The 113,452-nt window shown below is 70.8% G+C and carries 100 protein-coding genes (2 of these 100 only partly in view); 52 read left to right on the top strand and 48 right to left on the bottom strand.

The annotated features are described in order from the left end of the window. Both yicI and ACFRKB_RS20465 read left to right on the top strand, forming a co-directional pair. Nucleotides 1-1,493, top strand: partial view of an alpha-xylosidase gene (gene yicI / locus ACFRKB_RS20470; RefSeq protein ID WP_383107533.1) — the 3' portion only. It extends 787 nt beyond the left edge of the window; the window shows 1,493 of its 2,280 coding nt (coding positions 788-2,280); its start codon lies beyond the left edge, outside the window; it ends in the stop codon at nt 1,491-1,493. A gap of 193 nt (nt 1,494-1,686) precedes the next feature. Further along, the gene (locus tag ACFRKB_RS20465; protein WP_383107531.1) at nt 1,687-2,112 is read left to right on the top strand and encodes a hypothetical protein; all 426 of its coding nucleotides are present in this window, start codon (nt 1,687-1,689) and stop codon (nt 2,110-2,112) included. Between the two features lie 46 nt (nt 2,113-2,158). Here ACFRKB_RS20465 and ACFRKB_RS20460 read toward each other — a convergent pair whose 3' ends face one another. From ACFRKB_RS20460 to ACFRKB_RS20440, 5 genes are all read right to left on the bottom strand, one after another. Continuing rightward, nucleotides 2,159-2,659 carry a DUF2750 domain-containing protein gene (locus ACFRKB_RS20460; RefSeq protein ID WP_383107530.1) on the bottom strand — a complete coding sequence of 167 codons (501 nt, stop codon included), beginning with the start codon at nt 2,657-2,659 and terminating at the stop codon, nt 2,159-2,161. A 515-nt stretch (nt 2,660-3,174) separates the two neighbouring features. Beyond that, on the bottom strand, nt 3,175-3,462 hold the full coding sequence (locus tag ACFRKB_RS20455; RefSeq protein ID WP_383107528.1) for a DUF7848 domain-containing protein: 288 nt from the start codon (nt 3,460-3,462) through the stop codon (nt 3,175-3,177). Beyond that, nucleotides 3,455-3,793, bottom strand: a complete 339-nt coding sequence (locus ACFRKB_RS20450) for a hypothetical protein (protein ID WP_383107526.1) — start codon at nt 3,791-3,793, stop codon at nt 3,455-3,457. Before ACFRKB_RS20450 ends, ACFRKB_RS20455 begins: the two co-directional genes overlap by 8 nt. Nucleotides 3,794-3,950: 157 nt before the next feature. Next, complete coding sequence (locus ACFRKB_RS20445) at nt 3,951-5,198, bottom strand: helix-turn-helix domain-containing protein (protein WP_383107525.1); 1,248 nt, start codon at nt 5,196-5,198, stop codon at nt 3,951-3,953. Between the two features lie 588 nt (nt 5,199-5,786). Beyond that, nucleotides 5,787-6,680, bottom strand: coding sequence for a GntR family transcriptional regulator (locus tag ACFRKB_RS20440; RefSeq protein WP_383107524.1), 894 nt, complete (start codon nt 6,678-6,680; stop codon nt 5,787-5,789). 164 nt (nt 6,681-6,844) lie between these two features. Here ACFRKB_RS20440 and ACFRKB_RS20435 point away from each other — a divergent pair, with 164 nt between their 5' ends. From ACFRKB_RS20435 to ACFRKB_RS20405, 7 genes are all read left to right on the top strand, one after another. Then, entirely contained in the window at nt 6,845-7,198 is a 354-nt protein-coding gene (locus ACFRKB_RS20435; RefSeq protein ID WP_383107522.1) for an SCO3933 family regulatory protein, read from the top strand. Then, nucleotides 7,195-7,383: a hypothetical protein gene (locus ACFRKB_RS20430; RefSeq protein ID WP_383107521.1), complete on the top strand. Its 189-nt coding sequence runs from the start codon at nt 7,195-7,197 to the stop codon at nt 7,381-7,383. The genes ACFRKB_RS20435 and ACFRKB_RS20430 overlap by 4 nt, the downstream gene beginning before the upstream one ends. A gap of 1 nt (nt 7,384) precedes the next feature. Then, nucleotides 7,385-8,797, top strand: a complete 1,413-nt coding sequence (locus ACFRKB_RS20425) for an ATP-binding protein (RefSeq protein WP_383107519.1) — start codon at nt 7,385-7,387, stop codon at nt 8,795-8,797. 35 nt (nt 8,798-8,832) lie between these two features. After that, entirely contained in the window at nt 8,833-9,531 is a 699-nt protein-coding gene (locus ACFRKB_RS20420) for a DUF2637 domain-containing protein (protein ID WP_383107517.1), read from the top strand. A 150-nt stretch (nt 9,532-9,681) separates the two neighbouring features. Further along, nucleotides 9,682-11,127, top strand: coding sequence for a replication initiator (locus ACFRKB_RS20415; RefSeq protein WP_383107516.1), 1,446 nt, complete (start codon nt 9,682-9,684; stop codon nt 11,125-11,127). Continuing rightward, nucleotides 11,127-11,351, top strand: coding sequence for a helix-turn-helix domain-containing protein (locus tag ACFRKB_RS20410; protein WP_383107515.1), 225 nt, complete (start codon nt 11,127-11,129; stop codon nt 11,349-11,351). The genes ACFRKB_RS20415 and ACFRKB_RS20410 overlap by 1 nt, the downstream gene beginning before the upstream one ends. Continuing rightward, on the top strand, nt 11,351-12,658 hold the full coding sequence (locus tag ACFRKB_RS20405) for a tyrosine-type recombinase/integrase (RefSeq protein ID WP_383107513.1): 1,308 nt from the start codon (nt 11,351-11,353) through the stop codon (nt 12,656-12,658). Before ACFRKB_RS20410 ends, ACFRKB_RS20405 begins: the two co-directional genes overlap by 1 nt. A gap of 116 nt (nt 12,659-12,774) precedes the next feature. On the opposite strand, the gene ACFRKB_RS20400 is transcribed toward ACFRKB_RS20405, so the two are convergent. The 4 genes from ACFRKB_RS20400 to ACFRKB_RS20385 all read right to left on the bottom strand — a co-directional run bounded on the left by ACFRKB_RS20400 (nt 12,775) and on the right by ACFRKB_RS20385 (nt 25,982). After that, a complete protein-coding gene (locus ACFRKB_RS20400; protein WP_383107511.1) occupies nt 12,775-13,281 on the bottom strand; it encodes a hypothetical protein in 507 nt (168 codons plus the stop codon). A 12-nt stretch (nt 13,282-13,293) separates the two neighbouring features. Next, nucleotides 13,294-20,127: a polymorphic toxin-type HINT domain-containing protein gene (locus tag ACFRKB_RS20395; protein ID WP_383107639.1), complete on the bottom strand. Its 6,834-nt coding sequence runs from the start codon at nt 20,125-20,127 to the stop codon at nt 13,294-13,296. A gap of 200 nt (nt 20,128-20,327) precedes the next feature. Continuing rightward, nucleotides 20,328-24,650 (bottom strand): LamG-like jellyroll fold domain-containing protein, encoded by a 4,323-nt coding sequence (locus ACFRKB_RS20390; protein ID WP_383107510.1) that lies wholly within the window; start codon nt 24,648-24,650, stop codon nt 20,328-20,330. 195 nt (nt 24,651-24,845) lie between these two features. Continuing rightward, nucleotides 24,846-25,982 (bottom strand): PQQ-dependent sugar dehydrogenase, encoded by a 1,137-nt coding sequence (locus ACFRKB_RS20385; RefSeq protein WP_383107508.1) that lies wholly within the window; start codon nt 25,980-25,982, stop codon nt 24,846-24,848. Nucleotides 25,983-26,317: 335 nt separating this feature from the next. On the opposite strand from ACFRKB_RS20385, the gene ACFRKB_RS20380 reads away from it, so the two are divergent. Further along, nucleotides 26,318-27,721, top strand: a complete 1,404-nt coding sequence (locus tag ACFRKB_RS20380) for an MFS transporter (protein WP_383107507.1) — start codon at nt 26,318-26,320, stop codon at nt 27,719-27,721. A gap of 41 nt (nt 27,722-27,762) precedes the next feature. On the opposite strand, the gene ACFRKB_RS20375 is transcribed toward ACFRKB_RS20380, so the two are convergent. The 4 genes from ACFRKB_RS20375 to lnt form a co-directional block, all read right to left on the bottom strand. Beyond that, nucleotides 27,763-29,685: a helix-turn-helix domain-containing protein gene (locus tag ACFRKB_RS20375; protein WP_383107505.1), complete on the bottom strand. Its 1,923-nt coding sequence runs from the start codon at nt 29,683-29,685 to the stop codon at nt 27,763-27,765. Nucleotides 29,686-29,919: 234 nt separating this feature from the next. Continuing rightward, nucleotides 29,920-30,795: a 3-hydroxybutyrate dehydrogenase gene (locus ACFRKB_RS20370; RefSeq protein ID WP_383107504.1), complete on the bottom strand. Its 876-nt coding sequence runs from the start codon at nt 30,793-30,795 to the stop codon at nt 29,920-29,922. Nucleotides 30,796-30,851: 56 nt separating this feature from the next. Continuing rightward, nucleotides 30,852-31,331, bottom strand: a complete 480-nt coding sequence (locus tag ACFRKB_RS20365) for an NUDIX hydrolase (protein ID WP_365974887.1) — start codon at nt 31,329-31,331, stop codon at nt 30,852-30,854. A 9-nt stretch (nt 31,332-31,340) separates the two neighbouring features. After that, a complete protein-coding gene (gene lnt, locus ACFRKB_RS20360; protein WP_383107502.1) occupies nt 31,341-32,948 on the bottom strand; it encodes an apolipoprotein N-acyltransferase in 1,608 nt (535 codons plus the stop codon). A gap of 380 nt (nt 32,949-33,328) precedes the next feature. Between lnt and ACFRKB_RS20355 the strand changes: the two genes are divergently transcribed. Continuing rightward, the gene (locus tag ACFRKB_RS20355; protein WP_383107501.1) at nt 33,329-34,390 is read left to right on the top strand and encodes an O-antigen ligase family protein; all 1,062 of its coding nucleotides are present in this window, start codon (nt 33,329-33,331) and stop codon (nt 34,388-34,390) included. A gap of 102 nt (nt 34,391-34,492) precedes the next feature. On the opposite strand, the gene ACFRKB_RS20350 is transcribed toward ACFRKB_RS20355, so the two are convergent. Both ACFRKB_RS20350 and ACFRKB_RS20345 read right to left on the bottom strand, forming a co-directional pair. Further along, a complete protein-coding gene (locus ACFRKB_RS20350) occupies nt 34,493-35,053 on the bottom strand; it encodes a hypothetical protein (protein ID WP_383107499.1) in 561 nt (186 codons plus the stop codon). 183 nt (nt 35,054-35,236) lie between these two features. Further along, the gene (locus ACFRKB_RS20345) at nt 35,237-36,019 is read right to left on the bottom strand and encodes a glutamate racemase (protein WP_383107497.1); all 783 of its coding nucleotides are present in this window, start codon (nt 36,017-36,019) and stop codon (nt 35,237-35,239) included. Between the two features lie 58 nt (nt 36,020-36,077). Here ACFRKB_RS20345 and ACFRKB_RS20340 point away from each other — a divergent pair, with 58 nt between their 5' ends. After that, nucleotides 36,078-37,331, top strand: coding sequence for a glycosyltransferase (locus tag ACFRKB_RS20340; RefSeq protein WP_383107495.1), 1,254 nt, complete (start codon nt 36,078-36,080; stop codon nt 37,329-37,331). Nucleotides 37,332-37,425: 94 nt separating this feature from the next. Here ACFRKB_RS20340 and ACFRKB_RS20335 read toward each other — a convergent pair whose 3' ends face one another. Beyond that, a complete protein-coding gene (locus ACFRKB_RS20335; RefSeq protein ID WP_383107494.1) occupies nt 37,426-38,706 on the bottom strand; it encodes a TerD family protein in 1,281 nt (426 codons plus the stop codon). A gap of 250 nt (nt 38,707-38,956) precedes the next feature. Here ACFRKB_RS20335 and ACFRKB_RS20330 point away from each other — a divergent pair, with 250 nt between their 5' ends. The 4 genes from ACFRKB_RS20330 to ACFRKB_RS20315 all read left to right on the top strand — a co-directional run bounded on the left by ACFRKB_RS20330 (nt 38,957) and on the right by ACFRKB_RS20315 (nt 43,845). Beyond that, nucleotides 38,957-39,442: a DUF6643 family protein gene (locus ACFRKB_RS20330; RefSeq protein WP_383107492.1), complete on the top strand. Its 486-nt coding sequence runs from the start codon at nt 38,957-38,959 to the stop codon at nt 39,440-39,442. 135 nt (nt 39,443-39,577) lie between these two features. Further along, nucleotides 39,578-40,450 (top strand): MOSC domain-containing protein, encoded by an 873-nt coding sequence (locus tag ACFRKB_RS20325; RefSeq protein ID WP_383107490.1) that lies wholly within the window; start codon nt 39,578-39,580, stop codon nt 40,448-40,450. A gap of 189 nt (nt 40,451-40,639) precedes the next feature. Further along, on the top strand, nt 40,640-41,251 hold the full coding sequence (locus ACFRKB_RS20320) for an Rv1733c family protein (RefSeq protein ID WP_383107489.1): 612 nt from the start codon (nt 40,640-40,642) through the stop codon (nt 41,249-41,251). A 176-nt stretch (nt 41,252-41,427) separates the two neighbouring features. Continuing rightward, entirely contained in the window at nt 41,428-43,845 is a 2,418-nt protein-coding gene (locus ACFRKB_RS20315) for a right-handed parallel beta-helix repeat-containing protein (protein ID WP_383107487.1), read from the top strand. Here ACFRKB_RS20315 and ACFRKB_RS20310 read toward each other — a convergent pair. Next, nucleotides 43,815-46,229 carry a hypothetical protein gene (locus ACFRKB_RS20310; protein ID WP_383107485.1) on the bottom strand — a complete coding sequence of 805 codons (2,415 nt, stop codon included), beginning with the start codon at nt 46,227-46,229 and terminating at the stop codon, nt 43,815-43,817. The two genes, ACFRKB_RS20315 and ACFRKB_RS20310, sit on opposite strands and share 31 nt — an antisense overlap. A 190-nt stretch (nt 46,230-46,419) precedes the next feature. Here ACFRKB_RS20310 and ACFRKB_RS20305 point away from each other — a divergent pair, with 190 nt between their 5' ends. From ACFRKB_RS20305 to ACFRKB_RS20295, 3 genes are all read left to right on the top strand, one after another. After that, the gene (locus ACFRKB_RS20305) at nt 46,420-47,304 is read left to right on the top strand and encodes a DeoR/GlpR family DNA-binding transcription regulator (RefSeq protein WP_383107484.1); all 885 of its coding nucleotides are present in this window, start codon (nt 46,420-46,422) and stop codon (nt 47,302-47,304) included. A 263-nt stretch (nt 47,305-47,567) separates the two neighbouring features. Beyond that, entirely contained in the window at nt 47,568-48,002 is a 435-nt protein-coding gene (locus ACFRKB_RS20300; RefSeq protein WP_383107482.1) for an SRPBCC family protein, read from the top strand. Nucleotides 48,003-48,157: 155 nt separating this feature from the next. Then, nucleotides 48,158-50,233: a hypothetical protein gene (locus ACFRKB_RS20295; RefSeq protein WP_383107481.1), complete on the top strand. Its 2,076-nt coding sequence runs from the start codon at nt 48,158-48,160 to the stop codon at nt 50,231-50,233. A 45-nt stretch (nt 50,234-50,278) separates the two neighbouring features. Here ACFRKB_RS20295 and cds1 read toward each other — a convergent pair whose 3' ends face one another. Continuing rightward, nucleotides 50,279-51,436: an L-cysteine desulfhydrase Cds1 gene (cds1, locus tag ACFRKB_RS20290; RefSeq protein WP_383107479.1), complete on the bottom strand. Its 1,158-nt coding sequence runs from the start codon at nt 51,434-51,436 to the stop codon at nt 50,279-50,281. A 263-nt stretch (nt 51,437-51,699) separates the two neighbouring features. On the opposite strand from cds1, the gene ACFRKB_RS20285 reads away from it, so the two are divergent. Together ACFRKB_RS20285 and ACFRKB_RS20280 are read left to right on the top strand one after the other, a co-directional pair. Then, nucleotides 51,700-52,017: a hypothetical protein gene (locus ACFRKB_RS20285; protein WP_383107478.1), complete on the top strand. Its 318-nt coding sequence runs from the start codon at nt 51,700-51,702 to the stop codon at nt 52,015-52,017. Nucleotides 52,018-52,272: 255 nt separating this feature from the next. Beyond that, nucleotides 52,273-52,797 (top strand): ATP-binding protein, encoded by a 525-nt coding sequence (locus tag ACFRKB_RS20280; protein ID WP_383107476.1) that lies wholly within the window; start codon nt 52,273-52,275, stop codon nt 52,795-52,797. A gap of 141 nt (nt 52,798-52,938) precedes the next feature. Here ACFRKB_RS20280 and ACFRKB_RS20275 read toward each other — a convergent pair whose 3' ends face one another. Then, nucleotides 52,939-53,250, bottom strand: a complete 312-nt coding sequence (locus ACFRKB_RS20275; protein WP_383107475.1) for an SHOCT domain-containing protein — start codon at nt 53,248-53,250, stop codon at nt 52,939-52,941. A gap of 165 nt (nt 53,251-53,415) precedes the next feature. Here ACFRKB_RS20275 and ACFRKB_RS20270 point away from each other — a divergent pair, with 165 nt between their 5' ends. Together ACFRKB_RS20270 and ACFRKB_RS20265 are read left to right on the top strand one after the other, a co-directional pair. After that, on the top strand, nt 53,416-54,045 hold the full coding sequence (locus ACFRKB_RS20270; protein ID WP_383107473.1) for a TetR/AcrR family transcriptional regulator: 630 nt from the start codon (nt 53,416-53,418) through the stop codon (nt 54,043-54,045). Nucleotides 54,046-54,092: 47 nt separating this feature from the next. Continuing rightward, nucleotides 54,093-54,674, top strand: a complete 582-nt coding sequence (locus tag ACFRKB_RS20265) for a DUF4865 family protein (RefSeq protein ID WP_383107471.1) — start codon at nt 54,093-54,095, stop codon at nt 54,672-54,674. Nucleotides 54,675-54,823: 149 nt separating this feature from the next. Here the strand turns inward: ACFRKB_RS20265 and ACFRKB_RS20260 are convergent, their stop codons facing one another. Next, nucleotides 54,824-56,041: an ROK family protein gene (locus ACFRKB_RS20260; protein WP_383107470.1), complete on the bottom strand. Its 1,218-nt coding sequence runs from the start codon at nt 56,039-56,041 to the stop codon at nt 54,824-54,826. 129 nt (nt 56,042-56,170) lie between these two features. Between ACFRKB_RS20260 and ACFRKB_RS20255 the strand changes: the two genes are divergently transcribed. The 3 genes from ACFRKB_RS20255 (at nt 56,171) to ACFRKB_RS20245 (ending at nt 58,370) form a co-directional block, all read left to right on the top strand. Further along, nucleotides 56,171-57,565, top strand: a complete 1,395-nt coding sequence (locus ACFRKB_RS20255) for an MFS transporter (RefSeq protein ID WP_383107468.1) — start codon at nt 56,171-56,173, stop codon at nt 57,563-57,565. Between the two features lie 67 nt (nt 57,566-57,632). Then, nucleotides 57,633-57,980: an SCO4225 family membrane protein gene (locus tag ACFRKB_RS20250; protein WP_383107467.1), complete on the top strand. Its 348-nt coding sequence runs from the start codon at nt 57,633-57,635 to the stop codon at nt 57,978-57,980. A gap of 60 nt (nt 57,981-58,040) precedes the next feature. After that, nucleotides 58,041-58,370, top strand: coding sequence for a DUF6332 family protein (locus ACFRKB_RS20245; RefSeq protein WP_383107465.1), 330 nt, complete (start codon nt 58,041-58,043; stop codon nt 58,368-58,370). Here the strand turns inward: ACFRKB_RS20245 and ACFRKB_RS20240 are convergent. From ACFRKB_RS20240 to ACFRKB_RS20230, 3 genes are all read right to left on the bottom strand, one after another. Next, nucleotides 58,331-58,996, bottom strand: coding sequence for a response regulator transcription factor (locus ACFRKB_RS20240; protein WP_030349627.1), 666 nt, complete (start codon nt 58,994-58,996; stop codon nt 58,331-58,333). The two genes, ACFRKB_RS20245 and ACFRKB_RS20240, sit on opposite strands and share 40 nt — an antisense overlap. Nucleotides 58,997-59,013: 17 nt before the next feature. Further along, nucleotides 59,014-60,381, bottom strand: coding sequence for a sensor histidine kinase (locus tag ACFRKB_RS20235; RefSeq protein ID WP_383107463.1), 1,368 nt, complete (start codon nt 60,379-60,381; stop codon nt 59,014-59,016). A gap of 148 nt (nt 60,382-60,529) precedes the next feature. Beyond that, on the bottom strand, nt 60,530-61,234 hold the full coding sequence (locus ACFRKB_RS20230; protein ID WP_383107461.1) for a TetR/AcrR family transcriptional regulator: 705 nt from the start codon (nt 61,232-61,234) through the stop codon (nt 60,530-60,532). 126 nt (nt 61,235-61,360) lie between these two features. Between ACFRKB_RS20230 and ACFRKB_RS20225 the strand changes: the two genes are divergently transcribed. Continuing rightward, nucleotides 61,361-61,840, top strand: a complete 480-nt coding sequence (locus ACFRKB_RS20225) for a nitroreductase/quinone reductase family protein (protein WP_383107460.1) — start codon at nt 61,361-61,363, stop codon at nt 61,838-61,840. Between the two features lie 33 nt (nt 61,841-61,873). Here the strand turns inward: ACFRKB_RS20225 and ACFRKB_RS20220 are convergent, their stop codons facing one another. Continuing rightward, nucleotides 61,874-63,178, bottom strand: coding sequence for a geranylgeranyl reductase family protein (locus ACFRKB_RS20220; protein WP_383107458.1), 1,305 nt, complete (start codon nt 63,176-63,178; stop codon nt 61,874-61,876). 149 nt (nt 63,179-63,327) lie between these two features. Here ACFRKB_RS20220 and ACFRKB_RS20215 point away from each other — a divergent pair, with 149 nt between their 5' ends. After that, entirely contained in the window at nt 63,328-64,692 is a 1,365-nt protein-coding gene (locus ACFRKB_RS20215; protein ID WP_383107456.1) for a dipeptidase, read from the top strand. Nucleotides 64,693-64,774: 82 nt separating this feature from the next. Here ACFRKB_RS20215 and ACFRKB_RS20210 read toward each other — a convergent pair whose 3' ends face one another. Further along, on the bottom strand, nt 64,775-65,821 hold the full coding sequence (locus ACFRKB_RS20210) for an NUDIX hydrolase (RefSeq protein WP_383107455.1): 1,047 nt from the start codon (nt 65,819-65,821) through the stop codon (nt 64,775-64,777). Nucleotides 65,822-66,051: 230 nt separating this feature from the next. On the opposite strand from ACFRKB_RS20210, the gene ACFRKB_RS20205 reads away from it, so the two are divergent. Both ACFRKB_RS20205 and ACFRKB_RS20200 read left to right on the top strand, forming a co-directional pair. Next, nucleotides 66,052-66,240, top strand: coding sequence for a hypothetical protein (locus ACFRKB_RS20205; protein WP_365974851.1), 189 nt, complete (start codon nt 66,052-66,054; stop codon nt 66,238-66,240). Between the two features lie 23 nt (nt 66,241-66,263). Beyond that, nucleotides 66,264-66,677 carry a hypothetical protein gene (locus tag ACFRKB_RS20200; protein ID WP_383107454.1) on the top strand — a complete coding sequence of 138 codons (414 nt, stop codon included), beginning with the start codon at nt 66,264-66,266 and terminating at the stop codon, nt 66,675-66,677. Between the two features lie 28 nt (nt 66,678-66,705). Here the strand turns inward: ACFRKB_RS20200 and ACFRKB_RS20195 are convergent, their stop codons facing one another. Continuing rightward, a complete protein-coding gene (locus ACFRKB_RS20195; protein ID WP_383107452.1) occupies nt 66,706-67,668 on the bottom strand; it encodes an ROK family protein in 963 nt (320 codons plus the stop codon). 203 nt (nt 67,669-67,871) lie between these two features. On the opposite strand from ACFRKB_RS20195, the gene ACFRKB_RS20190 reads away from it, so the two are divergent. Then, nucleotides 67,872-68,915 carry a LacI family DNA-binding transcriptional regulator gene (locus tag ACFRKB_RS20190; RefSeq protein WP_383107450.1) on the top strand — a complete coding sequence of 348 codons (1,044 nt, stop codon included), beginning with the start codon at nt 67,872-67,874 and terminating at the stop codon, nt 68,913-68,915. A gap of 38 nt (nt 68,916-68,953) precedes the next feature. Here the strand turns inward: ACFRKB_RS20190 and ACFRKB_RS20185 are convergent, their stop codons facing one another. The 4 genes from ACFRKB_RS20185 to ACFRKB_RS20170 form a co-directional block, all read right to left on the bottom strand. Next, nucleotides 68,954-70,267 carry a DUF6986 family protein gene (locus tag ACFRKB_RS20185; RefSeq protein ID WP_383107449.1) on the bottom strand — a complete coding sequence of 438 codons (1,314 nt, stop codon included), beginning with the start codon at nt 70,265-70,267 and terminating at the stop codon, nt 68,954-68,956. Between the two features lie 141 nt (nt 70,268-70,408). Further along, nucleotides 70,409-71,371: an electron transfer flavoprotein subunit alpha/FixB family protein gene (locus ACFRKB_RS20180; protein ID WP_383107447.1), complete on the bottom strand. Its 963-nt coding sequence runs from the start codon at nt 71,369-71,371 to the stop codon at nt 70,409-70,411. Between the two features lie 55 nt (nt 71,372-71,426). Next, the gene (locus tag ACFRKB_RS20175) at nt 71,427-72,212 is read right to left on the bottom strand and encodes an electron transfer flavoprotein subunit beta/FixA family protein (protein WP_383107446.1); all 786 of its coding nucleotides are present in this window, start codon (nt 72,210-72,212) and stop codon (nt 71,427-71,429) included. Between the two features lie 199 nt (nt 72,213-72,411). Continuing rightward, nucleotides 72,412-72,918 (bottom strand): flavin reductase family protein, encoded by a 507-nt coding sequence (locus ACFRKB_RS20170; protein ID WP_383107444.1) that lies wholly within the window; start codon nt 72,916-72,918, stop codon nt 72,412-72,414. A 418-nt stretch (nt 72,919-73,336) separates the two neighbouring features. Here ACFRKB_RS20170 and ACFRKB_RS20165 point away from each other — a divergent pair, with 418 nt between their 5' ends. Beyond that, a complete protein-coding gene (locus ACFRKB_RS20165; RefSeq protein ID WP_365974840.1) occupies nt 73,337-74,065 on the top strand; it encodes a lysophospholipid acyltransferase family protein in 729 nt (242 codons plus the stop codon). Nucleotides 74,066-74,175: 110 nt separating this feature from the next. Here ACFRKB_RS20165 and ACFRKB_RS20160 read toward each other — a convergent pair whose 3' ends face one another. From ACFRKB_RS20160 to ACFRKB_RS20150, 3 genes are read right to left on the bottom strand one after another with little or no spacing between them, the layout of a single operon-like run. After that, on the bottom strand, nt 74,176-75,264 hold the full coding sequence (locus ACFRKB_RS20160; protein ID WP_383107443.1) for a threonine aldolase family protein: 1,089 nt from the start codon (nt 75,262-75,264) through the stop codon (nt 74,176-74,178). Beyond that, a complete protein-coding gene (locus ACFRKB_RS20155) occupies nt 75,243-76,004 on the bottom strand; it encodes an SDR family NAD(P)-dependent oxidoreductase (protein ID WP_383107441.1) in 762 nt (253 codons plus the stop codon). Before ACFRKB_RS20155 ends, ACFRKB_RS20160 begins: the two co-directional genes overlap by 22 nt. A gap of 26 nt (nt 76,005-76,030) precedes the next feature. Further along, entirely contained in the window at nt 76,031-77,428 is a 1,398-nt protein-coding gene (locus tag ACFRKB_RS20150; protein WP_383107439.1) for a DUF6421 family protein, read from the bottom strand. A 301-nt stretch (nt 77,429-77,729) separates the two neighbouring features. Between ACFRKB_RS20150 and ACFRKB_RS20145 the strand changes: the two genes are divergently transcribed. Beyond that, a complete protein-coding gene (locus ACFRKB_RS20145; RefSeq protein ID WP_383107437.1) occupies nt 77,730-78,380 on the top strand; it encodes a glycerophosphodiester phosphodiesterase in 651 nt (216 codons plus the stop codon). Between the two features lie 49 nt (nt 78,381-78,429). On the opposite strand, the gene ACFRKB_RS20140 is transcribed toward ACFRKB_RS20145, so the two are convergent. After that, nucleotides 78,430-78,993, bottom strand: coding sequence for a GNAT family N-acetyltransferase (locus tag ACFRKB_RS20140; protein ID WP_383107435.1), 564 nt, complete (start codon nt 78,991-78,993; stop codon nt 78,430-78,432). Between the two features lie 274 nt (nt 78,994-79,267). Here ACFRKB_RS20140 and ACFRKB_RS20135 point away from each other — a divergent pair, with 274 nt between their 5' ends. The 3 genes from ACFRKB_RS20135 to ACFRKB_RS20125 all read left to right on the top strand — a co-directional run bounded on the left by ACFRKB_RS20135 (nt 79,268) and on the right by ACFRKB_RS20125 (nt 83,386). Further along, nucleotides 79,268-79,936, top strand: coding sequence for a ThuA domain-containing protein (locus ACFRKB_RS20135; RefSeq protein WP_383107434.1), 669 nt, complete (start codon nt 79,268-79,270; stop codon nt 79,934-79,936). Beyond that, complete coding sequence (locus ACFRKB_RS20130; RefSeq protein ID WP_383107432.1) at nt 79,921-81,000, top strand: Gfo/Idh/MocA family protein; 1,080 nt, start codon at nt 79,921-79,923, stop codon at nt 80,998-81,000. Before ACFRKB_RS20135 ends, ACFRKB_RS20130 begins: the two co-directional genes overlap by 16 nt. Before the next feature lie 73 nt (nt 81,001-81,073). Next, the gene (locus ACFRKB_RS20125) at nt 81,074-83,386 is read left to right on the top strand and encodes an ROK family protein (protein WP_383107431.1); all 2,313 of its coding nucleotides are present in this window, start codon (nt 81,074-81,076) and stop codon (nt 83,384-83,386) included. Between the two features lie 55 nt (nt 83,387-83,441). Here the strand turns inward: ACFRKB_RS20125 and ACFRKB_RS20120 are convergent, their stop codons facing one another. Beyond that, nucleotides 83,442-84,716 carry a glycoside hydrolase family 99 protein gene (locus tag ACFRKB_RS20120; RefSeq protein WP_383107430.1) on the bottom strand — a complete coding sequence of 425 codons (1,275 nt, stop codon included), beginning with the start codon at nt 84,714-84,716 and terminating at the stop codon, nt 83,442-83,444. A gap of 360 nt (nt 84,717-85,076) precedes the next feature. Here ACFRKB_RS20120 and ACFRKB_RS20115 point away from each other — a divergent pair, with 360 nt between their 5' ends. The 5 genes from ACFRKB_RS20115 to ACFRKB_RS20095 all read left to right on the top strand — a co-directional run bounded on the left by ACFRKB_RS20115 (nt 85,077) and on the right by ACFRKB_RS20095 (nt 89,022). Beyond that, a complete protein-coding gene (locus ACFRKB_RS20115; protein WP_383107429.1) occupies nt 85,077-85,655 on the top strand; it encodes a DUF5134 domain-containing protein in 579 nt (192 codons plus the stop codon). A gap of 111 nt (nt 85,656-85,766) precedes the next feature. Next, nucleotides 85,767-86,702, top strand: a complete 936-nt coding sequence (locus tag ACFRKB_RS20110; protein ID WP_383107428.1) for a M56 family metallopeptidase — start codon at nt 85,767-85,769, stop codon at nt 86,700-86,702. Nucleotides 86,703-86,734: 32 nt separating this feature from the next. Further along, the gene (locus ACFRKB_RS20105; RefSeq protein ID WP_383107426.1) at nt 86,735-87,436 is read left to right on the top strand and encodes a phosphatase PAP2 family protein; all 702 of its coding nucleotides are present in this window, start codon (nt 86,735-86,737) and stop codon (nt 87,434-87,436) included. Nucleotides 87,437-87,455: 19 nt separating this feature from the next. After that, nucleotides 87,456-88,166 carry an HAD family hydrolase gene (locus ACFRKB_RS20100; RefSeq protein WP_383107424.1) on the top strand — a complete coding sequence of 237 codons (711 nt, stop codon included), beginning with the start codon at nt 87,456-87,458 and terminating at the stop codon, nt 88,164-88,166. Between the two features lie 202 nt (nt 88,167-88,368). Next, nucleotides 88,369-89,022 (top strand): TetR/AcrR family transcriptional regulator, encoded by a 654-nt coding sequence (locus ACFRKB_RS20095; protein ID WP_383107423.1) that lies wholly within the window; start codon nt 88,369-88,371, stop codon nt 89,020-89,022. On the opposite strand, the gene ACFRKB_RS20090 is transcribed toward ACFRKB_RS20095, so the two are convergent. Then, a complete protein-coding gene (locus ACFRKB_RS20090; RefSeq protein ID WP_383107421.1) occupies nt 88,998-90,494 on the bottom strand; it encodes an LVIVD repeat-containing protein in 1,497 nt (498 codons plus the stop codon). The two genes, ACFRKB_RS20095 and ACFRKB_RS20090, sit on opposite strands and share 25 nt — an antisense overlap. 177 nt (nt 90,495-90,671) lie before the next feature. Here ACFRKB_RS20090 and ACFRKB_RS20085 point away from each other — a divergent pair, with 177 nt between their 5' ends. Beyond that, nucleotides 90,672-91,340 carry a DUF305 domain-containing protein gene (locus ACFRKB_RS20085; protein ID WP_383107419.1) on the top strand — a complete coding sequence of 223 codons (669 nt, stop codon included), beginning with the start codon at nt 90,672-90,674 and terminating at the stop codon, nt 91,338-91,340. Nucleotides 91,341-91,367: 27 nt separating this feature from the next. On the opposite strand, the gene ACFRKB_RS20080 is transcribed toward ACFRKB_RS20085, so the two are convergent. Both ACFRKB_RS20080 and ACFRKB_RS20075 read right to left on the bottom strand, forming a co-directional pair. Next, entirely contained in the window at nt 91,368-92,219 is an 852-nt protein-coding gene (locus ACFRKB_RS20080; RefSeq protein WP_383107417.1) for a DUF6214 family protein, read from the bottom strand. 168 nt (nt 92,220-92,387) lie between these two features. Next, complete coding sequence (locus tag ACFRKB_RS20075; RefSeq protein WP_383107638.1) at nt 92,388-92,756, bottom strand: ArsR/SmtB family transcription factor; 369 nt, start codon at nt 92,754-92,756, stop codon at nt 92,388-92,390. Between the two features lie 198 nt (nt 92,757-92,954). Between ACFRKB_RS20075 and ACFRKB_RS20070 the strand changes: the two genes are divergently transcribed. The 5 genes from ACFRKB_RS20070 to ACFRKB_RS20050 all read left to right on the top strand — a co-directional run bounded on the left by ACFRKB_RS20070 (nt 92,955) and on the right by ACFRKB_RS20050 (nt 98,058). Then, nucleotides 92,955-94,034, top strand: coding sequence for an NADH:flavin oxidoreductase/NADH oxidase (locus tag ACFRKB_RS20070; protein ID WP_383107415.1), 1,080 nt, complete (start codon nt 92,955-92,957; stop codon nt 94,032-94,034). Nucleotides 94,035-94,126: 92 nt separating this feature from the next. Then, nucleotides 94,127-95,215, top strand: a complete 1,089-nt coding sequence (locus ACFRKB_RS20065; protein ID WP_383107414.1) for a WD40/YVTN/BNR-like repeat-containing protein — start codon at nt 94,127-94,129, stop codon at nt 95,213-95,215. 81 nt (nt 95,216-95,296) lie between these two features. Then, nucleotides 95,297-95,974, top strand: coding sequence for a uracil-DNA glycosylase (locus ACFRKB_RS20060; RefSeq protein WP_383107412.1), 678 nt, complete (start codon nt 95,297-95,299; stop codon nt 95,972-95,974). A 63-nt stretch (nt 95,975-96,037) separates the two neighbouring features. Then, the gene (locus tag ACFRKB_RS20055) at nt 96,038-97,042 is read left to right on the top strand and encodes an N-acetylglucosamine kinase (protein WP_383107410.1); all 1,005 of its coding nucleotides are present in this window, start codon (nt 96,038-96,040) and stop codon (nt 97,040-97,042) included. 95 nt (nt 97,043-97,137) lie between these two features. Further along, a complete protein-coding gene (locus ACFRKB_RS20050; RefSeq protein WP_383107408.1) occupies nt 97,138-98,058 on the top strand; it encodes a sirohydrochlorin chelatase in 921 nt (306 codons plus the stop codon). A 193-nt stretch (nt 98,059-98,251) separates the two neighbouring features. On the opposite strand, the gene ACFRKB_RS20045 is transcribed toward ACFRKB_RS20050, so the two are convergent. From ACFRKB_RS20045 to ACFRKB_RS20035, 3 genes are all read right to left on the bottom strand, one after another. Continuing rightward, nucleotides 98,252-99,310, bottom strand: a complete 1,059-nt coding sequence (locus ACFRKB_RS20045) for a lactonase family protein (RefSeq protein WP_383107406.1) — start codon at nt 99,308-99,310, stop codon at nt 98,252-98,254. Between the two features lie 114 nt (nt 99,311-99,424). Next, on the bottom strand, nt 99,425-100,939 hold the full coding sequence (locus ACFRKB_RS20040) for an FUSC family protein (RefSeq protein ID WP_383107636.1): 1,515 nt from the start codon (nt 100,937-100,939) through the stop codon (nt 99,425-99,427). A 224-nt stretch (nt 100,940-101,163) separates the two neighbouring features. Continuing rightward, a complete protein-coding gene (locus ACFRKB_RS20035; protein ID WP_383107405.1) occupies nt 101,164-103,173 on the bottom strand; it encodes an AfsR/SARP family transcriptional regulator in 2,010 nt (669 codons plus the stop codon). A 213-nt stretch (nt 103,174-103,386) separates the two neighbouring features. Between ACFRKB_RS20035 and ACFRKB_RS20030 the strand changes: the two genes are divergently transcribed. From ACFRKB_RS20030 to ACFRKB_RS20010, 5 genes are all read left to right on the top strand, one after another. After that, nucleotides 103,387-104,286, top strand: coding sequence for an alpha/beta fold hydrolase (locus ACFRKB_RS20030; RefSeq protein WP_383107403.1), 900 nt, complete (start codon nt 103,387-103,389; stop codon nt 104,284-104,286). Nucleotides 104,287-104,351: 65 nt separating this feature from the next. After that, the gene (locus ACFRKB_RS20025) at nt 104,352-105,572 is read left to right on the top strand and encodes an MFS transporter (RefSeq protein WP_383107401.1); all 1,221 of its coding nucleotides are present in this window, start codon (nt 104,352-104,354) and stop codon (nt 105,570-105,572) included. Between the two features lie 190 nt (nt 105,573-105,762). Next, nucleotides 105,763-107,250 carry a hypothetical protein gene (locus ACFRKB_RS20020; RefSeq protein ID WP_383107399.1) on the top strand — a complete coding sequence of 496 codons (1,488 nt, stop codon included), beginning with the start codon at nt 105,763-105,765 and terminating at the stop codon, nt 107,248-107,250. Nucleotides 107,251-107,307: 57 nt separating this feature from the next. After that, entirely contained in the window at nt 107,308-107,790 is a 483-nt protein-coding gene (locus tag ACFRKB_RS20015) for an Lrp/AsnC family transcriptional regulator (RefSeq protein WP_383107397.1), read from the top strand. A gap of 25 nt (nt 107,791-107,815) precedes the next feature. Next, nucleotides 107,816-108,505 (top strand): HAD family hydrolase, encoded by a 690-nt coding sequence (locus tag ACFRKB_RS20010; RefSeq protein ID WP_383107396.1) that lies wholly within the window; start codon nt 107,816-107,818, stop codon nt 108,503-108,505. A 64-nt stretch (nt 108,506-108,569) separates the two neighbouring features. On the opposite strand, the gene ACFRKB_RS20005 is transcribed toward ACFRKB_RS20010, so the two are convergent. The 7 genes from ACFRKB_RS20005 to ACFRKB_RS19975 all read right to left on the bottom strand — a co-directional run. Further along, nucleotides 108,570-109,367, bottom strand: a complete 798-nt coding sequence (locus tag ACFRKB_RS20005; protein WP_383107395.1) for an ArsR/SmtB family transcription factor — start codon at nt 109,365-109,367, stop codon at nt 108,570-108,572. Nucleotides 109,368-110,119: 752 nt separating this feature from the next. Further along, nucleotides 110,120-110,911: an indole-3-glycerol phosphate synthase TrpC gene (trpC, locus tag ACFRKB_RS20000; RefSeq protein ID WP_383107393.1), complete on the bottom strand. Its 792-nt coding sequence runs from the start codon at nt 110,909-110,911 to the stop codon at nt 110,120-110,122. A gap of 71 nt (nt 110,912-110,982) precedes the next feature. Then, nucleotides 110,983-111,486, bottom strand: coding sequence for a YbaK/EbsC family protein (locus tag ACFRKB_RS19995; protein WP_383107391.1), 504 nt, complete (start codon nt 111,484-111,486; stop codon nt 110,983-110,985). Beyond that, nucleotides 111,483-112,661: a branched-chain amino acid aminotransferase gene (locus ACFRKB_RS19990; protein WP_383107390.1), complete on the bottom strand. Its 1,179-nt coding sequence runs from the start codon at nt 112,659-112,661 to the stop codon at nt 111,483-111,485. The genes ACFRKB_RS19995 and ACFRKB_RS19990 overlap by 4 nt, the downstream gene beginning before the upstream one ends. 71 nt (nt 112,662-112,732) lie before the next feature. After that, nucleotides 112,733-113,107: a nuclear transport factor 2 family protein gene (locus ACFRKB_RS19985; protein ID WP_383107389.1), complete on the bottom strand. Its 375-nt coding sequence runs from the start codon at nt 113,105-113,107 to the stop codon at nt 112,733-112,735. Between the two features lie 36 nt (nt 113,108-113,143). Further along, nucleotides 113,144-113,353, bottom strand: a complete 210-nt coding sequence (locus ACFRKB_RS19980) for an MbtH family protein (protein WP_365974803.1) — start codon at nt 113,351-113,353, stop codon at nt 113,144-113,146. Nucleotides 113,354-113,393: 40 nt separating this feature from the next. Next, nucleotides 113,394-113,452: the end of an amino acid adenylation domain-containing protein gene (locus tag ACFRKB_RS19975; RefSeq protein WP_383107387.1), read on the bottom strand. It continues 8,038 nt past the right edge of the window; the window shows 59 of its 8,097 coding nt (coding positions 8,039-8,097); its start codon lies beyond the right edge, outside the window; the stop codon is at nt 113,394-113,396.

Raw genomic sequence — 113,452 nt, 5'->3', positions numbered from 1 at the left:
CCCCGGCCTGGTCGCTGGGGCTGTGGCTGTCGACCTCCTTCACCACCTCCTACGACGAGGAGACGGTGAACCGGTTCGTCAGCGGCATGGCCGAACGCGACATCCCCCTCGGGGTGTTCCACTTCGACTGCTTCTGGATGCGCCAGTACCAGTGGTGCGACTTCACCTGGGACCCCGATGTCTTCCCCGACCCGGACGGCATGCTGCGCAGGCTGAAGGAGCAGGGTCTGCGGATCTCGGTGTGGATCAACCCGTACATCGCGCAGAAGTCACCGCTGTTCGAGGAGGCCCGTGAGCGGGGATTCCTGGTGCGCAAGGCCAACGGAGACGTCTGGCAGTGGGACCTGTGGCAGGCCGGCATGGGCCTGGTGGACTTCACCCACCCCGGCGCCAGGGCGTGGTACGCCCGGAAGCTGCGCACCCTCACCCGGCAGGGCGTGGACTGTTTCAAGACGGACTTCGGCGAGCGTGTGCCGACCGATGTGGTCTGGCACGACGGCGCGGACCCGGAGCGGATGCACAACTACTACACGCAGCTCTACAACGAGACCGTCTTCCAGGTGCTGACGGAGGAGCGAGGCGGGAACGACGCCGTCCTCTTCGCCCGGTCCGCCACCGCGGGCGGGCAGCAGTTCCCGGTGCACTGGGGCGGCGACTGCGAGTCCACGTTCAGCGCGATGGCCGAGTCGCTGCGCGGCGGACTCTCCCTCGGGCTGTCCGGCTTCGGTTTCTGGAGCCACGACATCGGGGGCTTCGAGGGCACGCCGACACCGGCCGTGTTCAAGCGCTGGACCCAATTCGGTCTGCTCTCCTCGCACAGCAGGCTGCACGGCAGCAAGTCCTACCGGGTTCCCTGGGAATACGACGAGGAGGCCGTCGCGGTCACCCGCGACTTCACCCGGCTCAAACACCGGCTCATGCCCTACCTCTACGAGGCGTCCCGGCAAGCGGCCCGCCACGGCACCCCGGTCATGCGCGCGATGGTGCTGGAATTCCCCGACGACCCCGCGTGCCACACCCTGGACCGGCAGTACATGCTCGGCGGCGATCTCCTCGTCGCGCCGGTGTTCACCGAGGACGGCACGGTGGAGTACTACCTGCCCGAAGGCACCTGGACCCATGTGCTCACGGGCGAACAGGTACGAGGCCCCGCCTGGCGCCGCGAGACGTACGGCTTCGACAGCCTGCCCCTGTTCGCCCGCCCCGGCTCCGTCGTCCCCTTCGGCGGGAGCACCGCCGGCGCCGTGTACGACTGGGCCGACGGGGTCACCCTGCGGATCCACGCACCGGCCGACGGAGTCCGCGTGACCACGGAGATCCCGGCACCCGACGGCTCCACCACCACGGTCTTCCACACCCGGCGCGACGGCGACGTACTGACCGTGGAAGCGGACAACGCCCCGGGCCCCTGGCACGTACTGCTCGCGGGCCCCCGGCCCCAGTCCCTGACCGCGGCCCGGGGCGCGACCTCACTGACGACACGGCTCAGCTGAGTTGACGGGGATCTCACCGAGGTTCGCGCCTCCCCGGATGCCGGTACCCATGGTCACCACGCGCACACCGGCCACCAGAACTATGGTGTCCCGCCAACCGCGCGGGAATGGTGACCACGCTGCCTCGGCATCCGCTCCCCAACGCCCAGCTCCCTCAAGCGCATCGAGGACGAACTCCTCGGCCTGCGCTGGGATGACCTCGACCTGGCCGAAGGAACCGCTAACATCCGCCGCCCCCTCCAGCGCACCAACTTCGGCGGGCCTGACCGCTCTCCCGACCAAGACCCAGAGTTCCGAAAGCCGCATCGCCCTGCTCACGCCGTGCCTGCGCCCCCTCGAACAGCACCGCAACCGACAACTCCAGGAACGCGAGGCAGCGGGAGCGGGCTGGAAGGACAGCGGCTACGTCTTCACCCGCCCCGACGGCGCCCCGATCGAAGGGTCCACCCTCACACGACACTTCAACACCCTGCTCCGCCAGGCCCTCAGCCTCCAAAGCCACGCCATCGACACCCTCGGCAACGCCCTCAACCCCACCGACACCCCCGACGATCCACCCACCGTTGCCGTCAAACACCACAGAAGCCCCACCAAAAACAAATCTTGGTGGGGCTTCTGACCGCTCTGAAGAGGACATGCGCCCGAGCGCTGTCACTCAACCGAATCTATCGGTCGTATGGTGGTTCGCCAAGCGCATGAATGAGACGATTGACCACTTCATTGACAGTGAAGTCCCACCCAGTCAGGTGCTGCCCACTCCAATTAATCCCTACTCGGAAGTCATCCTTGGCTAGATCCGGCAACGCCGCGCTTCGCCAATGATCCAGCGGCATTGAAACAGCACGAAATTGAGGACCCCATAGCTGAGCAGCGCGCTGCGCTCGAGCCTCCGATGACCAATAGGGAAATGCTGGTCGCCCAGAACTTGAGGCCGGCGTCGGACTGCCGTGCTCATCTCGAACCCACCAAATGGTACGAGTCTGAACGATCTCGCGGAAGAAGGCCGCCGCCTGCGCCCCACTTGTGCTCACTTGAATCCTCCTAGATCGTCCCGCCTTGAGCAGCACGATTGAGCGCGGCGGCCAGAGGGCACTGGCGCCACGTCCGTCCGCAGCGTTAGTAACCGGGCGGGAGTCTACGGTATCCTCCGGGATCCATAATTGCATGATCCTTTGGCCATCGCGGAGTCAGCAACATACCACCATCCCGCTCGGGAATAGGTTCATGGCTCAGCTCCATTGATTCCCACGACCCGTCCGAACGCTGCCTCTGTGGCGCCGATCCCCGCTTCATACGATCGATGTTCGCGGCACCGTATTGGTCTGCGGCGCCCGGCTCCGCCGCTTCGTTCTTCCAAAATCGCTTACGCATGGTGGACAAGGATGGGGCGACGCCACCCCTATTGGGCTTGGAATAGTCTTCGCCCAATTTCCAACGCCCACCGCAGTTGCTGTTATGCACGAGGACCGGCGTCTCGCCCGCCAGCACATAGTACGTGTGCTACGCGGTACCCCTCTACCTGCTTTTTTACCTGCTTTTTCGCAGGTCAGCGCGGGATTTGCGTTCCGCTGGTGTCCGTGGTTGTGCGTGGAAATCCGTGGGTGTTGCCGTCGCTACTGCCGTCAGGAGCGACGGCCACGCGGTCGCGCTGCCGCTGGCCTGGTGTCGGTGCAGCGGGATTCTACTGCCACGCGCCAGTCTCGGCACGGACGAGAGCGCGGACGGTCTGCTCGTAGAGCTGGTGGCCGCTCTGGGCGCAGTGTCCGGCGATCCAACGGGTCAGCTCGTCCGGGGTGTTCAGCGTGCCCGAGGTGGCGCCGCAGTTGTGCTTTTCGCCGTTGACGCAGACCGCCTCGAACGTTGGCAGCGCCAGGGGGTCGGGGACGGTGGTCACGTGGTACTCGCGGAAGCGGTAGCGGCCCCGAGAGGAGTTGCGTTCTGGTGCGCCGACGTTCGGAGAGTCAGGCATCCTCGGTCGCCTCTTCCTGATCCGGGATGCGGTGTCCGCGCGATTCCGCGACCCTGAGCGCGTCCGTCAGGGCTTCTGTCAACCGGCGGGCCAGCCAGCGGTATTCGGTCGCCGACAGGGTTTTCGTGCCGGGTGCCGTGGCGTCGCGGGCGTACTCCAGCAGTTCCTGGCCCATGCTGAGCTGTGCCGTCTCGATGCTGTCGGCGAGGGTGGAGAGGTAGCCCCGGCCGTCGGTGCTCAGGTAGCAGGGCTTCCCCTCCGGGCTGGTCCACGGCAGTAAGCGGGGGCCTCCCCCGCCCGACGCGGCGTCGTACAATTCTCTGCGACGCATGCGGTCGGCATCGCTCCTGGGCTGGCTCACTGGGCACCCCCGGCCTGGGTCACTGATAGTGGACACACCGACCGTAGGTACTGACTGACTGTCACCCCAGGTGCGAGTCATGGCAGTTCGCGACTCTTGGTTCACGAACTGCCACGCTGCGTGGCAGCTACCCGACGACGCCCAGGTAGTCGGCCATTTCGCGCATCTCCGTGGTGAGGGTGCGCTTCCGCTTGCCGAGGATCTCCTGCATGGTCTCGGCGGCCCCGTTCTGGTGCCGCAGCCACTGCGGGGCGGCTTCCCTGGCGCGGGTCAACTCGTCCATGGCGGCGGACAGGTCGCCGGTCCGGGTGTGGGCGCGCGCCACATCGAGGGTGAAGCGGTTCCCGTCGTTGGTGCTGGGCCTGCCCAGGCGCTTCCATGCCTTGGGCGACAACTCCTCCTGCTCGCCTGCCTTGCGCACCACCGCGCGGGCGTCGCCGATGACCAGGGAGTCTTCGAGTGCCTTGACGGCGACGGTGACCGGCCCGAAGACGGACCAGTGCCGGGTGATATTGCGATGCGCTGTCCCGACTGCGGTTGCCGCGACCCGGGCGGCCTGACGGTACGCCTTCGCCTCGTCGGGACGGTTGTTCCTCGCGGCTGCGGCGGCGGCCTCCATCGCCAGGCCGCCCCACACCGCGTAGTGGTCCGGCTCGGCCCCAGTGATCTTCGGTTCCACCGCGTCCATGCTCTGGGCGGCGACCTGTTCCGCCTCGTCCAAGCGGCCCTGGCGCACCAGCAGCCAGCACATGCCGCCGACACCTGAGCCTGCCGCAAGCATGTCTCCGGCCCGACGGGCGTCCATGATGGCGCCGTGCAGAGCGGCGTACGCGATGTCGTACTGCCGTACCTGGGTGAGGTAGGTGCCGGCCAGACGCAGCGCCTCGGCGCGGGCCAGCAGGGCCTGCCGGTGCTCGTCCCCGCTGCCGTAGTAGGCGACGGCTTGTGCGGCATCGCGCAGCAGGCCGGGCAGTTGGGCCGCGACGCTTTTGTAGCTGTCGGAGAAGTACAGCACCCGTGCGTCTTGCAGCGTCCGCCGGAAGGTGCGCAGGTTCGGTTCCTCGCCCACGGCTTCGGCATCCTGGTCCACCAGTCCGACGGCCGGGGTGAGGACGGCGCGGAGCTGGATCAGATTGACCCGGTTAGGCTCCTCGGTCCGCCCGACGGGCTCCGGGGCATCGGACGCCATCAATGCGGCGGTGGTCACCCTCAGCGCTCGGGCGAGAGTGTGCAGGGTCTCCATGCGGAGAGTGCCGCCCTGCTCGGCCTTGCGTACCGTGCCCGTCGATACGCCTGCGGCGTGGGCCAGTTCCTCCTGGCTCATCCCCGCGCGACGCCGGTACTTGCGGACGTTGTCGGCCAGCTCCGTAGTCATCAACTCACCACCTCCCACTCCACGGTACGCCCGACCGGCACATCAGCCGGGGACGATCCAGCAGACATCCACCCACAGGAGTGCCCCACCACGTGGCGAGCCGGAACACAGGCAGAATCGGGGCCTGAGCGGGAGGGGGTCCCTCGTCGGTCGGGCAGCTTCGCCGGACCAGGGTTCCCCGGGGGCCGCCAAGGCTCACACCGTGACGCGTGCGCTCGGCCTTGGCGGCCCCCGGGGGTTCCTGGTACGCCTCCGGTGACCGGTCGGCGAGGGACCCCCTCCCGCGACCCCGACCCCACACCACGACGAAGCCGCACCCGCAAGTCGGCCCCCTGCCCCTCAGAGAGAGGGCCGGGGTCTGGGGCAGGGCCCCAGGATGGTTCGCTGTGCTGGCTGTTGCGCGCCCGGACCGGTGGGGCCGTCGCCAGCGGGGCGGAGACAGGAGCGGGCGGCGGCCCCGCAGGGCCGGAGCGCGCGCGGGCCGCGCCAGCGGACCGCCTTGATCAAGTAAAGAAACTCTGAACAGCTCGCCCCGTGCTGCGCGTGCCCCGTGCTGCGTGTTCTGCCGCTCCGCCGGGTGCGGCCGGTTCAGCGGCGGCGTCTACTTTCGTTCAGCCGGTCGTGCAGGCGCTGGGCTTTGGCCGCGGCCTCTTCTGGCGTGTAGTTGCCGCTGAGGCGCTTGCGTTGTTCCATGACGGCGCGCATGGCGTCGCGGTGGGCGGTGGCGGCTTCGAACTCAGTGCTGGCCTTGGTGAATCGTTCCTCGGCGGCGGCGAGTTCGGCAGCCACTTCGTCGTCACTCTTTCCGCTGAGCCGCACCGCTTCCTCGTCCGCACGGCGCTGCGCCGCCATTTCCTCCAAACCCTCGTCGTAGCGCTTGAGGAACTGATCGCGCGGGCTGAGCTGGCGAACGAAGACGCCCCGGCCTTGCACGGAATAGATCAGCCCCTCCTCCTTGAGGACCCGTAGGGCGTTCTGTGCGGTGGAGTTGGCGATGCCGTACTGGGTTTGCAGGTCGCGGGCGGACGGGAGCTTGGCACCGGGCGCGAGCCGGCCGTCCTGGATCTGCTTGCGGAGTTCGTCCGCGGTCCGCACGTACGGGGGGCGCGGATCGTCGGCAGGACTGTCTGCGGTCTGCCAACCGCGTCGGAGGTCGCCGAGACCGATGTACTCAGGATCGGACTCGCCTGGATCGATCTCATCTTCTACTTCGGTACCCACCTCCGCTTCGGTGGGCACCGCCGGCTTTGGTGCTCGGACGTAGCTGCCCCGGCCCAGGACCGAGTAGATCAGCCCCTCCTCCTTGAGCAGCCGCAGGGCGTTTTGGACCGTGGAGCTGGCGATGCCGAAGCGCTTTTGCAGCTCGCGCGCGGCGGGGAGCCGCTCGCCTGGGCGCAGCTCGCCGTCGTGGATCGCGGCGCGCAGGACGTCGGCGGCCTGGACGTATGGCGGCCGGGGGTCCTCTCCCAGGGGCAGCTTCATGGCACGAGGGTAGCGGGGCCAGCACTCGCGGCACACCCGGGCGTCCTCGGCGTTCTAGCTGTATCGCTGTAGCGATACGCATCGAGTGTTGCGGGTGTAGCGAGTGTGCCGCTATGGTCATGGCGAGTCGATCAAGCGGCTCCATCGAACGAGGATGTGATGGCATGGCCATGACCCGTATCCGTGTTGCCCTGCTGCCGTCGGCGTTGTGCATCGCGGGCACCGACCCGGCGCTGAAGATCAAGGACCAGCAGACCGGAGAGGTCGCCACCGACCGGGAGACCGGTGCGTCGCTGTACACGGTGACGGTGATGCTCATGGAGGAAGGCCGGGCCGAGGTTCTGAAGATCACGGTGCCGGAGACGGGCCTGGCGGCCGGGCTGAAGCCGGGTGCGATGGTGCGGCCGGTGGAGCTGTTCGCAACTCCGTGGGCGCGGATCTTCAACGGACAGCTCTCCGACGGCGTCGCCTACAGGGCCGCCCGCCTGGAGCTGGTGACGGTGGAGGCGGCCCAGTGATCCGCTTCGAAAACTCCGTACCAGAGCGGGAGTTGTACCCGCTCAGCCCCCTGCCGGGGACCGAAGGCAAGGCCACGTTCGCAGCCTCGTCTGCGGTGCTCGATCTGCTCGGCCTGAACCCGGAGCAGGCGGCCCGCCTGGACCTGGGTCATGTGCTCCACCTGATACACGAAGAGGGGGCATGACATGGAAGCCATCGCGGGATACACGTCGTACGCGCTGCCGATCGCTACTGCGCTGGTCGGTGTGTGGCTGCTGGTGACGGTCGTGCGCTACGTGCATGCCGACCGAGGCACACGGGTGAGTATGCGGCAGGCCGTCCGGGTGCGCTGGGGCTGGGTACGGCTCGCGCGGATGGCCGGGCTGACGGTCACCGACAGGACCCCGGGCCTGCTCGCGCAGATCACCGCACAGAAGGACGGCCCCGCCCCCGCGCCTCGGGTGCTGACTCCCCGGATCAAGGTGAAGCCGGACCGGTTCGGCGTGGTCGTGCGAGCGAAGACTCTGCCGCAGGTCGGGCTGGAGGAGTACCAGAAGGCGGCGCGGTTCCTGGCGGACGCCTGGCGGTGCACGCGGGTCTCCGTCCTGCCGGACGGCCCCGGCCGAGTAGTGATCCGGGGCGTGCGCTCCGACCCCCTGACCACGCCGACCGGGCATCGGCCCACCGGCCGCCCGCCCACGGACCTGACGCGTTGGGAGCTGGGCGTGGACGAGTACGCCGCCAAGGTGTGCGTGTCCTTGGCCAACGTGCCCGGCGTGACCGTGGCCGGCGCCCCCGGCGCGGGCAAGACCTCGACCGTCAACAAGTTCGTCTGCGACTTCGCACCCTCCCCGGCCGTGCAGATCGCGACTGCGGACGGCAAGGTGTCACGGGCCTCGGAGGGCGACTACGCCGACCTCGTCAAGCGGATGTTCGCGTTCTGCGGGGACGACCTCGACGAAGCCAACGCACTGTTCAAGCGACTGGTGGAGCTGCGTCGACGCCGGTCCTCGACCATCCGTGACGTACTGGGCGTGAAGAACATGTGGCACGTCGGCCCCTCGCCGCAGTGGCCGCTCACGGTCCTGATCATCGACGAGGCGCACACCTTCTTCCGCGAGTGCAAGGGCAGCGACGCCGAGACGAAACGTTTGGGCGCGCTGACGGCGGAGAACGCCCGGCTGGTGGAGGACCTGGTCAAGAAGGGCCGCAGCGTCGGCATCCTGGTGATCCTCATCAGCCAGAAAACCACCGGCGACGCCCTCCCGACCTTCATCCGCGACGTGTGCCCCATCGGGCTGTCCTTCGCGCAGAAGACCGTGGAAGCCGCGGTGGCCGCGCTGGGCGACGACATCCGCAACTGGCCCGACGCCAGCCGGGTCACCTTGCAGGACCCCGCCTACGTCGGCGTCGCGGTGATGGCCATGCAGGGCCGCCCCGGCTACACCCGCATCCGCACCCCCTACGTCTCAGACGCCGACGCGGCCCGCGTCGCCGAGGGCACCTCTGATCTGACCGCCGACCCGGACCTGTGCCTGGACGCCCTCCTCGACTCGACCGGCCGGACGTTCCCCGACGACGAAGGACCGGGCGGCGCCCCTGCCCCGCTCGTCAAGTAAACCGAACGACCCACACCAGAAAGGAGGTTGAGGACATGGCGGAGGAACGGTTCACCCGGCGCACCGTGACCGTGGTCATGGCGGTCATCGCGGCCCTGGCCTTCGTCTTCTCCTTCGGCAACGTCTGGGCACTCGCCCTGCGGCTCGGTGTTCCCCACCCGATCGCGCCGCTGATCGCCCCCATGGTGGACCTGTCCGTCGTCGGGCTCCTGGTCGCGCTACGGTTCCTGGCCCTGCGCGGCGTGTCCAAGGCGGAGTTGAAGGCCGGTACCCGGCTGCTGCACCTGTGTGGCCTGCTCACCCTCGCCCTGAACACCGCCGAACCGCTACTGACCGGACGCTACGGCCGGGCCTGCCTGGACACCGTCGCCCCGCTCCTGCTGCTCGGCTGGGGCCACGTCGGCCCCGCCTTCCTCGCCCAGTTCCACACCCTCACCCACCCCACCCCGCACCTGGAGGCCGCCACCCCCATCTCTGCACCAGTGCCCGACGAAGCACCCCCACCCGAGCCCCCGACGCCCGCCCCGGCTCCTGCCGCCGCTCTGCCCGTCGCCGTCGCCAAGACGCCCCGGCCCGTCTCCGCCCCGGCCCTGCCGGTCGCCCTGATCGACTCAGCCCGGCGCATCGCGGACACCCACCACGCCGAGCACGGAACACCCATCACCGCCGCCCACCTGGGCACGCGCATGGGCGTCGCCCTGCCGGTGGCCACCGCCGCACTCGCTCAGCTCTGAGTCCCGGCCGCCCCCAGGCAATTCCCCCTCTCTGAACCCACGCCCGCCAACGGGTCTGGTTCGCCATGCCCCGAGCAGCACCAACACGCCTACAGATCCGGCTGGTTGCTGCTCGGGGCCACCCACCCGAGCAGAAGGGACACGCCCCAAATGGTCACCCTGGACCTGCGCCACGTGGCAAGCCCCGCCGTACGGGACCTGCTCCACCTCGTCAACCACCCCGACTTCGACCGCGCACAGCAGCAGATCGAACACCTCGGCGGCTGCACCGAACCCGTCCGCCTGACCGGCCACACCACCACCGTCGACACGGCGACGGGTGAGGTACTGCGCTCCTACACCACCGCCGCCGAACCCACGGGCAGCCTGCTCACCGCGTGCGGCAACCGCCGCGCCTCACGCTGCCCGGCCTGCTCCCGCCTCTACGCCGCCGACACCTACCACCTCATCCGCGCCGGCCTCTCCGGCGGCAAAACCGTGCCCGACACCGTCCGCACCCACCCCCGCGTCTTCACCACCCTCACCGCCCCCTCCTTCGGCCCCGTCCACAACCGCCCCACCACCCCCGGCGGCGACATCCGGCCCTGCCGCTGCCGCAAGCTCCACGAACCCACGGACGCCCTGATCGGGACGCCGCTGAACCCCGCGACGTACGACTACGCGGGCGCGGTCCTGTTCAACGCCCACGCCTCCGCCCTGTGGGCCCGCTTCACCATCTACCTGCGCCGGGAGATCGCCGCACGACTCGGCATGACCCAGAAAGCCGCCCGCGCCGTCCTGCGCGTGTCCTTCGCCAAGGTCGCCGAGTACCAGAAGCGTGGTCTGGTCCACTTCCACGCGGTCATCCGGCTCGACGGCCCCGACGGCAGCACCCAGCCCCCGCCCCCGTATGCCACCGTCGCCGTGCTCGCCGACGCCATCCGGGCCGCAGCCGCTCGCGTCCGGGTCACCGTCGTGTCGGACGCGATCGGGGAACGCGAACTCACCTGGGGCGAACAGCTCGACGTGCGCGAGATCGCCGCCTTCGGTACCGACGCCGAACTCACCGATCAGGCCGTCGCTGCCTACGTGGCCAAGTACGCCACCAAGTCCGCCGACGCCTCCGGCGCCCTCGACCGCGCCCTGTTCTGCCGTCCCTGCCAGGGACGCGGCGCCACCCTCCTGCCTCACGGAACCCCGCTCCCCTGTACCACCTGCGACGGCACTGGGCAGGCCCGGCCCCTGCCCCGCCTCGCCGTCGCCCAGCACATGCGCCAGATGATCCGCACCTGCTGGGAACTGGGCAAGCTCGCCGAGTTCGCCGATCTCAAGCTCTGGAAGTGGGCGCACATGCTCGGCTTCCGGGGCCACTTCTCCACCAAGTCCCGCCGCTACTCCACCACCCTCGGCGCGCTGCGCGACGCCCGCCGCGCCTGGCGTACTGAACAGGCCCGCGCCCGTGCCGGCCTGCCCGAGTCCGACCCGACGACCACGCTTGTCGTCGGGCGCTGGGACTACCTCGGCTCTGGTTACAGCCCCGGCGCGGCCCTCCTCGCCGTCGACGTCTGGCATCGCAGTGAACTGGAAAGGCAGTTCGCGGCCGAAGGGGGTTGCTGATGACCTCGCCCCCGCTCGCCGTCCTTCACGCGGAGGTGACCCCGGCGCTGGAGCTGCTCACGGTGCCCCAGGTGATGGCCCGCCTTCAGCTCGGCCGCTCCGCCGTCTACGACCTGCTCCGCTCCGGACAGCTCGCCTCGATCACCCTCGGCCGCGCCCGCCGAATCCCCACCCACGCCCTCACCGACTTCATCCGCACCCGCCTCGAACAGGAAGCCGCCTGATGACCACACCCCGCGACACCCCCGCCTCCCGCCGCGTCCGCGCCAACGGCGACGGCACCGTCTACCAGCGCAAGGACAGCCGCTGGGAAGCCGCCGGATACGTCCTCGCCCCCGGCAACACCCGCCGCCGCGTCCGCGTCTACGGCACCAGCCGCAAGGAAGCCCTCGCCAAGCTCACCGAGAAGATCGCCAACAGCAACCGCGGCCTCCCCATCCCGTCCGCTCAGGGCAGCCTGGCCGCGTACCTGACGTACTGGCTGGAGGCCGTTGCCGTCCACCACCTCCGCGAGAACACCCACACCCGCTACTCCGCCTGCGTGAACAACTACCTCATCCCCGGCCTGGGCAAGAAGAAGCTCACCAAGCTCACCGCCAAGGACGTCCGCACCTGGCTCAACCAACTCCGCACCACCTGCCAGTGCTGTGCCCGCAACATCGACGCCGGCCGCGATCAACCCCGTTGCTGCGCCACCGGAACATGCTGCTCCAAGCGGCTCTCCCCGCTGACGCTGACCTACATCCACTCCGTACTCAAGTCCGCCCTGGAACACGCCGTGCGCGAGGAGGAGACCCCGCGCAACGTCGCCCGCAACGTCCGCACCGGCACGCCTCGGCCCCGACGCTTCGAACCACTCACCGCTGAAGAAGCCCGCCAGTTCCTCGCCGCCGCGAACGAACACCGGCTGCACGCCCTGTTCGAACTCGCTCTCCACACCGGGCTCCGCAAGGGCGAACTCCTCGGTCTCCGCTGGGAAGACCTCAACCTCGACCGGGGCACCGCTGCCATCCGCCGAACATTGCAGCGCACCAACACAGACGGCCTCACCGCTTTGCCAACCAAGACTCGGGCCTCCGAGCGCCGCATCGCCCTCCCTGACCGCTGCATCCAGTCGCTGAAGCACCGCCACGAAGAGCAGCAGCGCGACCGTGACACGGCGGGCGCCGAGTGGCAGCACAACGGGTACGTGTTCACCACGCCGCAGGGAAGAGCGATCGACCCGACCAACCTCACCCGGACCTTCACCACACTCCTCCGTAAGGCCGGCCTCCGCCGCATCCGCTTCCACGACCTCCGACACTCCACCGCCACCCTGCTCCTGGAACAGGGCGTCGAACTCGTCGTGATCAAGGAACTCCTCGGCCACGCCCACATCGGCGTCACCGCCACCGTCTACGCCCATGTGCGACTCCGCCTCCAGCGCCAGGCCATAGACACCCTCGGCACCGCCCTTGACATCCCTGGCAACGACGAGTCGACCCGCGACAACGGCGATGACCCGCCGCTGTGCGGAGCCACCGTCCACTGACGTTGCCGTCAGCTACTGCCGTCACTCACCGCAGAAGCCCCGCCAGGACACACCTGGCGGGGCTTCAATTTTGCTACTGCCATCCAACACGTGGATTGCAGGATCGGGCCGTGAGGCTACACCTCACCCTCCAGCCAACGATCGAATGGTGCGGCCTCCGACAGGTCGGACTTAATCGCCTTCAACCCCCGCGCGAAGTCTTCGGCCAATTTCGAGAGCATCGCGACTAGCTCACTTTGCGCAATGCTCTCGAACTCTGGGTTTGGAACCCAATTGGTCCGCGACTCGCAGTGAATCATCACCAGGTCCTCGCTTGGACGGAAGGTCAAAGTCCTCTCGATACCCTGAGAGTAGAGATCCACCTCGACTTCGCGACGTTCACGCACACCCGCTATCAGCGACGGGAACTGCTCCATGAAGGCAGACAGATCATATCCGATATCGAGCGGCCACTCATCGTTCCCGAAACCGCCAATGTGGAATCTGCTGCCTCCAGCATCGGAGAGAGCGCTACACGCCTCCATGACGAGGGTTTCGTAATCGTCACCCGGCTCCAGACTTGCTAGAGCAGGAGCCGCAGCACCAGACTGCACGGCCGGATTGAACGACACAGAGAAGCTCATCTCTCCAGCCTCCTAGTTCGGGCCAATAATCGGGAATCCCGTCTTGTACAGTCCATTTGGACTCGGGACGATGGTAGCTGCCCGCGCTTGGACGATACTCCCATCCGGCATGATTACCTGCCCCAACCCATCCGGAATGCGCACCGACCTGGGACCGGCCCCTTCGACATGGAGTCCCTTCAAGAACCCTGCAGCGCCGTCATTATCCAGCCATTGACCCTGCTGATTCCCGGTACTACGAGCGCGATCGGTCAGAGCCTTCGTGTTCTTCGCTCCGGCACCATGAGTCTTGAATGTGTGCCCCCACGTCTTCACGCTATTGGCGGCCCAATTTGTGCAGTTGCTGTTGTGAACGAGTACCGGAGTCTGCCCCGCCAGCACATAGTACGTGTGGAGGTCGTCCACGGTGAGGTTATAGGTCCGAGCATGCCTGGTGGAGGCTCGGTTCGCCGTGACGATCACCGTGTCGCCGTCGTCGGTGAGCAGCGTCATGCCGGGCTTGAGTTCGGCTGCTCCGAGCCAGGCCTTCTCGGAGGGTGACCAGAAGGGGTGCTCGTAGGTCGCCGTAAGTTGCTCGATGCCGGCGTCGGTCGCGATGGACAGGGTGTTGAAGTGCTTGTCGTCCTCGGTGACGATGAGGCGCGTTACCTCACGAGGTCCCGACTCTCCCGTCTCGGGGTCGGTGGCCTGCACGGTGTCACCGAGTTCGATGTCTTCGATGTCTTTGGTCGTTCCGTCGGCCATGAGCACGTCGGTGCCGGCCAGGAAACATTGGTTGCACCCGGATCCCCGGTTACTGCTCCTCCCCTTCCCTCCGGCCGCCCTTACGCCCCCGCCCGGCCCTTGCGCGAATATTTCCGACATACCGGCGATAATTGCTGTTTTACGGAGTTCGGCTCCGTCGGGGCACTTTACGTCGCCGCACGCAAAGGCGGCCAGGTTGGCGAGTGTGTACGGATCCGGGTATTCCTCCAGGCACTCAAGATCACCCCCGCACCACTTCTCCACACGGTTGTAGAAGGTTTTGATGAATGCCTTAGTGACCTTCGGGGTCCAGTTGACGGGGATTTTCAGCCCCGCGTACACATTGATGTGCCCATCGCCGTCATTGTCTTTGTTGTTCGAGCTTTCGTTCCACCAGGCCCCTGCACCGTTAGTGGTGGTTTCACCGCCTCCACCACTGCCTTTGCCTTTGCCTTTGTCTTTGCCTGGGCCGTAGCCTTCCTCCCAGGCTTCGCCGCCCCCCGTGCACTCGAAGGTGATACCGCAGACGGTCCCACCAGGGTCCCTGAGGCCGCTCGGGTCGCTGTGGGTGAGAGGTGTGTTATGGGCGTAGCTGTAGCCGCTGAGGGATTCGGGGTCGCTCGTGTCGAGGAGCGGGTCGATGGAGATGAAGCGGCCTATGGCCGGGTCGTATTCGCGGGCGCCCAGATGGGTGAGGCCTGTGGCCTTCGTGTCGTCGGTGCCGCCGACGAAGCCCCTCGTACCGGGCCAGGCCTTGGGGGTGTCGCCGCGGGGTGCGCCGAAGGGGAGGGCGCGGCGCTGAGTGAGGGACAGGTCGGCGGCGTTAATGGCGAGTTGACCGGTGCCGTGGTGGTCGGCGATGGTGAAGGACCAGGTCCCGTCGTCGTTCTGGACTCCGGCGTGTCCGCCGCCGAGTTCGACGTAGCGGGTCGCCTTCGCCTTGTCCGCACCGTTGGGCAGGACGACCTCGGTGTGTCCCAGGTAGAGCGTGGTTTCCGTACTGGTGCGGCCGATGAGTCGGTTACCGTCGGCGTCGTAGAGGTAATCGGTGGTCTTGGTACCTTCGGTGACCTTGGAGAGATGCCCTTCGGCGTCCCAGGTGAGTTTCTGACCTGGGCGACCGGTGGTGTTCCCCGTCTGGTCGTACGAGTAGTTGTCCGTGCTCGTGCCGGTGGACGTGGTGTTGGTGACGGAGGTCAGTGAGTGGGCCAGCGGCTTGCCCGCTCCGGGGTAGGCGTACGTCCGTTTGATGTCCTTTGCCGTATCACCGGCCGGGTTGTGCTGAGTTTCGGTCGCGCGGTTGCTGGCCTTGTCGTAGGTGAAGCTCTGCCAGTACGGGGCGGGGCCGGTGATCTTGCCCGCCTCCGGGGTGGCGGTGCACTGGGTTGTGTTCTGTGTCCACGCTTCTGTCAGGCGGCCGAGGTAGTCGTAGGTGAAGCACTGGTTGTCGGTTCCGGTGCGCGAGACGTCGGCCATCGACAGGACGTTGCCCGCCTCGTCATAGCGGTAGTTGACGTTGCGGTCGACGCCGTTCTGCTCCTCGCGGTCCACGCGCGAGCTGGCGAGCCGCTGGGTACCCCACTCGTAGGTGTTGTTGACTTGGGTCTTCTTGCCGCCGTCGGCCAGGTTCATGGCGTACTGAAGCGGTTTGCCGGTGAGGCTATAGCTGATGCTGCTGCTGATCCCCTGGCCGAAGGTGCCGGTGAGACGCAGAGTCCGGTCGTCGTAGCCGTACGTGATCGCGGAGCCGGGCAGGGAGCCGGCCGCGGAGTAGCTGACTCCTGACAGCAGCCCGGACGGCTTGTAGAGACTGCCGGCCTGGTAAGTGCCCTCGAGCTTGCCCTCGGCGGCGGGGATGACGACGGCTGTCTTGATCGCTCGGTAGAGCTCGTCGTAGCTGGTGACTTTGGAGGTGTACTCCTGGCCGCCGCTGTAGCGGGTGGATTCGGCGAGTTGCCCCTTGGCTCCACTGATGGTGTCGTACACCCATGCGGCGCGCAGGGTGCCCGTGGCCGAACCTTCGCGCAGTGAGGTCTTGCGGCCAAGGTTGTCGTAACCGCTGACGAGGGTCGTGCCGCGCGCGTCCGTGGAGGAGATGAGCTGGCCGCGGTCATCAAAGACGCTCGTCGTGGTGCCCTTGTCCGGGTCGACGGTCTTGGTCTGGCGGCCGAGTTGGTCGTAGGTGAAGGTCCAGTCGGCGCCGGCCGGGCCGGTCATCTTCGCCAGTTCACCACGGTGTGTGTAGGCGTAGGACGTGGTGTCGTAGGGCGCGTCGGCACTGCGCTGGTGGTGTTGGAGGAGTTGGGTGGTCCGGCCTCTGGCGTCGACGACCGCGGTCGTGGCGACGCCGCCGACCGGAGGGATGATGGTGCTGCGGTCGCCGCTGTAGAGGGTCTTGATGGTGTTGAGGACAGTGCCGCCCTGGCCGTCTCCGGCGATCTGACGGGTCTCGGTCGCCCGCCCCAGTCCGTCGTAGGTCGTGCGGGTCTGGGTCTCTACCGACAGGGCATCCTTGGGCACGAACAGTTCGCGCGACGGTGCGCCAACGATGTAGTACGGCGCGAACGTCTCTGCGGTCTGTCCGCGCTCGTCGTAGAAGACGTCGGTAAGGATGCTGCCGCCGTCCGGTCCGGGCGTCTGGGTCTGACGCTCGCGGAGGAATCCGTCGTAGAGCGTGTAGGACGTCAACTGCCCGCCCTTGTTGTCGAGGACCTTGGTGGCAACGACGGTGGGCTTGCCCTCCTCGATGAGGTAGCTGAACCCGTAGCTGGGAGTCTGAGTGTTACGCCGGTCGGCGAGCCAGACCTGTGTCGTGCGGCCGAGCGCGTCGTACGTGGACTCGGTGACCTTGCCGTTGGTGTCGGTCAGCTTCACCGGTAGCCCTCGGGGTCCGAGGTCCTGCGTGGTGGTCTGGGCGGTGGAGGTGTCCCCCGCCTTGGCGGGCGGGGTGGTGCTGCTGACCTGGGTGGGCAGGCCGGTGGCCGGGGTGAAGGCCGTCGTAGCCGTACGGCCGTCGCCGCGGACGCTGCGTACCGGTACGTCGTCGCCGACTGCCGTGACGTTCGCGGTGAGGTCGGTGGTGGTGAGTACGCGTCCGTAGGTGTCGTAGGTGGAGCCGCTCTCCAGGTAAGTGGCCATAGTGCCGTTGTGGCTCTTGAGCGTCGCCGTGGCAGTGACGTCGCCCTTGGTCGGGGCGGCATCGTAGGCGCCGCCGTCGTAGGCGGTTCGGACGTCACTGAGGACGTCCTTCGTGCGGTCGGGTGTGGCGGCACAGGTCGCGGCGACGGTTTCGACGCGGGAGACCCTGTTGAGGAGGTTGTCGCCGCCGTCGGCCGCGTAGCTGGTGCGGGTGCACTGGTTGTCGGAGATGGTGGCGTGGTCTCCGAGGTCGTGGACCTCGATGACGCGTCCTGCGACGGTGTCCCGCTTCGTGGCGGTGGAGGTGACGCGCCAGGATGCCCCGGCCCCGTTGTCGAGCGACTGCCACTTCTTCGTGCTGGAAGTACCGGTGAAGTTGGCGGTCACCGTGCCCCAGTCACGTACTTTCTTCGCTGTTTCGTGATACCAGGGTCTGCTGACCGATTTGGCGAGAACCTTGCCGTCGGGCTTGTCGAATGTGACCGTCTTGTAGCTGAGGCCGGCCACGGAGGGGTGATCGGTGATCGGATCACCCTCGCCGTCGCCCAGAGAGACGGACACGGACTTGGTGCCACCGCTGATGTTCTCGCGGTCGCCGTCCATGCCCCGCAGGAAGTAGGTGTCCTGCTGGGATTTCATGGCCTCGGCACCGCTCTGGCCGCCTGTCTGGACCCGGACGTGGCCGTAGCCGCGCCACTGCGACCAGGTACGGTGCTTCTCCTTGGTCAGGCCGTCGTCTTCGTCGAAGTGCCAGGCCCCGCCGTCCAGATACTGGTAACGCGTCACGCTGTGGGGCGCGCCGCCGGTGCGGTCGATGGCAGTGACGGAGGTGACGACATACTTGTTGAACCACTGCATGGGTTCGTTCGAATCGCTGTCCCCGATGTACTGCGGGAAACAGCGGGTGGTGTTGGTCTCCGGTTTCGGCAGTGCGTTCCAGTCACAGGTGGGCGCTGAGTAGTTGACGCCGATCTGCCCTCCGGATTCATCGAACACCGTGGAGAGACGATCCTTGACGAACGGGGCGTAGCCGTCTCCGGTCTTGTCGAGACGGTTCTCCAGTTGGGTGTAGGTGAAGGTCGTTTTCGGCAGGGTGATGACGGGAGTGGCAGATTCGCCGGTGTGCTGAATGGAGTCGAGCAGCAGTTGATAGTCGATGTCGGCCATGCCCCAGCGGTGGCCGAGGCGCCAGGTATCGGTCTGCGCGTAGGTTCCGTCGGCGGCCAGGATCTGCGTGGTGACCTGGGTCAGGCGCTTGCGTGTCCAGAAGGACGGCGAGAGCCTGCCGTTGTCACACTTGGTGCCGGACGGGCAGTTGAGGTCCCACGGTGTGTCGTACCAGTAGAAGGCTTTGTCACCGATGGTGGACGGTTCGCAGGTGACGCCGGACTGCGGGAGGCAGCGCTCGGCGCTGGTGAAGGCGACCTGCGCAAGCGGCTTGTCCGCGAACATGCGGTTGGACTTCAGTCCGTAATCAATACGCTTGAGGTACCCGCCACGCGTGTAGGGCGTGTCATCTTCGGCCGTGAGGTTGCGGCCGTAGGAATTCTCCTCCTTCGTGTAGTGGTAGGCGATGGCGTTGCCGTGGGTGTCGACGACGTAGTCGAGGTTCCAGCGCCAGGCCTGCTGGCACCACGAATCCTTGAAGGTGGCGGCGTTGCAGTATTCGCCGGTGTTGTTCCCGTAAACGGGGGTGGTCCAGGTCGAGTCTGTGGTGGCCTTGCCGTCCGTCCAGCCGGGGAGCCGGTTGTAGCCGAAGTAGTAGCGGATGCCGTCCGGTGCGGTCAGGCGCCAGTACTCACCGTCATCGTCACCGTTGCCCCGGTTGACGGACCTCAAGCGGGTGATCTTGGTGCCGTCGTCCTGCTTCAGCTTGAACTCGTCCTTCCCCGCGGGGACGAGCTCGCCGCCTTTGCCGTTGAGGGAGAGGAAGGCGTTGTCGTAGGCCCAGCACAGATCGCCCGGCTTGCTGCCGTCGGCGTTCTTCTCGCCGTCATCGGAGCAGGGCTTGTAGCGGCGTTCGATAGAGCCCGGCCAGAGATCGAAGCCGTCACCGGCCCAGGAGCCCTGGTTGTTCGTGCTCCCTGTCCGTCCGTCGATGGTCCCCGACGCGTACGAGAGCCCGACCTTGGGCAGGAGGCTGCCGGGAACATCCGGGACAGGCATGTCGTAGGACCAGGCGAAGTCACCGGAGTTGAGGTTCGTGGACCACGAGGCGGACGCGGACAGCGCGGTGGCCTTGTAGTCGCCCTTATCGCCTTCGGCGGCCGCGACGGCCGCGAGGACTGTGGGACTGCCCGACGCCATGAGCTGGACAGCGGGAGCTGTCAGGGTTTGCGCGGCGGTGTCGTTGGTGGCGGTGACAGGGGTGGTGGTACGGCAGGCGTCCTTGGCGGGGGTGGTCAACGCGCAGGCCGGCAGCGTTACCAGCCGCATCCGGGCACCGTACGAACCACCGAAGGCTCCGGCGAATTCCGCGTAGTCGACACTGACCGCGACCGCGGTTTTCCTTACGCTCTTCGCGGCCGGCTGCGGGGCGCGCACCGTCGGCTCAATGCTGAAGAGCAGGCCCTTCACGCCCGCTCGTTCAGCCTGCGCACGCCCAAAAACGCGCGTGGCGACGGTCGACGGTACGGCTCGGTCCCCCGTCGCCCTCGTACGTGACGATGTGGCCGTCCCGGACGGGTCGGGGGCCGAGACGGAAAGGGGGGTGTTCTCGGCCTTGGCGAAATGGGCCTTTCCCCGGGTGTCGGCGCTCGGCACGCGCACGTCAACGGAGGTGGCGTCCGGCCAGGAGGCGTGTGGTGCCTGGCGCGGGCCAACTGGCTGCTCGGACCGGGCACGGGGAACGGCCTTGGCGCTGTAGGAGCCCGCGACCGGCTTCTCCGCGTCCGGAAGACCGGGCAAGTTGCTGCTCGCTGCCTGAGCCGGTATCGCGGCACTCTGCAAAATGGAGGCGACCATCACCGTGGAGACGGCCAGAGATATCCGCCTGAGCGGACGTTTGGGAAGGCGTGGGATACGGGAGCTCATGTGGGATTCCATCGCTGCCGGGCGCCGCGTGCCCGTCGGACAGGCGTGGCGCGAACGGTGAAATAGGGGAAAGGAGTCGAGCGTGCTGCTGGGCCCCCGGGCAACAGGGCTGGGTGCGGCCCGGTCAGATATCAGCTGCCGGAGGGCACCTCAGTGGGGATGTCGAACCACGAAGCGGCCAGCTTCTCAACCTGTATGTCGCTGAGGGCACCCTGGAACGCCCACACGTCGTCCACCGCCCCGGGGAAGTACTGGCCCCAGCTGCCCGCCGATTTCGCCCTGCCAACCTGGAGGGATTTGTCGGCCTTGAAGGTCAGTACATCGTCGGCCCAGGCAAGGAGGTCTTCGCACGCGGGGTCGTCCGTCTCACCGTTAGCGTCGTCGTCACCGCACAGGGCTGTCTGAAGGACACCGTTGACATACAAACGGGCCTCCTTGGCAAACCCGTCGTAGACCACGGCCAGGTGGTTCCAGTCACGCACGTCGTAGAATTCGCTGTTGCTCACTCGTCGAACCGACGCTTCGGTGCCATCCACATCGGGAAGGGCCACCTCCCAGTACCCCAGCCCCTCCGGGTCTTTGGCGTCCGGCACGAAGCGGAGGTTGAACGCGCTCTGGCTGACGCCTTCACCGCTCACTACCGACACTGTCTTCCCTGGCACTGCCGCGGCCTGGGCCCAAGCGGTAATGGTGAAGCTGGAGCTGGTCTCGATAGGCGCAGAACTCGTGGCCGCCGAGTCGTTGACGCCATCCAGTTCCAGTCCACTGGAGTCGATCATTCCGGCGCCGAGTCGTGCTCCGCCGGACAGACTCATGGGGTTCTTCTCGTCGGACAGATCAGGCGTGGTGACAGGTGTGCCGTTCGTGGTCTCCTCGAAGTTCCACCGGCCCTTGAGCACCGGGCTCTGCTTGAAGAGCTGCTGTACCTCCCCGGCGGAGACCGGGCGGTCGAAAAGCTTCACCTCGTCGATCTGGCCGGGAAAGAAAGAGCCGGGCTGGCCTTCGTAGGAGCCGGCGCCGATCTGCACCGGTCCTCCCGCGTACCAGGTCTCGGAAACACTGGCCTGGCCCGCCTCGACACCGTTGACGTACAGCGTCAGCTGGTTAACGACCGTGTCGTGCACACCTACCAGATGGGTCCACTCACCGCCGTAAGCCGTCTTGCCATCAGCCTGCATGGCCCGGATCGCGCCGGAATCGGACGTGTCCGAGACGAACTGGTTGAACACCCACCGGTCGTAGGCACTGGAGTAGTACAACTCGAAGCCGGATTTGTGATCCCCGGCCTGGGTGGCGATGATCCCGGCGTGGTCGGGCTTGGACTTCGGGAGCTTCGCCCACGCCGAAACAGTGAAACTGCGCCGGTTGTTGACATGCGGGGCCGGGGCAGTGGCGTAGTCGTCAACGCCATCCAGGGTGAGTGCCTTGCCCTCCATGCCGGACTTGCCGAGCACCGCGCCGCCCTTGAGCGTTGCCGGATGGACGTCGGCGCGGCCTGTGATCTGGGTGGCGTCGGCGGGCTCGTCCATGGGGAAGACCGCGCGGGCCGGGCGTCCCGTTCCGATGGGCTGCTTGGTGTACAGCCTGGTGACCTCGGTCGCGGTGAGCGGCTTGTCGTAGATGTGGACATCGTCGATGGTTCCGGGGAAGAAGGATCCGGGCTTGCCGCTGTAGGAGCCGGCACCGATCTGGAGGCCCCGCCGGGCGTCCCACGGGTTTGTGTACGGGGTTGTGCCGACCAGCTTTCCCTGGACGTACAGCTTCAGCTCACCGTCTGTCTGGCTGTACGTTCCGACCAGATGTGTCCACTCACCTGCGGTCACCCCGCCCGGCGTTGGGGCCATGGCCCGCACCGCGTTGGAGTCCGGAGTATCGGAGAGAAACTGGTTGAACACCCAGCGGTCGTAGGACTTCGAATAGTAAAGCTCGAAGCCCGGGCTGTGGTTGCCCGGTTGTGCCGCGATGATCGCCGCGGTGTCCGGTGTCTTCGACAGCTTGACCCATGCCGCGGCCGAGAATCCGCTCTCCGTGGCCACGGTGGGGATGTCCGTCCGCGCATAGTCGTCGACGCCGTCGAACGACACCGCCGTACCCAGCCGCCCCGGCACACCAGGGGTGGCACCACCGCGCAGGTCGGCGACGCGGTCGCCCGCCGTACCCTGCGCCTGACTCGCACCTGCCGGATCGTCCAGGTCCCAGGCCGCCCGCTCGGGCTGCCCCGCCCTGACCCGGAAGAAGTGGGTATACGGCTCGCTGCCGTTGCCGGCGGCGTCGAAAGTCCGAGCGATGACGAAGTTCAGCCCGGGCCGGGGAGGAAGAATGTGCATGCTCCGGGCCGCGCCCGCAGTCGTGGCGACCGTATTCTTCGAAGACGCGTCGATGTTGACTCCGAACCAGTACTTCACCACATCGCTGTCGGCCGCCTTCAGCTCGAACGTGCCGTACTTGCCCATGCCGTCCAGCCAGGGAGCATCAGGATCCTCGGGATCCGAGTAGGGATACTCGCCTGATGTGATCGACGGAGCCTTCGGCACCTTGGTGTCATACACGAAGTAACAGCCGGTCGGACTGCCCACGGTCGACCAGGGCGAGTACTGCGCTCCGTCGTACGACCGCGCGTACCAGGCCACTTGTTTGTCCTTCGGCACCGACGTCGGCAGGCTGATCGCGAAACTCGACCCGGATGCCATGGCGGTGGTCCGCGCCGGACTCCAGCGCGCGACCATGCCCTTGCCGTCACCCGTGTCCCAGGATGCCTGGAACTCCACGGATACGTTGTCGCCATCCGGATCGGTCACGTTGTTCGCATAGATCTTCCCCAGCGTCCGTATCCTGGCCGCGCTGTCCGGTTTCGCGCACATGCCGCCGTACTCCATCATCAGCTGCGACATCTTGATCTGGGGCGGCGGCCGGTTGTACTTCACCCGCAGGAACGCCTTGTCCGAGAAGCGCTTCCAGCCGTACTCGTCGACCTCGCTGGCCGCGCGAAGTCCGAACGTCATCGTGGACCACTTGCCGTTCGCGGCCTCCTGCACCGCGGACTTCACATCGAACTCCGCGTCCTTCGCCGAACAACCCTCATAGCCGTACGCGAACGACTCCGACCTCAGCTGCTTGATCCAGAATCCGGAGACGTCCTGCGAATTCCACGTCGTGGACGACGAGATGTCCTTCGTACGCCACAACTCGACGCTGCGCGACGAACACGACGCCGACCACGTGTTACGCACCACGAACTCAGCGCTCAGGATTGACTTACCGGCGAACTTCGAGGTCGGAATCCGGTAGAAGAGCCGCTTCGTGTCATTCGGCTGGCAGTAGTACCAATTGCAGTAGCCCAACCCCGAATCCGAGTCGCCGTTGAACTTCCACTGCGGCGACGACGCCCAGTACTTCGACGCCATCGTCCACGCCGAAGCCCTCGGCGAGTACCACTGCGGATCGATGAACACCGGGTACACCGTGTCCGCACCCGACAGAACATCCGCGTCCGGCTTCAGCACCAGCGCATCGCCGGTTGCGGGCACCTCCACACCGACAGCGGCCAGCTTGCCCGACTCTCCCGCGCCGGGCTCGCCCCCGCCGTCCCCGCCATCGGCGGCCTCAGCCTTCCGCAGCCGGGCGGGAGTCGCGCCGTCGCCGGACGGAGTGCTGGAATCCCACATCATGGGCTTCGGCGCCTCGAACACCGCACTCTGGGCACCCTGGTCGACCGCCTCAAGACCCCCCTCGGCCGTCTCACGGACATCCACGCCCTCAGCCGCGAGGTCCAGACTCAGCTCGGCGAGCTTCTCGCTCGCCGCCGCCTCGGCCGTCTTGACCACCAACAACTGCGTAAAGCCGTCTTCCTGCGCACCCATCCGCAGGTCGACACCGGGAAGAATGTCACGGTAGGTGGCGGTGGAACCGCCCAACTCCGGTACAGGCAACGATCCGGGCCAGGAGAGAGCCACCTCGCGTCCAGCCTTCTCCAACCGCACCAACGGCCCATCACCCCCGGCGGAGAACCGCAGCCCTACCGTGCTGACCTTCGGGGAAACCTCCCCGTCCGCGGTCCTGGTCAGCTCGGTATCGATCGGCTTCCACTCGCCCGCCACTCGAGCCCGCACCGGCCGCAGATACTCGCGGGCCTCCAAACTGCCATCGGGGGTCGCGAACACATCGCTGCGCTCACCCCGCAGCGAACCCACTTCGACGGGCTTGCCCGAACGTTTCGCCTCGGCGAGCGCGTCGTCCGTAGTGGCCTCATGGGGGCCCGCGCCATCGTCCACACCAGCGGCCCGAGTGACGCCGGGCAGATCCGCCGGCGACTGTGCGGCAGCGGGCAGAGCTGACAAGGGGAGAAGCCCAGCCGCCAGCACGACGCCAAGGCTGCGCACCAGCCCGCCCACAACCCGCCGGCCACGTCCGCGTCTCCCCGTCCGGACGCCCCGACTCCCCCACCCCGCACCCATGATTCCCCGCCCCAACTTTCACAGAAGTCATACAACTTCGCAGAGTTAAAGGCCTGTAGCACAGGGTTGTCAATAGCGATCAAGCTACCCACCGAACTCGCTCTCCCCGTCCGCGCCACAGGCACTCCCGAAGCGGGGCCGCCAAGCACAACAGGCCCGGTGCTGATGGCTCAGCACCGGGCCTGACCTGAGTGGTTACGCCGGGTCGATGCGGGAGACGGTGCCGCCGATGGCGAGCACGTACAGCTCGCCGTCGCCGCCCTCCACGAACGAGATGACCTCGCCGCCGTTGACTCCGAGGTCGCTCTCGCCGGTCACCTTGCCGTCCTTCATCCGCAGAGCGCGGACGGTGCCGTCGCAGTAGTCGCTGAACAGGTACTGCCCCTTGAGGCGGGGGATCGCGTCGCCGCGGTAGACGTATCCGCCGGTCACCGAGCAGCCCAGCCCGTTGCGGTCGTACTCGTAGACCGGCGGTACGTGGTTCGCGGGCTCCGTGCCGCCGCGGAAGGGGTGGTTGCCCTCCATCTGGGACCAGCCGTAGTTCTCGCCGCCCTCGCTGTCCGCCGGGGCCCAGTCGATCTCCTCCCAGGCGCTCTGGCCGACATCCGCGATCAGCAGGTCGCCCGTGCCCGCGTCGAAGGAGAACCGCCACGGGTTGCGGAGCCCGTACGCCCAGATCTCGTCCCTCGCGTTCGGGTCGTTCACGAACGGGTTGTCCGCCGGGATCGCGTACGGCTCGCCGCCGCTCGGGTCGATCCGCAGCAGCTTGCCGAGCAGCGTGTCGAGGTTCTGGCCGTTGCCGTGCGGGTCGCCGCCCGAGCCGCCGTCGCCGAACGCGATGTAGAGATAGCCGTCGGGGCCGAACCTGATGTCGCCGCCGTTGTGGTTGGCGTACGGCTGTGTCTGGGTGAGCACCGTACGCCGGGTGTCCGGCTGGATCTCGCCGTCCTCCATGGCGAACTCGTCCACGGTGCTGGTGCCTTCGAGGTCCGTGAACGAGATGTAGAAGTGCGCCAGCTCCTTGTCGAACGCGATGCCCAGCAGGCCGCGTTCGCCGTCGGTGGTGGTCTCGTCGGATATGTCGAGGACAGGCTCGCCGAGCCCCTGATCGTCCAGGACCCGTACGGTGCCCGCGCGTTCGGCTATCCAGACCGTGTCATCGGGCCCGGCGGCGCCGGCGATGGGATTCTGGGCTGTGGCCACCTTCTTGAGCGTGACCTCCACCGCCTTACGCGGGGCGACGGCCTCGTCGGCGGACGCCGTGGTCAAGGCTAGGGAAGCAATGAGACAGATGGTGCCAATGATCGCCGAGCTTCTGGTGCGAACTTTCACCGTGGCCCTCCTAGAGGCGGCGAATGGGGGGAACCCGGCTGCCTGGGCAGAGTTGTGTGGGCGTCGCCCGCGCCAGCACGCAACCTGGGTGGGGGGATTGTGTGCCGCTGGCCACACATGAGGATACAGGGACAGGAGCGGTTGGCGTAGACCAATGCTTCATCCATGCACCTCCGTTCCGCGCGCCGTCGCGCTCTTCGCCTTCGCACCCATGGAGGGAACGCGCACTTGGCGGGGCCGAACTATGGTGTCCCACCACATACGCGCGTGACCTGCGTGTTCCTACGGTGTGGCGACACACAAACGTCCCCGCACAACGCCTGGAAGTGGTGCACATGGCATCCCCCGCAGCAGCTCCACCGGCTGAATCGAATCTCAAGCGCATCGTCGCCGCCAGCCTCATCGGCACGACCATCGAGTGGTACGACTTCTTCCTCTACGGATCCGCCGCCGCGCTGGTGTTCAACAAGCTGTTCTTTCCCGACTCCGATCCGCTCGTCGGGACGCTGCTGTCCTTTCTCACCTACGCCGTCGGCTTCGCCGCGCGACCGCTCGGCGCGTTGGTGTTCGGGCATTACGGTGACCGGCTCGGGCGCAAGAAGCTGCTGGTGCTGAGTCTGCTGATGATGGGCGGGGCGACGTTCGCCATCGGGCTGATGCCCACGCACGCCACCATCGGTACGGCGGCCCCGGTGCTGTTGACCGTGCTGCGGCTGATTCAGGGGTTCGCGCTCGGTGGTGAGTGGGGCGGGGCCGTGCTGCTGGTGTCCGAGCACGGGGACGCCGAGCGGCGGGGGTTCTGGGCCTCGTGGCCGCAGACCGGGGCGCCGGCCGGGCAGTTGCTCGCCACCGGCGTGCTGTCGGCGCTCACCGCGCTGCTCTCGGACGCGGCCTTCACCTCATGGGGATGGCGCATTCCGTTCCTGCTGTCCGGGGTGCTGGTGATCGTCGGTCTGTGGATCCGGCTCTCCGTCGATGAATCACCGGTCTTCAAGGAGGCGCTGGCCAGGTCCGAGGAGCGGAAGGCCGCCGCCGGGGCCGCCGCGGAGAAGATGCCGCTCGTCGCCGTCCTGCGGCACCACTGGCGGGATGTGCTGGTGGCGATGGGCGCGCGGATGGCCGAGAACATCAGCTACTACGTGATCACCGCCTTCATCCTGGTGTACGCGACGACCTCGGCGGGGCTGAGCAAGCAGACGGCCCTCAACGCCGTGCTGATCGCCTCCGCCGTGCACTTCGCGGTGATCCCCGCCTGGGGCGCGCTGTCGGACCGGATCGGGCGCCGGCCCGTCTATCTGATCGGTGCCGTCGGCGTCGGTGCCTGGATGTTCCCGTTCTTCGCGCTGATCGACAGCGCGAGCTTCGGCAATCTGCTCCTGGCGGTCACCGTCGGTCTGGTGCTGCACGGTGCGATGTACGCGCCGCAGGCGGCCTTCTTCTCGGAGATGTTCGCGACCCGGATGCGCTACTCGGGCGCCTCGATCGGTGCGCAGTTCTCCTCGGTCGCGGCCGGTGCTCCGGCGCCGCTCATCGCCACGGCGCTGCTCGCCGACTACGACAGCTCGACGCCGATCGCCCTGTACGTGATCGCCGCCGCGCTGCTCACCATCGTCGCCATCGCGTGTGCCCGGGAGACCCGCCACCGCGATCTCACCGATGTCGACGCGGAGCCGGCCCGGAAGGGCGTGCCCGCGCCGCGGCGGGCCGATGACGCCGGTTCCCGTATCACCGGGGCCTGATGGGCTGTTGTCGGAGGCCGTCGTACGGTGGAACTCCCCGTTCACCGTACGACGGCCTCCGACATGGCGTGCAGCCGCAGCGCCAGCTGGATCTCCAGCGCCCGCGCCGGTGACTGCCAGTCGGGGCCGAGCAGCCGGGCGACACGTTCGAGGCGCTGGGCAACGGTGTTGACGTGGACGTGCAGTTCGTCCTTCGTACGGGCCGGGCTCATCCCGGACGCGAAGTAGGCGCCCAGGGTGCGGACAAGGTCCGTGCCCCGGCGCAGGTCGTATGCGACGACCTCACCGATGGTACGGTCCACGAAACCCTCGATGTCGCGGGTGTCGGCGAGCAGCAGACCGAGGAAGCCGAGGTCCTGGGCGGCCGCGCCGTCGCCCGAGCGGCCGAGCAGCCGCAGGGCGTCGAGGCAGCGCCGGGCCTCCGCGTACGCCTCGGCGATCGCGCCCGGACGCGCGGCGGGCGCCTCGATGACCGTGGACGCGCCTATGGTGACGGGCTCACGCAGGGCGCCGCCGAGCTGTCCTGCCGTACGTCTCGCCAGCTCGGCCGCGGTGTCGCCGGGGGCGAGCGGCAGCAACAGGACCGTGCCGCCGTCGCGGGTGGCGGCCAGGCCCTGTCCGGTCGCGGCGAGATGGGACGCGGCGGACCACAGGCGGCGCCGGTCGGCGGTCTCCCGTTCGGTCGCTCCAGGGGCGCCGGCCGTGCCGGGGACGGGTCCGTCGATCCGGGCGGCCAGCACCACATGGGGGGCGTCGAGGTCCGCGCGCAGCCGCACGGCCCGCTCACGCAGCAGACGGGGGTCGCGGTCGGGGGCGTCGAGGAAATCGTCCAGCAGCTCGCCCCGTACCCGCTGCTCGGCCTCCCCGGCCGATCTGCGGGCGAGCAGGAGCAGCGAGGTGACCATCGCGGCCCGCTCCAGGGTGCGTTGGTCGACGGGGTCGAGGCCGGGGTGCCCGCGCAGGACGAGCGCGCCGAGCAGTTCGCCGCCGGCCGACACGGCGGCGCCCCAGACCTCGCCGTGGCGCTTGGCGCGGCCTTCGGTGCCGGTCAGTTCCAGCGCGGTCACGGACGGGGCATCGGGGTGAGCGAACTCGACCGTGCCGTCGAGCACTTCGGAGAGCGCGCTCGCCACGTCGTGCACACCTCCGCCGCGCAGCACCAGTTCGGTCAGCCGGTCGTGCACGTCAGAGGCGCGTTCGATGGCCCCGCTGTGCTCCTTGATGATCTCGTTGGCCTTCTCCAGCTCCGCGAGCGCCGTCCGTGTCTCCCCCAGCAGGTTCGCGGTGTCGATGGCGACGGCGGCGTGCGCGGCGAACGAGCCGAGCAGGGCGATCTGTTCACGCTCGAAGACCCGCGCGTGGCGGTCGGCGGCGAAGAGCACACCGATGACCTGGCTGCCGAGCATCAGCGGGACGCCGAGGATGGCGACGAGCCCCTCGTCCCGTACGCCGGAGTCGATGGTTCTGGTGTGCTGGAAGCGCGGGTCGTCGAAGTAGCTGTCGGTGACATAGGGGCGCGCGGTCTGGGCGACGAGCCCGCCGAGCCCTTCCCCCATGCCGAGGCGGAGTTGCTGGAAGCGGGCCGATACGGAGCCCTCGGTGACCCGCATATAGGTGTCGCCCGCGGCCGGGTCGTTGAGGCAGAGATAGGCGACCTCCGTACCGAGCAGCGACCGCGCGCGCTGGACGATCGCGCGGAGCACGGCGTCCAGATCACGCAGCCCCGCCAGGTCGTGCGCGGTCTCGAAGAGCGCCGACAGCTCGGCCTCGCGGCGCCGTCGCTCAGCCAGCTCGGCGCGCACCCGCAGGGCGAGCCGCTTGGCGTGCTCCAGCGCGGCGAGCGCCTCCGGTCCTGCGCCCTCGGCACGGGCCAGCAGCGCGGGGCGGTCGTACGCCTCCGCCGCGGCGCCGCGTGCGAGGAGCTCCAGGTAGGAAGCCTGATCGTGGGACATGTCGTGGGACATGGACACAGGATTACCCGCCCTACGGCCGTCCGCGCCAGCCCTGTGGACAACGGATGCGATGTGGACAACTCGGCCCCCCGTCCGGGCCACCCGCCGGCTCCCGCGGGCAGGCCGCCGACGACCCGCCCGCGGGAGCCACCCGGGGCCCGCCCCGGCCCCGCCCGATGCCCGCCCCAGCCCCGTCCGGGTCCCCACCTGGGGTCGGTACACGGTCAGTACGCGGCCAGTGCGGGGTCAGTGCGCGGTCCAGCCACCGTCGAGCGCGAGCGAGGTGCCCGTGATGAAGGACGCGTGGGGGGTGCAGAGATAGGCGACCGCCTCGGCCACCTCGTCCGGCTCCAGGAGCCGCTTGAGCGCGGAGTCCTGGAGCAGGACATCGGTCACGACCCGCTCCCGGGGAATGCCATGGCTCTCCGCCTGGTCGGCGATCTGTTTCTCGACCAGTGGTGTGCGCACATACGCGGGATTGACGCAGTTGGAGGTGACCCCGTGGGCGGCACCTTCCAGAGCAGCGGTCTTGGAGAGCCCTTCAAGACCGTGTTTGGCCGCCACATAGGCCGACTTGTAAGCCGAGGCGCGCAGCCCATGTACGGAGGAGATATTGATGATCCGGCCCCAGCCCTGGCCATACATGTGCGGGAGCGCGCCCCTGATCAGCCGGAAGGGCGCCTCCAGCATGACCGTCAGGACGGTGTGGAACACATCCGGGGGAAAGTCCTCGATGGGGCGGACCAGTTGCAGTCCCGCGTTGTTGACGAGGATGTCCGTGCCCCGCGCCGCGCGCTCCGCCGCGTCGAGCTCGGTCACATCGAGGACCTGCGGTTCGACCGCCCCCGGCAGCCCGTCCGCCTCCGCCGTCAGGGAGTCGAGCCCTTCGCCGTCCCGGTCCACGGCTCTGACCCGGGCCCCCGCCCTCGCGAGGCGCAGCGCACAGGCCCGGCCGATGCCGCTCGCGGCGCCGGTGACCAGCGCGGTACGGCCCGTCAGATCGAGGGGAGGAGAGGCGGGGGCAACGGCGTCGGAGGCGGTCACGGGACGGTCGGCGGTGCGGGACCCCGGCGTACGGGGGCCCGGACCCGGTACGGATACCGGTGTGGTGGGCGCGGTCATGTTCCGCACCCTAAGGAGGGGCGTCGGCACCGACCGATATGGTCAGCGCCCACACTTCACTCCGAAGTGGTGGGTTCGAACCATGTGGGTGCATCGGTGAGCGCCTGCTTGATCCGGAAGAGCGCGAACTCCTGAAGCGCCGGCAGCGCGTCCACGGGGAACCACCCCACATCCAGGGACTCGTCGTCATTGACGCGTGCCTCACCGCCGACCGCGCGGCAGCGGAAGGTGATGTCCATGTACTGGCACTCGTCACCATTGGGGTAGGTGACCGGCTTCAGCGCCTGGACGAGCACGACCCGCTCCGCCACACACCGCACGGCGGTCTCCTCGTACACCTCGCGCACCGCCGTGACCGCGGGCTGCTCCCCCGGCTCCGGGATCCCGCCGATGATCGACCAGCCTCCGGTGTCGACGCGCCGCCCGAGCAGCACACGCCCCTCGTCGTCGAAGACGATCGCGCTCACGCCCGGCAGCAGAAGGAGCTGGTGTCCGGCGGTGGCCCGGATCTCGCGGATGAAGTCGGGGGTTGCCATGCTCCGACCCTAACCGCCCGTCGTGTCGCGGCGGTTGCGTACCGAACGGAACGCCACCCAGCCGAGTCCGGCCACCGCGACCGCCACCAACAGTCCCTCGGGCAGGGTGCCCAGCCGGGTGGCGGGGGTGAGCGACGAGCGCAGCGGGACCTCGGCGACCAGCGCGTCCGGGGTGAACATCCCGGTCTGCTGGGTGATCGTCCCGTCCGGCTGGATGATCGCGCTGACCCCGCTGGTGACCGGGACGATCACGGTCCTGCTGTGCTCGACCGCCCGTACCCGCGACATCGCCAGCTGCTGGTACGTCATCTCGCTGCGGTCGAAAGTGGCGTTGTTGCTGGGTACGGAGATCAGCTGGGCGCCGTGCGTGACGGTGTCGCGTACGGCCCAGTCGAAGGCCGCCTCGTAGCAGGTCGCGAGCCCCACCTCGGTGCCCGCGAGGTCGAAGACTCCGGGCTTCGTGCCGCGGCCGAAGTCCCGGCGCACCATCTCGGCGTATCCGGGGCTGATCGTCTTCACCAGCGAACGCATCGGCAGGAACTCGCCGAAGGGCTGGATCTGCCGCTTGTCGTACGTATCGGTCGGGCCGCGCTCCGGGTCCCAGAGGATCTGGGTGTTGCGGAGCGGCCCGGTGTCCGGGGTGATGACGGCGCCGACGGAGATGGGCACCCCGATCGCCCTGGCGGCCTGGTCGATCACATCGCGGGCGTCGGCGTTGCGGTACGGGTCGATGTCGGAGGAGTTCTCCGGCCACAGCACGAAGTCGGGCCGGGGCACCTTGCCGGCCTTCACATCGGCGGCGAGCTGGAGCGTCCTGCGTACGTGGTTGTCGAGGACCGCGCGGCGCTGGGCGTTGAACTCCAGGCCGGCTCGCGGCACATTGCCCTGTACGGCGGCGACGGTCGCGGTGCCGTTCTCGGCGGAGTCGTCGACGAGCGGCAGGGCGGCGAGCGCCACGACGAGCGGGACGAACACGGTGGCCGCGGCGCCGGCCATGGCCCGGCGCGGGAGCGTTCCGGTCCCGCGGAATGCGAGGGCGTGGCGCAGCGCCTCGTACAGTCCGAAGCCGCACAGCACGACGGCGAAGCCGAGCACCGGTGTGCCGCCGAGCGCGGCGAGGGGCAGGAAGACGCTGTCGGCCTGGCCGAAGGCGATCTTGCCCCAGGGGAATCCGCCGAACGGCACCCGGGCGCGGACCGCCTCACCGAGGATCCACACGGCCGCGGCCCAGACCGGCCATACGGGCAGCCTGCTGACGAGCGCGATCCCGAGGCCGGTGAAGCCGATGAAGAGGGCCTCGACCGCGACGAGCGCGAGCCAGGGCCCCGGCCCGACCTCGGCGCCCGTCCAGAACAGCAGCGGCAGCAGGAACCCGAGGCCCGCGAGGTAGCCGAGACCGAACCCCGCGCGCGCCCGCCGCCCGTGCAGACTCCAGGCGAGCAGGGCGAAGCCGGGCAGCACCAGCCACCACAGGGTGCGGGGCGGGAAGCTCACATAGAGAAGGACGCCGGACACCACCGCGGCACCGGGCCTGGCGAGCCTGCGCAGCAGACGCTGCCCGCCACCGGCGGCGGGGGCGGGCGGAGGAGGCTCTACGGGGGTCATGGTGGCGCTCACCCGGCGGAGTCTACGGTGATCCGCTGTGCGCCGGGGAGCGCGGTGATCCATAGGGCTGATCCAGGGGGCGGCCTGTCGGCCGGCCCGCCGAGTGCCCGCGGAACCGTCCGCGTCGGATAGCCCGATCGGGTGATGCGGTCGGGAGACCGGGGGATGCGCCCGGGAGATCGGGCGGTGTGGTCGGGAGCTCGGGCGGTGTGGTCGGGAGCTCGCCGGGCGACCCTGTCGAGTCGTCCTTTATCTGCACGCAGTAACGTTCCTCCGCAATGTCTCCACACATCCCCACGATTGCGGTTACCGTGTGCGCCAGCCCTGACCACCATCTGGCCGGATCCGGCCGTCACCGGACAGGGTCCGTCACAGCTCGGGGGGTCGACGGGATGGCCGCGCCAGGGGAACACTCCGCGGTACGCGAAGCCGTACGGGGACACGTCCGCGACCCCAGGAAGGACCGGGGCCGGGGACCCGACGTGCTGGGCGCGCTGGTCCTCGGCGGCTGCGCCGTGTGGCCGCTGATCAGCGCGACACCGCACCACGGCAGGCCGGAGGGCGCCCTGCTCGCCGTGCTCGCCGTCACCGCGGGATATGTCTTCGGCCGGATCAGCGGGTCGCTGGTGCCGGTCGCCACCGCGTCCGTCGTGTCGGTCGGCGCGCTGGTGGCGGCGCTCATATCGAGCCATGAGACGTTCGGCACGGCCGTGGCCGTCTTCACACCCGCCGGCGACACCGGCGCGGTCGCCGCGCTGCTCGTCCTGGCGGCGGGCGCGGCCTGCTGCGCCGCCACGGCGGCCCGGCGGCCGGCCACCCGCACCGCGCTGCGCCTGCTGGCCCTGGCGGTCGCGGGCACCGCCTCACTGCTCGGTTCCTTCGTGGGGTTCATCGCGGCCGTCGGGGTGCTGCTCTGCTCGCTGGCGGCGGCCCGGATGCGCCGCCGGCTGCCCGCTCTCGCCGCCTTCGGGCTGGTGACGGCGCTGCTCGTCGGTACGTCCTGGGCGGTGGCGGAGCGGGCGCTGCCCGAGGGGCTCTCGGTCTCGCTGGAGGGACAGCTCACCCAGTACCGGGTGGGGCTGTGGCACGACGCGGCCGAGCTGACGAAGGAGAATCCGGTGCTGGGCGCCGGCCCGGACCGCTTCGGCGACCTCAGCCCGACCGTCTCCCAGTCGCTGGACACCGACGGCAAGCCGCAGTCGGCGCCACTCCAGCAGGCCGCGGAACAGGGCGTAGTGGGCGTACTGCTGCTCGGAGCGGTGTTCTGCTGGCTGCTGTACGGGCTGGGGCGCTCGCCCTGCTCCACTCCGGTGGTCCTGACGGCCGGCGCCACGCTGACGGCACTGGCCGCGATGGCGTGTGTGGGCAACGCGCTGAGCTTCACACCGGTGACAGCGGGCGCGAGCCTGCTCGCGGGCCTGGCGACGGCGCGGAGGGCGGCCGACCCGGCATAGGCCCCGCGAAACGGCTGGGACGCCTGCGGAACAGCCCGGACGGGGACAAAACGACCCGGGTACCCTCGAAACCCTTGGGACACCCGGAACGGAACGACGGGCTCAGATGCCCGCCGCGTTGGGCCTGGGGAGCAGCAGCAGCCGGCTCCGGATGATCCTCACCGCCGACTCGGCGTCGTCCACCGTCACCGTGAAGGTCCTGCCGTCACCCAACTTCAGGACGAGCGCCTCACCTCGGCGCACCACCACGGCGGTACCCATCTCGGGACGCCAGCGGTACCCCCAGCCGCCCCACTGGCGCGGGGTGACGCGCGGCACGAAATCCGCGTCCACGACATGCGCCAGTTCGATACGCCGACGCGGCAGGCCCATGTGGCCGCAGCGCACTTCCAGACAGTCGCCGTCGACTCTGACCGCCACATGCACGAAGGCCAGCGTGCCGTAGAGAATCAGCAGGCCCGCCGCCACGCAGCCGATGACGGACATCAGCAGGGCCGCGACACCGGACGTCCAGTTGGAGTCCACGGCCAGCTCCACCCCGAGCGCGACGCACCCGGCGCCCGCGGCGGCGAGCAGCCACTGCACACGGTTCGTGGCGCGCCCGGTCCAGGTCTCGGGCAGGGGCTCGGCGCCTTGGCCCTCCTGCCGGGAGTAGTCCTTCATGGCAAGCAGCGTACTCAGATTCCACCCAAGGGGGAGTCTGATGACCGCCGAATGGAGGGCTACGTCACAAGGGCCGTTAGGGCCTGTCCGGCGGACAGGCCCTAGTCCAGTAGTCCGGTCCTCAGCCATTCAGAGAATCCGTGAATCCGTGAATCCGTCTGTCCAGCGAAAGTGAGGCTGTCGTCAGTGCACCTGACTGACGGCGGCGAGCAGCCGCCCCTCTGCATACGCCAACGCGGGTGCCGGCAGTGCGGACTCCCGCCCGCCGAGCAGCACGGTGACGCTCCCGGTCGGCCCCGCAGGAGCGGACCGCTCGCCGATACGGCGCAGTGCCTGTGCGGCGACCGCGCCGGCCGAGCCGTGCAGGACGACGGCCGGCAGCCCACGCTGCGCGAGAGCGGTACGGATACGCTCCGCGACCAGTTCGTAATGGGTGCAGCCCAGGACGACGGCCCTGACATCACGGGGGGTCAGCGCGGCGGCCGCGGCCACCGCGCTGTCGATGGCGGTCTCGTCGGCGTGCTCCACGGCGTCCGCGAGTCCGGGGCACGGCACTTCGGTGACCTCGGCGGACGCGGCGAAGTCACGGATCAGACCGCGCTGGTAGGGGCTGCCCGTGGTGGCCGGGGTGGCCCAGATCGCGAAGGGCCCGCCGCCCGCCGCCGCCGGCTTGATCGCCGGGACCGTACCGATGACCGGCAGTCGCGGCTCCAGCTCGGCGCGGAGCGCGGGCAGGGCGTGTACGGACGCGGTGTTGCAGGCGACGATCAGCGCGTCGGGACGGTGTTGGGCCGCGGCCCGCGCGACGACCAGCGCGCGCTCGGTGACATCTCGGGGGGAGCGGGGACCCCACGGCATTCCGTCGGGGTCGGAGGAGAGGACGAGACCGGCCTCGGGGCACAGGCGGCGTACCGCACCGGCCGCCGCCAGCAGACCGATGCCGGAGTCCATGAGTGCGATCTTCACCCAGTCACCATAGTCGACAGCATGTGCGGTCCGGTCGATGTGGTGCAGACTGCGGCGAATGAGCACCGTTGCCTGGATCGCCATGGGTTCGCTGGCCGCTTGGGGCTGGCTGTTGCTGGGTCAGGGGTTCTTCTGGCGAACCGACCAACGGCTGCCCGCGCGTGAGGACGGTACGGCCGGTGAGGGTTCGCGGTACGACGACCTCGCCCGTGACCACAAGGGCCGCCCGGAGGGCGCCGACCACGACGACCCGAAGCGGTGGCCGTCCGTCGCTCTCGTCGTACCCGCGCGGGACGAGGCGGCCGTACTGCCCGAGTCACTGCCGTCCCTGCTGGCGCAGGTCTATCCGGGCCGGGCGGAGATATTCCTCATCGACGACGGCAGCGCGGACGGTACGGGCAGGCTGGCCCGCGAACTGTCCGCGCGGTACGGCGGTCTGCCGCTGACGGTGGCCGCACCCGGTGAACCGGAACCCGGCTGGACCGGGAAGCTGTGGGCGCTGCGGCACGGCATCGCGCTGGCCCGCGCCCGCGATCCCGAGTACCTGCTGCTGACGGACGCCGATATCGCGCATGAGCCCGACAGTCTGCGGGAACTGGTCGTCGCGGCCAGGACGCACGAACTGGACCTCGTCTCGCAGATGGCACGGCTCCGGGTCGCGAGCGTCTGGGAGAAGCTGGTCGTGCCGGCGTTCGTGTACTTCTTCTCGCAGCTCTATCCGTTCCGCTGGATCAACAGCCCCGGCGCGCGCACCACGGCGGCGGCCGGCGGCTGCGTACTGCTGCGCACGGAGGCCGCCGAGCGCGCGCGGGTGCCCGAGTCGATCCGTCAGGCGGTGATCGACGATGTGTCACTGGCGCGGGCGGTCAGACACAGCGGGGGGCGGATCTGGCTGGGGCTGGCGGAGCGGGTGGACAGCGTGCGCCCCTATCCGCGGCTGGCCGATCTCTGGAGGATGGTCTCGCGCAGCGCCTACGCGCAGCTCCGGCACAACCCGCTGCTGCTCATGCTCACGGTCGCGGGCCTCGCGGTGGTCTATCTGGCGCCGCCCGTCGCGGTCTGTGCCGGGATGTTCGGCGGGGACAGGACAGCGGGGTGGCTGGGGTTCGCCGCGTGGACGGTGATGGCCGGGACGTACCTCCCGATGCTGCGCTACTACCGGCTCTCGCCGTGGCTGGCGCCGCTGCTGCCGTTCACCGCGCTGCTCTATCTGCTGATGACGGTCGACTCGGCGGTGCAGCACTACCGGGGCCGGGGCGCGGCCTGGAAGGGGCGTACGTACACCCGTCCCGAGACCGCGCCGGACCCCTGACCCGGCGTCGCCGTGACCACCCCCGCCACCCATGCCACCCATGCCACTGTCGCCGTCGCCGTCGCGGAGGGTTCCAGGGGCCTTTGCCCGTAGGTCACTTCCTGCCGGGCGTCCAGTTCATGCCCCACCCATAGGCGTAATCGATGGTGCGCTGCGGGCTGACTCCGCGTTCCGGTACGAGAAAGCGCGCCTCGCGCTGGACGACGAGGTCGGAGCCGGTATTGGTGATCAGGGCCAGCGAACAGACCGTCGAGGGCACCGTGCATTCCCCGAGCGCGAAGTCGATCGGGGCGCCGTGCTGCGGCTGGAGGGTGACCGTCGCGTCGAGATCCGCGAAACTGCGCGCGCCTTCGTAGATGGTCACGAAGATGACGATGCGCCGCAGCCGGTCCTTGTGGTCGAGGTTGATGGTGAGGTTCTCACCGCTGGAGACCGCACCGGTCCTGTCGTCGCCGTCGAGATGGATGTACGGCGGCTGGTGGAGCGCGCCGAAGGCATTGCCGAGGGCCTGGACCACGCCTTTGCGTCCGTCGGACAGTTCGTAGAGAGCGCACAGGTCGAGATCGAGATCGCTGTGGTTGGCGACGGCCCGGCCGAGTTTGGCGCCCCAGCCCCTGAACTGTTTACGCATCTGCCAGTTGAGGTTCACCCGCATCGCGCCCGAGGTGCCGCCCTGCTTGGCCAGGGAGACGGACGGGGCGTCCTTCGTCAGCGTCACCTTGCTCAGCCGTACGGGCGCGGGGGCCGGGGCGGGCGGCGGAGCGACCGGCCTCGTGGGGCGTACGGGCTCGGACCGCACGGGCGCCGGGCGTACGGGCGCCGGGGCCGCCGGAGCGGTGCGCGGCGCCGGTTCGTCGTCGACCGAGATGCCGAAGTCCGTTGCCAGGCCCGCCAGTCCGCTGCCGTAGCCCTGTCCCACCGCCCGGAACTTCCAGTTCCCCTGGCGCCGGTACAGCTCACCGAGGAGGAACGCCGTCTCGACGGTCGCGTCCTGGCTCTCGTACCGCGCGATCTCGGCGCCGGACGCCGCGTCCAGCACCCGTACCCGCAGGCCGGGCACCCGGCCGAAACTGCCGCCGTCCGCCGAGGCCGCCAGCACGATCCGCTCGACGGCGGGCTCGACCCGGGCGAGATCGACCGCGAGTGTGTCCGTGACACCGTCCCCGCCGGTCTTCTTGCCCTCGTGCCGTACCGCGCCCGAGGCGTGGGCCGGCTGGTTGTAGAAGACGAAGTCCGCGTCCGAGCGGACCTTTCCCGACACGAGCAGGAGCGCCGACGCGTCGACGTCCGGCACCCCCGGTCCTGAACGCCATCCCAATTCGACCCGGACGGCCTGCGCCTGTACCGGAAGATTGGCTCCCTTAAGCATGGACATGCTCGCCCCCATCGCGAGTCGGGGTGTCCGAAGATTACGTGCGGCCAACCTAATGGCAGGAACGTCGGCCGGACCCCCTGGGACCCGCCGTAACCCCCCGCTAGCTTGCCCTTTACACGATCCGAACACCATCGGACGACCGTTTTTCCCATGTTCGCTCGCATTGGGGATCCGAAGTCACCCACAGCTCCCGAAAGAACCCCCTTATCGGACTCCCCAACCGGCACATCGTGGGCTTAACTTATGTTCTATGACCTCCCCCCGCGCCACCTACGGCGGCGGTTACTACACCGCGCCGTCGTTCCCGGACACCCCTATCTACGACTCCCTGGTCGCGGAGCGGGGCACGCCTCAGATCGCCCCGATCCGAGTGCCTTCCGCCTACGACACGGGCAACAGCTATCTGCCGGCTCTGCCCGCCGCGCTGCCCGCACTGCCGGCGGGTCCTTCCCCGTCGGCTTCCTCGTACTCCTCGTACGGGGGCGGCTACCAGCAGCAGCCGGCGCCGCAGCCCATGCCGCTCCAGCACGCGCCCGCGCCGTACATCCCGCAGCAGACGCCGCCCCGGGGCTACCCGGCCGCCCAGCAGCCCCAGCAGCAGGCGCAGCCGCAGCGCCCCATGCCCGGTACGGGCTACGAGGCGATGCGTCCGGCGGCTCCGCGTCCGGTGCCCGCCGCACAGCCCGGACAGTACGACGATCCGTACAACCGGCCCTATCAGACGCGGGGCTACTGACAGCGCGGGGACGGTGACGGCCGGGCCGTAGTGACAGTGCGGACGCGCTGACGGCAGGGGTGTAGCGACGGCACGGACGTACCGACGGGGGGTACTGATCCGGCGTGCGTCCCGGGCGGCTGGCAGGATGGCCGCATGCCGAAGCCAGTCCATCCTGTTCTGCACGCCCTGCGGGTCCATCCGGTCAAGTCGATGGCCGGCTGTACGCCGGACAGCGCGGTCGTGGAGCCCTGGGGGCTTGCCGGGGACCGCCGTTGGACGCTGATCGACGCGACGGGGAAGGCGGTCACACAGCGCCAGCAGCCGAGCCTGGCGCTCGTCCGCGCGGAGCCGCGGCCGGACGGCGGGATCCGGCTGTCCGCGCCGGGAATCGATCCGCTGGTCGTTGACGTGCCACGGGCGGACGACACCGTGGTGGCGGACATCTTCGGGACCAAGGTCGAGTCGGTGCTCGCCGGTCCTGACGCACGTTCCGCGGAAGACGCCGACGGTACGCGACACGACGTGCACCGGACACTGAGCAGGTACCTCGGGGTGGAGGTCCGGCTCGTCCATCTCGACGACCCCGCCGTCCGCCGGCCGGTCGACCCGCTCTACGCACGGCCCGGCGAAACGGTGAGTTTCGCGGACGGGTTCCCGCTGCTGGTGACCACGACCGCGTCGCTCGACGCCCTCAACTCCCTGATCGCGCAAGGGGATCATCCGGACGAGGGGCCGCTTCCCATGGAGCGGTTCCGGCCGAATCTCGTGGTGGCCGGGGCGAGTCCCTGGGAGGAGGACGACTGGCAGCGCATCGCCGTCGGTGCGGTGACCTTCCGGGTGGCCAAGCCGTGCGGCCGGTGTGTCATCACCACCACGGACCAGCGCACCGGCGAGCGCGGCAAGGAGCCGCTGCGCACCCTCGGCCACTACCGCCGGTTCGGCAGCCAGTTGATCTTCGGACAGAATCTCGTCCCCGAGTCCACCGGCACGCTCCGGGTGGGCGATCCGGTGACCGTGCTCGAATGACGCGTTGCCGGGGGCCAGTTCGCCCGCGAGTGACACCCGTGCGAAACCCTCGCGTCACAGGAACACCACCCGGCATCCGGTGTATTGCGTGCAGGGGGCATCGAGGTGAGCTTGCTCTCTCTTGCGGTCCCTCGCGCGTAAACCCTGCCCCCCGCGGCTAAAACGGACACGGGAGGGAGGTGCGGGACTGTGCGCATCATCGTGGGGCTCTGGCGCTGGCGGCACAACCCCCTGCGCCGGGGCACCGATCTCGTGGAGGCGTGGGTCGCGCTGACGGCGGTGCTGCTGTTCGCTCTCGTCACCCCCGCCATTGGCTGGATCTGCGGCAACACCCTTGACGACTCGCTGCGGAACACCGCGCGCGTCCAGCACGAGCAGCGGCATCGCACGACGGCCGTGGTCGTCGAGCGCGCGGCGGACCACCGCCACGTCGCCCACGACGCCGAGTCGCTCTCGGATCACGCCTCGGGCACCCGCGTGACCGCCACGTGGAGCGCGGCGGACGGCAGCGCGCGCACCGGCACGGTCACCGCCCCGCTGCGGAAACCGCGCGCCGGCGACACGTTCGGCATGTGGACCGATCAGCGGACCGACAAGCAGGTACGGGGCCCGATGAACGCGACCAGCGCGCGCGTTCACGCGGTTCTGGCCGGATTCGGCGCGACGGTGCTGGCCGTCGGACTCGTCGAGTGCGCCAAACGGTTGATCATATGGCGGCTCGTACAGCGGCGCTACCAGCGGCTCGACCGCGCCTGGGCCGCGGCCGGTCCCGACTGGGGACGTACCGGCGCGGGCAGCTGAAACGATGCCCCCCGGCAGCTGGGACCACGCCCTGTACGAGCCGTTCGCGTCAACTCGGCGCCGCCGCGCGCGCTACGGTGGTGCCCGCCCGGTCCGCCTTCGCGGCCGGGGTCCGGGGCCGGTACCCGGGACGGCAGAGCACGCGCACACGCACGAGGTGGGGGCACAGCAGCGCCATGGCACAGGGCACGGTCCAGGTGACGCACACCGGAACATCGCGTTGGCGGCGCCGCACAGGCGAATACGCCTCCCTCGCCGCAGCCCTGGAGGCCGCCGGTGACGGCGACGTCCTCACGATCGCCCCGGGCACCTACCGGGAGAATCTGATCGTCACGCGAGCGGTCACACTGCGCGGCCCGGAGGGGTCGCTCGGCTCCGTACGCGTCGCGCCCGCCGACGGGGTGCCGCTGACCGTGCGCGCCTCGGCCACCATCCAGGACCTCCATGTGGAGGGTCAGGACTCGGCGGCCCCCGCGCTGCTCGTCGAGGACGGCACGCCGGAGCTGTCGGATCTGCGGATCGTGACGCGTTCCGCGGCCGGTCTGGAGGTGCGCGGCGCGGCCCGTCCGACCGTCCGCCGCTGCACCGTCGACAATCCGGCCGGTGTCGGCATCGGCGTACTCGACGGCGCGGGCGGGGTGTTCGAGGACTGCGAGATCGTCGCCGCGGGACAGTCCGGGATCTCCGTGCGCGGCGGCGCGCATCCACGGCTGGAGCGCTGCCGGATCCACCACGCCTCGGGCTCGGGGCTGTCCGTCACCGGCGAGGGCAGCGGCCTGGAGGCGGTGGGCTGCGAGGTGTACGAGATCAAGGGCACCGGCGTGCAGATCGCGTCCCGCGCCGCGGCCCATCTCACCGATTCCTCCGTGCACCGCACGTCGGCGGACGGGATAACCCTGGACACCGACGCCGTACTGACCCTCTCCGACTGCGATATCCACGACATCCCGGAGAACGCCGTCGATCTGCGCTCCCGCTCGGTGCTGACGCTGACCCGCTCGACGGTGCGCCGCTTCGGCCGCAACGGGCTCTCCGTCTGGGATCCGGGCACGCGCGTCGACGCCAACCAGTGCGAGATCCACGACAGTACGGGCGACTACCCGGCCGTCTGGGTCAGCGACGGCGCGACCGTCGTGCTCGACTCCTGCCGGGTGCATGACGTGCCCGACGCCCTCTTCGTCCTCGACCGCGGCTCGCGCGCCGATGTCGTGGACACCGATATCTCGCAGGTGCGCAACACGGCGGTGTCCGTGAGCGACGGTGCCACCGCGCAGCTCGACGACTGCCGGATCAGGGAGGCGTCCACCGGCGCCTGGTTCCGTGACCACGGCAGCGGCGGCACGCTCAACTCCTGCACGATCGACGGCGTCCAGACCGGGGTCATCGTCACCAAGGGCGCCGACCCCACCATCGAGCGCTGTACGGTCACCTCGCCCGCCGAGGCCGGCTTCTATGTCTCGGCCGAGGGCCGGGGCACGTTCCACAACTGCCGGGTGACGGGCAGCGGTGGCTACGGCTTCCATGTGATGGACGGCTGCCGGACGACGCTCACCAGGTGCCGTACGGAGCGGTGCGCGCGCGGCGGGTACGACTTCGCGGAGGACGGGCCGACCGTCGAGGACTGCACCAGTGACGAGAGCGGCGTGCTGACCCCGCCGACGCCGTCCCTGGAGCCGACGGCCGTGCTGACCGCGACCCAGTCCACCGGTCTCCTCGGCGCGGTCCCGGCGCAGAACTCCCCCGCCCGGTCCTCGGGCGCCGTCCCCGAGGTGACGACGCCCGCCCGCGCCTCCGAGGCCGTCCTCGGTGAACTCGACTCGCTCGTGGGCCTCGAAAGCGTCAAGCGCGAGGTCCGTGCGCTCACGGACATGATCGAGGTCGGCCGCCGCCGCAAGGAGGCCGGCCTCAAGGCGGCGTCCGTCCGCCGCCATCTGGTCTTCACCGGCTCCCCCGGCACCGGCAAGACGACCGTGGCCCGGCTGTACGGCGAGATCCTGCACTCCCTCGGGGTGCTGGAGCGCGGCCATCTCGTCGAGGTCTCCCGGGTCGACCTGGTCGGCGAGCACATCGGCTCGACGGCGATCCGTACGCAGGAGGCGTTCGACCGGGCGCGGGGCGGTGTGCTGTTCATCGACGAGGCCTATGCCCTCTCCCCCGAGGACTCGGGCCGCGACTTCGGCAAGGAAGCCATCGACACGCTGGTGAAGCTGATGGAGGACCACCGGGAGGCGGTGGTCGTGATCGTCGCCGGGTACACCGCCGAGATGGAACGCTTCCTGACGGTCAACCCCGGGGTGGCGTCGCGGTTCTCACGGACCATCACCTTCAGCGACTACGTACCCGAGGAGCTGCTGCGGATCGTGGAGCAGCAGTCCGAGGAGCAGGAGTACCGGCTGGGCGACGGTACGGCCGAGGCGCTGCTGAAGTACTTCACGGCGCTGCCCAAAGGGCCCGCCTTCGGCAACGGCCGTACCGCGCGCCAGACGTTCGAGTCGATGGTGGAGCGGCACGCGGGCCGGGTCGCCCAGCTGCCGGAGACGAGCACGGACGACCTGACCCTGCTCTACGCGGACGATCTGCCCGAACTGCCCTGAGCCCGCTGCTCCTGGGTCTCCTTCTCGGTCCGCTGCGCGGGCACCGCGGCCGGTGGCAGCCGGTCGAGCAGTGCGGCACGTTCCTCCGCGAAGACCGGGTCGGCCTGGTAGTCGGAGTGGCCGAGGATCGGCTCGGGCAGCGGGTGGAGCACCGTACGGCTGTAGGCGAGCGGGTCCTTCAGCGGCCCGCGGTCCACCTCGGGGCGGTCGCCGTCCTCCGGGACCCTGACCGGGCCGCCGATCGGGTCGGTGGACCGCCACAGATTGCGCCAGCAGTGCACCTCCTTGCTCAGCTGTGCCAGCTGCTCGGCACCGAAGTACGCGGGGAACCAGCGGCCGTACAGCCGCTCCAGCGGTGATCCGTACGTCAGCAGCGCCACCCGGTGGCGGGTGGCGGACCGCAGCTGCCAGACGGCCGCGGCGGCCAGCACACTGCCCTGGGAGTGGCCGGAGAGGACGAGCCGGCCGCCGGTGCGACCGGTCCAGGAGACGATCCGCCAGGTGAGGTCGGGGACCGCGCGTTCGGCGTAGCAGGGCGGCGCGAAGGGGTGGGCCGCGCGCGGCCAGAACGTACCCACGTCCCAGAGGATGCCGATGGTGCGCCGGGCGGAGGCGTCCCGGTAGGCGCGGCGGCCCCAGGTGACGAAGAGCAGGAAGCCCAGGCCGACCAGCCAGGAGCCGATCGACTGCGCGGTGTCGGCCACGGACTCGACGAAGGAGTCGGTGCCCTCGGCGGCCTCTCCGGGCACCTGCCCGCTCAGCCAGGACCCGGCGACCGCGCCCGCGCCGAGCACCAGGGAGGCCCCGGAGACGACTCCGACGAGCCGGGGAGCGTAGTCGGTGAGCGCGGCCCTGGCCCGCGCGCCCGCCACCTGGCGGGTACGGAGGGGGTCCGGCGTCTCCTTCGCGTACTCCCGCTCCACCAGCGGGGCCAGTCGGCGGGCGGCCCGCACCGTACGGACGCCGAGGACGGCGACCGGGATCAGCAGCAGGACGAGCAGGACGGGGATGACCGAGGCCTGCCAGCTCAGCAGCACCGGCGGGCCCACGATCGCGCCCTCGCCCGTGCCCGGGGTGGCGTCCCCGTCGAGCCAGTCGGCGACGCGCTGGGCGACGCCGCCGGTCATCACCCCGCCCAGGGCGCAGGCGAGCATCGCGACGGCGGGTCCGCCGAGGCCGCGCATCGCGATCCGTGGATGGGGCGCGCGGCGGTGCAGGAGATGGGCCGTGACGGCGAGTACGACGATCAGGGCGATCTGTGCCAGGGCGAGCACCAGGAAGGACAGGTTGCCGGGGAGCCCGCCGGTGGAGACCCAGCCGGGCCTGGACCAGGCGGTGTACACGACGGCCAGGGCGAGCACACCGAGCGCGGTGCCGGGCAGGGCGCTGATCAGCAGCTGGTCGAGGGAGCCGTCGCGCTTGCGCTCGCTGCGGCCCCGGACGCACACCACCCGGAGCACAACGGCCGCGCACCCGGCCAGCGTTGCCTGGAGCAGCAGTCCGAGCAGCCCGAGCGGGCCGCCGTCGGCGCCGCGGTCGTGGTCGGTGGCCGCGGAGGTGAGCGCGGCGGCGATGGTGAGGAAGCCGGCGGCGGTGTGGGCGGCGCGGAGCCGGGCGACCAGTCTGCGTCCGTACCAGAAGCCGGGGCGGCCGAGGGCGGGCCGTACCGTCACCGGGTCGTCGCTCGCGGCCCGGCCCTCGTCCGCGGCCCCTTCGGTGCCGGGGGTGAGGTTGGCGCCGGGCTCGTCGGTGGGCGGGCGCTGGGCCTCGTACGCGCTCCAGGTGCGGTGGGAGAGGTACCACAGCAGCACCACCAGCGCCGTGGGCACCACGGCGGCGAGGGCCAGCCGGCGCCCCGGCTGCGACCACCAGCCGTGCTGTTCCGGCGACAGGAAGCCGAGCCAGGAGCGGTCCGCGACACACCGCGCCGATCCGGCACACTGCCAGGCCGTCAGATCGAGCGCGACCTCGCAGGCGGCGGCCGTCAGCAGCACGGTGAGCGTGAGGGCGACCAGCCGTACGAGCACGCCGTACAGTCGCTGCGACCTGCTCAGGCCCTTCGTGGCCGGCCGCATCCAGTGCGCGAGATTGACCACCATGAACGGGAGCAGCAGCAGCCACAGGGCGCGCGAGCCATTGCCCGAGGTGAGGTTGGACCAGCAGTACGCCTCGGGGACCGGCCGGCCCTGGTAGCGCTCGGGGTGGAGCTCGGCGTCCACGTCGTCCGTGCGCCGGTACACCGCGGCCGTCTCGTCTCCGGTGATCCTGACCGTGCGCGGATCGTCGAGCATCTTCTGCGGAGTGGCCCCGCCGACGCCGTGGACCAGGAGTTCGAGCGCGGCTCCGTCACTCCGCGGATCCGGATCCAGTGCTTCTGGGGACACTTCGGTGGCTCGCTCTCGGAATGACTCGGAATGGCTTCGGAATGACTCGGCACGCAGGCGGGCCGCCCCGGCCCTCACTGAATCTCCCCTCCCCCCGCGTCCGCCAACCACCGGAGCGGGTGCCGGAACAGCGTGGGAGGATGAGGCCCCTGACGATCGAACACGGCGACGCGGAAGGACCGGCCCTGCGGTGAGCGACAACCAGAATCTTCTCGCGGAGCAGCGCCGTGCCCTGATCCTGGACGAGGTGCGCAGGCGCGGCGGTGTCCGGGTCAATGAGCTGACGCGCCGGCTCAGCGTCTCCGACATGACCGTGCGCCGGGATCTGGACGCGCTGTCGCGCCAGGGTGTCATCGAGAAGGTGCACGGCGGCGCGGTGCCGGTGGTCGAGGCGAGTACGCACGAGCCGGGCTTCGAGGCGAAGTCGGCGCTGGAGCTGACCGCCAAGGAGGACATCGCGCGGGCCGCGGCGGCCATGGCGGTGCCCGGCAGCTCCATCGCGCTGTCCGGCGGTACGACCACGTTCGCGCTGGCCCACCATCTGCTGGACGTGCCGGATCTGACGGTGGTGACCAACTCGACGCGCGTCGCCGATGTGTTCCACACGGGCCAGCGGGCCGCCGGGGGCGCGGGCGGCCAGCGGCCCGGGGCGGCCATGGTGGTGCTCACCGGAGGGGTACGTACGCCGTCGGACTCGCTGGTCGGCCCGGTGGCGGACCAGGCGATCCGCTCGCTCCACTTCGATGTGCTCTTCCTCGGGGTGCACGGCATCTCGGCCGAGGCCGGTCTGTCCACCCCGAACCTCGGGGAGGCGGAGACCAACCGGCACTTCGTACGGTCCGCGCGCCGGGTGGTGGTCGTCGCCGACCACACCAAGTGGGGGACGGTGGGGCTGAGTTCCTTCGCGACCCTGGATCAGGTCGACACGCTGGTGACGGACTCGGGGCTGTCGGCCGCGGCCCGCGAGGAGATCGCCGAGTATCTGCCGGGGCTGGTGGTGGCGGGCGAGTCCGGGGCGCCGGGAGAGCCGCCGGAGGGCGAGCCCACGGACCGGTCCGAAGCACAGCACGACTAGGTCCTGTCCGGTCGATCTTCGCGGATCAGACCGCGGCAGTCTGGTGCAGGGGGTACCCCCGTGCCGTTCAGGCCACGGGGGAGCATCGCAAGGCGGAGGATCGCCCGTGTACTGGACGTACTCGGGCGACTCCGACAACGCGGCGAGGCGCGGTGCCAGGCGTCGTGGGCCCGCGAAGATCGACCGGACAGGACCTAGACGAGCAAGTCCGGACGGCCCGTTCCGGACAACTCGTCGCGGTCCGTGCGGCTTACGATCGCCGGGTGAGCGTCTTCCGTATCGACCGCACCTCCCCGCTGCCCGCCGACGAGGTCTGGCGCCTGCTCACCGACTGGCCCGCCCACGCGGACCAGGTGCCACTGACCAGGATCTCCGTCGTGACCCCGGGGCCCACCCGTACCGGAACCGTCTTCGTCGCCCGTACGGGACTCGGCCGCGCCGGGTTCGACGACCCGATGGAGGTCGTCCACTGGCAGCCGCCCTCGGCGGGCGTCCCCGGCCGCTGCCGGCTGGAGAAGCGCGGCCGGGCCATCACGGGCTGGGCCGAGATCCACGTACGGGAAGCGGCCGGCGCGACGCTGGTGCGGTGGGAGGAGGAGCTGCGGATCGGTCCCCTGCCCAGGCCCCTCCACCCGCTGACCGCACGAGCGGGGCGGGTGGTGTTCGGCCGCGTCGTCGACCGGCTGCTGCGTGGCTAGCGCTCTGACCGGGGGTCGGCCGAGGGGGCGTCAACTGGCGCTCCGGTGGCCCGAGATGATCGCCTCCACGGTGACCTTCGCCCGCTTCGCTCGTTTGGCCTGTCGAGCAGCGCCGAGCGACGACGCGTCAGCACATGCGGAAGGGCACCGTCCCCATGCCGACCCACCGACAGCCGACCGACAACGCCACAACGGGCCCGCGTCCCGGTGTCGATGACGCCGAGGCCGCCCTCGTCGAGCACTATCCGCGGCTGGTCAGGCTGGCCTATCTCACGCTCCCTCCCACGCTGGGCCGCCACCGTCGCGTCCTGACCGCGCACGCCACCGTCCAGCATGTGCTGCCCGGCGCGCGCAAGGGCGACCAGAAGGCGCGGGTGCCCGGACAGCGCACGCCGAGCGGCTCCGCGTTCGCCTGGCTACGGGGGCAGGTGCTGCGGGCCGCGCTCACCCATGAGCAGCCGGCCCCCTGGTGGCGGGTGCGGGCCGTCCGGCCGCGGACGGGCCTGCCGCTCGTCGTGGGGCTGCGGCTCTTCCCCCGGGCCGGCGGCACCGACGAACTCGCCCTGGACCAGGCCCTGTCCACGGTCAACGCGCCCGCGCGCGCCGCGCTCGCCCTGCGTGTGCTGGAGGGCATGTCCGAGCCGGCGGTCCGCGCTGTGCTGGAGGACGCGGGCGTGGCGGACCCGGCCGCCGCCGTGCGTACGGCGGAACGGCTCGCCTCGCATCGGGACGGCCGGGCCGGAAAGCTGCTCGCCACCGCGGAGTTCGACCCCTGTACGGTGCAGACCCGGCCGACCGATCTGCTGCGGCGCAGGCAGCGGTCCAGGATCGCCGGGGCGGCCGTCGCGATCGCGCTGGCCGGGACGGTGCTGGCGGTGGCCCTGCCCGAGAACGGCTCCCCGGAGCAACCCGTCGCGGGGAACCGCGCGGAGGGCTCCCTCTACGGTCCGGACGGTACGGCGGCGCTCGCCCGCGCTCTCGACCCGGCCCTGCTGGAACGCGCGCCGGAGGACGCGTGGGCCGACGCCTCCCGGATCGACTTCTCCGTCTGGCCCGCCAGGGGCGGCCGTACCGACGACACCGCGCTGCTGAAACGCGCCCTGCGCGTCTGGGGCGGCCCGGGGCCCGTCGTGCGGGTGTCGGCCACCCCGGGCACGGGTACGGTGCCGCCCACGCAGCCACCGCGGCTGCTGTACGCGGGCGATCTGGACGGGGCAGCGGTGGTCCTGTTCCACGACGGCCAGCGGATCGTCCGGTACGCGGAGCCGGTGTCGGGGCGGGTGCCGGTGTCGGGGCAGGTGCCCGTGCCGAAGCGGGGACCGCTGCCGGAGTCGGTGCGACGAGAGGGTCCGGCGCCCGGCGGGGGCGCGCCGTCCCTGGACTTCGCCCGTGCCGACCAGGCGGATCTGACAACGGCCGCCGCGCTCGCGGTCAGCCGTACCCCGGACGGGGCCCGCTATCTGCTCGCCCCGTGGATCGCCGGGTCGGCCACCCGGGATCTGCTGGCGCCCGGTGCCCCCGCCCGCGGCCTCGATGTCTCCGCCGGGGGCGTGACCGGCGTCGTACCGGCTCCGGCGCCCGGCGGTGACTGCGTGACATGGCCGGTGATGGTGCTGCGCTCCTCGGCGAGGATCGTGGAGCGGCACGCGTTCCTCGTCACGGACCTCGGCGACCCCTCCCCCGCGCATCTCACCTATGTCCCGCCGCCGGGCGGCGACACGCCCGCGCGCGGGCCCCGGGAGGCGACCGGCGAACCGGCGCTGCTCAGCTGGGCGCGTACCGCGTGCTCGCTGCGGACGCTGCGCGGCTCCGGCGTACGGGCCGTCAGCAACTGGGTGTTCGCCGAGCAGTCGCTCCCCGATGCGGGCGGGCGGGCCGCCTGGGTCTGCACGCGGGCCGACACCTGGCGCGGCCCCGGCCGGATCCTGGTGCAGTTCCAGCGGCCCGCGTCCGTGCCGACCGCGCCGGGCACGGTGGTGGCCGAGGCCGAGAACACCGCGTCCTGCGGCAGGTTCGGGCGGCACATCCTGGCGGGGACGCACTGGGAGTCGCCCTCCGGGAAGTGGTTCCTGCTCGCGGCGGGCAGCCGCGACGTCACCCGGATCGAGGCCGTCGGCAGCGTACGGGCGAACGCGTCGGCGACGACACTCGCGGTACGGGCGCCCCGGGAGGGTTCCGTACGGCTGTCGGCGCGGCTCACCGGCGGGGGCAGCCTCCAGGCGGTCGGCTGAGAGCCACGAGGCCGGGTCCGTGTCCGTGTCCCGGGACGGGATCTGTCAGTCCGGCCAGACGCCGGTCTCCAGGAAGCGGTCGAGCGTCTCCGTGTACGGCGCGATGTCCAGGCCCTGTCCGGCCAGCCAGGTGTCCGAGTAGTACTTGTCGAGATAGCGGTCGCCCGGATCGCAGAGCAGGGTGACCACGCTGCCCTTGCGTCCTTCCGCGACCATCTCCGCGACGATCTTCAGTGAACTCCACAGCCCGGTGCCGGTGGAGCCGCCCGCCTTGCGTCCGATGGCCCGCTCCAGGGCGCGCACGGCGGCGACGCTCGCCGCGTCGGGCACCTTCATCATCCGGTCGATGGCGCCGGGCACGAAGCTCGGTTCCATCCGTGGCCGGCCGATGCCCTCGATCCGGGAGCCGCGCTCGCTGCACGCCTCCGCGTCATTCCGGGTCCAGCCGTCGAAGAAGCAGGAGTTCTCCGGGTCGGGGACGCAGATGCGGGTGTCGTACTGCATGTAGTGGACGTAGCGCCCGATGGTCGCGGACGTGCCGCCGGTGCCGGCCGTGGCGACGATCCACGCGGGCACCGGATAGCGCTCCAGCCGAAGCTGCTGGTAGATCGATTCCGCGATGTTGTTGTTGCCACGCCAGTCGGTGGCGCGCTCCGCGTAGGTGAACTGGTCCATGTAGTGGCCGCCGGTCCTGGCCGCCAGCTCGGCCGACTCCTCGTAGAGCTTCCGGGAGTCGTCGACGAAGTGGCAGCGCCCGCCGTGGAATTCGATGAGCCGGCACTTCTCGGCGCTGGTGGTGCGCGGCATCACGGCGATGAACGGCACCCCGATCAGCTTCGCGAAGTACGCCTCGGACACGGCCGTCGAGCCGCTGGATGCCTCGATCACCGGGGCGCCGGGCCTGATCCATCCATTGCACAGCCCGTAGAGGAAGAGCGAGCGGGCGAGCCGGTGCTTGAGGCTGCCGGTCGGATGGGTCGACTCGTCCTTCAGATACAGATCGATCCCCCACCGCTCGGGCAGCGGGAAGAGCAACAGGTGCGTATCGGCGGAGCGGTTGGCGTCGGCCTGGACCTTCCGTACGGCTTCTTTGAGCCATGCCCGGTAGGCGGGATCGCTGCGGTCCACGTCGACGGTCGCCGTCGCCCGGCTGTCCGTGGACGTCGCCGTCCCGTCGGTGCCGGATCCGTCTCGTCGACTCATACGCGCCGTTCCCCGTCCGTCGAAGTCCACCGAAGCCCGCCGGACCGACCCCCGTCGTCCGTCGAACCGGCCCCCGTCCCTCCAAGGTACCGCCATCACCTGCGCAAACATTGACTTTGGGTAGCCATAGCGATCACTTCTGGCCCCCGCCGGAAACGCGCTCTGGTGCCTGCCCTCATACTTGTGCACACTGCTTGAGGGGTCCTTGAGGGGACTTGAGGGGTCTGGGTACGGGGAATGGGCACGGAGGGGGCTGAAGAGCCATGGCTGAGCCGGAGTTCAGCGCGCGCGGGGTACGGATCGAGCGATGGCCCCGCTCACTCACCAGGGCCGGCCAGGTCCTGGTCCAGGACGGCAGGCTGGCCCTGCTGACCAGCTACGGCCGGGTGATCGACAGCGCGCCCCTGCGGGCCGTACGTACGGCCAAGCCGTGGTTCGCGGGCAGCGGCAGCGCGGTCGCCACCGTGAACGGGATCCGCTACCGGCTGACCATGGGCCAGCGCGGCCGCAGGCCCGACGCGACAGCGCTCGCCGGGCGCTTCATGGACACCGTCAGCAGGGCGAGCCACACCAAACCCTGAGCGCTCGCGGAACTGTCCCGATCCGCCCGAAATCTGTCCGGAATTCGTCCGGTATATACCCGAAATCTGCCGTGAACGGCGGTCCGGTCTGCCCGAGTTGCGAAGCTGAGCCCCTGGGTTCACTCTGATCTCACATCACTCAGGGTTAACCGGCGGTAACGGTGCGATCCAGCCCCGCCGGGCGGAATCGGCGGCGCGCCAGTCGCTGACTCCGATCTTCGCTTCTTCCGGACCTCATTTCGGGGAGTCGTGGCCGTGATCAGCCAGCCCAGCAGGCACTGCACGGTGGAGCTCCAGGCCCTGCCGTCGCGGATCGGACAGGTCCGCAGAATAATCTCGGCGCAATTGCGCTATTGGCATCTCGATCCCTTGATCGACTTCGCGGCGCTCGGCGTCACCGAGCTCCTTACCAACGTCCACCGGCACGCACAGCCGGACAAACGGTGCACCGTCGATATCGAGCTGCTGCTCGAACGGCTCATGGTCTCGGTCAGCGACCACGATCCGCGGCTCCCCACGGTCCGCGAGGCGACTCTGTTCGATACCGGTGGCCGCGGTCTCGCGCTGATCGCGGCGGTCAGCGAGAGCTGGGGCATCCGCGCCCGGGGCGACACGGGAAAGAGCATCTGGTTCACCCTCCCCGCGCCGCCGGCCGCGCGCGCCCTGCCCCTGCGCCCGGTGTACGGCGCGACGACCGAGGGCCCCTTTCCCGGGGCCGAGTTCGGCGCCATGACCAGGGAGTACGGGCCCCCTTGGGCCAGGTCCGCCATGATCAGCTGACCCTGGAGGCGGCGGGGCCCGGGATGGCGCCGAGACCCGCGAGCGCCGGGACCGCCCCGGCGAGGGCGCGGGTCTTCGAACCACCCGAACGGCCTACGGCGGTCGCCCACGGTGCGGCGGGACCCGTCTGCGCGGCGCCGGTTACGCGAGGCCGCCCTTTCCCGTACGGCCGAACTGCTCGTCCAGTACCGACAGTCGGCGCCAGTACTCGTCCTCGTCGATCTCGCCGGTGGCGAACCGGCGGCCGAGCAGCGCGATGGGCGACTGGTCGTCGTGCGGAGCGTGCGCCGGCTGCCAGGGACCGCGGAAACCGCCACCGCGACCGCCGCCGCCACGCCCGCGTCCGACGGTGCGGCGCAGGACGGTGACGACGCCGAGGACGGCCGCCGCCCAGAACAGCGGGAACAGCAGAATCCACGGACCGGGTCCGCCGTGGAAGGCCAAGGTGTTCATCTGGTTCAACTCCTCCGGAAAGGGTTTCGGGGTGTCGCTTCCGAGACTCGCTCCGGGAGGGGGGCCGGGTCGTCGTACGGCCAGCGGCAGTGCGCGTACCACCCCGGGAGTAGAAACAGGTCCTGTGGCTGCTTCCCGTACGCGCCATCGCCTGTACCTACTGGTATGTACAGTGGAGGCATGAGCACCACCGAGCGTCTGATCGAGGCCACCCGCGAGCTGCTGTGGGACCGGGGATACGTCGGCACCAGCCCGAGGGCGATACAACAGCGGGCGGGCGCGGGCCAGGGCAGCATGTACCACCACTTCAGCGGCAAGCCCGCGCTGGCACGGGCCGCGATCGCCCGTACCACCGAGGAGTTGCGGGCGACGGCGGAGGCCACCCTCGGCGGCACCGGCACCGGCACCGGCACCGGCACCGGGTCACGCTCCGCGTACGACCGGATCGCGGCGTATCTGCTGCGCGAGCGCGAGGTGCTGCGCGGCTGTCCGGTCGGACGGCTGACCATGGACCCGGACGTCATGGCCGACGAGACCCTGCGCGCCCCGGTCGACGAGACGCTCGACTGGTTGCGCGACCGGCTGGCCGGAATCGTCCAAGAGGGCCTGGAGCGCGGCGAGTTCGCCGCCGGGCTCGACCCGGCGGAGATCGCTTCGACGGTCGTCGCGACCGTACAGGGCGGTTATGTGCTGGCCCGCGCCTCCGGCTCGCCCGCCGCCTTCGACGCGGGGGTGCGCGGACTGCTGGCCCTGCTCGCGCCCGGCCGTGCTCTGCCCGACTCGCCTCACTCGTAGGGCGATTGACCTCATCCCGTACACGCCGTCAGGACCGGGAGCACCCGATGCATGTCATGCAGTACGAGATCACCCTTCCCGCCGACTACGACATGGGGATCATCCGCAAGCGCGTGGCGGAGAAGGGGCCGCTCCTCGACGACTTCCCCGGGCTCGGTCTGAAGGCGTATCTGATCCGGGAGCGCGGTGACGACTCACCCGTGAACCAGTACGCGCCGTTCTATGTCTGGACCACGCACGCGGGCATGAACTCCTTCCTCCTCGGGCCGGGGTTCGCGGGCATCGTGCGTGACTTCGGCCGGCCCGAGGTCCAGCACGGGTCCGGGCTCGTCCACGTGGAGGGCCCGGCCCGCGCGAGCGTGCCGCGCACGGCGGTACGCCGCCGGCAGCCCGTCCCGGAGGGAACGGCCCTGCCCGCCCTGGCCGAGGAGGCGGTACGGGAGACCGAACGGCTCGCGGGGCTCGACGGGGTGGTGTGCGCGACGCTGGCCCTCGATCCGCGCCACTGGGAGCTGTCGCAGTTCACGCTCTGGGCGCATGACACCCCGCGGGCGGTCGGCGATCACTATCAGGTGCTGCATCTGTCGCAGCCGCATCGCGCGGAGTTGAGCGGCGAAGACCCGCGGTGAGCCCTGCCGGGGCGCCACCCGAGGCCCGGGACGCCCGGGTCCTGGACCCCGGGGTCCGGAATGCCGGGGTCAGTGACGCCCGCGTCCGGGACGCCGGAGTCCGGGACGCCCAGATCCGGGACGCCGAGGTCCGGGACGCCGAGGTCCGGTCACGGGGCCAGCGCGCCGAGCGGATCGTCCAGCACCGGCTGCCACGCCACCTCGGCCGCGCCCACCAGGCTGTTGTGGTCGAGGGTGCAGGGCAGGATGGGTACGCCGCCACTGCGCCCCCACAGACTGCGGTCGGCGACGACGGCACGCAGCCGTTCCGGGTCGGCGTCGAGCAGTTCCCGGTGGAGTCCGCCGAGGATGATGCGGTCGGGGTTGAGGATATTGACCAGCCCCGCGAGCCCGAGGCCCAGCCGGTCGATCAGCTCCTCGGTGGCTCTCCGTACGTCGGGATCCGCGTGCTCCGTACGGAGCAGATCACGGGCCTGCTGGAGCAAGGAGACCTCGGGGCCGGGGGCGCGGCCGGCCGCGGTGAGGAAGGCGAGCGGGTCGGCCTCGACGTCGAGACAGCCCTTGCTGCCGCAATAGCAGGGGCGGCCCTCGGGGTTGACCGTGAGATGGCCGACCTCAAGGGCGAGGCCCGCACTGCCGGTGTGCAGCCGGCCGTCGAGCACCAGCGCGCCACCGACCCCCCGGTGTCCGGTCGCGACACAGAGCAGATGCTGGGCGCCGCGTCCCGCGCCGTGCCGGTGCTCGGCGAGCGCGGCGAGGTTGACGTCGTTGCCGGTGAACGCCGGGCCCTCGATACCCGCCGCGCGCACCCGCTCGGCGAAGATCTCGCGTACCGGCGCCCCGGCGGGCCAGGCGAGATGCAGCGGGTTGAGCGCCGTGCCCTCCGGCTCGGCGACGGCCGACGGTACGGCGAGCCCCGCGCCGACGCAGCGCAGCCCGGTGGTCCGCAGCAGCCCGGCCCCGGCCTCGACCACCTCCCCGAGGACCTGCGCCGGATCGGCGGTGACCGTACTGCGCACGGGCGCGGTGGCGACGATCCGGCCGCCGAGGCCGACCAACGCGGCCCGGAAGCCGTCCGCGTGGACCTGCGCGGCGAGCGCGACGGGCCCCTTGTCGTCGACCGACAGCCGGTGCGAGGGCCTGCCCTGGGAACCGGCGCCGGCGCCGGGACGTGAATCGACCCGGATGAGTCCGAGGGCCTCCAGTTCGGCGGCGACCGCACCCGCCGTGGCCCGGGTGACCCCGAGTTCCGCGGTCAGTACCGCGCGGGTGGGCGCACGGCCGGTGTGCACGAGTTCCAGTGCCGGACCGAGTGCGCCGCGGCCTCTCTCCAGCTTCGTCCGGGCGGTCGTCCCCTTGCCGTTCATGGGGGCGAGTCTCCCATGATCCGCGACCTATGCCGACGGGCCGTCGCACGATGCCGAGGGGGCGCCGGGAGAAGCCCGAGAGGACGCCGACGGCTTGTGAGGACGGGCCAGGGCCCCTATGGTTATTTTGTGCCGCATCTAAACAAAGTAGGGACGGCTCTCTCGGGAGGTAGCGCCGGAGAACCCGGCTCCCGTTCCCCGCTGTCCCGCCTCCGTATCGCGCTGACCGTCTTCTTCGCCCTCGACGGTTTCATGTTCGCCGGCTGGGTCGTCCGTATCCCCGCCATCAAGCAGCAGACCGGGGCCTCGGCGAGCGCGCTCGGACTCGCGTTGCTCGGTGTCTCCGCGGGCGCGGTGGTGACGATGGTGTTCACCGGCCGGCTCTGCCGGCGCTTCGGCAGCCATCCCGTGACGGTGCTGTGCGCCGTACTCCTCTCGCTGAGTATCGTGCTGCCGCCGCAGACCCACTCGGCTCTGACGCTCGGGCTGGTGCTGCTGGTCTTCGGCGCCGCGTACGGCGGGCTGAACGTGGCGATGAACAGCGCGGCCGTCGATCTCGTGGCCGCCCTGCGACGTCCGGTCATCTCCAGCTTCCACGCCGCGTTCAGCCTCGGCGGCATGATCGGGGCGGGGCTGGGCGGGCTGGTCGCGGGCGGCCTCTCCCCCGCCGTCCATCTGTCCCTCCTGACCGGACTCGGTCTGCTCGTCACGGCCGTCACCGGCCCCACACTGCTCCGGCACGCGGCGCCCGTCCCGGAGCACACTGAATCGGAGCGCACGGAATCGGAGCGCACGGAATCGGAGCGCACGGAGGAGGGCACGGAGGAGGAGGGCGCCGTACCGCGGCGGCTCGACGGGCGCACCCGGCGCCTGGTCCTCCTCTTCGGTGTGATCGCCCTGTGCACGGCGTACGGCGAGGGCGCGATGGCCGACTGGAGCGCGCTCCATCTCACCCAGGACCTGGACGCCACCCCCGGTCTGGCGGCGGCCGGTTACTCGCTCTTCGCCCTCGCCATGACGGCGGGACGGCTGTCCGGTACGGCCCTGCTGGAGCGCCTCGGCCAGACCCGCGCCCTGGTCGCGGGCGGTGTCACGGCCGCGCTCGGCATGCTCGTCGGCGCGCTCGCGCCCACCGCCTGGCTGGCCCTGGCCGGCTTCGCCGTGGCCGGTCTCGGCCTCGCCAATATCTTCCCCGTGGCCATCGGCCGCGCGGGGGCGCTGGCGGGGCCCGGCGGGGTCGCCGCGGCCTCCACTCTGGGATACGGCGGGATGCTGCTGGGGCCGCCCGCGATCGGTTTTCTCGCCGAGTGGTTCACGCTGCCGCTCGCGCTGACCACGGTGGCCCTGCTGGCGGGTGCCGCCGCGCTGATCGGCTACGCGGCACGGAACGCGTCGGCGGTCCCGGCGGAGTCCACGCGACCCGCCGATTCCACGCGACCCGCCGATTCCACGCGGCCGGCGGACTCCGTGCGACCGGCCGAGCCCGCTCACCGGCCTGAGTTGGCGCGACCGGCGGATGAGTAGCCGTACTCAGGCACATCCGTTCGGACTGAACCACCCTGGAGGGACAACCACTTCAGGGGAGCGAGCAATGAACTCAGGACGGCTGACCGGACTCGCGCGGCTGACCTTCGGCAACCGCGCGTCGCAGGTCTATCTCGGCCTGGTCGCGGCCGCGACGGTGTTCGTCGCGGTCGACACCCTCTTCATACAGCACCAGGACGCCTCGTTCGCCGGCGTGTGGCTGTTCTTCCTCGCCGCACCGGCCATCTTCGCGTTCTTCGTCGGTGGCGGGCTGCTGGGCGACGCGGTCGCGGAGTCCGCCGGATTCCTCTATCCCGCGCTGGTGCTCTCGGTGCTGATCCAGGCGGCGGCGCTCGGGGCGTTCGTACGGCTGCTGCGCGACACGCGGGGTCCGGCCCACCCCCACCGCGCCTGACCCCGGCCGGCCGGGGAGTGGCGCCTTGCCCCGCGCCCCGGGCTTGGCCAGACTCGGGCCATGGGGAGACGCATCGTGGGCACGACGCGCGGTAACGCCGAACGGGACGCCATCACGGTCGAGATCGGCTTCGCCGTGCTGACGGGTGCGTTCGCGGCGGCGCTGGTGTACGGCGTCATCGCCGTACCGGTCTGGTACTTCGACCTGCCGGACGCGCTGCGGCGCATCGCCACCGTCGCCGCGTGTCTCGCCTTCGTGGCGCGGGTCGTCCGGGTCCTGTGGCGCTTCCCGCGCCCCAGGCGGGGTCCGACGGGTCAACTCTCCGGACAGCGGCCGGAGAAGCCGGCCGATCAGCCGAGCCAGCCCGGCCGTACCAGTCCCGACTCATAGGCGAGGACGACCAGTTGGGCCCGGTCGCGGGCGCCCAGCTTCACCATCGTCCTGCTGACATGCGTCTTGGCCGTCAACGGGCTGACCACCAGCCGACGGGCGATCTCCTCGTTGGAGAGTCCGATCCCGACCAGGGCCATCACTTCCCGCTCCCGCTCGGTGAGTGCCGCGAGTTCCGCGATGCCCGTCGGCGCCTTGGAGCGGGACGCGAATTCCGCGATGAGCCGACGCGTGACCCCGGGGGAGAGCAGCGCGTCCCCCTCCACCACCGCCCGTACCGCGCGCAGCAGTTCCTCCGGTTCGGTGTCCTTGACGAGAAAACCGGAGGCGCCGGAGCGGATCGCCTCGAAGACGTACTCGTCGAGTTCGAAGGTGGTGAGCATGACCACCTTCACCTGGTCGAGCCGGCCGTCCTCGGTGATCCGGCGGGTCGCGGCGAGCCCGTCGAGCAGCGGCATCCGGATGTCCATCAGCACCACATCGGGGCTCAGTTCACGCACCCGGCGCAGCGCCTCCTCGCCGTCCGCCGCCTCGCCCGCGACCTCGATGTCCGGCTGGGCGGCGAGCAGCGCGCGGAAGCCGGCGCGTACGAGCGACTGGTCGTCGGCGAGCAGTACACGGATCACGGTGTCTCCTTGAGCGTTCAGGGCCCGCTCAGGCCCTGGGTGTCCGGGCCGTTTCCGGACCCGGGTGTTCGGTTCTCGGGGTGCAGCGGGAGGGTGGCCCGTACGCGGAAACCGCCGTCCGGACGCGGGCCGGCCTCGATCGTGCCACCCAGCGCGGCGGCCCGCTCACGCATGCCGACGAGACCATTGCCGCCGCCCCCCGCGTCACCGCCGGTGGCCGGACCCGCGTCGTCGATACGCAGCTCCAGCGACTCCGGCGCGTAGCCGAGGCCGATCTCCGCCGTACGGGACCCGGAGTGGCGCACCACATTGGTCAGTGCCTCCTGGATGATCCGGAAGGCGGCCAGATCCGTGCCCGGCGGCAGCGCCGTCCGCTCCCCGTCCCGCCGGATCTCAACGGTCAGTCCGGCGCTCGCGGCCTGTTCGACCAGCTCGGGCAGCCGGTCGAGGCCCGGGGCGGGGGCGCGCGGGGCGTCACCGGGCGTTCTGAGGGTGTCCAGGACCTGCCGTACCTCGCCGAGGGCTTCCTTGCTCGCCGCCTTGATGGTGGTGAGGGCGGTACGGGCCTGCTCGGGGTCGGAGTCGAGCAGGGCGAGCCCCACGCCCGCCTGGACGTTGATGACCGAGATGGAGTGCGCGAGTACGTCGTGCAGCTCACGGGCGATCCGCAGCCGCTCCTCGTTCTCCCGCCGCTTCTTGGCGGCCGCGCGCTCGGCACCCTCCCTGGCCCATTGCTCGCGGCGTACCCGGGCGAGTTCGGAGGCCGCGCAGAGAGCGGCCACGAAGGCCGCGATGACCAGTTCCTGTCCCCAGGGCGCGGGCCTGTCGTGCACCGGGGGCAGCCAGCGGTAGAGCCAGTGCGCGATCAGCAGATGGCCCACCCAGAGCGTGCCGACCGCCCACCAGGCCGCCTGCCGGTGGCCCGCGACGATCGCGGCGAAGCAGGCGACCGCGACGGGGATGAAGACGGGCCCGTACGGATAGCCGGCGGCGAAGTACACGAGCGTGGTCGCCGAGACGCCGCAGACGACGATGACGGGGTGCTTCCGGCGGAACAGCAGCAGCGCGGGACCGGCGAGCAGCAGCAGCCGCGCGTAGAGGTCCAGGGGCTGGCGTTCGGGCTGGCCGGCGGCGGCGAAGGCGGTCCCCACCAGGACGAAGACGGCCAGGAACAGGGTGGACGGCCAGGGCAGCCGGCCGGAGCGACGGGCTCCGCGCCGCTGGAACGGCGGTCCGTCCTGCGCCCAGGGTGGACCGCCGTACGACCAGTGGTGGCCGCCGCGCGCCCAGGGAGGCCCGCCGCGCCGGCAGTGGGGGCCGCCGCCCCAGCCCCGGGCCCGGCGCGCTTCCCGCCACCGGCCCCGGCTGCTGTGCTGCTCTTCCATACCGGTCACGCTAGACGGGCGGGCGGTTCCGGGCGTCAGCCGGGCGAGGTGGGCACACGTACTCCCTGAGGAGTACGGGACGCCTCGGCGAACCGGCCCGTCATGGCGTCACGACGCCAGCGCGCCAGCACGTCCGGGCGTCAGGGCGTCAGGGCGTACGGCGGCGGTCCATCAGCCCGACCTCGTGCGCGAGGCGCCGCGCGGCGTGGGTGAAGAGCTCGTCACGCGCCTCGACCAGACCGTTGAACTGGCCGAAGACCTCGAAGGAGACCAGCCCGAAGAGCTGGGCCCAGGCCGCGACGAGCGCGGCCATCACCTCCGGCGGAAGGCCGGGCGCCAGTTGGGCCGCGAGCCGCTGGGCCTCCGGGCGCAGCTCTTCGGAGAGCGGCGGTAGCGCGATGCCGTCCGCGCGGTGGGCATCGGCGGCGATGGAGATCAGCGCCAGCCCGACCCGGGACGCGGGCTCGATCGTCAGCTGGGGCGCCTGATAGCCGGGCACGGGAGACCCGTAGATCAGCGCGTACTCATGGGGGTGGGCCAGGGCCCAGGCACGTGCCGCCACGCAGACGGCGGTCCAGCGCGCGGGAGGATCGGCGGGGTCGGCGGTCGCGAGTGCCCGTTCGGCGGCCGAGCCGAGAGCGTCGTAGGCGTCGATGATCAGGGCGGTCAGCAGCTCGTCGCGGCTGGGGAAGTAGCGGTAGAGGGCGGACGAGACCATGCCCAGCTCGCGGGCGACGGCGCGCAGTGAGAGCTTCGCCGCGCCCTCGGCGGCGAGCTGTCTGCGCGCCTCGTCCTTGATGGCCGCGGTGACTTCGGTGCGGGCCCGTTCCCTGGCTCCCCGGATGGTCGTCATTCGGAGCAGTGTACTCACTTTCGGAGCATCGACCACAAGCGAGAGCACCGCTCTTGCTTTGGAGCGCCCACCCGGTGCACACTGCTCTCAAGCGAGAGCAGTGCTCTCCCAACTCAGGAGATCCCCATGCCACAGCCGAATGCGCCGAGGCCGAACATGTCGCAGCCGCACTACCTCAAGGCCGGCCCGTTCACCGTCCGGATGAACAGCGTCATCGGCCGCCTCGCCCGGCACGGCGTGAGCCTCCTCGGCTCCGCCGAGCTGTCCGTACGCGGCCGGAAGAGCGGCCGGATGCAGCGCATCCCCGTCAACCCGCACACCTACCAGGGCGCCCAGTACCTGGTCTCCGCCCGCGGCCACTCGCAGTGGGTACGCAATATGCGCGTCGCGGGCGCCGGTGAACTGCGCGTCGGCCGCAAGATCCGGGCCTTCACCGCGACGGAGATCCCCGACAGCGAGAAGCTCCCGATTCTGCGCGCCTATCTGAAGCGCTGGGGCTGGGAGGTCAACCAGTACTTCCAGGGGGTCACCGCGAAGTCCTCCGACGAGGAGATCATCGCGGCGGCCCCCGACCACCCGGTCTTCCTGATCAGGACGGATTCCTGATCACAACGGCACTCCGCCGTCCAGCCCGGTCGGTCACTCCCGGGCGCCCGCCTCCGGCGCACCCGTCACTCCCGCCGCACCCGGCTCCGGCGCCCCACCGTCCGGCGTCCCGGTCTCGCCCGGCTGCCTGCGGTCCAGCAGATCCAGCGCGCGGCGGGCCAGCGGATGGGTCCGTACGACACCGGCCAGCGTGGTCGAGCCGCGCGTGATGTCCGCGAACATGTTCCACGCCGGGCGCAGCCCCGTGATCGCCGCGTGCAGCAGCCCCGGCCTGCGCTCGAAGATGGCCAGCATCCGCCGGCCGACGCCCATCTCCACGCCGAGCCCGGCCTTGATGGCGAACGCGTAGTTCAGCGCCTGGCGGCGGGCGTCCACGGCGTCGTGCGACTCCGAGATCCGTACCGCCCACTCCCCCGCGAGCCGCCCGGAGCGCAGGGCGAAGGAGATTCCCTCCCTGGTCCAGGGTTCGAGCAGCCCCGCCGCGTCACCGCACACCAGCACCCGGCCGCGCGACAGCGGTGAGTCCTCGCTGCGGCACCGGGTCAAATGCCCGGACGAGATGGACGGTTCGAACCCGGCGAGCCCGAGCCGGGCGATGAAGTCCTCCAGATAGCGCTTGGTGGCGGCGCCCTCGCCGCGCGCCGAGATCACCCCGACGGTGAGCGTGTCGCCCTTCGGGAACACCCATCCGTAACTCCCGGGCAGCGGGCCCCAGTCGATGAGTACCCGCCCCGCCCAGTCCTCGGCGACCGTCGGCGGGACCGGAATCTCGGCCTCAAGTCCCAGGTCCACCTGGTCCAGCTTCACCCCGACATGGGCGCCTATCCGGCTGGCGCTGCCGTCCGCGCCGACCACGGCCCGCGCCAACACCGTCTCGCCGTCCGCCAGGACGACGGCGACCGTCCGGCGGTCGGGCACGGCCGGGCCGTGCTGCTCGACGCGCGAGACGGTCACGCCGGTACGGAGCACCGCGCCGGCCTTCTGCGCGTGCTCCACCAGACTCGCGTCGAACTCCGGGCGGTTGATGAGCCCGAAGAGCATGCGCTTGGATCGGCGGGTACGGGCGAGCTTTCCGTTCAGGGAGAAGGTCACCGCGTGCACCCGGTCCTGGAACGGCAACTCGAAGCCCGGGGGCAGTGAGTCGCGCGAGGGCCCGATGATCCCGCCCCCGCAGGTTTTGTAGCGGGGCAACTCGGCTTTCTCCACCAGCAGCACCTGACGGCCCGCGACCGCCGCCGCGTATGCCGCGGAGGCTCCCGCCGGCCCTGCGCCGACCACGACGACATCCCACACCGGCTCGTCGTGCTCGCTTCCGGCGTCTGCGTTCTCGCTGCTCACGATGTGCTTCTGCTCCTGATCCGACCGGTGGCCCCTGCTGTCGAACGGCATCCTACGGCGCTGGCTCGGTGAACCCGCTGTGGGAGGATCGGCAGTGACTTCGACGTACACCCGACTCAGACAACGTCGTACCCACCAGGAGCGTGCCCATGACCGCGAATCCGATCGCCGAGACCGTCGCGTCGCTGATGCCCCGTGCCCGTACGGAGCTTGCGGAGCTGGTGTCCTTCCGGTCGGTCGCGGACCCCGCGGTGTTCCCCAGGAGCGAGTGCGAGGCCGCCGCCGGCTGGGTCGCCGACGCGCTGCGTGCCGAGGGGTTCCAGGATGTCGCGCTGCTCGACACCCCGGACGGCACGCAGTCCGTCTACGGCCTGCTGGCGGGGCCCGAGGGCGCGCCCACGGTGCTGCTCTACGCCCACTACGACGTGCAGCCGCCGCTGGACGAGGACGCCTGGGTGACGCCGCCCTTCGAGCTGACCGAGCGCGACGGCCGCTGGTACGGACGCGGGGCGGCCGACTGCAAGGGCGGCTTCCTGATGCATCTGCTCGCCCTGCGCGCGCTCAAGGCGAACGGCGGGGTGCCGGTGAACGTCAAGGTGATCGTGGAGGGTTCGGAGGAGCAGGGCACCGGCGGTCTCGAACGGTACGCGGAAGCCCACCCGGAACTGCTGGCGGCCGATGCCGTCGTCGTCGGCGACACCGGCAACTTCAAGCTGGGACTGCCGACGGTCACGGCCACGCTGCGCGGCATGACGATGGTCCGGGTCTCGGTCGACACGCTCGAAGGCAACCTGCACTCGGGCCAGTTCGGCGGAGCGGCGCCCGACGCGCTCGCCGCCCTCATCAAGGTGCTCGACTCGCTGCGCGCCGAGGACGGCTCCACCACCGTGGACGGGCTGGCCTCGGACGCCGTCTGGGACGGACTGGCCTACGACGAGGCCGACTTCCGCAAGGACGCCAAGGTGCTCGACGGCGTCGGGCTGATCGGCGAGGGTACGGTCGCCGACCGGATCTGGGCCCGCCCGGCGGTCACCGTACTGGGCATCGACTGCCCGCCCGTGGTGGGCGCCACCCCCTCGATCCAGGCGAGCGCGCGGGCGACGATCAGTCTGCGGGTCCCGCCGGGCCAGGACGCCGCCGAGGCGACCGAACTGCTCATCTCCCACATCGAGAAGCACACGCCGTGGGACGCGCGGGTCGCGGTGCGGCAGATCGGTCAGGGCCAGCCGTTCCGCGCCGACACCTCCAGCCCCGCGTACACGGCGATGGCCGACGCGATGCGGGTGGCGTATCCCGGCCAGGAGATGCAGGCAGCGGGAATGGGCGGCTCCATTCCGCTCTGCAACACCCTGGCCGAGCTGTATCCGAGCGCGGAGATCCTGCTGATCGGGCTGAGTGAGCCGGAGGCCCAGATCCACGCGGTGAACGAGAGCGTCTCTCCGGAGGAGCTGGAGCGGCTGTCGGTCTCCGAGGCCCTGTTCCTGGTCAACTACGCCCGGTCCAAGCAGGCTTGAGGTGCGTACGGAGGCGCGGGCGGACCCGAGGCGGACCTGAGCGGAGCTGAGCGGACCGGAGCCGGGGCCCGTGGACGCCCCGTCAGCCCACGGGGATCCCGTCCTCCAGGTTGAGTACGGTCCCGCGCTCCCTGGCCCGCAGGGCCCAGCGCAGCCGTGCGTAACGGGCGGGCGGCAGCAGCCGCCCGGCCTCCTCCTCGCCGACGAAGCGCCAGCCGCGCAGCTCGGGCCCCGGCAGCAGCAGTTGTCCGGCGAGGCGGGCGGGGAGCAGACCGCCGTCGAAGAGCAGCCGCAGTCCGCCGTACCCCGGCGGTCTCGGCGGTTCCCAGTCGACGACCAGCAGTCCGGGCACGTCGGTGAGTTCGATGCCTATCTCCTCGGCGACCTCACGCATCCCGGCGCGGGCGGGTGCCTCACCTGCCTCCACCACCCCGCCGGGAAACTCCCAGCCGGGCTTGTACGTGGGGTCGACGAGGAGGACCCGGTCCTGCTCGTCGAAGAGCAGGACGCCCGCCGCGACGGTCTCGGCGGTCGGCTCGGGAGTCTGCACGATCTCGCAGACGCCCGCCGTGCCGGTCCGTACGGCCTCGGCGAGACAGACGGCGGTCTCGCGCGCCGTGAGGCCGGTGTTGTCGATCACGAGGGCGTCGCCGGTGAGCCAGCCGAGCGCCGCGCGGTACGGTTCGATGTACGCGTCGCCCGCACGCCGGCCGTGCTCGCCCAGCCCGGACCCGGCCGGGTCGTCCGCACGGGCCTCACGTGCCGCGATCCGTCCACGCAGGATCGTTTCGTCTGTTGTCAGCAACACGTGCCGTACGGGGATACGACGCGCGGCGAGCCCGCCGAAGATCTCGTCCCGGTACTCCTGGCGCAGCAGCGTCATCGGCACGACGAGCGCCCCGCCCACCTCCGCCAGCAGAGCCGCCGCCGTGTCGACCACCATCCGCCGCCAGATCGGCAGGTCCTGGAAGTCGGTCACCTCGGCGAGCCGCTTCTGCGGCAGCAGCTCCGCCAGCGTCCCGCCGATCAGCTCGGGTTCGTACAAGGTGCAGTGCGGGATCAGGTCGATCAGTTCGCGTGCGGTGCTGGACTTGCCCGCTCCGAACGCACCGTTGATCCAGACGATCACGGTTCCCCCTCTTCCGTAGCCCTCAGTGGACTGCCCGCAACACCCTGCCCCGGAAACCCCCGGGCAGACCGGGGAGCCCGCACCGGCCCGCGGGTCGTGTCCGAGCTGTGTCCGGATCGAGGTCGTCCCGAGGCCCCGCGGGCGTCTCCTGTACGGACCGATGTCCCCGCCGGGCCGTAACACAACCCCGGGGACGTCGTTGAAAGCTCCACAGGGCAAGGGGGTAACCAATGCGCCGGACGGTGCTGGAGAGATTTCCCGCGGGAGGACCGCGTGGCAGCTGGCCCGCGGAGGAGTTCGCGCGGGCGCGGCGGGACGAGGGCACACCGGCCGAGGTCGTGATGGATCTCGACTCGGACGTGTTCCTCGTGGTCGTACCGCACCAGGCGACCGACTCGGGCTCCTGCGGCGCCAAGTGACGCGTACGCCACGGAGAGCGGACATGACCGGAACACCGACCGCGCCCGCCACGCCTCCGCCCGTCCCGCCCCCGCGCGCCCGGCGGTCCGCGCTGGTACTCGCTCTCGCGGGCCTCGCCGTATCGCTGAGTGCCACCCCGGCGGCGGCCGACAGCAGCGCCTGCACCCACCACTTCTCGGGACCGCAGATCTGTATCAGGCTGGAAGGGCAGGGCGGCCGGAACGCGGTCACCGGGATCTGGACCAATCCGCCGAGGGACGTCACCTCCCGCGCCGTGTCCCTGTACCGGAACGGACAGCTCATCGATACGGCGACGGCCACCCGCTCCGGCAAGGCGCTGACACACAGCTGGCCGGCCGAGGACGCGGGCACCGACACGGAGTTGTGCGTGAAGTTCCGGGGCAGCCAGCGGATGGCCTGCCAGACGACTCGCTGAGTCCCCTGCCGGGACGCACGGGCCCCGCTCAGCCGCTGACCGCGGCTGCCGTCCCGTCCCGTCCGCCGAGCGCCGCCGCGGCCGCCGCCGCGCCCACCAGGCCCGCGTCCCGCCCGGTCAGCGCCGGGGCGATCGTGATGCCCCGGACGAAGGAGAGCGAGGCGTAGTCCTGGAGCGAGCGGCGCAGCGGTGCGAAGAGCACCTCTCCCGCGTTCGCCACCCCGCCGCCGATGACCGCGATACGGATCTCGACCAGTGTGGCGGTCGCGGCGATCCCGGCGGCCAGCGCCTGGGCGGCCCGCTCGAAGGAGGCGATCGCGACCGGATGCCCGGCCCGCGCCGCGGCGGCCACCGCGGCGGCGGAGGTGTCTCCGTCGGGGCCGGGCCGCCAGCCGCCCTCCAGCGCCCTGCGGGCGATATGGGGGCCGCTGGCGATACGTTCCACACAGCCGCGGGCGCCGCACGGGCAGAGATCGCCGTCCAGGTCCACACAGATGTGGCCGATGTGACCGGCGTTGCCGGTGGGTCCGGCGTGCAGCTTCCCGTTCAGGACGAGCCCGCCGCCGACGCCCGTGGAGACCACCATGCACAGCGCGTTGTCATAGCCGCGGGCGGCGCCCTGCCAGTGTTCCGCGGCGGTGATGGCGACACCGTCGCCGACGAGCGTCACCGGCAGCCCGCCGGTGGCCGCCCGTACCCGCTCCACCAGTGGAAAGCCGCGCCAGCCCGCGACGTTGACCGGGCTGACCGTGCCGGCCGAGGCGTCCACGGGGCCCGCGCTGCCGATACCGATCGCCGTGGCCGACGCCCACAGCGGGGAGACGGACAGCTCGGCGAGGACCGCCTCGACGGCGCGCATCACCGTCTCGCCGTCCTCCCGCGCGGGTGTGGGCCGTTGTGCCCGTACGAGGATCCTGCCGTTGCCGTCCACCAGCGCGCCGGCGATCTTGGTGCCGCCGATATCGAGGGAGACAACGGGGTCGGTATGCATGGGTGTGGGATCTCCAGGCGATGAGGTGTCCCCGCGTATATCGGGGACGGACGGAACAGCGGCTTCGATGAACAGTCTCCATTCCCCTGACAACGTTGTCCAGGGCCTATGCTCGACGCCACGGCCGTGGCAGGCAAACCCACGGCAAAGGACCGGCGAATGCACGCCGAAACACTGACGCAACGACGACAGGACAGCGCACTGTGGCCGACAACACCCGCCGCCCCGAGCCCCGTTACGGCAACAGGCCCACGATGAAGGATGTGGCCGCACGTGCTGGAGTAGGACTCAAGACGGTCTCCCGGGTGGTCAACGGGGAGCCGGGTGTCACACCCGACACCGAGCGCCGGGTCCAGGAGTCCATCGACGCGCTGGGCTTCCGCCGGAACGACTCGGCGCGGGTGCTGCGCAAGGGCCGTACCGCCAGCATCGGCCTGGTCCTGGAGGATCTCGCGGACCCCTTCTACGGGCCGCTGAACCGCGCCGTGGAGGAGGTCGCCCGTGCCCATGGCGCGCTGCTGATCAACGGATCGAGCGCCGAGGACCCCGACCGCGAACAGGAATTGGTGCTGGCGCTCTGCGCGCGCCGGGTGGACGGGCTGATCGTGATCCCCGCCGGGCACGACCACCGCTATCTGGAGCCGGAGATCAAGGCCGGGGTGGCGACGGTCTTCGTGGACCGGCCGGCCGGCCGGATCGACGCGGACGCCGTGCTCTCCGACAGCTTCGGCGGCGCCCGCTCCGGGGTCGCCCATCTGATCGCGCACGGCCATCGCAGGATCGGCTTCATCGGCGACCAGCCCCGGATCCACACGGCCAGCGAACGGCTGCGCGGCTATCGCACGGCGATGGCGGACGCGGGGCTGGCGATACACGACGGCTGGGTCTCGCTCGGCACCACCGCGCCGAAGCGGGTACAGGACGCCGTCGTCGCGATGCTCGCGGGGCCCGAGCCGGTCACCGCGATCTTCACGGGCAACAACCGCGTGACGGTGACGGTGGTACGGGTACTGGCCGCGCACGACCGGCCGGTCGCCCTGGTCGGATTCGACGACATCGAACTCGCCGATCTGCTGGACCCGGGCGTCACGGTCATCGCGCAGGACGCGGCGGCCCTGGGCCGTACGGCGGCGGAGCGGCTCTTCCACCGGCTCGACGGGGCGGCCGACGCGCCGTCCCAAGTGGTGCTGCCGACGCGGCTGATCGCCCGCGGCTCGGGCGAGATCCCGCCCCCGGCGGAGGGGTAGCCCGCGAGCCGACCGGTCCCGCCAGGTCCTGTCCGGGCCTACGGAGCCGTCGCCGTCAGGTCCGTCACCGTCAGGTCCGCGCGGCGCGGGATCGCGAAGCTCTCCAGATCGGCGCGGGCGAGCCCGGTGAGTCCGGTGACCTCGTCCGCGTCGAGAGCGCCGCAGTCGAGTCCGCGCAGCAGATAGCCGCTGAGCGCCTTGGCGGTGGCGGGCTCGTCCATCACATCGCCGCCCGCCCTGGCGGCATACGCGGCCAGCCGGGCGGCGGCCGGCTCCAGGCCCTCGCGGTAGAACGCGTACACGGCGGCGTAGCGGGTCGGCAGCTGGCCCGGGTGCATGTCCCAGCCCTGGTAGTAGGCGCGGGCGAGCGCGCGCCGGGTGAGGCCGTAGTGCAGCTTCCACGCCTCGTGGACCTGGGCGGCGGGCCCGACCGGCAGCACGTTCGTGGAGCCGTCGCAGACCCGTACGCCCGTGCCCGCGGCGGCGACCTGCATGACGGCCTTGGCGTGGTCGGCGGCCGGGTGGTCGCTCGACTGGTACGCGGCGCTGACCCCGACGCAGGCGCTGTAGTCGAAGGTGCCGTAGTGCAGCCCGGTGGCCCGGCCGCCGGCCGCGTCGATCATCCGGGCCACGGTGGCGGTGCCGTCCGCGGCGAGGATCGACTGACTGGTCTCGATCTGGATCTCGAACCCGATCCGGCCCGGCTCCAGGCCGCGCGCCTTCTCGAACTCCCCGGCCAGCCGCGCCATCGCGGCGACCTGCTCGGCGTAGGTGACCTTGGGGAGCGTCAGGACCAGCCCCTCGGGAAGGCCGCCCGCCTCCATCAGTCCGCTGAGGAAGATGTCCAGGGTCCTGATCGCCCGTTCGCGCACGGCGGCTTCCAGGCACTTCATCCGGATGCCCATGTACGGGGCGGCGGTGCCGTTTCCGTACGCCTCGTGGACCAGCCGGGCGGCGCGGGCGGCGTCCTCGTCCTCCATGTGGCCGGGGCGGGGGCCGTAGCCGTCCTCGAAGTCGATGCGCAGGTCCTCGACGGGCTCGCGGCTCAGCTTGTCCCGTACGCGCTCGTACACCGGTCCGGCCAGTTCGCCGGAGAGACCGAGCACCCGCGCCAACGAGGCGGCGTCCGGGGCGTGTTCGTCGAGGGCGGCGAGCGCCTGGCCGCCCCAGGAGCGGATGGTGTCCGCGGCGAAGGCGTCACCGGGTACGTAGACGGTGTGGACGGGCTGGCGGGTGCCCGGGTCGCCGGGGTAGCGGCGGGCCAGCTCCGCGTCGACCGACGCGAGGGAGGCACCGACGGCCGCGCCGACCGCGTCCGGGAGACTCGTGGCCACGTGCTCCTGCTGCCCCATTCCCACACCCTCCAATTTTCCGCTCTGCGGAATCAACAATCCGTTGAATGAAGTTAATCGGCAGGCTCGCACCACGTCAACGACGCGGGGCCACGCGGTGAGGATCACCACGCGGCCCCGGGCCCGTACAGCGTCGGGCGGTCAGCCCTTGCGGATCTTGATCTCGTCGGTGAGCTGGGGAACGACTTCGAAGAGGTCGCCGACGACGCCGTAGTCGACGAGGTCGAAGATCGGCGCCTCGGCGTCCTTGTTGATCGCCACGATGGTCTTGGAGGTCTGCATGCCCGCCCGGTGCTGGATGGCGCCCGAGATGCCGGAGGCGATGTACAGCTGCGGAGAGACGGACTTGCCGGTCTGGCCGACCTGGCTGGAGTGCGGGTACCAGCCGGCGTCGACGGCGGCGCGGGAGGCGCCGACGGCCGCGCCGAGGGAGTCGGCGAGCGCCTCGATCACCGCGAAGTTCTCGGCGCCGTTGACGCCTCGGCCGCCGGAGACCACGATCGCGGCCTCGGTCAGCTCCGGGCGCCCCGTCGACTCACGGGCGGTACGCGAAACGATCTTCGTACCGGTGGCCTTCTCGGAGAAGGAGACCGCCAGCGCCTCGACGGCGCCCGCGGCCGGAGCGGCCTCGACCGGGGCCGAGTTGGGCTTGACGGTGATGACCGGGGTGCCCTTGGAGACACGGGTCCTGGTGCTGAACGCGGCGGCGAACACCGACTGCGTCGCGACCGGCCCCTGGTCACCGGCCTCCAGGTCGACGGCGTCGGTGATGATCCCGGAGCCGATACGGACCGCGAGGCGCGCGGCGATCTCCTTGGCCTCGGCGGACGACGGGAGCAGCACCGCGGCCGGGGAGACGGCTTCGTAGGCGGCCTGGAGCGCGTCGACCTTCGGGACGACGAGGTAGTCGGCGAACTCGGCGGCGTCGGCGGTGAGTACCTTCACCGCGCCGTGCTCGGCGAGCGCGGGGGCGGTGCTCTCGGCGCCGGGGCCGAGCGCGACGGCGACGGGCTCGCCGAGCCGGCGGGCCAGCGTCAGCAGTTCCAGGGTGGGCTTGCGGACGGAACCGTCCACGTGGTCGACATAGACGAGAACTTCAGCCATGGGACTTCTTCTCTCCTGCTTGCGAAAGATGAGGGGGACGGTCAGGGAGCGGGGCTCAGATGAACTTCTGACCCGCGAGGAAGGCGGCGAGCTGCTTGCCGCCCTCGCCCTCGTCCTTGACGATCGTGCCCGCCGTACGGGCCGGGCGCTCCGCCGCCGAGTCGACCGCGGTCCAGGCGCCTTCGAGACCGACCTCGTCCGCGTCGATCTCCAGGTCCTCCAGGTCCCAGGACTGCACCGGCTTCTTCTTCGCGGCCATGATGCCCTTGAAGGACGGGTATCGCGCCTCGCCCGACTGGTCCGTCACCGACACCACCGCGGGAAGCGAAGCCTCCAGCTGCTCGGACGCGGTGTCGCCGTCCCGGCGCCCCTTGACCGCCCCGCCCTCGACGGACACCTCGGAGAGCAGCGTGACCTGCGGGACGCCCAGCCGCTCGGCCAGGATCGCGGGCAGCACACCCATCGTGCCGTCGGTGGAGGCCATACCGCAGATGACCAGGTCGTAACCGGTCTTCTCGATCGCCTTGGCCAGCACCAGCGACGTCCCCATGACGTCCGTGCCGTGCAGGTCGTCGTCCTCGACGTGGACGGCCTTGTCGGCACCCATGGAAAGCGCCTTGCGCAGCGCGTCCTTGGCGTCCTCGGGCCCGACGGTCAGCACGGTGATCTCGGCGTCGTCCGCCGCGTCGGCGATCTGCAGCGCCTGCTCGACCGCGTACTCGTCGAGCTCCGACAGCAGACCGTCCACGTCGTCCCGGTCGACGGTCAGGTCCTTGGCGAAGTGCCGGTCGCCGGTAGCGTCGGGCACGTACTTCACACAGACAACGATCCTCAGGCTCACGCCGGCTCTCCTACTGCATCGTCATTTCTGGGCTGCCTTGTTGCACGCAGCATAGGCGCCTTATGGGGCGGTTTCCGGTCGGGTGGACCGGCGCACCGGAGAAAATATTACTCACCAGTACACCCACAGTATTCCCACTGAGCAAGCGCTTGGAACTGTGAGCTTGCCAACGCGGTGGGAGAGCCGGAGCGGAGAACGCTCAGTCGCGCAGCGCGTTGAACCGTCCCTGGTGGTAGAGGAGCGGCCGGCCGCCGCCCGCGGGGTCGCCGACCACGGCCTGGGCGATCACCAGCCGGTGGTCCCCGGCGGGGACCCGGGCGATCACGCGGCAGACCAGCCAGGCCAGTACGCCGTCGAGCACCGGCACGCCCTCGGGCCCCGGCCGCCAGGACGTGGGCGGCGCGAACCGGTCGGCGCCGCTGCGCGCGAACGTGGCCGCCAGATCCTTCTGGTGCTCGCCGAGTATGTGCACACCGACATGGGCGGCCTCGGCGAGTACCGGCCAGCTGGAGGAGGAGGTGCCCACGCCGAAGGAGACCAACGGGGGCTCGGCGGATGCCGAGTTGAGGGAGGTGGCGGTGAATCCGACCGGGCCCTCCCCTTGGGCCGTGATGACCGCGACACCCGCCGCGTGCTGCCGGAACACGGAGCGGAGCAGGTCGGGAGAGGCCAGTTGAGGAGTGGAGAGATCGGGCGTGGCCGTCATGGAGTTGTCCTTCTTCGGGGGTGACGAACGGGGCCGTGGTCGCTCAGACAGCCGGACAGCGCGCGCTCGCGTTGCGGGCCAGGTCCACATCGGCCCGCCCGTAGAGAAGGAGTTCTTGGGGCACCTCGTCAGCGTGACGACAGGTGCGGGCGCGGTCAAGTACGTGTCCCCCGCCGACGCCCGCTCAGGACGGCCGCCGTACGGGGTGCGAGATGTACCTGTTGGTCCGGCGCGCTACGGCTGTGCTGCGGTTGTGCTGCGGCGATATGACGCCGACGTGACGAGAATCTCGCCTGACGCACAGATCAGGACTGGCCACGGGGCCGCGTATGGGGCACCATCGGCCCAATGCCGAAAACCTACGGCTGCGTAACTTCCGCCGGGAGAACCCTCCCCGGAACAGAAGGGTCCTCACCTGATGGCAGAGCTCGTCTATCGGCCGGTCATCGGCGCCGCCCGCACGATGTTCAAGGCGCTGGACCTGAAGATCGACACTCAGGGTTCCGAGCACATCCCGCACACCGGTGGCGCCGTGCTCGTCAGTAACCACATCAGCTACCTGGACTTCATCTTCACGGGGCTCGCGGCGCTCCCGCAGAAGCGTCTGGTGCGTTTCATGGCGAAGGAGTCGGTCTTCCGGCACAAGGTCTCCGGCCCGCTCATGCGCGGCATGAAGCACATCCCGGTGGACCGCAAGCAGGGCGAGCAGGCGTACTCCCACGCGCTGGAATCGCTGCGCTCGGGCGAGATCGTCGGGGTCTTCCCCGAAGCGACCATCTCGCAGTCCTTCACGCTCAAGAGCTTCAAGTCGGGCGCGGCCCGGCTGGCGCAGGAGGCCGGGGTACCGCTGATCCCGATGGCGCTGTGGGGCACCCAGCGGGTGTGGACCAAGGGCCGGCCGCGCAACTTCAAGCGCAGCCACATCCCGGTGACGATCCGGGTCGGCGAGCAGATCGAGGCGGCGACCGACCAGTACGCGGGAGCGATCACGCGGCGGCTGCGCGACCGGGTGCAGGAGCTGCTGGAGGCCGCCCAGCGCGCCTATCCGGTACGCCCCAGGGACGCGGCCGACACCTGGTGGGTGCCCGCGCACCTCGGCGGGACGGCGCCCACCCCGGCGGAGGCCCGTACGGCGGAGACCGGCTGAAACGTCTCTCCTCCGCGCTCCTCGTCAGGGCGGCGGGATAGGTTCCGCACGGAGTGGAACCGGCCGGAATCCATGAGCCTCCGGCCGGTCACATCTCCGCACGCGCTCGGCTATCGCGCCATCTCTTCCTTCAGCGCCTGCACGAAGGCGTCCACGTCGTCCTCCGTCGTGTCGAAGGAGCACATCCAGCGGACGTCCCCGGCCTTCTCGTCCCAGAAGTAGAACCGGAACCGGCGCTGGAGGCGCACGCTGACCTCGTGCGGCAGCCGCGCGAAAACGGCGTTGGCCTGGACCGGGTGGAGGATCTCCACTCCGTCCACCATCCGCACGCCCGCCACGAGCCGCTGGGCCATCGCGTTGCTGTGCCGGGCGTTGCGCAGCCAGAGATCGCCCGCGAGCAGCGCCTCCAACTGCACGGAAACGAACCGCATCTTGGACGCGAGCTGCATGGAGAGCTTGCGCAGATGCTTCATGGCCCGCGCGGCGTCCGGGTCGAGGACGACGACGGCCTCGCCGAAGAGCATGCCGTTCTTCGTGCCGCCGTAGGAGAGCACATCGACACCGACGGTGTTGGTGAACGTCCGCATCGGGACGTCCAGCGACGCGGCGGCGTTGGATATCCGGGCCCCGTCGAGATGGACCTTCATGCCCCGCTCATGGGCGTGTGTACAGATGGCGCGGATCTCGTCGGGCGTGTAGACCGTGCCCAGTTCGGTGTTCTGGGCGATCGACACGACCTGCGGCATGGCCCGGTGCTCGTCCTCCCAGCCGTACGCCTGCCGGTCGATCAGCTCGGGCGTGAGCTTGCCGTCCGGGGTCGGTACGGTCAGCAGCTTGAGGCCGGCGACCCGCTCGGGGGCGCCGCCCTCGTCCACATTGATATGCGCGGTCTCGGCGCAGATGACCGCGCCCCACCGGTCGGTGAGCGCCTGGAGCGCGACCACATTGGCGCCGGTGCCGTTGAAGACCGGGAAGGCCTCCGCCGTCGGGCCGAAGTGGCTGTGCATGACGCGCTGGAGATGGTCGGTGTAGTCGTCCTCTCCATAGGCGATCTGATGACCGCCGTTGGCGACGGCGAGCGCCGCCAGGACCTCGGGGTGGGCGCCCGCGTAGTTGTCGCTCGCGAAGCCGCGTACGTCGGGGTCGTGGTGCCGGCGCGCGTCCGTCGTACGGGACCTCACGGCTCGGGGGTCAGCCACAGGCGTTGTCCATTCACTTCCCGGGCGGGCCGGTCCCAGACTCCGGCGATGGCCTCGGCCAGGTCCGTGACGTCCGTGAAGCCCGCGAACTTCGCATTCGGGCGCTCGGCGCGCATCGCGTCGTGCACCAGTGCCTTGATCACCAGAATGGCAGCCGCGGCCCTGGGGCCCTCCTCGCCCCCCGCCTTACGGAACGCGTCGCCGAGCGCCAGCGTCCACGCCTCGGCGGCGGCCTTGGCGGCGGCGTACGCGGCGTTCCCCGCGGTGGGCTTCGTCGCGCCCGCCGCGCTGACCAGCAGGAAGCGTCCGCGATCGCTGCGCAGCAGTCCGTCGTGGAAGGCGAGGGAGGTGTGCTGGACGGTACGGATCAGCAGCTTCTGCAGCAGGTCCCAGTCGGCGAGGTCGGTCTCGGCGAAGGTGGCGCTGCCGCGCCAGCCGCCGACGAGATGGACCAGTCCGTCGATCCGGCCGAACTCCTTCTCGGTCTTGTCCGCCCACACGCGGGTGGCGGCGAGGTCGAGCAGATCGACGGTGTCGCCGGTGACGGTGGCTCCGCCGTGCGCGTACCGGGCGGCGTCGACCGCCTCGGCCAGCCGGGTGGCGTCCGCGTCCGCGCCGACGACCGTCGCGCCGGCCTCGGCGAGCCGCAGCAGCACGGCCCGGCCCGCCGGTCCCGCCGCCCCGGCCACCGCGACCACGGCGCCGTCCAGTGCGCCGTTCGTGGCACCGCTTCCGTTCATGGCCGTCGCCTCTCGCTCGCGAGGGCTCACGCGGCCGCTCGCCCGGTGTCGTTGGCGGTGATCCCCTTGGTGGAGGCGATCACGTTCTTGAGCTTCTTGGAGAGCGCCTCGTAGAACATGCTGAGCGGAAACTCGTCCGGAAGCACATCGTCGACCAGCTTACGAGGCGGCTGGGTGAGGTCGAGGGCGTCGGGGCCCTTGGCCCAGCGGGAGCCGGGGTGCGGGGCGAGATACGTCGAGACCAGTTCGTACGCGGCGAACCAGTGGACCAGCTTGGGACGGTCGATCCCGGCCCGGTAGAGGTCCTCGATCTCCGCGCAGAGCTGGTTGGTGATCTGCGGGGCCCGCTCCCAGTCGATACGCAGGGTGTTGTCCGTCCAGCGCACCACATCGTGCTGGTGGAGATAGGCGAAGAGCAACTGGCCGCCGAGTCCGTCGTAGTTGCGCACCCGCGCGCCGGTGACCGGGAAGCGGAACATCCGGTCGAAGAGGACGGCGTACTGGACGTCACGCCCCTGTGTGAACCCGTCCGCCTCCAGCCGTACGGCCTCGCGGAACGCGGTGAGGTCGCAGCGCAGCTCCTCAAGGCCGTACATCCAGAACGGCTGGCGCTGCTTGATCATGAAGGGGTCGAACGGCAGGTCGCCATGGCTGTGCGTGCGGTCGTGGATCATGTCCCAGAGCACGAACGCCTGCTGGCAGCGGTCCTGGTCGGCGACCATCGCGCTGATGTCGTCGGGCAGTTCGACGCCGAGCGTACGGACGGCCGCGTCGATGACCCGGCGGAAGCGGGCGGCCTCGCGGTCGCAGAAGATCCCGCCCCAGCTGAACCGCTCCGGGGCCTCGCGCACGGCGATGGTCTCGGGGAAGAACACCGCGGAGTTGGTGTCGTAGCCGGAGGTGAAGTCCTCGAAGGTGATGCCGCAGAAGAGCGGGTTGTCGTAGCGCGTGCGCTCCAGCTCGGCGAGCCAGTCGGGCCAGACCATGCGCAGCACGACCGCTTCGAGATTGCGGTCGGGGTTGCCGTTCTGCGTGTACATGGGGAAGACGGCGAGATGCTGGAGTCCGTCCACCCGGTCCGCGGCGGGCTGGAAGGCCAGCAGCGAGTCCAGGAAGTCGGGGACGCCGAAGGCGGCGTCGGCCCATTTGCGCAGGTCGGCGACGAGCGCCGTGTGGTAAGCGGAGTCGTGCGGGAGGAGCGGGGAGAGCTGCTCGACCGCGGCGATCACCCGGTCGACCGTCGTCTCGACGAGAGCGCGCGCCGGGGCGCCCTCGGCGTCGAAGTCGATCGAGCCGTCGTTGGACTGCCAGGGCCGGATCTCCTCGACGGCGTTCTTGAGCTCCCGCCAGGCCGGGTGATCGACCACCCGGGCAGCACTGAATATGCCGGGTACGGCGGCGCCCTGCGCAAGAATTTCCGTCATGTCACTTCCTCCACGGGAGAACTTGGCGTCAAGACACCGTATAGGCGTTCAGTTCTCCCTTACAAGCGGGGCTGACACAAATTATCCTGCGGACCCCCCATGGTCACCGTCATTTTTCCGGCGATCCAGGGGTACGACACTCGTAACCAGCGTAGCGCCGCGAGCCTCGACCGGCCCCCGGACTCCCTGGTGCGCGGCCGGGTCCCAGGCAGGGGCCTGGCCGTTAGGCTGCGCGCGGGAGCCGCCGTCGACGGAAGCGAGGATCGTCTTGACTTTCCAGACCATCGGTCATCGTGGAGTGATGGGTGTCGAACCGGAGAACACCCTGCGCTCCTTTCTGCACGCGGAGCGCGCGGGCATGGACGCCATCGAACTGGACCTCCATCTGACCAAGGACGGCGCCCTGGCCGTCATGCACGACACGGACGTGGACCGTACGACCGACGGAACGGGCGCCATCGCCGACCGGACCCTCGCCGAGCTGCGGGAGCTGGACGCGGGGCTGGGCGAGCGCGTCCCGGTCTTCGAGGAGGTGCTGGACGCCGTACGGTCGCCGCTCCAGGCCGAGATCAAGGACAAGGCCGCGGCCCGCGCGCTGGCGGAGGTGATGCTCCGGCGAGGGCTGGTGGAACGCGTCGAGGTGTCGTCGTTCCATGACGAGGCGGTCGCCGAGATCGCCTCGCTGGTGCCGGGCGTGCGTACCGTACTGATCGCCAGCCGCTGGGGCGGCGATGTGGTGGACCGGGCCAGGGCGGTGGGCGCCGCCAGGCTGGCCCTGAACATCCGGAGACTGACCCTGGAGGTCGTCGAGCGGGCGCACGGGGAGGGTCTTGGGGTCATCGGCTGGGTGGTGAACACCCAGGACCACCTGCGGCTGGCGCGGGCGCTCCAGCTCGGGGCGGTGACCACGGACTTCCCGGAGATCCGGCGCACGGGCCGGTTCACCGCCTGAGCCGGCGCCGGGCCCGCCCGGTCGCGCACAGCTCTCGGGGCCCGGCGCTTCAGCCGAGCCGCTTGACCAGCAGCTCGAACTCCAGGTCGTCCCGCTGCGGGATGCCGAAGCGCTCGTCGCCGTACGGGAAGGGGTACCGCTTTCCCGTACGGCGGTAGCCGCGCCGCTCGTACCAGGCGATCAGTTCCTCGCGGACCGTGATCACGGTCATGTGCATCTCCCGCACACCCCAGGTCTCGCCCGCGATGCGCTCCGCCGCCGCCATGACCTGCTTGCCGAGGCCCGAGCCCTGCGAGCCGGGCAGTACGGCGAACATCCCGAAGTAGGCGGCGTCCCCGCGGTGTTCGAGCTGGCAGCAGGCGACCAGTTCACCGTCCCGCTCGATGGCCAGCAGCCGGCTGCCGGGCGACTCGATCACCTCGCGCACCCCCTGGGGGTCGGTGCGCTGCCCCTCCAGGATGTCCGCCTCGGTCGTCCATCCCGTACGGCTGCTGTCCCCCCGGTACGCCGACTCGATGAGGGCGACGAGCGCGCCGGTGTCGGCCGCCGTGGCGTCCCGGTAGGCGAGTTCGCCGGTCCGCTGCGGGACGGTGGGGTGACTGGCGGCGTCCATGGTGCGCGCTCTCCTCTGCTGTCCGGCTCTGTCCCGGGTACGGCCGGGACCTGGGGCCTCCGCAGCCTAGCGCGAGGCGCCGCGGGGACCTCGGCGCTCCTCGGGATCACCCGTCCGACCGGTCGTCGGTGCCGTTCCGACCACCATTTGGTAGAGTCGTTGACAAATCAATCTCCCTCTCCATACGTTCGGGTGGCAGTCAGCCATTCCGCTATCCGTATGCCGACGCTCGCCGGGCTCCGCCGCGCGACATCGATGGGAGCGTGCAACGACCATGACGTCCGAGACATCCGACGCCCGGAGGGCCCTCGTGGTCCGCGGCGGCTGGGAGGGACACCAGCCCGTGGCGATCACGGAACTGTTCCTGCCGTTCCTGCGCGACCGCGGCTATGACATCCGGATCTCCGGCACCCTGGACGTCTACAACGACGCCGAACTCCTCGCCGCCACCGATCTGGTGGTCCAGTGCTGGACGATGGGTGAGATCACCGCCGAGCAGAGCGCCGGACTCGCCTCGGCGGTCCGGGCCGGCACCGGACTGGCCGGCTGGCACGGCGGGATCGTGGACTCCTTCCGGGGCGATGTCGGCTACCAACTGCTCACCGGCGGCCAGTTCCTGATGCATCCGCCCGGCTTCTCCGACCATGGGGTGACGCTGGTCAAGGAGCGCGCCGACCATCCCGTGATCGCCGGACTGAGCGACTTCCGGGTCCATACGGAGAAGTACTGGCTCGCCACCGACCCGCTGATCGATGTCCTGGCGACCACGGAGTTCCCGGCCGGCGAGGAGCGGGCGCGGCCGGTCACCATGCCTGCCGTCTGGACCAGGACCTGGGGCGAGGGCCGGGTCTTCGTCTCCGCCATCGGCCATAAACCGGACGACTTCGATGTGCCCGAGGTACGGGTGCTCACCGAGAGGGGACTGCTGTGGGCGAGCCGCTGAGAGTCGGCATGGTGGGCGCGGGCAAGATCAGCGGCGCCTATCTGGACACACTGGAACGGCTGGAGGATGTCACGCTGACGGCCGTCACGGATCTCGACCAGGACCGCGCCGCGACGGCCGCCGCCCGGGTGCCCGGCGCGGCGGTCGTCGGATCGGTCGACAAGCTGGTGGCCCGCCCCGATGTGGACGCCGTGCTCAATCTGACGATCCCGGCGGTCCACGCCGAGGTCGCCCTGGCCGCGCTCGCCGCGGGCAAGCATGTGTACGGGGAGAAGCCACTGGCCGCCACGCGTGCGGAGACGGACCGGATGCTGGCCGCGGCCGAGGCGGGCGGGCTGCGGATCGGCTGCGCGCCCGACACCGTGCTCGGTACGGGCGTCCAGACGGCGCGCAGGGCGGTCGACGACGGGCTGATCGGCACGCCGGTCGCCGCGACGGCCTTCATGACGACGGCCGGCCACGAACGCTGGCACCCGGACCCGGAGTTCTACTACCGGCGCGGCGGCGGGCCGCTGCTCGACATGGGCCCCTACTACCTCTCGGCGCTCGTCCATCTGCTGGGCCCCGTCATCACCGTCACCGGCGCGGGATCCCGGCCGCGGGCCGAACGGGAGATCGGCAGCGGGCCGCGGGCCGGTGAACGCTTCGCGGTGGAGGTCGACACCCATGTCACGGGCGTACTGCGGCACGCCAACGGCACCCTCACCACGCTCGTGATGAGCTTCGACATCCAGGCCGCCCGGCTGCCGCGTATCGAGGTGCACGGCACCGGCGCCTCGCTCTCCGTCCCCGACCCCAACGGGTTCGACGGTACGGTCGAACTGCACCGGGGCGCCGGGGAATGGGAGGCGCTGCCGGTCACGGCCGGATACGTGGGAGCGGGACGCGGCACCGGGCTCGCGGATCTGGCCGAGTCGCTCGCCGGGGGCCGCCCGCACCGGGCCTCCGCCGAACTGGCGCGCCATGTCCTGGACATCATGCTGACGCTGCTCGACTCGGCGCGGGAAGGCAGGGCGCTCCCGGTGGAGAGCTGCTGCGTCAGGCCGGAGCCGGTACGGCACTGAGCGCCGCCCGGCGTCACTTCACGGACGTGTCCCTCGCGTGGATCACGCGTTTCCTCGCCGCCCGGAGGCACTGATGCCCGAGGCCCCCCAAGACGACGGCCCGGCCGGCTCTCTGCCCCCGGAGCACCGGGCCGTCTTGACCCGCTGGGCCGAGGAGGGCGGCCCGCTCGCGACCCGGGCGCGGGTCGTCCTCCTCGCCGCCGACGGGCTGCGCGACGCCGAGATCTCCCGCCGGCTCGGGGTGTCCCGGCAGACGGCGGGCACCTGGCGGCGGCGCTGGAGGAGCGCGGGCATCGACGGCCTCGGGCACCGGCCGCGCACCGGACGGCCCGCGACCGTGGACGAGGCGGAGGTCGTCACCCGTACGCTGCTGGCGCCCGGTGGCAGCGGCGCCTCGCGCGCGGTCGCCCGGGAGCTGGGCCTCTCGCACGCCACCGTCGCCGGGATCCGGCGCCGCTGGCGGCTCTCCCCCGGCGAGGCACCCGTCCCCTCCGTACCGACCAGGCCGCCGCTGCCCGGCGCCGAGGTCTGGGTGATGGGCCTGTACGTGGACCTGCGGCGCGCCGTACTCCTGGCGGGCACCCGGCAGGGGGCGCCCCGGCGGCCCGCCGCCGGGACCGTGCCCGGCACGGACGTACTCGCCGGACTCACCTCGGCGGTGGAGACCGTGCTGACGGCGGCGATGGCGCGCGGGGCGGACGGTGACACCTCACCGGCGTACGGCGGCCTGGCGGAGTATCTGGCCGAGGCCGCCCACGGCCATCCGGACCTCGGGCTGCATGCCATCACGCTCTGGGAGACGGCGGACGGGCCCGCATCACCCCAACAGGCCGTGCGGGACGGGCTGGTACCCCAACAGACCATGCCCGATGGGCTGGTGACGCTGCATCGGATCCCCGCGCGCTCGACCTGGCGCACCTTCCTCCGGGCCATGATCGCGCTCGACAGCACCGGCCATCCGGAGTCCTCGCGCCGTGTCTATCTCGATCTGGCGGCCGAGCTGGAACGGTACGCGGCGGCGCGGCCCGGCACCCCGCGCGCCGCGGTGCGCTGGCTGCGCGAGAACGTCGCGGGCCGTCCGGGCGCGGGCCATCACGCGGACAGCCCGGCCGGAAGCCGGTCCTGGAGCGGGGCCGACCGGATCGATCTGGGTTCGTTCAACGAGTGCGTGGTCATCGAGACGGTACGGCTCTCCGGCACGATCACCCGGGGCGAGATAGCCCACCGCACGGGCCTCACCCAGCAGTCGGTCTCCCGGATCGCCCGCTCGCTGCTGAACCGGGGCATCCTCATCGAGGACGCTCAGCGACGCGCGGCCTCGGGCAAACCCCGTACGCCGGTACGGCTCTGCGGGACGGCCGCCCACGCGCTCGGTATCCATATCGACCCGGAGGTGCTCACCGCGGTCGTCATCGATCTCGACGGCGCGATCGTCCGTACCCGGACCCGGCCCGTCACCGCCGCCATCGATCCGGCGGAGTTCGTGCGACGGGTGGCCGCGCTCGGCCGGGAGACACTGGCGGAGGCGCGCGGATCGGTCCGGGAGGACGGTTTCCTCGGAATCGGGGTCGCCGTGCCGGGGCCGGTCGACATCGCGTCCGGCACCGTACTCGGACCGCCGCTGATGTCGGCCTGGGGTGATCTGCCGCTGCTCTATCTGCTCCAGGACCACTTCCCGTGCCCCGTCCTGATGGAGAAGGACTCCACCGCGGCCGCGGCCGGCGAGCGGTGGATCGGCCGCGACCGCAGGGCCAGGGACTTCGCGTATCTCTATCTCGGTACGGGCGTCGGCACCGGGCTCTATCTCAACGGCGATCTGTACCGCGGGATCAGCGCCAACGCCGGGGAGTTCGGGCAGCTGTGCGCCATCGCCCTGGGACGGATGGCCGAGGACGGCAGGCCGGAGATCCTTCCGGAGTGCAATCCGCCAGTGTCCGTACCGGAGTTGGCGGTACGGGGCGGGATGCGTCCCGTACGCGTCGCGCCGGGCGGTGCGCCGGGGGACGCGTCGGGGAGCACCGCGGCGTATCTGGCGGTGGGCGAGGCCGCCGCCGCGGGCGATCCCGCCGCGGCGGCGGCCGTACGCGAGGTCGCGCGGGCGGTGGCACAGGGAGCGCTGAGCCTGGTCGATCTGCTGGACATCGATCTGATCGTGCTCGGCGGCCCCTTCTTCACCGAGGATGTCGCCGGCTTCTATCTGGACGAGATCGCCCGTACCGTCAACGCGTTCCCGACGGCCAGACGGCTGCGAAGGGTCGCGGTCGAGCCGTCCGTGCTGAGCGCGGAGGCCGCCGCGGTGGGGGCGGCGTCGACCATCTTCCACGCGACGTTCGCCCCCCGGCTGCGGGAACGGGAGCGCCGGACACGGCATCTGCCCGCCGGCTGACACGGAGAGGCCGCAGGGGGTGTCCCCGGCGGCCTCGCTCCGATATGACCTTCCGTCAGATCCTGGGCTGGGTGGGCCTGGTGGCCGTCAGTCCGATCTGGCCCTTGAGCATCCGGCCGCCGTCGCCGGTCAGCCGCAGGTAGTAGTCGGACGAGCACGAGGTGCCGTCCTCGTCCAGCGCCCAGATACCCGAACCGGACGGCACCTGCGCACCGTTCTCCGCGGTCTTGGCGATCTGGTTGCCCTCGTTGAACTCGTCGAACATGGAGATGTAGATGCCCTGCGCGCCGACCCGCACCATGTTGTAGAACTGCCGCCACATGAAGTCCCCGTGGGCGCGGTGGCGTTCCTGGAGATCACCGGGCAGCACACACGGCTGGTAGTCGATGCCATGGGCGTTGCAGTCCGCCTGGTCGGGGGTGTTGACGTCGCGGAAGAACCGGTCGGTGTCGGCGACGCTGCCGATCCGTCCGACCATCCAGGGCGAGATCATGTGGAACGCGTGGTACACGTCCTGGAAGCCGGGCCGCGAGTCGTCGGTGCTGTTGCGCCAGTGGGTGGGCACGCCGCCGATCACATAGCAGCCCTGGGCCTTGAACCACTCGACGACCTCCTTGCACGGCGCGGGCTCGAAGGGCCGGCCCGGGTCGTTGAAGCCGAAGCCCCAGATGCACACCACCGGCTTGCCGTTCTGCTTCGCGTAGGCGCCGGACGCGGTGTGCGCCCTCATCTTCGACGTCCAGTCCTCCTTGATCTGGGACTGCATGGACGTCCAGCCGGTGACGTCGTACATGATGTAGAACTTGCGGCCGTTGGCCTCGGCCGCCTGGCGCACCTTCTGCGCCATCGCGTCCCGGGTCGGGCCCTCCGGGCTGAAGGGGTTGAAGCGCTGGAGCGCGGCCGTGTCGCAGTTGTTCTCCCGCATCCAGCGGAAGTGCGTGTCGACCGTCTGCTGGTCCCAGGAGGAGAACAGCGTGGCGGGCTGGCCGCTGTTCAGATTCGGGTAGGCGGTGGGGTAACCGCGGGAGTATTCCCGCATGTCCGGCCATGACTTGATCGTGGTATTGCTGAGCGACGGCGGCTGACTCATGTTCCGGCTCCAGTGCCACCACCCATTGATGGGGGCTCCGTCACCGGTACAGGCGAACCAGCCCTGGTAGCCCACGGTGATTTTGCCGACCACGTCGCCGGGGGGACTCGCGGTGGGGCCCGACTGCGCGCGGCGTCGCGGTTCGGACGCCGACGCACCCTGCTGGGCTGCGCCGACGCCGGCGATGGCGGCCGAAGCCGCCAGCGCGGAGGCGAGGGCCGACCGTCGTGACATATGCATGGGGGAATTCCTCCCACTCGATATCTGCCAGAAACGCGTAAAGCCCTCGGGGGTGGGGGGATTTACAGGCGGCGGCAGTCCGCCCGGCCCCCAAGGGCACGTCTTCGCAAAGTAGTCGGGCGTTACGGTCACCACAAGGCCGCGGGCAGCGGGGATTCGACCGGAAAAGGCGACGGCGTGTCAGCCGATTTTCTTTACGCTTTCCGTTTCCAGTGGAATGCGAAATAACCGAACGCCGGTGCCCTGCGGGGTCCGTGACCCCCGGTGCGCTCCCCCTGTGTCCCTCTGCGCTCGTATGCGCATCGGCGGCGCCGGGCATTCCCTGGACGAGTCCGTTGACGGAGACGGGGGAGGTGCGCGGTGCACGGACCGGCGATGTCCGGCTGGCTGCTCGTCGCGCTCTGCGCGGCGGCCGGGAGCTACTGCCTGCTCCGGCTGCGCGACAGCGTGGGCGAACAGCGCGGTTCGGCGGGCGGCGAGGCGCTGATGGGCTTCGGGATGGCGGCCATGGCGGTGCCCGCCGCCGTGCTGACACCGCCCCGGTGGGTCTGGGCGGGGTACGTGGTGGTGTTCGCCGGCGCGGCGCTGCACACGCTCCGCCGGACAGGCCCCGGGGCCGGGCATCGGCTGCACCATCTGCTGGGGATGCTCGCGATGGTCTACATGGCCGGGGCCATGGCCCTCGCCCCGGCCGGGGCGCACAGCGCGCACACGGCGGGCCCGGGGAGCGGAGCACCGCTGATCACGGGCGTGCTGCTGGTCTACTACGCCGGCTATGTGCTGTGGGCGGGCGCCCGGCTGCTGCCGGTCCCGGCCACCGCTGGCCCCGAGGGCGCTGGCGGTACGGCCCTGGCGGGCTGGGGCGAGCGGCCGGAACTGGCGCTGGTCTGCCGGCTCTCCATGGGCATCGCGATGCTGGCGATGCTGCTCACACTCTGAACTCGGCCGGTCACGAAGAGGGCCACCGGCGTCCGCGCCCAAACGTGTCGTGGGTCACTTGCCCGGCAAGGACATACCCCTGAGTAGTACGACGCTCCTACTCTGGTGACCATGATGGTCTCCCTGGCACTGCTGCTGCTCGGTGCGCTGGCCGCCGTCGTCGCCCCGCGGCTCCTGTCGCGCGCCGACTGGCCGGAGCGCGAGCCCGTGGTGGCGCTCTGGGTGTGGCAGTGCGTCGTGGCGGCCGTGCTGCTGAGTTTCGCGCTCTCCATGACCTTCAGCGCCGCCGCCTCCTGGCTGCGCGTCCGCGGCCATGTCTTCGCGCCCGCGCCGCGCGGGGTGGTGGAGGCCTACGCCTTCGGTTCGCACGGGCCGTGGACGGCCGTACTGACCGTGCTGCTGGCCTGCGGCGGCCTCTGGACGGCCGCGATGCTCACCCGGGAGATCCACCGGGCCCGCCGCCGTCGCCGGCAGCGCCGCAGGGAACTGCTCGTACGCTCCCCCCTGCTGCCCGGCGAGGAGCCGCGCGACGAACCGCTCGTCGTCCTGGAGGGCGAGCGGCCCGGCGCGTGGTGGCTGCCGGGCGCCGCGCCCCAACTGGTCATCACCACCGCCGCGTTGCGTAGGCTGAAGGGCCGTCAGCTCGATGCCGTGCTCGCCCATGAGCAGGGCCACGCGCGCGCCAGGCACGACTGGCTGCTGCACTGCTCGGGGGCGCTGGCGAACGGATTCCCGCAGGTGCCGGTGTTCGCGGCGTTCCGCGACGAGATGCACCGGCTGGTCGAGCTGGCCGCCGACGATGTCGCCTCACGGCGCTTCGGGCGGCTGACGATCGCGCTCGCTCTGGTCGAACTGAACGAGGACCGCGGGGTGTTCGGACCGGGCACCACCCCCGACGCGCAACTGCCGCAGCGGGTGAACCGGCTGCTGTCGCCCGTACCCCGGCTCACCGCGGGTCGCCGGCTGCGGCTGACCGCGGCCGCGGCGCTGGTGCCGGTCGTACCGCTGCTGGTCGCTTTCGTACCGGCGCTTCGCGCCCTCGGCTAGGGCCCGCGCACCGCGTGAGCGAGGATCACCCCATGCGCTCGCCCTCGGCCCCCATGGTCTCTCCGCCGCCCCCTGCCCGTCCCCCGCTCGCCGGACTCACCGGAGCGGGCGCGGTGGCCGCGCTGCTCGCCGTCCTCTCCGGCGTGCTGACCGTCCTCGTCGTGGCGGAGTGGGGTCCGCTGTTCTCCTTCGACCGCTGGGCCGCCGAGGAGTTGCACCGCCGGGCGGTCGCCGACCCGGGCGCGACCTGGGTGAACCGGGTGCTCACCGACTGGGTCTGGGATCCCTGGACGATGCGACTGCTGACCGCGGTGGCCGTGATCGCGCTGTGGCTGCGGCGTGAGCGGCTGTTCGCGCTCTGGACGGCCGGAACGGCGGCGCTGGGTACGGCCGTCTCCCAGGGGGCGAAGGCCGCGGTCGGGCGGGAGCGCCCGCAGTGGCCCGACCCGGTCGACTCCGCGCATTACGCGGCGTTCCCGTCCGGTCACGCCATGACCGCCGCGGTGACCTGCGGGCTGCTGCTGTGGCTGGCACGCCGCCACGGGGCCGGCGGGTGGCCCTGGCGTACGGCGGTCCTCGTCGCGGTCGTATCGGTGGCCGGGGCGGGCCTGACCCGGCTGTGGCTGGGGGTGCACTGGAGTGCGGACGTGTTGGGCGGATGGCTGTTCGGTGGCTTCCTGGTCGCGTTCTCGGTCTCGGTGTACGGGCGCGTGACCTTGTCCCGGGAGCCGTGACCCGGCGAGGATCGTACGCATGACCTTCAAGGGTGTGCTCTTCGACTTCTCCGGAACCCTCTTCCGTATCGAATCCGCGGGCTCCTGGCTGCGTGCCGTGCTCGACGAGGCGGGCGTCGCCGTACCCCCCGACGAGGTGCGGCGGTACGCGATGCGGCTGGCCGTGGCCGGCGCGCTGCCCGGTGGCTCCTCACCGGAGCGGGTGCCGCCGCGGCTGGCCGGGGTGTGGGCCACCCGGGACGAGAGCGCCGGGCGCCACCGCGCCGCGTACACCGGGCTCGCCCGGCAGGTGGAGCTGCCCAGTCCGGTCCTGTACGACGCGCTCTACGACCGTCATATGACGCCGGACGCCTGGCGTCCGTACACCGACGCCGCCGAGGTGCTCGGCACGCTGCGGCGCGAGGGCATCGGGATCGCGGTGGTGAGCAATATCGGCTGGGATCTGCGGCCGGTCTTCCGCGCCCACGGCCTGGACGCGTTCGTCGACGCGTATGTGCTCTCGTACGAGCACGGCATCCAGAAGCCCGACGCGCGGCTGTTCCGGGCGGCCTGCGAGCAGCTGGGGCAGGATCCGCACGATGTGCTGATGGTCGGTGACGACCGCGAGGCGGACGGCGGAGCGGCGGAGCTGGGCTGCTCGGTCCATTTCGTGGACCATCTGCCGGTCGAGGAGCGCCCGTCGGGACTGCGGCCCGTTATCGCCCTGGCGGGCCGGGGACCGTTGCGATAGACCCGTGAACAGGGCGGCAAACGGGCGGCCCCGGGCCCGAAACGGGCACCGCGGCGCCGTCCGGGCAGGCCGAAGCCGTCTGCCTGGGCGATCCCCCGCGTCGCCCAAGGCAGGCGGCAGCCCCGCTGACCAGGCCCGGAAGGGTCTGCGACGGGACGCGCTGAGTATATTGGCTTGGAGCCAGTCAACGCAGGAGTAAAGCATGTCCCCGCGGAGCGCATCGGTCAATGAAGAGCTCCGTCGGCGTTCCCGGGAGCGATTGCTGCAGGCGACAGTGGAGTTGGTCGCCGAACGCGGCTACGAGGCCACGACGCTCGCGGACATCGCCGACAGGGCGGGGTCCGCGCGCGGGCTCGTCTCGTACTACTTCCCGGGGAAGCGGCAGCTGCTGCAGTCCGCCGTCCACCGGCTGATGCACCGCACGCTCCAGGCGGCCCTGGAGCGCGAACCGGCCACGGACGACGGCCGGGAGCTGCTGGCACGGGCGATCGACGCCATTCTCGGGCTCACCGACGACTGCCCCGTCCTGATGCGGACGCATATGGCCGGCATCCTGCAGGCCGAGGGGTTCGTGCAGTGCCCCGAGCAGCAGCGGCTCGCGGGGCTGCTGCGGAAGACGGTGGAGCGGTACGGCTCACCGGACCCGGACAGCGACTATCCGCTGCTGCGCGCCCTGTTGATGGGCGCGGTCTTCGCCGTACTGATGCCAGGCGCGCCGATGCCGCTGCCACGGCTGCGCGCCGAGCTGTTCCAGCGCTACGGGCTGGACTGGGGACTCGGCGTTCCGCCGGGCGGCTGCCCGCCCGGCGGAACGAGTCAGGACATGATCCTTCAGTGGCCGGAGCGGTCGAAGTAGTCCGGCTGCGTCTGCACGTTCAGCTCGGACAGCCGCACCCGCTTCGCGGGATCGGTCAGACGGTCATCGATCTTGAGCACATCGAAGCCCTTGACCATGTCGTTCGAGTAGATGTAGCCGTTGTAGTAGTAGGAGGACCAGGTGCCTCCGCCGACCAGGGTCTCGGCCGAGATCGGACCGCGCTCGAAGTACGCGATCTCCTTCGGCTTCGACGAGTTGGTGAAGTCCCAGACGGAGACGCCACCCTGGTACCAGGACTGGACCATGATGTCGCGGCCCTTGACCGGGATCAGCGACCCGTTGTGGGCGACGCAGTTCTCGGTGTCCGCCTGGTAGCGGGGGATCTTGTAGTAGCTGCGGAAGACCAGCTTGCGCTTGTCACCCTTGCCGACGATGTCGTAGATGCCGTCGGCGCCCCGGTTCGGACCGATCTCGGCGTTGCAGGTGGCGGCGCCACCGCCGCCCAGCTCGTCGGTGAAGACGACCTTGTTGGCGTCCTGGTTGAAGGTGGCCGAGTGCCAGAAGGCGAAGTTGACATTGTCCTGGACCTGGTCGATCACCTTGGGGTGCTCGGGGTCCTTGATGTCGAACAGGATGCCGTCACCCATGCAGGCACCGGCGGCCAGGTCCTTGGAAGGCAGCACCGTGATGTCGTGGCAGCCCGTGGTCGCCGAGACGCCCGGGTTGGTGGGCGCTCCCGGGTTTCCGCCCTCGGGGAAGAGGACCGGGAAGTTCACGACCGCGGCCTTCTCCGGGGACTTGCGCGGCACCTTGATGACGGAGATTCCGTCGTGCGGCGGCTGGCAGTCCGGGAAGGACACGCTGGGCGAGTACGAGGAGACGTAGATGTACACGTCCTTGCGCTCCGGCACCAGCGTGTGGGTGTGGGAACCGCACGCGGTCTCGACAGCGGCGACGTACTTGGGGTTCCGCTTGTCGCTGATGTCGAAGATCTTCATGCCCTCCCAGGACGACTTCTCCGTGGCGGGCTGCGACGTGCTGTTGCACGAGTTGTCGCTGCGCGAGGAGTCGGTGGAGAGGAAGAGCAGATTACCCGAGACCGAGACATCGTTCTGCGATCCGGGGCAGAGCACCTGCGCGACGGTCTTGGGGGCCTTCGGGTTGCTGATGTCGAAGATCCGGAAACCGTCGTAGTTGCCCGTGAAGGCATAGTTGCCCTGGAACGCGAGGTCCGAATTGGTCCCCTTGATCAGGTCTTTGGGCACATTGGCGAGATGGCTGATGTTGGGGCTGTGGACGATCTCGTCCACGCCGGGTATCTCACCGTTCTGGATGGCTGACTTCACCTCGGCGGCCTGGCTGCTGGAGATCTTCTCCTTGGCCTGACGGTCACCGGGGTCGGGTGTGGCGACCGCCGGGCCGGCGGCCAGCAGAGTGGCGAAGAGCCCGGCCGCGGCTGCTGCCACGCCCAGACGTCTGCGCCGCACGCGGGTGGTGTGCAACGAACTCACTGCGTCCTCCCTTGTATCCCCGCTCAGAGATGAACGGGTCACGGACGTCGGCAGTATCGTCCCTCTCATGTACATCTCAACAGATGGCAACAGAGACGTAATGAAAGTTTTTGATCACTCGTAGCCAGAAGCGTGCTAGGAAATGTTCCACCACACCATGTGCCGCAGGAGGTCGCCGTGTTGATCCGCCACCGGAACCCGCGTGTTCGCCGGTCCGTCGTCGCGGCGGCCGTCGCCGCCGCCGTACTCGCCCTGGGCGCCTGCGAATCGGGCGGTGACGACAGCGCGGACGCGGCAAAGTCTCACGCGGACAAGGGCGCTGGGGTCGTGGCCCCCGGGAAGCCGGGCGAGCCCGCGAAGACGCTCTCCGCCGAGGAGGCGCTGAAGGCGGCGCCGGACAACACCCCCAACTCCGCCGATTTCACCTATGCGCAGATGATGATCGTGCATCATGGGCAGGCGCTGGACATGGCCGCGCTCGTTCCGGAACGGGCGGACTCGGAGCAGGTGAAGCGGCTCGCGTCGCGGATCGCCGACGCGCAGAAGCCCGAGATCGGCATGATGGAAGCCTGGCTGAAGAACAACGGCGGGGCGAAGAAGCAACAGGGCCACGACCACGGCACGATGCCCGGGATGGCCACCGAGGCCCAACTGACGCAGTTGCGGGCGGCGAAGGGCAAGGCCTTCGACGAGCTGTTTCTCAAGCTGATGATCACTCACCACCAGGGAGCGATCACCATGGCCACCGAGGCACTGTCGGAGGGCAACAACATCCAGGTCGAGGAGATGGCGAACGATGTCATCTCGCAGCAGACGTCCGAGATGAACCGTATGCGCGGCATGTGACGCGGCGGACGCGGTGAACGGCGCTGCTCAGCGCCGATGGTGACGGGGAGTCAGGTGTCCCTCGTCACGGGCGCCGGCGATCAGCCTCAGCGCCTTGCGGCGGCTGTAACCGGTGGCGGACATCACGGCGAGCACCGGGTCCTGGCCGGCCTGCTGGGCGGCGCGGTAGATCTCGGCGACGCCCTGCCGGGCGGCGCTGCCGCGCGGGAGGGACGGACGGGCGCGGTGCCGGCCGGACCGGTCCTGTTCCTGTGCGGCTTCCGGCGCGGCTCCCGGTGCGGCCGACTGCGCGGCGGCCTGAGCGTCAGCCTGCGCGACCGCCGGTTCGGGCTCCGGCGGCGCGGCCGGGACGGGGTCGGGGGCGCACTCCGGCGCCGATTCCTCCGCGGGCCGCACGGTGGCCAGGTCCTCGCCCGGCCCTTCCACCACGAGCGGCGCGGGTCCGGACGCGTGGGCCGGCCGCGGCTCGGCCTCGGGCTCCGCCCCCGCCGGTGACACCGTCCCCTCGGACAACGGTGGCGCCCCCTCACCGGAGCCCGGCGCGAGCGGGGTGACCTGGGTGTCGGCGGGAACTCCGCTCTCGGCGGGCTGGGGCACGGGCGGCCGGTGCGGGCCGGCGACCACCTGACAGGCGTTGTGGAGCGGTGCCTCGATCGCCTCGGCGAGCGCGGCGAAACCGTCCAGGGCGAGCGGCGGGTCGGCCTGCGCGTCCTCGATGGCGATCCGGCCGTCACGTACCACCGCGAGCACATCGAGGCGCGCGCCGTCCGCGAAGGTCAGCCTGATATCGACCCAGGGCGGCAGAATCTCGCGCCGCGCGGCGCCGTCCCTGGGGTCCCCGGCCCCGGTGACGGTGCCGTGCCCCTGCACTTCCCACATGGGCCATGGGTACGCGTCGTGCTCATGAGGTTCCTGGGCGGAAATCAATTTATGTTCCGACACATTCACAACTTAATCAGGCAATCCACCCTCATTGTCATGGCGCGCACGTGCTGATCCGTACGGCACCCTGTCGGCTCATCGGATCAACCGCGACCGGTCTCCGGATCAGCTGTCGCCGAGCCGGGCCGCCTGCGCGGAGGCGGCGTTCAGGACGCTGTCGAGCAGACCCGGGAAGAGCCGGTCCAGGTCCTCCCCGCGCAGTCCGCTCATCTTGGCCGTCCCCCGGTAGTTCTGCTCGATCACACCGCTCTCACGCAGCACCCGGAAGTGATGGGTGGTGGTGGACTTGCTGACCGGCAGGTCGAAATGCGAACAGGAGAGCTCGTCGTCCGCCACGGCCAGCTCGCGGACGATCCGCAGCCGCAGGGGATCGGAGAGCGCGTGGAGCACGCCCTCCAGACGGATCTCCGCGCACGAGGGGTGGGCGAGTTCGCGGGTGCTGGTCGCGGCGGTCACGGCGGGGCTCCACTTCATCGCGCTTTGGCGTTCATCGCGTTCATCGCGTTCATCGTGCTGCATCTGCGGGATCTCATTGTACGAGACTTCTCGTAGTTTGACATTCGCCTTACTACGATGGGTATCGTACGAAGCATGGCAGGGCCTCGCCCGAGACGGCGGCCCGTCCGTCGCGTACCGATCCCCCATGTTCCGATGTTCCGAATGGAGTCCGCCGTGAGCGCACTGTTCGAGCCGTACACCCTGCGGTCCCTGACCATCCCCAACCGGGTCTGGATGGCGCCCATGTGCCAGTACTCCGCGGACGAGACGGGTCCGGACGCCGGTGTGCCGAACGACTGGCACTTCTCCCATCTCGCGGCGCGCGCCACGGGCGGCACGGGACTGATCCTCGTCGAGGCCACGGCCGTCAGCCCCGAGGGCCGTATCAGCCCCGCCGACCTCGGGATCTGGAACGACAGGCAGGTCGAGGCGTTCCGCCGGATCACCCGCTTCCTCGCCTCGCAGGGCACCACCGCCGGGATCCAGCTGGCCCATGCGGGGCGGAAAGCCTCGACCGACCGGCCGTGGAACGGTGGCGGTCCCGTCGGCGCCGAGGCCCATGGGTGGGAGCCGCTGGCGCCCAGCGCGCTGCCCTTCGCGGAGGGGCATCTGCTGCCCGCCGAACTGACCGTGGAGCAGATCAAGGAGATCGTCGGACAGTTCGCGGCGGCGGCACGGCGGGCCAGGGAGGCCGGTTTCCAGATCGTCGAGGTGCATGGCGCCCACGGCTATCTGATCGGTGAGTTCCTCTCCCCGCACAGCAACCGGCGTACGGACGCCTACGGCGGCTCCTTCGCGAACCGCGCGCGGTTCGCACTGGAGGTCGTGGACGCCGTACGCGCCGAGTGGCCCGACGAGCTGCCGCTCTTCTTCCGGATCTCCGCCACCGACTGGCTCGACGAGGGCGGCTGGACCGTTGACGATACGGTGCGCCTCGCGGACGAGCTGCTGGCGCACGGCGTGGATCTGCTCGATGTGTCCAGTGGCGGGAACGCCGCGGACGTACGCATTCCGGTCGGTCCCGGCTACCAGGTGCCGTTCGCGGCCCGGGTCCGGGCGGAGACGCGGCTGCCCGTGGCGGCGGTCGGTCTGATCACACAGCCCGAGCAGGCCGAGAAGATCATCGCCAACGGTGAGGCCGATGCCGTGCTGCTCGGCAGGGAGCTGCTGCGCGACCCGTCCTGGGCCCGCCGCGCGGCCGGTGAGCTGGGCGGGCGCGTCCACACCCCGCAGCAGTACCACCGGGCCGTCTGACCTGCGCGGACGTTCACCCCGGGAGCCGTTGTCAGTGGTCGGGTGCAGACTGGCCCGTATCCCGAGACAACGGCGTCCTGGAGGTGTCGGCCATGTCCGACGTACTGCTCACCGTAGGCACCCGCAAAGGGCTCTTCATCGGCCGCAGGCGCGGGGGCCGATGGGATTTCGACGGCCCCCGGTTCAACGCGCAGGCGGTCTACTCGATCGGCATCGATACGCGCCGGGCGGTGCCACGGCTGCTGGTCGGCGGCGACAGCGCGCACTGGGGCCCGTCCGTGTTCCACTCGGACGATCTCGGGGCGAGCTGGACGGAGCCGACGAGACCGGCGGTGCGCTTTCCCAAGGACACGGGCGCCTCCCTGGAGCGGGTCTGGCAGCTGCATCCGGCCGGCCCCGCGGCGCCGGAGGTGGTGTACGCGGGTTCGGAGCCCGCCGCCCTGTTCCGCTCCGACGACGGCGGCGAGACCTTCGAGCTGGTCCGGCCGCTGTGGGAGCACCCCACCCGGTCGCGATGGGTGCCGGGCGGCGGCGGTGAGGCCGTGCATACGGTGGTGACCGACCCCCGGGATCCGGACGCGGTGACGGTCGCGGTGTCCACGGCCGGGGTGTTCCGCTCCCGGGACGGCGGCGCGAGCTGGGCGCCGTCCAACCAGGGGGTGTCGGCGGTCTTCCTCCCCGATCCCTATCCGGAGTTCGGCCAGTGCGTCCACAAGATCGCGCAGGACGCGGCCGATCCCGACCGGCTGTATCTGCAGAACCACTGGGGTGTGTTCCGCAGTGATGACGCGGGCGCCCGGTGGAGCGACATCGGCGCGGGTCTGCCGTCCGACTTCGGCTTCGCGGTCGCCGCCCATCCGCACCACGCGGATGTGGCCTATGTGTTCCCGATCAGCGCCGACGCGGACCGCGTCCCCGCCGGGCGCCGCTGCCGGGTGTTCCGTACGGAGAACGCGGGCGGCGACTGGGAGCCGCTGTCGGCCGGGCTGCCCGAGGGGGACCACTTCGGCACGGTACTGCGCGACGCGATGTGTACGGACGGCTCCGATCCGGCCGGGGTGTACTTCGGCAACCGCAACGGCGAGGTGTACGCGAGCGCCGATGACGGCGACAGCTGGGAGCTGCTCGCCTCGCATCTGCCGGATGTGCTCTGTGTCCGCGCGGCCACCCTGTCCGGGTGAGGCGGGTAAATGCCCTCCGCCGGTGGCGGGTTGACGGGTGTGTGCGGAAGCGCGCCGCGCGCACCAGTAGAGTGGCGCCCCGTGGCAGCACGACCGTTGAACGAAATCGTCGAGCCCGGATGGGCGGATGCGCTGGGCCCCGTGGCCGGACGCATCGCCGAGATGGGCGACTTCCTGCGCGCGGAGATCGCCGCCGGACGCACGTATTTGCCGGCCGGACCGAATGTGCTGCGTGCTTTTCAGCAGCCGTTCGACGAGGTGCGGGTCCTGATCGTGGGGCAGGATCCCTATCCGACCCCCGGGCACGCGGTGGGGCTGAGTTTCTCGGTGGCTCCCGAGGTGCGGCCCCTGCCCGGCAGCCTGGAGAACATCTTCCGGGAGGCGCATACGGATCTGGGGCTGCCCCGCCCCTCCAACGGCGATCTGACGCCCTGGACGCGGCAGGGGGTGCTGCTGCTCAACAGGGCGCTCACGACAGCGCCCCGCAAGCCTGCCGCGCACCGCGGCAAGGGCTGGGAAGAGGTGACCGAGCAGGCCATTCGCGCGCTGGTCGCGCGCGGCAAGCCGATGGTCTCCATCCTGTGGGGGCGTGACGCCCGTAACTGCCGGCCGATGCTGGGGAACTACCCGGCCGTCGAATCGGCCCACCCCTCCCCCATGTCGGCGGACCGCGGCTTCTTCGGCTCGCGTCCGTTCAGCCGGGCCAATGACCTGCTGATCGGCCAGGGGGCGCAGCCGGTGGACTGGCGGCTGCCATGAGACGGACGGCCGCGTGAGCCGGGCGGTCGATGCCCTGGACGCGCCGATGAGCCGGGGGGATCGATGAGCTGGGTGCTGGGTGTGGACTCGGGCGGCTCGGGGCTGCGGTTCGCGCTCGGCTCGACGGCTTCCGACGGGACGGCGGGCGTGACGACGCTCGCGGCCACCGCCTCCGGCGAACCGGTGCGTACGGGCGCCTCGGGCATCGACGCCGGACAGTTGCTCGCCCGGCTGCTGACCGCGGTGGACACCCTGCTGGCGGAGGCGGGCGCCGATACGGGCGCGGGTCCGGGTGCCCTGTCCGCTGTCGCGATCGGTGCCGCCGGGATGGCGACGCTCGGCGATGGGCTGCGCGCCGAACTGCCCGCGGCGCTGGAGCGTTCCCTCGGCGTCCGGCGGCTCGCGCTCGCGGCGGACGCGGTCACCGCGTACGCGGGAGCGCTCGGCCAGCGTCCCGGCGCGGTCGTCGCGGCCGGTACGGGCATGATCGCGCTGGGCACGGACCTGACCGGCTGGCAGCGCGCCGACGGCTGGGGTCATTTGCTGGGTGACTGCGGCGGCGGTGCCTGGATCGGCCGGGCGGGACTGGAAGCGGCCATGCGGGCGCACGACGGACGGCGCGGCGGATCGCCCGCACTGCTGTCCAGAATGGAAGCGGTTTTCGGGCCCGCTCCGGAGCTGCCAGGACTGCTCTATCCGCGTACCGACCGGCCCGCGGTACTCGCCTCGTTCGCGCCGGAGGTGGCCCGTTGCGCGGACGGAGATCCGGTCGCGGAGGGCATCGTCTCGACGGCCGCGCGGCATATCGCGGAGGCCGCGGCGGCGGTCTGCCCACGGTCGGACGCGTGCGAAGTCGCCCTCACGGGAGGGCTGTTCGGACTCGGCGCCCCCCTGCTCGTACCCCTGCGCGCCGAGCTGGCAGGTCAACTGCCGCATGCCACGACCGTGTCCGCCGCGGCCGATCCGCTGGGCGGGGCGCTGCTCATCGCGGGGGCGCTCGCCACGGACGCGCTCCGGCTGCCGCATGACGCGCGCCTGCTGAACGTCCTGACAGAACAGGATGGATGAGCAGAAAAACACCTAACGGATAAATAAGGACAGATGGTTCGCGACTGCCCCCTCCCCGAACAGCCGCGCCCACAAAACCAGTAGCATTCGACGCCATGAGCACCCCCACTGGGCCCGCATCCGGCCTGCCTGTACGAATGCCGCGACCCCGTCAGTCGGGGCGCCACCGCCGCCCCGAACCGGTCGCGGCTCCCGAAGGTGCGCCCGCGCTTGTCGTCGCGGTGCCCGGCACCCCCTCGGCCGCCGTCCGCGGTCTGGCCGAAGAAGTCGTCAGTATCGCCCGTTCCGAGCTGCCCGGCCTCGACGCCGTCATCGGCTTCCTGGACGGCGACGACTCCGAGTACCCCACGCTGCAGAGCGTCCTCACCGGGACCGCCGCGCTGCGTACCGAACGCTATGAGCTGGCGAAGGCGGCGGGCCGCGAGGTGGCGGAGCCCGAGGGTCCGGCCGCCGTCGTCGTACCGCTGCTCGCGGGACCGGACAGTGGGCTGGTCACGCGGATAGGTCAGGCCGTCGCGGACAGCGGCGCCACGGCGGAGCTGACCGATGTCCTCGGTCCGCATCCGCTGCTCGCCGAAGGTCTGCACGTACGCCTGTCGGAGGCCGGGCTCGCCCGTGCCGACCGCGCCAGGCTCTTCACGGTCGCCACGGCGGCCGACGGGATCATCCTGGCCACAGTGGGGGGCAAGGAAGCGGTACAGACCGCGGGGATCACCGGAATGCTGCTGGCCGCGCGTCTCGCCGTACCGGTGATGGCCGCCGCGCTCGACGAGGAGGGCTCGGTCGCGGCCGTCGCCCAGGAGCTGCGCGAGGCCGGTTCGACCCAGCTCGCGCTCGCGCCGTATCTGGTCGGCCCCGAGCTGCCCGAGGGTCTGCTCGAAGCGGCACTCAAGGACGCGGAGTGCGCCGCCGCCGAGCCGCTGGGCGCGTACCCGGCGATCGGGAAGCTGGTGCTGTCGAAGTACACGACCGCGCTGGGCATCCCCGCGCAGCCGCAGGGGACACCGACGCGCTGACCCGCCCCGCACCGGCCACGCGCCGCACGCCCCTGAGTACGGCGGGAGCACAGCCCGCCCGTATCCGTGGAAAGGGCCCGCCCCGGATTCACTCCGGCGCGGGCCCTTCCGCGTGGGTACGGCCGAGTCCGCGCGTACAGGGCGGAGGGACCGCGTGGTCAGCGGTCAGGGCCGCGTGGTCCGGGGGCAGCGGTCAGCCGAAGACCACGCAGGAGGCGGCGGGGGCCGCGAAGGAGCCCGCGCGTACCGGAATGCCCGTCGCCGGATCGAGATCGAACCAGGTCACCTCGCCGGAGTGCTCGTTGGCGGCGTAGAGGCGGCGGCCCGTCGGGTCCAGCGCCAGATCGCGCGGCCAGCGCCCGCCGCAGTCCACCGTGGTGACCAGTTCGGCCTTCTCGTACGTCGCGTCGAGCGCGAGGACCGCGATGCTGTCGTGGCCGCGGACCGCCGCCCAGACGAACCGTCCGTCGTGGGACACGACCACCTCGGAGCCGAAGCCCTCCGCGTCCACGCCGTCGGGCAGGACGGGGGCTTCGCCGACCGGTTCGAGCAGCCCCTTCCCCGCGTCCCAGCGGCAGAGGGTGAGCGTCGGCTCCAGCTCGTTGAGCACGTAGGCGTGGCCGCCGGCCGGGTGGAAGGCGAGATGGCGCGGCCCGGTGCCGGGGCGCAGCGCGGTCTCGGCGTGCGGCGTCAGCTCGCCGGCGGTGGTATCGAGGGCGCTGATCAGGACGGAGTCGGTGCCGAGGTCGGTGGCGAGGATCCACCGGCCGCCCGGGTCGGTCACCACCTGGTGCGCGTGCGGCCCGCGCTGGCGGTCCGGATGCGGCCCGGAGCCCTCGTGCCCGGTCACACCGCTCGCCGGCCGGAGAGCGCCGTCGGCGCCGACGGGCAGCACCGTGACGCTGCCGGAACCGTAGTTGGCGGTCAGCAGATGCCCGGCGGCGAGGGTGAGATGGGTGGGGCTCGCGCCGCAGACGAGTACGGGCTCCCCGAGCAGCCGCGGCGCCCCGTTCCCCGCGTCCGCCGCCGGTGTCCTGAACGCCGCGACCGCGCCTTCCCCGGTCTCGGAGACCGCGTAGAGCACGGAGCCGTCCGGGGCGAGCGCGAGATAGGACGGATCGGCGACGGCGTCGGTGACTCCACGCTCCGTCAGGGCTCCGGTCCCCGCGTCCACGGTGACGGCGATGATCCCCCGGCCCCCCGAGGAGGTGAACGATCCGATGAAGGCCCGCCCATCGTTCCTGCCGCTCACTGTGTGTCCCCTCTTCGGCTGATCCCGTCGGCTGCCCCTCGGCCCCCGACGGTAGCAGGCGGTCTGGACCAATCAGCCGGCCCGGTATGCCGTTTCCGGGGCACTTCCCGCAGCTCAGGCGGGGACGAGAGGGCCGCGCGGCTCGCTGCGCAGGGGCGCGGAGAGGGCCGAGAGCGCCCGCTCCAGGCTGTGCAGATGAGCCAACGCCGCCTCGGCGCCGGGGTGGTGGTGCGGAGCGTCCGGCGCCCCGTCCGCCGGACGGGCAGGCTCCGCCCCCGGCGGCGCCAACTCGCGTACGGCGGCCTCGACCCGGCGGCAGGCGGCGGCCAGCCGGGCGTCGTGCGAGGCGGCGGGGTCGGCGGCCACGGCGGCGAACCCCCGTACCTCACGGGCACAGTCGTCGAGCAGGACGAGCACCTGGCGGGCCCTGGCCCCGCGCGCCCGCAGCGGGTTCAGCGGATGGACGAGCGGCGCGAGGGACATCCGTACGCGGCCGAGCAGCAGTTCCAGTTCCGCGGCGAGCGGCCCCGGGTCGGCGTGGTCGTCCCCGGCGAGCCGGCGGGCGGCCGTCGTGGTGCAGCCGTGCACGCAGCGCAGCGCCTGCTGGATCCACGCGTCGGTGACGGCGTGTGTGGTCACGGGCAGCAGGAGAAGGACGGCCACCGTCGCGCCCAGTGCCCCCACGCCGGTCTCCGCCAGTCGCAGGGCGAGCAGCCCGGGATCGAGCACGCCGAGCAGTCCGTACAGCAGGCCGACCATGACCGTCACGAAGAAGATCATCCAGCTGTACGAGACCGCGGCCGTGTAGAAGATCCCGAAGACGCACAGGGCGACGAGCGCGGCGGTGGGGGCCGGTGCGCCGTGCAGGGGTACGGCGATGATCAGCCCGGCGGCGGAGCCGGTGGCCGTGCCGACCACCCGTCGGAAGCCGCGGACCAGGGTCTCGCCGCGTGAGGCGGTGTTCACAAAGATCCACCAGGCCGCGCCGACGGCCCAGTACCACCGGTCCTGCGAGAGCAACTGGCCCGCGCAGAGCGCCAGCGCGCCCGCGACGGCCACTTGCACCGCCTGCCGGGTGGTCGTACGGACCAGGCCCGCCGCGGCGGGCAGCGCGGGTACGGCGGGCGGCGGCAGCCGTCGCTCGTAGCACCAGACGCCGAAGCGGACGAGCGACGAGGCGAGCACGGCGAGCAGAACCGCGGAGGAGAGACCGGGCAGTTGCGCGGGGACCGTGTGCAGGAACTGCGCCACGAAGAAGGTCATGAACCCGAAGACCCCCAGGGCATGGCCGCGCGGTCCCCAGCGGCGGGCGTACACCGCGGCACCGGCCACGGCGAGGAACGCCGCGTCGCGCATCAGCGGGTGATCGTGCAGCGCGGACGCGAGGGCGAGCACCGGAAAGCCGGCGGCGGGCAGCAGCGCGGTGGTGACGGCCTGGCCGCGGACCGTCGTGTCCGTGACCGTGAAGAGGGCGAGGAGCGCGGCGAGCCCGCCGGTGATGACGCCGGCGAGCGGGTGACCGGCGGCCCCGCAGACGAGGACCGCCAGACCGATGCCGAGAACGGCGCGCACGGCACCGTACAGCCGCAGCCGTCCCGGATCGGGAGACACGAACATCCTCTTCAGCAGCACTGCCAGCCCGCCTGTTTTCACTCCGGCATGAGAAAGGCGCCGCGGGGATCCGCAGCGCCATTGACAAACCCATCACAGCACCCCTGGCCCCAGTGGCTCAAGTGAACCTCGATCGACTGGACCATTGGCATAGTGAACCTTGATCGCCACGCGCGGCCGGAGGGCCAACGGGCCAGGGCTCGGCGGAGCGGCTCGGCCCCCGGACAGACGGTACTTCGGACCTACTCGTCCAGCTCTTCGAGGTACCGCGCGACCGGGCCAAGGCTGAGCAGGCCGCTGCCCGCTCCCGCCAACTCCCCCGCCGCCGGGGTCAGTTCGCTGTGGGCGCGCCGTATCGTCTCCCGGCCGCCGAGGGCGACGGCCGCCCGCGCGGTCAGGCACCACAGCGCCTCCAGGAGCAGGTCGGGAGGCGGGTCCGGGATCTCGCGCAGCGCCGCCCCGGCCGCGTCGCGGCGGTCCTGGGCCAGCAGCACCAGGGGGCGGGCCCATGGTGCGTACGGCCCCCAGTCCACGCTTTCGTCGGTCGGGGCCGGGCGTCCGTCCCGTACCCGCAGACACAGCAGCGCGAGCGGCAGCAGACCGCGGTCCAGGCCGGGCATGCCCGCGCCGTCGAGGCGGGTGGCGGCCTCCCGGTAGGCCGTCTCCACCTCGGCCGCCGGTGCCCGGCCGGTCTCGGCGAGCCGTAGCGCCCGGTACCACCGCGTGAAGACGCCCACGAGCGGCAGCTCATGGCGCTCGGCCAGCCGGTCGGCGGCGGCCGCGTGTCCGTCGGCTCCGGGGAAGTCGGCGAGCGCGCCGCGCGCCTGGAGGCGGATGAGGTGTCCCAGGACCTCGTAGGTGACCAGGTCGTGGCGGGCGGACAGGGTGACCAGTTCGGCGCCGATCCCGTCCCGGCGGGAGGCCAGACCCGCGCGGTGGAAGGTCTGCATGAACACGCCGTTGAGGGCGAACGCCAGCAGTGCGGGATCGTCCAGTCCGCGCGCGATCCGCTCCGCCTGCCGGGCGGCCTGGAGGCCGCGCGCCGAGGGGGTGCGCCCCGCTCGGACGGCGTGGGGCGGGGTGCCGCGCGACTCCAGCGCGATCGTGGCCAGCAGCCGGGCCCGCGCCGCCTCGTGGCCGCCGGGAGGGAGCGCGGTCAGCGTGCGTTCGGCGGCGGCCACGACGGCCGCGGACTGCTCCGGGTCGTCCGAGCGGGTCCAGATCGCGGGGACGTCGTACGCGCCGATCACCCGGGCGGTCAGCGCCGCGTCGCCCAGTTCCTCCGCTGCGCCGATGGCCGCCAGGCGATGCAGACGGGCCGCCTCCAGACCGCCGCCCCCGGTCACCGCGAGGCTGCGCAGCAGGCCCACCGTGGACTCCAGCCGGGCCCGGGCACCCGAGGCGACGGTACGGTCGTACGCGGCGGCTGCCCGCGCCCACACCTGTCCCGCCGGGCCTACCCCGCTGGTGCCGGGCCCGGCCGAGGGGGCGAGATGGTCGGCGTGGGCGAGGATGTCCGCTTCCAGACGGCGCAGCCCCGGCCCCGGGTCCACCCCCAGCTGCTCCGCCAGCAGCGTGCGTGCCCGGCGCAGCACCGCGAGAGCGTCGCCCTGGCGGCCGGACCGGTAGAGCGCGAGGGCCAGCAGCCGCCAGGCGTCCTCGCGCCAGGGGTGTTCGGCGGCATGCGCGTCCAGATCCGGCACCGCTTCGGCCGCCATCCCCAGGGACAGCCTGGCTTCCGCCCGCCGCTCGACGGCGTGCAGCCGCAGCTCCGTGAGGCGGGAGCGCTCCGCGCGGGCCCAGGCCGCGTCGGCGAACTCCGCGTACGCGGGACCGCGCCACCACCCCAGCGCCTCTTCCAGCCGCCCGAGCGCGCCGTCGGGAGGCAGCGTCGCGGCGGCGGCCACCGCTTGCTCGAAGCGCCAGGCGTCGACCGCGTCCGGCTCCGCGCGCAGCGCGTACCCCGGCCCCTCCGTGATCAGCAGACCGGCCGGGGCGCGGGGCGGGCGCTCCGGCTCCAGCGCGCGGCGCAGCGCGGCCACGAAGGTGCGTACGGCCCCGACCGCGCCCGGCGGCGGATCCGCCCACAGATCCTCGACCAGGCGGGCGACCGGCACCACGCGGCGGCGGGCGACGATCAGCCGGGCCAGCACCGCGCGGTGCCGGGGTCCCTTGAGGGCGATCGCGTCCCCAGCCGCGTCCCAGGCCGTGACCGGCCCCAGCACCCCGAACCCGACCCGCGCGACCCGCACCCGTGACCACCTTCCCTCGGGCGTGGCTTCGCCCCCGGCCACGCTATAGCGCGCTGATCCGATGCTCATTCGCGCCCGGCAGGCTGAAGGCACCTGTCCAGATCGGCCGACCGGGCCACCCTGGACCTCCGGACCAACCGGGTCACCTCGGTCACCTCGGTCACCTTGATCAGCCTGGTCATCCGGATCAGCTACGGAAAGAGAGGCGGAACCATGACGCCTGCCCTCACCGGCTTCGACTACCGGCGCGTTCCCGTCGCCGACGGCGTGTCACTGAACGCGGCCGTCGCGGGCACGGGCAGTCCGGTCGTACTGCTGCACGGCTTCCCCCAGACGCATCTGATGTGGCGGCATGTCGCCGCCGACCTCGCGGCCGACCACACCGTGATCTGCCCCGACCTGCGCGGCTACGGCGCCAGCGACAAACCCGCCGAGGCCGGCGGTGCCACCTACTCCAAGCGCACCATGGCCGCCGACATCGTCGCCCTGGCCCGCGCGCTGGGGCATGAGCGGTTCGCGCTGGCCGGGCACGACCGGGGCGCCCTGGTCGCCTTCCGCGCCGCACTCGACCACCCCGCGGCGGTCACCCACCTGGCCTGCCTCGACGTACTGCCGACACTGGACATGTGGGAGGTGATGCACGGCACCACCGCCGCCGTCGGCTTCCACCTCTATCTGATGGCCCAGCCGCCCGGCCTGCCCGAGCGGATGATCGGCGCCTGCGCGGACGCCTTCTTCGGCCACTTCCTGGACAGCTGGACCAACGACCCGGGGGCGATCCCCGCCGAGGTCCGCGCCGCGTATCTGGACGCCTGCCGGGACGCGGTGCCCTCGATCGTCGCCGACTACCGTGCCTCCGCCGGCGTCGACGTCGAGCACGACCGTACGGACCGGGACGCCGGCAACCGGCTGCGGATGCCGGTCACCGTCCTCCAGCAGGACTGGGGCGCGGCCCTCGGCTACGACGCGCGGTCCTTGTGGCAGGCGTGGGCCGCCGATCTGCGCCATGTCTCCGTCGGCTACGGGCACTTCATGGCCGAGGAAGCCCCCGCCGATATCACCAAGGCGCTGCGCGACCTGCTCACGGTCGAACCGCCGTTCCATGGGGCGTAGTCAGTCCGGTCGTAGCGCACGTAAATCGTGTTGAGCCACGTCCCCGTATGCCCGATGATCCGGGCGTGAACGGAAGCCCGAACAGTGTGACGCGCGCCCCCGACCTCGTCGTCGTCTTTCTGCGATGGACGTGGGCGCGCGCCGTGTTGCACAACGGCTGGTGGCTGGTCACCAGTGTCTATCTGGTCGTCGACGCCCAACTCACCGCGGCGCAGCTGGTGTTCGTCGGAACGGCCCAGGGGATCACCGCGCTCGTCTGCGAGATCCCGGCCGGTGTGCTCGCCGACACCGTGAGCCGGAAGTGGTCTCTTGTCGTCTCGCACGTGCTGATGGGTACGGCGATGATGACGACCGGGCTGGTGACCGAGTTCTGGGCCGTGGTCGGCACACAGATGCTGTGGGGGCTGTCCTGGACCTTCGCGAGCGGCGCCGATGTGGCGTGGGTGACCGACGAGTTGGCCCGGCCGGAGAAGATCTCGGCCGTGCTGGTGCGCTCCGGCCGGGCCCAGCTGACCGGCGCCGCGGCCGGGCTGATCGGGTTCGGCGCGCTCGGCTCGTTCCTGGATCGTGGTACGGCCATGGTGCTGGCCGGAGCCGCCATGCTGCTGCTCGGCCTGTACGTCGTGTTCCGCTTCCGTGAGGAGCGGTTCGTGCCGGCCGCCGCGGGGCGGTGGTCGGCCTCCTGGTCCATCCTGAAGCGCGGGTCGTCGCTCGTCCGCCACAGCAGGGCGATCCTGCTCGTCTTCGCGGCCACGTTCCTGGTCAACGGGGCCGCCGACACCTTCGCCCGGCTGCACCCGCAGCGGCTCTTCGACATCGGATTCCCGTCCGAGCCCCTCGTCCTGTTCACCGCGCTCGGCATCGTCGCGCTGCTGGTCGGCGCGCTCGCGCTGCGGATGGTGGAGGCGCGTATGAACGATGTCCGTGCCGCACAGCGCGGTTACGCGGTGGCGTGTGTGGCCGGCGCGGTCGGTCTCATCGCGCTGGCCGTCGCACCCGATGAGGTGAGCGGCAGCGCGGCGGTTCTCCTGGCGGCGGGGGTCGCGCTGCCCCTGACGCGCACCATCGGCACCATCTGGGTGAACCAGCAGTCCACCGACGACGTCAGGGCGACGGTGCATTCCTTTCTCGCCCAGGCGGAGTACGCCGGTGAGATCATCTGCGGCGCCGCGATCGCACTGCTCGCCGGAGCGGCCGGTCTCTCCTACGCGCTTGTCGGGTGCGGGGTGCTGTTCGCCGTCACCACCGGGCTGATCCGCCGCCTCGGTCTGTCCCGGAGCGAGTGAGCGCGAGCACGAGACGGACCGGTCGGGGTGTGCCGTCGCCTCGGCGGAGTCCGGCGGCATCATGCCGGATCCACCGCACAACCACTCCGAAGAGTGGCAGCGCGTCAGTTATCGCCGTCCCCGAGGTTTCACCCGGGGCGAGCACTGCCAGAGATCAGGTGACTACTTACCGTAGAGACGAGGAACAGTGTTGGCCCGGAACAAGGACGACGGCTCCCACACCCTGCTGAGCATGCTGCACAACTCGCTGACCGACACGCGCAGGGAGCTGCGGGCGGCACTCGCCGAGGGGTTCGACCGGCTCCGGATGGCGGGCGACGAGGCGCACCGGGCCACCCAGGAGGCCCTCGCGTCCGGGCTGGGCGAACTGCGTACGGAGCTCCAGGAGACGAGGGAGGGCCTGGCGCGCGGCAGGGAAGAGCTGGGGCAGGCCGTCGAGACCGCCGTGGAGATCCTGCAGGACGAGGTGCAGCAGCTGAAGGAGGCGGTCGAGGCCCTCCGTCCGGGGTCCGCCGGTCACCCGTCCCTGTCGTTCGGGGAGCCCGGCGGGCCGCTGGTGCCGCCCGGAATGCCGGGGGTGGCCGGCCTGTCCGGGGCTCCTGAGATGCCTGGCGTCGCCGGTATCCCTGGCGTCCCCGGCATGACTGGTGTCCCCGGTATGCCCAGCGTTCCCAGCCAGCGCGAGGAGGACGACGCCCGGACCGTACTGTCGGGGCCGCCCGAGCCATTGGCACAGCCTGAACCCGCGCCCGGGGCCGGGCCCTTGCCCTCATCCGAACCCCCGCCCGAGGTTTCCGCGCCGTCCGAACCATTGGCATCGCCCGAACCGCCGGCATCGCCCGAGGCTTCGGCGCCGCCCGAGCGATCGGCGCTCCCCCGGAGTATCACGACCGAAGGGTCCTCTCCTGGGCCGATGTGGGCGGTGACACCGTCTCTCCTGGACGCCCTGCGCCGGGAGTTCGGCCCGTTGCTGGAGCACCTCGAAGAGGCTCGCGGTGAACTGGCGGCGGTCCGTGCGGACATCACCGCGCTGACCTCCCGTATGGACGACGAGGAGACTCGGCGGGCGCCTCTGGAGCCCGCGCGACAGCTGCCGCCCGAGATGTCCGAGACGCCCGATGCGGCCGTGGCCGCAATGCCTGTCGTGACAGCCGTGACCACCATGCCTGCCGTGCCCGTCGTGCCCGAGGAGCACGGTGAGTTGCTGAAGCGCGCCGCGCGGGTGTCCTCGGCGTCCCTGGTCTGCCATCGCGACACCTGGGAGTTCATCACCGGCCAGGCGGGCCGCCACTCCCACTTCCGGATGCCTCCGCAGATCACCGACCGGGGCGATGACCGGATCGCCGCCGCGCTGTCCGGGCGCTCGCTGATCGCCGTCCTGATCTCGCTGTTCACCACCCGGCACAGCACGGAGGCGGGTGACGGCGACTGGGCGCTGGCCACCACCCTGTACGAACGCATCGACGCCGGTCTGGACACCCTCGCCCCCGCGGGCACCACCGTCACCATCACGCTGGACGACCGCGCCCCCGGCGCGGACGGCGCGGACGGCCACACCGGGCTCGGCGACGCCGGCGGCGGCGACGCGGCCGAGGCGATCAGTCTGCCGTCGCCCGCGTCGCCGGAAGGCCCGGGGCTGATGGCTCAGGCCGGTCCCACATCGTCCGGTCCCACATAATGAGGCCATCGGTACAGGCCCGGACCGTACCCACGGACGGCAGGAGGCCGGCGGACCATGGCGGTGGACGCGCTCGACACCCGCATCCTGCGGCTCCTCATCGAGCAGCCGCGTACCAGCGTGCGGGAGTACGCGCGCATCCTCGGGATCGCCCGGGGGACGCTGCAGGCCCGGCTCGACCGGCTGGAGCGCGAGGGGGTGATCACCGGCACCGGGCCGTTCCTCTCCCCCGCCGCCCTTGGCCATCCGGTGCTCGCCTTTGTCCATATCGAGGTCACACAAGGGCATCTGGACGAGGTCGGTGACGCGCTCGCCGAGGTACCCGAGATCGTCGAGGCGTTCTCGATCACGGGTGCCGGGGATCTCCTCACCCGGGTCGTGGCCCGCGACAACGGCCATTTGGAGGATGTCGTCCAGCGTCTGATCCAGCTGCCGGGTGTGGTCCGTACGCGTACGGAGATGGCGCTGCGCGAGCGGGTGCCGCACCGACTGCTGCCGCTGGTCGAGTCGGTGGGCCGGGACGTCGCCGAGCGACGCTGACCGGGCCCTTGGCATGCTGGGGCGTATGAGCACTTCCCCTGCGCTTGCGGTCATCTTCGATCTCGACGGAACACTCGTCGACAGTGAACCGAACTATTACGAAGCCGGTCGGCTGCTGCTGGCCCAGTACGGTGTGTCCGACTTCAGCTGGGAGCAGCACAGCCGGTTCATCGGGATCGGCACCCGCGAGACGCTGGAGGCGCTGCGCGAGGAGTACGGGATCGACGCGCCGGTGGACACCCTGCTCGCCGAGAAGAACCGGCTCTATCTGGAGCGGGTGCGCGCCTCGACGGAGGCGTTCCCGCAGATGCGGAAGCTGGTGGAACGGCTGCACACCGAGGGCGTACCCATGGCCGTGGCGTCCGGTTCGTCCGGCGCGGCCATCGATCAGGCGCTCGCCGTCACCGGACTTGACGGGTACTTCACCACGACCGTCTCGGCCGAGGAGGTCGCGCGCGGCAAGCCGGCGCCGGATGTCTTCCTGGAGGCGGCGCGCCGGCTGGGAGCCGGCCCCGCCCACTGCGTGGTGCTGGAGGACGCCGCGCCCGGTGTGATGGCGGCGCGGGCCGCCGGGATGCGATGTGTCGCGGTGCCGTACGCCCCGGCCACCGGCGTACCTCTCGATCCGGGGTTCGATACGGCGGAGCTGGTCTTCCCCGGCGGACAGAGCGAGTTCACGGCGCAGGCCGCGTACGCGTGGATCGTCGGCGAGTAGGGCCGGGCCCGCTGATCCCGAAGGGCCCACTGATCCCGCACCACGAGAGCTGGGGCCGGGGGCCTCAGCTCCGGTCCGCCATGTCTCCGTTGAGCAGCGCGACGCCGAGCGGGGTGATGGTGTGCTGCACCTTGTTGAAGGTACGCAGGGTGGTGATCAGCCCGGCCGTGCGCAGCACCGAGGTGTGCTGACTGGCCGCCGCCGAGGAGATCCCCACGCTCTCGCCGACCTCGGTGGTGGTGCAGCTGCTGGTGAGGGCCTCCAGGACCGACGCGCGCGTACGCCCCACCAGCGCGTGCAGGGCGTGCTCGGCACCGCCCTTGGACTCCCACAGCGAGTCCGCCCACTCGGGGTTGGCGCGGGTGGGATAGATCAGCGTCACGGGACGTCCGTCGGCTCCGCCGCCCGAGAGCACCGGGGGGCGGCCCGCCAGGAACAGGGAGGGCGCCAGCGCGAGGCCGCTGGATTCCAGCTTCAAGTCGTCGCCGTTTCCGGGGACTTCGAGGATGGGCGCGTCCCAGCGGATGGCCGGGTGGAGGGTGGAGAGCAGCTTGCCGACTCCGTCGCTGAGCATGATCTGACCGCGCGCGGTGCGGTCGGCGTGCAGCCGCTTGGAGATGGCTTTCCAGTACGGGGCTATCGCGATGCGGTGGAACTCCTCAAGGTCCTGGACGACTTGGGGTCTCTCGCGGGATCCGGGTATCCGCGCGAGGCCGTCGTCCTCCGTGGTGCTACGCGCGTCGAGTCCCAGCCTGCGCACCACTTGGTCGATGTCCGGGATCGGACGGACCACCTGGGCGAGTTTGACCAGGGCACGGATGTTGCCGGAGTTGCCCAGCTTCTTGCGCCATGGCTTGAACACCGGTCCGCCGCCGCCCAGGCTCAGCTCTTCGAGAGCGAAGAGGGACTCGCGTACGTGATCGACCTGTGTAAGAACTCTGGTTTGCGACAGGCTCTCAGGCGTAAAATATATGCGACGCATACTCCCCCGCAGGATCCGTGCGCACTGTCGACCCGGACTCGCATTCACCGGCGACGAGCCGCTCCCACTGTTTCAACTCGTAAGCGCATTCGACGTTACCACGAGTCGCCAAGGGCAATCGGAAACATTCGAAAGTACCGCTTGCCTTGATGACTTCCATAGTGCGTCCGCCCCCTCACATCCGACAGGGGAGGCCACATGCCTATGGAGGTACAGCTGGCTGCACCTGCCCAAGAGGGGTCAGCTGTAGTCGAAAGTGCGTCAACCCCGCTGTTTTCCAGGAGTTTAGCCACAGTCCCGAACCGCGCCCGGCAAACGGGATCGGCCGCCGGCGGTGTTGTTCTCCCTATACCGGAATGGGCCCGGGTCGGAACTTCTCCAGGGAATGTGGCCGGAATGCGTGAGCGGCGTACGAGGGAGTTTTAGCGGGGGCTAAAACTCCCTCGTACGGACCCGCTGCTTTTCTTCCGCGTCCGCCGGTAATACGGCAGGTCATACGTGAATCCGGCAGCGGCGCCCGGCCTAGCCCATCCACGCCGGTTCCACAACCCGCGATGCCCGGCCACGCCGGGCCGAATGAGGACCACGGCCGAACGGCACAGGAGAGGGCACTCGTACAGGAGAGGGCGCTCTTATGGCCGGACACCGTGGCCGCGGAGTGCCGCCAGCGCCGGGCCCGGACCCGCGGCGGTGACCAGTGCCTCGCCCACCAGCACCGCGTCCGCGCCGTGGGCGGCGACTTCGGCCACGTCCTCGGGCCCCCGGATACCGGATTCCGCGATACGTACCACGCCCTCCGGGATACGCGGGGCGAGCCGCGCGAACGTTCCGCGGTCGATACGGAGGGTCTTCAGATCCCGGGCGTTGACACCGATCACCGACGCGCCGAGCGCGAGCGCGCGATCGGTCTCCTCCTCGTCGTGCACTTCCATCAGTGCTGTGAGCCCCAGTTCACCCGCGAGCCTCAGCAGCGCGGCGAGTTCGTGCTGCGGAAGCGCCGCCACGATCAGCAGCGCCAGGTCCGCCCCATGGGCCCTGGTCTCCCACAGCTGGTAGGGCGTGACCACAAAGTCCTTGCGCAGTACGGGGATCCGCACCTCGGCGCGGACCGCGTCCAGATCAGCGAGCGAGCCATGAAAGCGGCGCTCCTCCGTCAGGACGCTGACCGCCGCCGCGCCTCCTCGTTCGTACTCCCCGGCCAGCGCCGCCGGGTCGGCGATGGCGGCCAGCGCGCCCTTGGAGGGGCTGGCCCTCTTCACCTCGGCGATGATCCGCACACCTGTGGTGCCGCGCAGGGCGGCGGCGGCGTCGAGGGCGGGCGCCCGGCTCATCGCCCGCTCTCGCACCTCACTTTCAGGAACGCGTCGTCGGCGCCCGGCGACGTCCTCGCGTACTCCGCGGATGATCTCGTCGAGCACGGTCATGGGGTGTCGGTCCTCTCGCGTCGAATCACGCCTCCGAGCCGGCTGAAACGGTGACGCGGTCACCGTCCCCGTCAGACGGCGATCGGGACGATCTTGGGGTTGGCGAGGGCCAGATAGTCCTCGGTGGCGAGCGCCACCGACAGGTCCAGCCTGGCCGCGTTGAAGTACAGCGTCGTCTCCGCGAAGAGCGCGGGGTCGGCGAGCGCGGTCAGCTCGTCATGGAACGAGAACGGGATGATGCTGCCGCTCACACAGCCGGTCAGGCTCTCCGCGACATCGCGCCGGGCGAGTTGGGCGCGCTGTCCGCCGCACTCCGCCGCGACCCGCCCCAGATCCACCCGGCGGTCGCCGGGGATCACCGCGAGGATGTGCCGCTCGGCCGGGGTACCGCCGAGCACGGTCACGATCAGGCACTTGGCCGCTGCCGTCAGGGCATGGCCGCGCAGCGCGCTGGCGAGCGCGGTCCGGCCCTCGGGCGCGTGCGCGAGGAGTTCATAGCGCGCGCCCGACTCCTCCAGCAGGTTCAACAGACGCTGCGACGCGACGAGTTCGTCGCGACCGGCGGTCTCGTTCATGTGGTCGCCGACTGTCTGGCCGGGGACACCGGCCGCATCCAGGAGTGCGGGTCGGGGAGTTCGCCGCGCTGGATACCGAACAGCGCGTCCGAGAGCCTGCCGGTGATCTCGCCGGCGGTGCCGCGGCCGACGGCGCTCCGGCGGACGGCGCTCCGGTCGACGGCGCTCCGGTCGACGGCGCTCCGGTCGGCGGCGCTTTCGCCGATGGTCCAGGAGCCGTCCTTGGTGCTGACCTCGTTGACGGGGCTGATCCGGGCGGCGGTGCCGCACGCGAAGACCTCGGTGATCTCACCGGAGGCACAGTCGGCCCGCCACCGCTCCAGGCTCAGTGGTGCCTCGCTCACCGGCACACCGAGGGTGGGGGCCAGCCGCAGAAGCGCGTCACGCGTGACTCCGGGCAGCAGACTGCCCGTCAGCGGCGGGGTGACCAGCCGGGCCGAACCGCCCGACCCGTACACGAAGAAGAGGTTCATGCCCCCCATCTCCTCGACCCAGCGGCGCTCCACCGGATCGAGCCAGACGACTTGGTCGCACCCCTTGCGCTGGGCCTCCTCCTGGGCGAGCAGGCTTCCCGCGTAGTTGCCCGCGCATTTGGCGGCTCCGGTGCCACCGGCGGCGGCCCGGGAGTACTCGTCGGTGACCCAGACCCGTACCGGGCGCTGGGCATGGCCGAAGTAGCCCTCGGTGATGAACGCCACCACCAGGAAGCGGTATTCACGGGCGGGTCGCAGAGCGAGGGTGCGCTCGCTCGCGAAGAGGATGGGCCGCAGATACAGGCTCATGCCGGGGTCGTCGGGTATCCATTCCTGGTCCTGGGCGACCAGGGCGTCCACCGCCGCGAGGAACAGTTCCTCGGGCGGCTCGGGCATCATGAGGCGCCGGGCCGAGGCACGCATCCGTACGGCGTGCGCGTCCGGCCGGAAGACCGCGACCTCGCCGGAGTGTGAACGGAACGCCTTGAGCCCCTCGAAGACGACCTGGCCGTAGTGCAGACCCACCGTGGCCGGGTCCAGGAGCAGCGGACCGTACGGCACCAACTCGGCTTCGTGCCAGCCCTGTTCGGTGTTCCATCGGGCGGAGACCATGTGCTCGGTGAACGCGGTGCCGAAGGCGGGCGCGGCGCAGCGCTCCGCGCGCTCCGGCGCCGTCAGTGGTCGGGCTACGGGTGTGGACACGATATGCACTCCGGCCTCCTGTGGCGGTTCGTGCGATCGGGGTGTGGCGGGTGACGGGGGGCGGGGTGGCGTCATACCAGTGGGGCGAAGAAGTAGGTGTCCCGCCGGCTGAACCGCCGCTCGTCGTCGAGCAGGAAGAAGTCGGCGAATTCCAGGCGTACTTGACGGCCGTCCTTGAGGACGCCCTCGAAGACACCGTTGACCGCGACCTGGTCGCCCCGCGCGACGATCGTGGCGACGGTGTGCCGGCCGGTCTCGATCACGCGCTCGCCGGTGTAGAAGGCGGTCAGGCCGGTGTGACCGCGCATGGGTTCGTATCCGGGCCGCCGGTAGACGGCGTCCTCCGCGAAGAGGGAGACGAGCCCGGGGACGTCGTCGGCGTCCACCAGCCTGTAGTACTCGCGCACGCGGGCCACATTGCCCTCGGTGGGAGAGCTCTCGGTCATCTGCTGTCCTCCGTCCGGTTGGCTGCGCCGGTCATGTCACGCGTCCATGGCCTCGATCAGGGACTTGGGCCGCATATCGGTCCAGTTGGTCTCCACGAAGTCGAGGCATTCCTGCCGCAGCCGCGGGCCGAAGACGACCTCCCAGCCCTTGGGCACATCGGCGAAGGTGGGCCAGACCGAGTGCTGTCCCTCCGTATTGACGAGTACGAGATAGAAGGCTTCGTTGTTCTCGAACGGTTCCGACATTTCCGTTGTCCCTCTCATTCGGATATGAGCGTGCGGGCCATCAGTCGAGGAGCGCGCGCAATTCGCGCAGGAAATCCGCGGAGAGCCCGGCGACGGTCT

Source organism: Streptomyces scopuliridis (assembly GCF_042790125.1).
Taxonomy (GTDB): Bacteria; Actinomycetota; Actinomycetes; order Streptomycetales; family Streptomycetaceae; genus Streptomyces; species Streptomyces scopuliridis_A.
Note: the sequence above shows the minus strand (reverse complement) of the source record. Positions and strands in the feature narration are given on the sequence as shown.

What these genes read in the sequence shown, in the direction of transcription:
- ACFRKB_RS20465 (WP_383107531.1), top strand. Translation starts at nt 1,687, where the DNA reads ATGACCTCGACCTGGCCGAAGGAACCGCTAACATCCGCCGCCCCCTCC.
- ACFRKB_RS20460 (WP_383107530.1), bottom strand. Translation starts at nt 2,659, where the DNA reads ATGCAATTATGGATCCCGGAGGATACCGTAGACTCCCGCCCGGTTACT.
- ACFRKB_RS20455 (WP_383107528.1), bottom strand. Translation starts at nt 3,462, where the DNA reads ATGCCTGACTCTCCGAACGTCGGCGCACCAGAACGCAACTCCTCTCGG.
- ACFRKB_RS20450 (WP_383107526.1), bottom strand. Translation starts at nt 3,793, where the DNA reads ATGCGTCGCAGAGAATTGTACGACGCCGCGTCGGGCGGGGGAGGCCCC.
- ACFRKB_RS20445 (WP_383107525.1), bottom strand. Translation starts at nt 5,198, where the DNA reads ATGACTACGGAGCTGGCCGACAACGTCCGCAAGTACCGGCGTCGCGCG.
- ACFRKB_RS20440 (WP_383107524.1), bottom strand. Translation starts at nt 6,680, where the DNA reads ATGAAGCTGCCCCTGGGAGAGGACCCCCGGCCGCCATACGTCCAGGCC.
- ACFRKB_RS20435 (WP_383107522.1), top strand. Translation starts at nt 6,845, where the DNA reads ATGGCCATGACCCGTATCCGTGTTGCCCTGCTGCCGTCGGCGTTGTGC.
- ACFRKB_RS20425 (WP_383107519.1), top strand. Translation starts at nt 7,385, where the DNA reads ATGGAAGCCATCGCGGGATACACGTCGTACGCGCTGCCGATCGCTACT.
- ACFRKB_RS20420 (WP_383107517.1), top strand. Translation starts at nt 8,833, where the DNA reads ATGGCGGAGGAACGGTTCACCCGGCGCACCGTGACCGTGGTCATGGCG.
- ACFRKB_RS20415 (WP_383107516.1), top strand. Translation starts at nt 9,682, where the DNA reads ATGGTCACCCTGGACCTGCGCCACGTGGCAAGCCCCGCCGTACGGGAC.
- ACFRKB_RS20410 (WP_383107515.1), top strand. Translation starts at nt 11,127, where the DNA reads ATGACCTCGCCCCCGCTCGCCGTCCTTCACGCGGAGGTGACCCCGGCG.
- ACFRKB_RS20405 (WP_383107513.1), top strand. Translation starts at nt 11,351, where the DNA reads ATGACCACACCCCGCGACACCCCCGCCTCCCGCCGCGTCCGCGCCAAC.
- ACFRKB_RS20400 (WP_383107511.1), bottom strand. Translation starts at nt 13,281, where the DNA reads ATGAGCTTCTCTGTGTCGTTCAATCCGGCCGTGCAGTCTGGTGCTGCG.
- ACFRKB_RS20395 (WP_383107639.1), bottom strand. Translation starts at nt 20,127, where the DNA reads ATGGTCGCCTCCATTTTGCAGAGTGCCGCGATACCGGCTCAGGCAGCG.
- ACFRKB_RS20390 (WP_383107510.1), bottom strand. Translation starts at nt 24,650, where the DNA reads ATGGGTGCGGGGTGGGGGAGTCGGGGCGTCCGGACGGGGAGACGCGGA.
- ACFRKB_RS20380 (WP_383107507.1), top strand. Translation starts at nt 26,318, where the DNA reads ATGGCATCCCCCGCAGCAGCTCCACCGGCTGAATCGAATCTCAAGCGC.
- ACFRKB_RS20375 (WP_383107505.1), bottom strand. Translation starts at nt 29,685, where the DNA reads ATGTCCCACGACATGTCCCACGATCAGGCTTCCTACCTGGAGCTCCTC.
- ACFRKB_RS20370 (WP_383107504.1), bottom strand. Translation starts at nt 30,795, where the DNA reads ATGACCGCGCCCACCACACCGGTATCCGTACCGGGTCCGGGCCCCCGT.
- ACFRKB_RS20365 (WP_365974887.1), bottom strand. Translation starts at nt 31,331, where the DNA reads ATGGCAACCCCCGACTTCATCCGCGAGATCCGGGCCACCGCCGGACAC.
- ACFRKB_RS20355 (WP_383107501.1), top strand. Translation starts at nt 33,329, where the DNA reads ATGGCCGCGCCAGGGGAACACTCCGCGGTACGCGAAGCCGTACGGGGA.
- ACFRKB_RS20350 (WP_383107499.1), bottom strand. Translation starts at nt 35,053, where the DNA reads ATGAAGGACTACTCCCGGCAGGAGGGCCAAGGCGCCGAGCCCCTGCCC.
- ACFRKB_RS20340 (WP_383107495.1), top strand. Translation starts at nt 36,078, where the DNA reads ATGAGCACCGTTGCCTGGATCGCCATGGGTTCGCTGGCCGCTTGGGGC.
- ACFRKB_RS20335 (WP_383107494.1), bottom strand. Translation starts at nt 38,706, where the DNA reads ATGTCCATGCTTAAGGGAGCCAATCTTCCGGTACAGGCGCAGGCCGTC.
- ACFRKB_RS20330 (WP_383107492.1), top strand. Translation starts at nt 38,957, where the DNA reads ATGACCTCCCCCCGCGCCACCTACGGCGGCGGTTACTACACCGCGCCG.
- ACFRKB_RS20325 (WP_383107490.1), top strand. Translation starts at nt 39,578, where the DNA reads ATGCCGAAGCCAGTCCATCCTGTTCTGCACGCCCTGCGGGTCCATCCG.
- ACFRKB_RS20315 (WP_383107487.1), top strand. Translation starts at nt 41,428, where the DNA reads ATGGCACAGGGCACGGTCCAGGTGACGCACACCGGAACATCGCGTTGG.
- ACFRKB_RS20295 (WP_383107481.1), top strand. Translation starts at nt 48,158, where the DNA reads ATGCCGACCCACCGACAGCCGACCGACAACGCCACAACGGGCCCGCGT.
- cds1 (WP_383107479.1), bottom strand. Translation starts at nt 51,436, where the DNA reads ATGAGTCGACGAGACGGATCCGGCACCGACGGGACGGCGACGTCCACG.
- ACFRKB_RS20285 (WP_383107478.1), top strand. Translation starts at nt 51,700, where the DNA reads ATGGCTGAGCCGGAGTTCAGCGCGCGCGGGGTACGGATCGAGCGATGG.
- ACFRKB_RS20275 (WP_383107475.1), bottom strand. Translation starts at nt 53,250, where the DNA reads ATGAACACCTTGGCCTTCCACGGCGGACCCGGTCCGTGGATTCTGCTG.
- ACFRKB_RS20270 (WP_383107473.1), top strand. Translation starts at nt 53,416, where the DNA reads ATGTACAGTGGAGGCATGAGCACCACCGAGCGTCTGATCGAGGCCACC.
- ACFRKB_RS20265 (WP_383107471.1), top strand. Translation starts at nt 54,093, where the DNA reads ATGCATGTCATGCAGTACGAGATCACCCTTCCCGCCGACTACGACATG.
- ACFRKB_RS20260 (WP_383107470.1), bottom strand. Translation starts at nt 56,041, where the DNA reads ATGAACGGCAAGGGGACGACCGCCCGGACGAAGCTGGAGAGAGGCCGC.
- ACFRKB_RS20250 (WP_383107467.1), top strand. Translation starts at nt 57,633, where the DNA reads ATGAACTCAGGACGGCTGACCGGACTCGCGCGGCTGACCTTCGGCAAC.
- ACFRKB_RS20245 (WP_383107465.1), top strand. Translation starts at nt 58,041, where the DNA reads ATGGGGAGACGCATCGTGGGCACGACGCGCGGTAACGCCGAACGGGAC.
- ACFRKB_RS20235 (WP_383107463.1), bottom strand. Translation starts at nt 60,381, where the DNA reads ATGGAAGAGCAGCACAGCAGCCGGGGCCGGTGGCGGGAAGCGCGCCGG.
- ACFRKB_RS20230 (WP_383107461.1), bottom strand. Translation starts at nt 61,234, where the DNA reads ATGACGACCATCCGGGGAGCCAGGGAACGGGCCCGCACCGAAGTCACC.
- ACFRKB_RS20225 (WP_383107460.1), top strand. Translation starts at nt 61,361, where the DNA reads ATGCCACAGCCGAATGCGCCGAGGCCGAACATGTCGCAGCCGCACTAC.
- ACFRKB_RS20215 (WP_383107456.1), top strand. Translation starts at nt 63,328, where the DNA reads ATGACCGCGAATCCGATCGCCGAGACCGTCGCGTCGCTGATGCCCCGT.
- ACFRKB_RS20205 (WP_365974851.1), top strand. Translation starts at nt 66,052, where the DNA reads ATGCGCCGGACGGTGCTGGAGAGATTTCCCGCGGGAGGACCGCGTGGC.
- ACFRKB_RS20200 (WP_383107454.1), top strand. Translation starts at nt 66,264, where the DNA reads ATGACCGGAACACCGACCGCGCCCGCCACGCCTCCGCCCGTCCCGCCC.
- ACFRKB_RS20195 (WP_383107452.1), bottom strand. Translation starts at nt 67,668, where the DNA reads ATGCATACCGACCCCGTTGTCTCCCTCGATATCGGCGGCACCAAGATC.
- ACFRKB_RS20185 (WP_383107449.1), bottom strand. Translation starts at nt 70,267, where the DNA reads ATGGGGCAGCAGGAGCACGTGGCCACGAGTCTCCCGGACGCGGTCGGC.
- ACFRKB_RS20180 (WP_383107447.1), bottom strand. Translation starts at nt 71,371, where the DNA reads ATGGCTGAAGTTCTCGTCTATGTCGACCACGTGGACGGTTCCGTCCGC.
- ACFRKB_RS20170 (WP_383107444.1), bottom strand. Translation starts at nt 72,918, where the DNA reads ATGACGGCCACGCCCGATCTCTCCACTCCTCAACTGGCCTCTCCCGAC.
- ACFRKB_RS20165 (WP_365974840.1), top strand. Translation starts at nt 73,337, where the DNA reads ATGGCAGAGCTCGTCTATCGGCCGGTCATCGGCGCCGCCCGCACGATG.
- ACFRKB_RS20155 (WP_383107441.1), bottom strand. Translation starts at nt 76,004, where the DNA reads ATGAACGGAAGCGGTGCCACGAACGGCGCACTGGACGGCGCCGTGGTC.
- ACFRKB_RS20150 (WP_383107439.1), bottom strand. Translation starts at nt 77,428, where the DNA reads ATGACGGAAATTCTTGCGCAGGGCGCCGCCGTACCCGGCATATTCAGT.
- ACFRKB_RS20145 (WP_383107437.1), top strand. Translation starts at nt 77,730, where the DNA reads ATGGGTGTCGAACCGGAGAACACCCTGCGCTCCTTTCTGCACGCGGAG.
- ACFRKB_RS20140 (WP_383107435.1), bottom strand. Translation starts at nt 78,993, where the DNA reads ATGGACGCCGCCAGTCACCCCACCGTCCCGCAGCGGACCGGCGAACTC.
- ACFRKB_RS20135 (WP_383107434.1), top strand. Translation starts at nt 79,268, where the DNA reads ATGACGTCCGAGACATCCGACGCCCGGAGGGCCCTCGTGGTCCGCGGC.
- ACFRKB_RS20125 (WP_383107431.1), top strand. Translation starts at nt 81,074, where the DNA reads ATGCCCGAGGCCCCCCAAGACGACGGCCCGGCCGGCTCTCTGCCCCCG.
- ACFRKB_RS20120 (WP_383107430.1), bottom strand. Translation starts at nt 84,716, where the DNA reads ATGCATATGTCACGACGGTCGGCCCTCGCCTCCGCGCTGGCGGCTTCG.
- ACFRKB_RS20110 (WP_383107428.1), top strand. Translation starts at nt 85,767, where the DNA reads ATGATGGTCTCCCTGGCACTGCTGCTGCTCGGTGCGCTGGCCGCCGTC.
- ACFRKB_RS20105 (WP_383107426.1), top strand. Translation starts at nt 86,735, where the DNA reads ATGCGCTCGCCCTCGGCCCCCATGGTCTCTCCGCCGCCCCCTGCCCGT.
- ACFRKB_RS20100 (WP_383107424.1), top strand. Translation starts at nt 87,456, where the DNA reads ATGACCTTCAAGGGTGTGCTCTTCGACTTCTCCGGAACCCTCTTCCGT.
- ACFRKB_RS20095 (WP_383107423.1), top strand. Translation starts at nt 88,369, where the DNA reads ATGTCCCCGCGGAGCGCATCGGTCAATGAAGAGCTCCGTCGGCGTTCC.
- ACFRKB_RS20080 (WP_383107417.1), bottom strand. Translation starts at nt 92,219, where the DNA reads ATGTGGGAAGTGCAGGGGCACGGCACCGTCACCGGGGCCGGGGACCCC.
- ACFRKB_RS20075 (WP_383107638.1), bottom strand. Translation starts at nt 92,756, where the DNA reads ATGAAGTGGAGCCCCGCCGTGACCGCCGCGACCAGCACCCGCGAACTC.
- ACFRKB_RS20065 (WP_383107414.1), top strand. Translation starts at nt 94,127, where the DNA reads ATGTCCGACGTACTGCTCACCGTAGGCACCCGCAAAGGGCTCTTCATC.
- ACFRKB_RS20055 (WP_383107410.1), top strand. Translation starts at nt 96,038, where the DNA reads ATGAGCTGGGTGCTGGGTGTGGACTCGGGCGGCTCGGGGCTGCGGTTC.
- ACFRKB_RS20050 (WP_383107408.1), top strand. Translation starts at nt 97,138, where the DNA reads ATGAGCACCCCCACTGGGCCCGCATCCGGCCTGCCTGTACGAATGCCG.
- ACFRKB_RS20030 (WP_383107403.1), top strand. Translation starts at nt 103,387, where the DNA reads ATGACGCCTGCCCTCACCGGCTTCGACTACCGGCGCGTTCCCGTCGCC.
- ACFRKB_RS20015 (WP_383107397.1), top strand. Translation starts at nt 107,308, where the DNA reads ATGGCGGTGGACGCGCTCGACACCCGCATCCTGCGGCTCCTCATCGAG.
- ACFRKB_RS20010 (WP_383107396.1), top strand. Translation starts at nt 107,816, where the DNA reads ATGAGCACTTCCCCTGCGCTTGCGGTCATCTTCGATCTCGACGGAACA.
- trpC (WP_383107393.1), bottom strand. Translation starts at nt 110,911, where the DNA reads ATGACCGTGCTCGACGAGATCATCCGCGGAGTACGCGAGGACGTCGCC.
- ACFRKB_RS19995 (WP_383107391.1), bottom strand. Translation starts at nt 111,486, where the DNA reads ATGAACGAGACCGCCGGTCGCGACGAACTCGTCGCGTCGCAGCGTCTG.
- ACFRKB_RS19985 (WP_383107389.1), bottom strand. Translation starts at nt 113,107, where the DNA reads ATGACCGAGAGCTCTCCCACCGAGGGCAATGTGGCCCGCGTGCGCGAG.
- ACFRKB_RS19980 (WP_365974803.1), bottom strand. Translation starts at nt 113,353, where the DNA reads ATGTCGGAACCGTTCGAGAACAACGAAGCCTTCTATCTCGTACTCGTC.